Genomic DNA, 115,343 nt, shown 5'->3' on the forward strand with positions numbered 1-115,343 from the left:
GTCGCCGTCAGGGGGATCCCCCGCAGGTCGACACGCCCGCCCACGACGCCGAGACCGTCGGGCTGCGGTCCCTGACCCGTCAGCCAGGTCCGCACCGCGCGGACCGACCGCGCCGCCTCGGGGTCGTCCCAACGTCGCCTCAGCTCAGCCGCACTCGGCACGGGCGTGTCCTCCTGGTGGTCGCTAGTCGGTGAACACCCCGATACCGGGTCCCAGGTGCTCGTACTTGGTCTGGTGCATGTCCCATTGTCGTTGGGTGGTGATGTCCCACCAGCGACCGGTCTGGAAGTCCATCACGTCGGGCCCGTAGTGGCCGGCCGGCGTCGTGTAGAGGTGCTGCAGGTCGGGGTCCGCGTCGATGTACCCCTTGGCCTGGCGGTCGATCATCGTCCCCCGGGTCGCGGAGGCCACCCGCGGGTTGTTCAGGTTGGCCAGCTCCCTGCGCGACGCCGCGATCGCCTGGTTGTCGAAGTCGGCCTTGGCCGCCGCCACGTGGTCGGCGATCCGCGCCGTGTCGTGGTCGACCGGGCTCGGTCGCGCCGGCACCGCGGGCACGTCGTCGAGGGTGCGGACGGCGGTCGACCCCGCTCCCTGCGTGGCGGCGCTCGAGCCGGCGCCGGAGGCCGTCGCGCGGGCGCCCGAGCTCGCGAGCGTGCTGATGCCGTGGGCGGCTGCCCCGCCGGCGCCGCCCGTGACCCCGCCGACGACGGTCCCCGCGGCGGTGCTCTGCACGAAGCCGGTGACCGAGTGCGGGCCCGGCCCGACGAGGTAGCTGCCGCCGCCGTTCACCGCGCCCTCGGCGGCGCCCCCCGCGGCACCGGCCGCCATCATCCCGCGCAGGCCCGTGCCCGCTGTCCGGGCGACCGCACCGCCGACCCCGAAACCGACCGCACCGGCCGCGCCGGAGATCGCGACCTGGCCCCAGTTGACCTCGCCGGTCGTCGCCTTCTGGATGATCGTGTCGGCGCCGGCCGAGATCAGCATGACGCCGACCGGACCACCGACGCCGGTCGCGACGAGGACGCCGCCGGCGACGACCATCGCGCCGCCGGCGACGTACTCCCAGTTGTCCTTCAGCCATCCGCCGACCGCGCTGGTCGCCGCCCTGAACGTGCCCCCGATGCCGTTGTCGTCGCGGTACTGCTGCAGCTCCGCGTCGGTCACCGGTCGCAGGCCCGCCGGGTCGAGGGCGTGCACGGGGTCGTTCCCGGCGTAGGCGTACGGGTTGCCCGACCAGCCCGCACCCGTCACCGGGTCGAGCGGGTCGACGGACAGGAAGCCGTGGGTGGCCGGGTCGAAGACCCGGGCACCCATCCACTCCAGCCCGTCCACGCTGACCTCGCCCGAGGCCCCGACGGACGTCGCCCCGAGGTCGGCCACGGTCGCGGCCGGCGCGACGGCGCTCCACGGGTCGGCGGTCGTGGCCCGGCCGGTGCGCCAGCCGGGTGCGGTCCAGGAGGACCCGTCGGGTCCGCCCACGCCGGTCACCGCACCGGTCCCGAGCACGGAGGTCTCGCCCACCAGGACCGGAGCGCCGACGAAGGCGGCCGTGTCCCAGAACAGCTCGGTGCCGTCCACCGAGGCCAGCTCCCCGAGCGCGTCGGTGTGCACCCGCGTCCGCCGGACCCCGTCACCGGAGCGCCGGACGATGCCGGTCAGGTAGCCGCTGGGGTTCCAGACGAGCTCGGTGGCCGTCCCGCGGTCGTCCCGGGTGGACGTGCGACGCCCTGAGGCGTCGTAGGTGTGGGTCGTCCGCCTCCCGGCGGCGTCCGCCGTCGCCAGCAGCTGGCCCGCCGCGTCGTGCACGTGCTCGAGCACCGAGGCCGCGTCACCGACGACGCGCGACTCGCGGGCGAGGCGGCCGGCGGCGTCGTACTCCCAGCGCTGCACGGAGGTGGTCGCGTCGGAGGTCGAGCGCACCTCGACGAGCTGGCTCGCACCGTCGTAGGTGTAGCGGGCGGTGCTGCTGCCCGCGGCGTCGGCCCGGCGGACGGCGCGCACCCGGCCGTCGTCGTCACGCTCGACCTCGGTCCGGGCCACCCCGGCTTCGTCGGTGACGCTGTGGGCGACCACGAACCCGTCGCGGTGCTCCCACGCCTGGATGAGCCCACCGGCCACCGCGGAGACGAGCCGGCCGGCCGCGTCCCGGTCGAAGGCGGCGCGCCCGAGCACCGAGTGGTCCACCGCGACGAGGCGTCCCGCGGCGTCGTAGCCGTACGAGGCCGACGCGCCGTCCGGGGTCGTCATCGACGTGCGGCGACCGTCCGCGTCGTAGGTCCAGCGGAGGGTCCGGCCGTCCCGGCTGCGGCGGACGAGGTGGCCCCGGCCGTCCCACTCGAGCTCGTGCTCGACCCGCCGCTCGCCGGTGTCGTCGCTGACCCGGACCGTGCGCCGGCGCAGGTCGCGCGTCAGGGCGGTGACGGTGCGACCGTCGACGGCCATCGAGGCCGGTCGTCCCGCGCCGTCGTAGGTCCAGGTCGTCCGGCGCCCGTCCGGGCTCTCCTGCCAGACGAGCCGGCCGGCGGCGTCGTAGCCGGCGCGCGTCGTGCGCCCGACGGGGTCGGTCTCGGCGACGCAGCGGTTCATCGCGTCGAACACGCGCCGCGTCACGCCGCCCAGCGGGTCGGTGATCGTCGTCGCGCGGCCGTTGGCGTCGTACTCGTAGGTGGTCGTGCCGCCGTTGCCGTCGACCACGGCGACGAGCTGGCCGGCGTCGTCGTAGCGGAAGGTGCGCCGGCCGAGGCGCGGCTCCTCGGTCGCGACGACGCGGCCGGCCAGGTCGTGCTCCCAGCGCAGCGTGCCCGCGCCGGGCGCGCGGTGGAGGACGACGCGCCCGCAGACGTCGTAGGTCGTCCGCGCCACCTCACCGGTCGGCAGGGTCTGGGTCACCGGGCGGCTGTCGAGGTCGTAGCCGATGGTCGTGACGGCGCCCAGGGGGTCGGTGATGCGCGCAAGCCGGCCGCACGCGTCGTACGCCCGGCGGGTCACGGCACCCGTGGGACTGGTCACGGCCAGGACCCGGCCGGCGGCGTCGCGCTCGACCAGGGTCAGGCCGCCGTCCGCGTCGAGGGCCTCGACGGGTCGCCCGCAGCGGTCGTAGGTGTAGACGGCGGCCGTCCCGTCCGGCTGCCCGACGCTGGTCGCCCGACCGAGCGGGTCGACCACGAGCACGGCGGAGCCGCCCTCGTCACCGACCTCGGCGCGGCCCGCGGCGACGTCGACGTCGACCCCGGTGCGGACGCCGGTGGGGTCGATGCTCGCGAGGGCGTGGCCGGCCGCGTCGCGCTCCTCGCGCCAGACGCCCCCGGTGGGGTCGGTCGTCGCGACCAGGCGCGAGAGCGCGTCGTGGGCGAACTCCCACCGCGACCCGTCGGGGAGCGTCACCGTCGCCAGGTTGCCGAGGTCGTCGAGCTGGCGGTCGAGGCGCCGGCCGAGCGGGTCGACGGTCGCCGTCTCCTCGCCGTGCGTGCCGCGCTCGAGCGTGGTGCGCGCGCCGAGCGGGTCGACGGTCGCGACCCGGCGGCCGGCCGCCGTGTGCTCGTGGCGCCAGGTGCCGCCGTCGGGGTCGGTGCGCTCGGCGAGCAGGCCCGTCGCCTCGTCGTAGGCGTACGTCGTGCGGTGCCCCGACGGCGTGATCGCGGCGGTCACCCGGCCGAGCGCGTCCCGCTCGAGGCGCGCGGTGGCGCCGTCGGCGTTGGTCGTGCCGACCAGGTCGCCGCGCTCGTCGTAGGTGAGGCGGACCACGACGCCGGTCGGGTCGACGACCTCGGTGAGCAGGCCGTCCGTCCAGGTCAGGCGGGTGAGGCCGCCCTCGGGGTCGGTCACCGTCGACGGGTTCCGGAACCTGCCCTCGTACGCGTACCCGGTGACCGCACCCTGCTCGGCCACCACGGTGGTGACGCGGTCGAGCTCGTCGTAGCCGTAGGTGAGGTCGGCGCCCGAGGGCGTGACCGTGCGGACCCGGCGGCCGCGCTCGTCGTAGGCGTGGACCGTCGTGGCCCCGTCGCGCTCGGTGAGCAGCACCGGGTTGCCCCAGCGGTCGTACGAGGTGGACTGGCGCCGCTCCTCGGCGTCGACGACACCGACCAGGCGGCCGCGCTCGTCGTGGATCCAGGTGTTGGAGCGCGAGCCGTCCTCGTCGGAGACGACGGTGACGCGGCCGGGGAGGTAGACGAAGCGCGTCGTGCGGCCGAAGGGCGAGCGCTGGCGGGTGACCCGGCCCTGCGCGTCGTAGACGTTCTCCGCCTCCACCACGCCGTCGGCGTCGACCACGGCGGCCACCAGGCCGTCGTCGCCCCAGCGGTAGGTCCGCGTCCCGCCGGCGCCGGTCGCCGCGACCAGGCGGGCCTCGGCGTCGTAGGCGTACGCCACGCTGCGGCCGTCGGCGGTGCGGGCACCGACCACGCGGTCCGCGGCGCCTGCCTCGCCGCCCAGGCCCCAGACGAGCTCGACCCACTGACCCCTGGCGTGCGTCAGCCGGAGGACCCGGCCGGCCTCGTCGCGGGTGACCTCGACGTACGCCCGGGCCGCGCGCGGGCCGGTCCCGTACGCCCGCAGGTCGCCGCCGTCGCCGAGGCGCCACCACGAGCCCTCGTTGCCGGTGACGACCAGCTCGCCGGTGGCCTCCTCGCGCCCCAGCCACAGGCTCTCGCCGACCGCGCGGTCCCAGCCGGTGCCGAGGCGCGGGAAGAAGATCTGGCGGCCGTCGGGCAGCACCAGGCGGGCGCGCTCGTCGTCGAGCCGCAGCCCGGCCTCGACGACCGAGGACCAGCCCGGGCCGAAGGCTCCCGCACCCGGGGCCTCGGGCGTCTGCGTGGCCTCGGTGCGGAACGAGTTGTACGTGCGCGACAGCACCAGCGTCGACGCGGCGCCCGGGAACACGACGTCGGTCTCGGTCTCGACGAAGTTGCCGGTCGCGGTGTTGACGGGGTCGTCGGCGTAGCCGGACGTCGGCGGGTGGCCCTGCGCCTGGACGGCGTCGATGACGAGGTCCTGGCGGGTGACGGTGACGTTCGCGGCCTGCAGCGCGGCCTGGACGGCGCTGTTCGACAGGGTCGAGACCTCCCCCTCGCCGCCGGCGGCCTTGAAGGCGTCGGCGACCGTGGTCGCCCAGGTCACGTCGATGTCGTTGGCGCTCAGCCAGGCGTCGAAGCCGGTGAAGACGCCCGACGCGCTCAGCGTCCCCCAGCGGCAGCGGGCCTGGAAGTTCTGGTACGCGGTCCGCAGCGCGGCGGGCCGCGGGCGCAGCGTGTCGTTCGCGCCCTTCGACCCGGTGGCGAAGGTGCGCAGGTTCGACGGGCGGGCCGAGGAGGTCCCGCCGCCGCCGGAGGAGCCGCCGCCGGGCGCCGGGGTCTCGCGCGACCGGTTGACCGCGGGCGACACCGCGACCGAGATCGGGTCCGCGGGCGGGCCCACGGGCGGGTCGTCGCCGCCGGTCGCCCAGTCCCAGCCCTGCTCGAGCAGGTTGCGGTTGTCGTGCTCCTTCTTCCACTCCCGCGCCTTCTGGCGGCGCTCCTGCTCCTTGTGCGCCTCCTCCTTGAGCCGCTCGGCCGCGGTGGCGACCTCGCGCAGGCGGTTGGCGAGCTCGGTCGCGTCGCCCGCCGCGGTCTGGGCGTTCGCCTTGAAGAGCTCGGAGAAGTGCCCCTTGAAGTCGGTCATCGCCGTCGTCACCCACGACGAGCGCTGCCCGGCCTGGGCGTCGACCGCCGAGGCCGCCGAGCGGCAGGCGGTGATGAGCGCGGTGGCCGTCCCCTCGTCGAAGGGGACGTCCTCCTCGATGGCACCCAGGTCAGGCATGCGGATCCTCCGAGCGGTTCGGGCGCGCAGCACCACGGGGCCGCGCGGCGGCCGGGCTGCGTCGGTGACGCGATGGCGGGTGGAGCAGAGATGGTGGAGCGAGGAGCACGGGCGGCGCGCAGAGAGGCGCTGCCTCGATGGCCGGGACCGGGGCCGGGTCGCAGGTGCTGCGACCCGGCCGGGGTCCGGTGGCCGGGGGACGCCGCGTACGGGCGTCCCGGGCGGACTAGCTGCCGCCGCCGGCGGTCATGATGTTGCTGGAGATCTGCTGGAGCTGGCCGCGGAGCTCCTCGAGCTCGGTCTTGGCCTTGTCGAGCGCCGACTTGGTCTCCGGCCAGGTGGAGCTGCGGAACCGCTCGGCGAGGGGACCGTCCCAGTTGTTGGGGTCGGACAGGGCCTGGCCCTGGGTGTTGAGGTTGTTGATCTCGTTGGTGAGGCCGCCGTTGATGATCGACTGCATCTGCGTGATGGCCGACTTGGCCTGCTCGCTGGAGAGAACGCGTCCGGACATGTGAACCCACTTCCCGGCCGGCCCGTGCCGACCACCCTCGATGGACTAGTAGCCAGGCTCAGGACCCGACTTCGCCTGATCCTGGCAGAACCAGGGGTCACCCCCCGCGCCCTCAGCAGAAGCACGGGAACTCTTCATCGAGCCGCCGTACGCCCGTCATCGAGGGACCTCCGGGTCAGAAGCGCCGGAGCCCGTCGACGACCAGGACGAGGCCGACGAGCACGAGCACGACGGCGGTGATGGTCCGGCCGTGGGTGTCGAGCCAGTCCTGCGCCGCCTCCAGCCAGCGGCGGGTGCGTGACGGCGCCGCGTACGTCGCGAGCACCGGGAGCAGGACCGAGGACGACGCGATCGCGAGGTAGACGAGCAGCACGATCACGGCCTCGGGGATGGGCATCGACCCCGCCCGCACGACCACGCCCGACGAGAGGCCGAGCACGAGGCCCTTGGGCTGCAGGTCGACGATCACGCTGGTCAGGAAGACCGCCGGCAGCGACGCCTCCCCCAGCCGGCGCTGCCAGGCCGGCTCCTCCTTCGTGCGCGCGACCTCCCGCCGGACCCAGGTCACCGCGCCCACGACGACGAGCGCGACGCCGGCGAACACCTCCGCCCCGGCCACGACGGGCCCCTCGAGCGTCGGCGCCGATCTGGGCGTTGGCAGCGCCCGTGCGCCAGCGACGAAGGCCACGGTGATCAGCGCGAGCCCGAAGACCCGGCCCACCACGAAGGCCCACACGCGGGCCATGCCGGAACCCGCCAGCAGCAGCACGACGACCCCGGTCACCGGCAGCCAGCTGAAGGCCCCCGCCAGGCCGAGCGGGATGAGCGCCCCCAGGGTGTCCCAGAAGCCTGGCTGGTCGGTCATGCTCGGTCCCCGTCGTGGGTCTTGGCTGCCGGAGCGGTCGCGGACCACGGCGCCGGACAACCATCCGCCCGGGCGCGTGATTCACGCCGTACCTCGTACGCGGTCGCGCCCGGGCTCCCGCCAGACCCATCCACGTCCGGCGCCGTGGCCCGCAACCCCTCCTTCGGGGTCACCGTCCGCTCGTTGCTGAGTCGGGCCTCGGCTCCGGCTCCTGGTCGCCGCGCTCGTCGCGCTCGGCTCCGTGGCGGGGGCGGTGGCTGTCGTAGAGGTGTGACTCGGGGAAAGTCCGCGCAGCCAACGCCCTGCCGACCATGATCACGGCGGCCTGGCGGAGGTTAGCGGCCTCGACCTGGGCACCGATGTCGGCGAGCGTGCCCTGGAGGACGGTCTCGGTCGGCTGGGAGGCGTTGCCGACGACGACGACCGGGCAGTCGGCGCCGTACGCGTCCACCAGGCTCTCGGCGAGCTCGCGGGTGCGGCGGACGGCGAGGTGGAGGACGAGGGTGGCGCGGGTCGCGGCGAAGGCGCTGAGGGCCTCGGTGTCGGGCATCGCGGTGGAGGCGGCCTGGGCGCGGGTGAGGACGACGGACTGCGCGACCTCGGGGACGGTCAGCTCGCGGCCGACGATCGCGGCCGCGGCGGCGTACGCGGGGACGCCCGGGGTGACGTCCCAGGGGACGCCGGCGGCGTCGAGACGCCGGGTCTGCTCAGCGAGGGCGGAGTAGAGCGAGGGGTCGCCGGAGCAGAGGCGGGCGACGTCGTGGCCGGCCTCGTGCGCGGCGACGAGGTGCGCGGTGATCTGGTCGAGGTCGAGGTGCTGGCTGTCGACGAGGGTGGCCCCGGGCGGGCAGTGGGAGAGGACGGCCTCGTCGAGGTAGGTGCCGGCGTAGACGCAGACGGGCGAGGTCTCGAGGAGGCGGACGGCGCGCAGGGTGAGGAGGTCGGCCGCCCCTGGGCCGGCTCCGATGAAGTGGACCGTCACCGGGCCGGGTCCTCCTGGCGCGTGCCGTCGGCGGAGGGGGTGACGAGGCTCCACTGGACGACCGGGCGGGCCGGGACCCAGCCGCGGAACCGTCCCAGCGGGCCGAGCGACTCGACCGAGAGGCGGGCGAGCTCGCCGCCGAGGCTCGCGTGCAGGTCAAGCAGCAGGGTCTCGGTCTCCACGGTGACGGCGTGCACGACGAGCCGGCCGCCGGGCTTGATCATGCTCAGCACCGTGTGGAGGAGGTTGGTGTCCGCGCCGCCGCCGACGAAGACGGCGTCGGGGGCGGGTAGCCAGGTGAGGGCGTCGGCGTTCACGCCGCTGATGACCTGCAGGCCGGGGACGCCGAGGTGGCGGGCGTTGCGGGTGATCCGGGCGGCGCGCTCGCCGTCGCGCTCGACGGCGATGGCCCGGGAGCCGCGGACGGCACGGCACCACTCGATGGCGACGGAACCCGCACCGGCCCCGAGGTCCCAGAGCAGCTCGTCACCGCTGGGGCGGAGGTGGGCGAGGGCGGCGGCGCGCACCACGCGCTTGGAGAGCTGGCCGTCGTTCTCGTACGCGTCGTCGGGCAGCCCGGGCACGGGCGAGCCGTCGGCCTCGGGCTGGTCGGTGGCGCAGGCGACGCAGACGACGTTCAGCGCGGGGACCTCGCCGTCGACGCCGGTCGCGGCGAGCGACTCGCGCCGCGTCTCCGCTGGCGTCCCGAGGTCGCCGAGCACGGTGACGACGCTCAGGCCGAATCCGGCCTCGCCGAGCACGCCGGCGATGGCGGCCGGGGTCCCGGCGTCACGGGACAGTGCGACGAGCCGGCGGCCGGGCGCGAGGAGCGGTCGCACCTCTTGGGCACCCTCGGAGGCGATACGGACGACGTCGAAGGTGGCGGCGTCCCAGCCCATCCGCGCCCCGGCGAGGGCGACGGAGGAGACGGCCGGGTGGACGCGGACGGCGTCGGTGCCGAGCAGGTCGACCAGCGTCGACCCGATCCCGGCGACGAGCGGGTCACCGCTGGCCAGGGCGACCACGCGACGATCGGAATAAGCGTCGAGGAAGCCGGGCAGCTGCGGGCGCAGCGGGCTCGGCCAGGCGTGCCGCTCCTGCCCCTCGACCTCGGGGACGAGACCCAGGTGGCGCGGTGCTCCGAGGAGCACCTCGGCCGAGGTGACGAGGTCGCGCTCGGCCTCCCCGAGTCCCGACCACCCCACGGCGGGCAGCCCCACCACGTCCACGACCACCCCGTCAGGGTAAGGATCCGCGCGCAACCCGCCGTCGACCTCGGAAGGCGTGGACGCGCCCGGGCTGGTCCGAGTGCCAGGTCATCGCCGCGCCGGCGCGGGCGGCCGACCTGGACCCGGCCGCCGGAGGGTCAGGCGAGCCGCGCCCTCAGCCGTCCCTCCATCACCTCCTGGATGAGGTCGACGGTCGCCGGGTGGAGGTCGACGCCGAGCATCCGCGCCTGCTGAGCGAGCTGGAGGGAAAGCCGCTCGGTTTCCGCGGCGTTGCCCGCGAGGTGCTCCGTACGGATCCGCCCCGTGAGGAGCAGCTCGTCGCCGGGTGCGGCCAGCAAGGCACGGGCTGCCGCCCAGCGGGCCAGGTCGAGGTCCCGCTCCTCCAGCGCGCGCCGCGTGAGCTCGACCCCCAGGTCTCGGACGCACGAGATCATGTCGGTGCGTAGCGACTCGGCCCAGTGCCACTGGACCGGCGCGGCGTCGGCGAGCGGCGCTCCGCGCACGAGGCGCAGACCGAGCTCGAGCACCGAGGTCGGTGCCTGGTCGACGCCGTCGGTGAGCAGGAGCCGGAGCTGGTGCCAGTCGGAGCTGACGACGGGGTCGAGGAAGATCCGGCCGCTGTAGGCGTCGGGCAGGTACGGCTCGCCGTCGGGCCCGTTGCCGAGCCAGGTACGCAGGCGGCTCATGTTGGAGCGACGGGTGCCCTCGGCGACGAGCAACCCCGAAGCCATGGACTGCGCGGTGGTCCCGGGGTGCTCGAGCAGCCAGGCGCAGTACTCCAGGCACTGGCGTGCGGCGCGGGTCGGCGGGGTGCCGGCCGCACCCAGCAGCTCGACGGGGCCGAGGAGCTGCAGCAGCGGGTCATGCAGCGTGCCGTCGACCGCCTCGGTCATCCGTGCCTGCACCGCTGCCCTCCTCTCCTGCTCGTCCCCGTCGTCGGTCCTGCGTCGCCTGCCCAGGTAGGTCACGTTGTCGGGCGGCGCCTCCAGCGGCTCGTCGGGCGGCTCGTCCGACGACCACCACGGCGCCGGGTCGGTGTCCTCACGTCCTGTGACGCCGACCAGCGCGACGACGGGCCCGAGGCCCTCGCTCCCGAGGGCCTGCGGAACCAGCCGCACCGCGTCGGGCAGCAGGGTGGCGCGGCCGTCCTCGCCCAGCGCGAGCGTCGCCCCGGCGCCCTCCGCCTCGCCCCTGAGCACCACGGTCAGGCCGGAGCCGGGCCGGGCGGTCGCGACCCGGACGAGGCGCTCGACCTGCTCGGCCGCGACGTCGACGTCGACCACGACGACCTCGGGGGTCCAGGCCTCGGCCCGGTCACGGTCCAGGCGCAGGTCGCGAGCCGCTCGACCGTCGGCATGCCGTGCACGCGACGCGGCGGTGCGCTCGAGCCGCTCCAGGACCGCGTCGAGCTCGGGCTCGGCCCGCACGTTGTGCTGGGCCAGGGCGGGAGCGAGCGTGCTGTCCCCGACCAGGGTGAGCTGCAGCTCGTCGGTCCACGGCGAGCAGGCCAGCTCGAGGGCGGCCGCGGCCAGCACGGCGGTCGCCCTGGCGCGGTCCCCGGTGACGGCCAGGAGCCCCAGCGACTCGAGGTCGACGAGTCGCTCGGCCCCCTCGTCGTCGGTGCCGAGGGTCACGAGCAGCGGCCACGGCCGGGGGACGTCGCCGAGACCGCGGACGGCCCGAAGACCATCGACGGCGTCGGCCGCGAGGCACCAGGTCCCGCCGGTGTCGACGAAGCAGCGCGGCGCGGGCGGCGTCCGCCCGGACAGCTCGAGGACGAGCCACTCGGGTGAGAGCGTGGCCGACCGCAGCGCGGGGACCTCGACGCCGGCCTCCACGGCGGCAGCGGCGACCGCCCGGCTCGCCCGGTCCAGCGTGCGCAGGCCGATCGGACGGGCCCGCCGCGCCAGGGCGACCTCGACCGGCCTCGTCTCCGGCGGAGGCTGCGCCACCCGCCGTCCGACGGGCCGCTGCTGCAGCTGCCAACGCCGCCGTGCGGCGAGCCCGCCGACCAGGGACGCGGCCAGCAGCCCACCGACGGTCGCCAGCCCGGGGAGCAGGACACCGTCCTCGTCGTCGTCGGGGTCGTCGGCGCCCGTCCGGTCTCCCGGGGTGGCCTGGGACTCGGACTCGGACCCCTGCGCAGCGGTCGGAGCGGGTGCGGCGCCGGTCGGGCCAGCGGCGGGTGCCGTCGGCGCCGCCCGTCCCGCTGTCTCGGCGGGCGGTGCGGGTGCTGGTACGGCGCGCAGCTCGTCCTCGGCCGGCTCCTCGTCGACCGGCTCGTCCTGGGACCGCGTGTCCTCAGCCTGCGCGTCCTCGGCCGGTACGTCCTCGCCGGCGGCGGCCTGGACCTCGTCGTCCGACGCCCGCGCTCCCTCCGCGTCCCCCGGGACGCGCAGGACCACACCGACGGGGAGCTCGTCCGGGTCGCCCAGCTGGTCGCGGTTGGCCCGGTAGAGCTCCTGCCACCGCCCGGGGTCGCCGAGGACGCGGCCGGCGATGGAGCTGAGCGTGTCCCCGACCCGGACGCGCACCCCGGCTGCGGCGGTCGAGCCGCCGCCCTCGCCCGTCTGAGCGACCTCGGGGACCACGAGACGCCAGCCCACCGTGAGGCGGTCCGGGCCGCCGGTGAGGAGCCCGGGGTTGGCCGTGGCGATGCGGCGCCACTCCTGCCCGCGGCCGTAGTAGCGCTCGGCCAAGGACCAGAGGTCGTCGCCGGCCTCGACCACGTGCACCCGCTCCCGCCGCCCCGAGGGCGCCGCCAGCGGTACCGGCGCAGCTGACGACGTCGCGGCGGCGTCCACCGCAGGCGTCGGGGCGGCCTCGGGCCCCGAGGGCGAGGAGGTGGCGGCCGGCGTCCGCCCGGGCTCCGGCGCAGCCCGTGCGACGGTGGCCTCCGACGCCGCCGGGCCGGACGACAGCTGCGCGGCTCCGCCGATCGCCACCACCGCCAGCATCAGCCCGGCCGCCCACTGCTGGACCCCGCCCAGCCCGGGCAGGACGACGTCGTGGCGACGGTGGCGGACGAGGTTGACGAGCTCGACGACCAGGCTCAGCGTGAAGACCGCCCAGGCGAGCCAGCCGACCAGGGCCAGGAGGCGCACGAGCACGGTGCCGTCGTCGGGCTGCAGGAGCAGGTCCCAGAGCACGCGTGCGTCGACCGACCGCGGCAGCGGGTCGCCGCCCAGCCCGACCAGGGCGGCGGGCACCCCGACGACTAGGCCCGCCAGGAGGGCGAGCGACGCCAGGCCCCGGCACCGGCGCACCAAGCGCTCGCTCACGTCCCTCCCCTTCCGCCGCTGCTGGTCTGGCGTCCACCCTGGCCGAACAGGCGTCTCCGTGGGGCCGGAAAGTGTTGTCCGTCCGGCACGGGTGTTGTCGGGCATCGCCGGTCCCCGGTGGGACCGCTCATCCGAGGACGATCTGCAGCAGCGCGGCGGTGAGGAGGATGAGGCCGAAGGCCATCGCGGGCAGGGTCATGTAGATGGTCATGCCCTCGGCGTCGGCGCTCGCCCGGATCTGCTCCGCCGTCAGGTGCGCGTCCCTGAGCTCGCGGACCCGTGCCCGCAGCGTCCCCGACAGCGCCGCCCCGGTCTCGTCGAGCTGCATCACGTCGGCGATGTCGGCGAGCTCGGGCAGGTCGAGGGTCTCGGCCAGCCGGCGGAGCTCGGCGTACGGGCTCTGCTGCTCGAGGGTGGCCCGCTCGAGGGCCGTACGGATCTGCACGAAGAGGGGCACCTGGCTCAGCCCGGCCGCCCGTACGAGCGCCTGGGGAGCCGACGCGTTGGCGAGGCGCTCGAGCGTGACGAGGTCGACGTAGACGAGGAGGGCCTCGAGCGCCGACGTGCGGGTCCCGGTGGCGGAACGGAGCAGGAGCAGGTCGGGGACGAAGAAGCCGAGCACCCCGCCCAGCACCGCCGCCAGCGCGGGCACCGCCGACACGTGCCCGAGCAGCGCCCAGCTGAGGCCCGATCCGAGCAGGGCCGGCAGCACCGCACCGATCACCGCCATCACGAGCTTGTCGGCGTAGAACTCGGCGACCGACTTGTCCTGCAGGCGCAGCGCCCGCCGCTGGCGTCCGGTCAGCCCGACCGGCGTGTGGCGCTGCAGCAGCGCGCCCCAGCGCTCCGAACGGCTTCCCGGCGGCGCCGCCTCCCCGTCCACCTCGACGACGCCATCGGCGCCGTCCACGCGTTCGAGCGCGGCCCTCAGCCCGGGTGTCGAGCGTCGGACACCCGCCACCACCGCGACGAGCCCGGCCGCGACCAGCACCCCGGCTAAGAGCGCCCACCCCGGTGTCACGAGCCGCTCCCGACGAGGATCCGCGGCCGGTCGGGCTGGCGGGCCTTGCGACGCATCAGCAGCAGCGAGCCGAGGTAGACGGTGACGAGGACTGCGAGCACCACCTGGCCGACCGGCGTGCGGTAGCCGGCGAAGAACTCGGGCCGCAGCAGGAACAGCCCGCCCAGCGTCACCAGGGTGATGACGGTGACCTGGCGCACCACGACGTACGGCTTGGAGCGCTCGACCTCGATCACCCGTCGCGCCCGCAGCTGCGCCTGGATGGACTCGGCGAGCGCGTGCAGCGTGGTCGACGCGCCGGCGGCTCCGCGTCCGGCCGCCAGCATCAGCGCCGCCACCACTGCGTCGGTGTCCGGGGAGTCGAGCGCGTCGGCGAACCGCTGGAGCGCGCGACGGGTCTCCCAGCGGCTGTTGAGCCGGAGCACGAGGACCTCGACCTCCTCGGCGATCGCCGCCGGAGCCGTCCGCCGGGAGACGCGGATGGCGTCGGTGACCGAGCGGCCCGTCGCGAGGGTCGAGGCCAGCGTCCGCACCCAGCGGTCCATCGCCTCGAGCAGGGCGACGTCACGGGGCCGCGGTGCCCGGAGCAGGTAGGGCAGCCCGAGCACCAGCCCCGGCACGACGATCACCGCCGCGACCCACCCGCTCAACGCCGCGAGGGCGAAGCCGCCCAGCACGCTCCCCAGCACGAGGAGGTCGCGCCGCCGTCCGGCCGGTCCGGGCGGTCGGCGCGTCACGCGCGCCCACCGTGCCGCCAGCGAGGAGGGCCGCCGCACGGCCTCGACGACCGGCCGGCGCCGCAGGCCGGCGACGAGCGCCACCACACCGGCCGAGCCGAGCAGCCCGGCGAGCACCGCCACGAGCGCGGTCACCGAACCCTCACCCTGCGCGTCCGGCGGCCGGGTCCCGGTGCGACCGGAGCTCGCGACGGAACGGCGCCAGCTCCTCGGCGAAGCCGGCGTCGGGGAAGAAGCCGGGCGCCTGCCCCGGCGTGCCCTCGGCGCTGTAGGTGAGGTGGGTGACGGGGCGGTCGTTCTCGATCGAGCCCACGACCTGGCGGATCTCGGACACGAAGCGCCGCCGCCGGCCGCCGCGCCAGGTGTCGTCGACGAGCCGCACGTGCACGAACAGGTGGATGTTGTGGGCGATCTGGCGGTACGCCTCCTCGACGCTCAGCACGCCGCCCTGCGCCACGCGGGACGCGAGCCGGTCGACCGTCGACGCGGCCGAGTGCGAGTGCGTCGTCGAGAGGGTGCCCGTCCCCGTCTGGGCAACTTGCTATACCCATAGTAAGAGTCCTACAGGGGCTCCTTCACCGAGAGGTCAACATGACCGCAGCAGACCCGTTCTCGATGCCGACCACAACCCCGTGTCCGCCGTGGTGCACCCGCACGCCATTCCACGCTTATGACTGTGAGTGCCTAGACGACCGCTGGGAACGAGAGCACGTGGCGTTCGAGTGGTCGATGAGACTGGTGTGCATCAACGAGCACGGCAACCACGAGCATCTCGAGGTCTCTGTCGTCGCCGAGGAGATGGTCGTCGGAGAGGACGTAACCCACCCGCTGCTCCGCAAGCCGACCATGTTCGTCTTCGCTGGTGATGGCAACCTGAAGCTGACGCCCGCTGAGGCTCGCCAGTGGTCTGCCGCTATGGCCGATGCGGCTGGGCACCTTGAGACCGCGCTTCTTCACTGGGATGCCGCCCGTTCCGCGTGAAGGTGTTAAAGAAAGCGCCCTCCCGGCGGAAGAGCGGAGCGGGTCAGCACCGGAGGTCAAGGTGCTAGTTGCACACCGAACCGGCGGTCAAAATCATCTCGGTCGCTCACTGCGAGCGCCTGTGCGTGACGGCTCATCGTGACCGTGAACGTTCTCATGAAAGCCACTTGACCTAGAAGCACGGGCCAAGTTGGTCTCCAGCTCCGAAGAAACCCAACCTCGTCATGCCACTCGAAGAAATCGGTCTCATCGCCGCCGGGTGCTAGCAGACGAACTCGCACATCCAGGAACCGAACGAGAACGTTTTCTCCTCCTAGACCCAGAACGATCTGCCTGTCCGAGTCGTCGGGATCTACTCCGATCTCGTCTGCCAACCAAGGCGCCGCAAGCGTGTGGCCGCAACCCGAATCGACAAGCGCGTAGACAGGCGCTCCTGCGCCGGCGTCGCCGACGAGAGCAACGCTGACTACTGGTCGGAGCACCGCTACACCGAGGCGCGCGCTGTCTTCCTCATAGGGGTACACCCACGGGAAGGGCGTTACCACGGGTGCTGCGAGCCCTACCCGAGACCAACGAGCTCCGGCTCCGAGGGGTCAGGGGCCCGCACAACTGCGACACCGGTGATCCGGTTGGCCTTCAGCGTCGCCGACAGCTCGTAGGGCGTGCTCGCGGCCGCCATCGGCTCGTTGCTTCGGCGGTCAACTGCCACCCAAAGCCCCGGCAGCTGAGCGAGCACCTCTGACAGCGGCCGCTTGGCGGCGACCTCTGAGTGCTTCTTTGCTGCCATAGCACGACGATAGCCGACCCTGCGTCCGACACGCCGTAGCATCGACCTCACGAGAGCGTTCTCCCTTGTGCGTAGTGCAGTTGGCATAACGCACGGTAACGGACAGACAGGAGCCGGTGTGAGCGAACCGCCGGCACGCGGCCGCGGAGCCTCTTCTGCTCTCTTCAACAACGACAAGCTGTTCGAGGTTGTCCTGGAACTTGACCGATGGCGCGGGAGCGGTGTCACCACTCGTCAGGTGTCGCGTTCCGTCGGCATCAGCGACGACCTAGTCAAGAAGGTTCTAGTGCGGCTTGAAGCGGTGGGGTTGCTGAAGCAGATGCCTCGAATCGGCGGAAGCCGAGGAGCGCTGCCCTATGAGGTCCAAGAGGGCTCTTCGTGGTCGGCCCTCGTGGCGCTTGTCGAGTCCCTCCGCTAGTTGACTTCAGCGAAGCCAGCTCTTGCGACTATGGCTTCGTGTCCACACTCGGCAAGCGCTGGTCCACTCTCGACCTCGAGGAGGCCCGCCGGCTCTACGAAGCCGGCATGAGTTTCCGCGAGGTTGGGGAGCGACTGGGCTTCGCCCCGAGCTACATCGCCGCGCGCTTTCGACGGGACGGCGTACCCTGCCGCGCTCCTGGTCGGCCGCTCCCGACGCCAGCGCCTGAGGTCGATCCGGCTGAGATCGTCCGGCGCAAGCAGGGTGGCGAGTCCTTCATCGCGATCGCTGCCGATCTGGGTATCAGCCGCGATATGGCACGCGACCGGTACCTGCTCGCAAGCGGGCTGCCTAGGAGAGCCCCTAAGTCCCACGTATCACGACCGAAGCAGGGAGACTGAGGGGTATGGCCACAGTCTTCATTCACACACCACGCGCCGTGCTCGAACTGACAGTCACCGGCAGGGCGCTTGGCAAGATCATGAACCAGGTCTCGCTTCTCCAGCGACCTGACTTCCGAGGCGTGTGGGTGACGCCTGAGATAACCGAGCTGGACGACAGGACTAGTTACTGGGTACCGGCCGGGACGGTTTTGGAAGTCATCGACGACACCGACGAGCAGGCGGCGGCCGAGCTGAGAGCTGAGCAAGAGGAGATCTTCAAGTCCTAGGCAAGATGGTCACTGAGCCATAAGGCGAAGACTTCGCGTGGGATCCGGTGCGCTTCAAGATCACGGACGCGCCGATCAACTTCGGCGGCAGGGATGTCAACGAGTCGCTGACCGTTGAGGTCCAGAAAGACGGTGCAGAGGTCCCACGCGAGCCGCTTGTTGCCGTCGGTGAAGGCGTGCGCAGTCACGACTGCCTCGAGTAGCTTGGCGGCCTTCCCCGTGAGCGATGGGAACGCTTCTACGCCAGCGAAGGTGGCGAAGGGTGCCAGTAGGGCGCCCTCGAGCTTGCCGCGGTCGATGAGCAGGCCTGCGCCTTCTGCCTCGTGCATCAGGATCGCCTGACGCAGAGTGATGATCCGAAGAGTCACTCAGCAAGGAGTGCGCGAGCGTCGGCCCATCGCAGTCGATTGCGTCGAGCCAGGGCAAGGACGGTGTCGTCAGGTGCCTCGGCTACGGGAGTGTCGGGCTTCGCGGGACCTTCGCCGCGCAGGCTCATAGCGGTGTAGAACGTGCGGATCACGGTACGAGGGATGATCCGGCGCGACGACTCACCTGGCTGAAGATCGCCACGAGTCATAACCCAGGGCACCTCTTGGTGAGTCTGCTCGGACAGGGTCCATCCGTAATGCACGCCGTAGTAGCTGACGACAGCGGAGATGGCTTTTCTGGATTCGTCGTCGAGGCGGTAGTCGCCCGGCGCGACATCAAGCACCTTGCGGAGAGATGGGACGACGGGTCCGCCCTTCCACGCCTCGATCTCTTCGAGGAAGAGGGGGGCTCCGTTCCAGACCATGTTCCAGGCCTGGGAGTAGTAAACGAGCTTCTGGAGCTGCACCTCACCGCTCGGCGTCATCCGCGTGCGGATGAAGTCAGCAACCTCAAGAGCAGTACTCATGAAGGGCCTCCTTCCCGTGATGCGGCCGCTTATACACCTTCTCGCCGACAACACTAACCGCTCAGGAGCGCTCAGCCCGGCTGAAGTGGCGCGAACGGACGCGCTTGGCCCCGCACGGTCCACCCCCCCACGTGCGGGTCAAGCTCGACAACACCCCCCACGCTGCGCCCATGCAGCGATACGTGCTCGAGTGACGGCGACACAGCTACCGCTGGTGCGCGAGCGCCGTGTCAGTCCGTGTCGACGAAGCCGGGAGGCCACGGGCAGGAGTTCGATGGGTCGAAGTCGAGAGACTGACACCGGTACGCAGCGACGCAGATGACAGTGGCAGCATGCGCCGGCTGTCCTAACTGAGTTATGTGATCTGTGTCACACAAGACCTTCTCAAGTCGCGCTCGTCGGTGTAAACGCTATAGCGTTGTCCCCATCAACACCGGCCCCTCTCTCGGCTACCGACCTCTGGTCACCAGTCGTGCATGGGCCGGTTTTCGTTTGTCCGGAGAGAAGTGCCGACGGCGATGCGCTACGACAAGCCTCATCTGACGTACCCCGAGCAGATCCGACTCCTACTTAGCCGCGGCCTCGACGTAGGCGATCCGGCCGAGGCGACTCGCACCTTGCAGAGGATCGGCTACTACCGCCTGTCCGCCTACACATACGTCCTGCGGCAACCCGGCTCCGGCGACGCGTCAGACGGACGAGTGCCAAGATCAGACCAGTTCGTCGAGGGCGCAGCCCTAGCCGACGCTACTAAATTGCATGACTTCGACCAGCGTCTCCGCCGCACGATTCTGGACGGTCTGCAAAGGGTCGAGATCGGATTACGATCGTCCGTTGCCTATCAACTAGGCAAGGCAGACCCATTCGGGCACCTCGATCCTATTTTCCTTGACGCAGAAGCTTGTTCGAAGCCACCCGAGGCCGGCGCCGGAGGGTCGGCGAATGCTTACGACGACTGGCGCCAGAAGTACGACGAGCTTCAGCATCGCAGTCGTGGCGAAGACTACGTCAAGCACTTCCTGACTGCATACGAAGGTGAGATACCTGTCTGGACCGCAACCGAGTTCATGACGATGGGCTGCCTTGTCTACCTAGTGAAACTGCTGAGCGCCACCGATGCGAGACGAGTAAGCGAGAAGTTCCGCGTCAAGAATCGCGAGGTATTGCACGGTTGGCTGAAGGCCCTTAACGTGCTGCGGAACGACTGCGCTCACAACTGTCGCATCTGGAACCGAAGTACGATCTATCCACCGAAAAGGGTTAACGCGCGCATGGTGGAAGACGATATTCATCACCTCTCGCAGGTCGATACCGACAAGCTGTATGTCTTAGTGGCTCTACTCGCCTACCTGCTGAAAGCTGTGGAACCGAAGAGCACGTGGATCTCGGACTTTACGACGACGATGAACAAGTTCCCTGCCAGCCATGGAATGACACCCGAGAACATGATGGGGTTTCCAACTGACTGGCGGAGATTATCAATCTGGCAGGTCGCGAAGTAACGATCGAGTAGTCCAGTCTCATCGCGTCGGTAGGGAAAACGCGCGTCCGCTCGAAAATTAGTGGTGCGGTCACTCATCACCAGGTGGGATGTAGCGCCTGCTGCTTGGAGTAGAGGTCTTAGAACTCGCGCGCTACGTCCTTCGCGTCGAGCCGGTGCGGTTCAATGAGGACTGCGGGGCTGGCGCGATCCGCTGAGGTAGACACCGGCAGCTCCCGCGACTGATCCGAAGGCCCATAAGAAGATCGCTATCAAGGGCCAGTCGCTGGTGCCGAACCAAGTAGCAGCGAAGAGGGCGAAGACTGCGAGGACGACCTCGAATCCGACTGCTTTCGCAACCCCGGAAGTGGTGACTGCCACGAGCGTGGCGTCTCGCGCGACATTCGGTCTGACGTGGAGATCATTGCTTTGCGATGGTGTGTCCAAGTCACGGGTCAGTAGCGCGAGGTCGACGTCGGTCACGGCCGACAGGGATCTGTCGAGCCGGCCCTCGAACTCGTCGTGGGTCAGGCGCCCTGCCATGAATGCTTCGGCGAGCTGGTCAGCGCACGTCTGGCGTTCGGTGTCGCCGATCCGGTGGCCGAGGCGGGGACGAGCTGGCGACGTATCGGTCATGGGCTCATGGTGCACCCCGACATCGCGTGAGAACGTCACGACTCTCACGCACCCCCAGGCACTCTGCCAACCATCGTGCGGCCGTCGAGAGCGCCGGTCCCGTCTGCACCAGTGACCGCTACGGCCGACGACCACGTCCGTGTCACCCTTACGGGGGACGGATTAGTTCGCACGCCGTCCGGGATGCTTCTCGAACCCGACCACCGGGCAGGCGCTCTGACGGGGCGCCGAATACTCGAGGAGGCACAATGAAGTCGATCCGAAGGACCGTCACGGGAGTCGCAGCGGGCGCTCTGCTCGCCGGGGGCATGGTCGCGTTCACCGCTCCCTCCGCCAGCGCGAACATCGAGCAGTGCACGAGCGGGCACGCCTGTGCCTGGGGTGAGAACACCTACACCGGCTGCTTCACAGACTTCACGGTGTCGAACTCGGTGATGGGCGACTGGGAGGCGTGCTCTCGCAGTGGCATCACCGCCAACAACGGCGCGAACTCGGTGAAGAACTACATCAGCGGACGCAACGTCACTTGGTACGAGGAGACCAACTACAACGGCGTCGGGATCCGCTTCCAGTCTCAGCAGTCGGGGGCCAACTACCAGGACCCGAAGCTGAGCAACGGCGGCGGCACGGGCGTCGGTGGCAACGTCGCCGGCCAGAACTGGCAGGACCGAATCAGCAGCGTTCGCGTCAGCTGAGTGGGTAGAAGCGCTTCTCTGGTCAGGGCGGCCGCCGTTGCGGCTGCCCTGATCGGCCTTTGCGGGTGCTCCGGCGACCCGAGCAGGATCGAGCCAACGCCGGCGCCTACAACCATCGAGCCGCTCATCGACCCCCAGAGAGGCCAGATCCTGCTGCCTCTCGACCAGTTCATCACCGACGAGCAGCAGGACAAGACCCTCAATCTCGCCCAACAACTTGTCGTTCGTGACTGTCTCGACGCGGCCGGGACAGTCGTGCCGGTAGTCGATGTGCGCAACACCGCGGTGTTCCAGTCCCGTCGCTACGGGCTGTGGACTTCCGAGCAAGCTGAACTCGGCTACGGGCTACCAGCTCCTACAAGGGCAGACCGCGACTACGACGCGTACCTTAAGGACATCGAGAAGATCAACAAGACCGACACCTACAAGCAGTGCGTCGCCGCACCGGACTACACCAAGTTCACCCTGCAGTTCACTGAAAGCCAGGTCGTGGCGGCCGACACCTACCACACCTTCATGGACAGTAGCCAGGCACGGCAGGTGATCAGCGAGTGGGAAGCCTGCCTGCGCGCGGGCGGCGTGGACCCCAATCCCGACCAGAACAACCTGTGGAGCCCGGTCGGGTCCACTGGTGGCCCCTTAGCCACTCGCAAGCGTGTCGCCGAGACCGATGTCGCTTGTAAAGGCAGAACCAACCTTGTCTCACGAATGAGCGCCCTCGAGGCAACCGCAGAACAGCCGACTGTGGCGAGATACTGGGTCAACCTGCAGCAACAGCGAGAACGTATCGACAGCACGATGGCCGACGCCGGAGCACTCATCGCTCAACACGGCTACTGAGCCCGACGATCTAGGGAGTCAAGTGAGCGCCGTCTACGTGTCGACAAGGTACGAGGAGTGACTCTGCATCACTCCGAGACTGCTTCGTGGCTCTCGAAAGCGGTCCGGAATCGACGGGCTTGGAGCGGCTTTTTTGCTCTCGTGATCTTCGCAGCGATGATCCCGCTCGCGGTCCGGTTTCACAACCAAGCCAACGTGGCGCTGCACGACGAAACCGTGGCTATAGGCCCAGGCGGGCAGACCATATTTGTCACCGACGCCAGCCGGCTAGTCCCCGGATACCGCGTCACCGTAGACAACGAGGACGCTGCTGCAGCAGTCCGCGAGCAGCAGGCCTGGCTCGACCGGGGCACCATACCTTCCGCCGCTAGCGTGCCCAGCCCAGACTTGGCACGGCTCGCGCTGCTTGACCTGCATGTGCTTAGCCGCGACCACAACGTGGCCGTCGCCGGCTGGAGCCCAAAGTGGCGTTACGTCTGGCCTCGCGACCTCGCCTTCGTTGCTAGCGCCTTCTCCAGGACCGGTCACTACGACGACGCCGTGAGCGGGCTGGCCTTCCTGCAGCGGGTGCAGCCCAACGACGGCGTGTTCATGGCTCGGTACCTCCCCGACGGTAGCGGCGTTCCTGACGCCCGTGGGCCGCAGCTAGACGGGTCTGGTTGGTCGCTCTGGGCGATCGGTCAGGTCCTGCAGGAGGCCCCATCTGCGGAAGTCCGTCGCGCTACTGCCGCGCAGTTCCGTCCAATGCTCGACCGTTCGACACAAGCCACGCTTGCGGCGGTACGCACCTCTAATGGGCTACCGCCTAGTACGTCGGACTACTGGGAGGTCAAGCCGGCCGGGACCACCCTGGCCACCTCTGCGGTGCTGCTCGCTGGCTTGCGCAACAGCGCCTATGCCTACAGCGTCCTCGCGGACCCCGACAGGAGTCAAGAGGCTGCTGATGCGGCGAACAAGCTACAGGCGGCGATCGCCGAAGGCTTTGGTCCGGACGGATATCCGCGCTACCTCGGAGGGTCACACACCTCGGTCGACCTCGGAGTTTCGTTCCTGCTGCCGCCTTTCGGCAACGACACCGATCCGGAAGCGCTAACTAGCTGGCGCCGGGCCCCTAGATACATGCACAGGCCCGCAGGCGGACTCGCTCCTGGCGGGTCGTGGCGGAGGGATGGCATCAGCTGGACTCCGACCGTTGGGACCGTGGCCGTTACCGCCGCATGCGTCGATCCGCCAACGGCTGCGACGTGGCTAACCTGGATCGCGAGCCACCGCACCTCAGCAGGATCCATCCCGGAGAAGGTCCTTGACGACGGGCAGCCGGCGTCCGTAACTCCGCTCGGATGGAGCGCGGCGTCTGTGGTTATTGCCCTCGACGAGCTGAGTCACGGCTGCAACTCAATCAAGTCAGACTAAGGCGCCCTGTCGCTAGCTCACTGAGCGCGCAGATGCACCCGACCCGTGCGTGCCTAGGGTTGCGACCGCCCTCAAAGAGTGGCTGCCACTGGCGGCGCTTCATGCATCCTCCTTAGTCCTAATCTGGCAATCTGCCGTTCACCTTGTGTGCGTTCAACTGAATCTCAGATTTTCCTAGGCTGACGACATGGCCTCCACCCTTAAGCGCCTCGCGCGTCTGTCCCTCCGTCTCGCTACCTGCACTGTTGTGGCTAGTGCTGCGGCGACAGGCGTCGTTCACTCTGCCGAGGCCGCGACCAAGCTGTCCCCAATCAACGTCTACAGCACCGACCTTGGCGCCCGCGGCACCTTCACGATCACCTGGTACGGCGCCAATCACGCCTACGTCGACTGGACGAACACCGACCGCAAAGCCGACGGTCGTGGCGCTTACCTCGAGATCGAGTCCACGGCCGCCGGTACCGGCAGCGACTACACCAAGGGATGGGCGACCGACCACCTCACCGCCGGCAACGGCTCCACGACCTACTTCCACACCGACATCGTCGACAGCGGCGGCATCAAGAATCTGATCCTTACCGAGTGCAACGGCATGACTGGCCCCTTCAACTCCCCTGATCGCTGCGATCACGTCACCAGCAAGAACCCCTACGCCTGAGCGATCTCAAACTCGCCCGGCCGGCTGCCCTAAAGCAGCCGGCCAGGCTTTCGGTCGTCGCCCTACTTCATCAGTAGCGTTTGAAATTGCCCGTGCTTACATTGGTATCGGGGTGCCAAACTCCCACCTAGAAGAGACTTGGCACGAGGAGTTCTAGCGATGGTGTGGTCGAAGAATCGTCAGCGCCCGTACGAGCAGCGCAAAGGTCGAGCGGACGTATTGAGTCGAGCAGCTGGCCAGTGCCAGATCAAGGGCCCCGGCTGCACGCGCCTAGCCACGATCGATGACCATGTCGTGCCCTTGAGCCTCGGCGGATCGCTAGGACTCCACAACCGGCAAGCTGCGTGCAAGACCTGCCACGACCTCAAGACTGCACGCGACGCCCGTTCCGCAAAGACAGCCATACAGGCGAAGGCCAAGCCGCCAGCGCGAAAGCATCCAGGACTGAAGTGACGTCGACCCCCAGGCCTGGGACCCCCCTCCCCGGTGGTCGAGCATCACCGGAACGTACTGCTTCTGCCAATCTGCGCGACTCTGGGACTTTTGGTCAGGAGCTTTCTGAGGGTCTGCCGTGCCCCAGTTGCGGTGCCCTGGTCGACCGCTCAGCCTCCCGTGGGACCCCTCGCGTCTACTGCTCGACGGCCTGCCGACGTCAAGCAGAGCAGCCCCGCCGTCAGCTGCAACGCGAGATCGTGAGAGCCCGCGAGCATGTGGCCGAGACTGAGCAGTGGATACGGAATTGGGATACGCCTTACGCCCGCAGAGAAGCCGCTGAGGCCCGCGAGCACCTGGAGCAGCTGGAGGCTCAGGCGGCAGCCTGAGACGCACGAGAGCCCGGCACGCCACCCCCGTGGACGTGCCGGGCTCTACTTGTGTGTGGCGCAGGTCAGGTCACTGTGGGGGAAAGGAGCGCGTGACCCCACTCGCCGACCTTGGCTCGACAACGCCTGCGCCCTACGAACATGGCGTGTCGTGACTTTGACGCCACAGGAACTCAGGCCGCCGCTGCGCGGGCCTCGGCCACCTGGTCCAAGTGCAGGTCTCGACGGTGGTTTACAGCATCACGAACCATGGCGCTGGCCCTGCTATACCGCTCGTCGTCCCGAAGGTCAGGCACCTCACGCGCCAGGATCGCGGACAAGGCGTCAGCTGCGTTAGCCGGAATCTGCGTAAGGGGCCGAGACAGGTTCGCCAGGTTCGCCTCAGCCTCCCGCTTGGCGTGGTAGGTCTCGACCGGTCCCAGGACCGCACGAATGAGGCGGTGGTCACTGGTACCCATGGCAGCCTGCGAGGCCATGCCCTTGAGCGCCTGCACGTCCTCCGGGCTGATCTTGGCCGGGTCGGCAGGAAGCCGCTGGATCCAGGCCAGGTCTGCGGCGTCCAGCGGCCTCGCCTTGCCCGGTCGGATGCTCACCCGCCGAACGGGGTTGTCGTAGTTCGTCACCTGTGCGGTGGTGGCGGTGGTGTCCCACATGCTCTCCCAGAACTGCTTCTCTGCCACCGTGGTCGCCGAGGCCCGCAGCTGACGGAACCGGCCCCGATCGGTGCCCTTGTTCGTCGTGCCCTTCGTGAGCACGTCAACGAACTCTCGTGAAGTCATGGCCATGTCAGCGGATTCCCTTCGGCTTGCGAACGGTGGTCTGCGCCTTGCGGACCTGCTGCCCGGTCAGCCCGGGGCCGGTAAGCAGGTTGGACAGTTCTGCGACCTTCGGTGCGGTGCTCGGGTTCTGCCGGACGTACTCCTCGACGATGCCGGCCCAAACCGGTGACGTGAGCCGGCTGTCCTCGCGGCTCTTCTCCCACGCTCGGGCGAAGCCGGCTCGCAGCAGCGTGCGGTCGCCCAGGGCTTCGGCCTCGTCCATCAGATCGCACAGGGCCTGCGGGTCTGCCTTAGCCACTCGAGCCCGAGCATCTCGGAAGCTCGTCTCGTCCATGCTCGACGTGATGCCGAAAAGGCTGCGGGTCAGTTCGTTGGTGCGGCTTGAAACGATCTCGTCGGAGGCCGCACGCATCGCGCCGACCTTGGCCTGCGCTTCCTCGTAGATCCTGGCCTTGAGTTCGAGCTTGCCCTCGTCGGACAGGCCTCGGTCCTCCTCGACCTCGCGGATTCGCTGGTTATAGCGACTGACGTAGTCGCCTATCTCGTCGGCGTGCTCATCGGTTGCATTGCGCTCAGGCTCAGGAAGCGGGTTCCAGGCCGGGTGGCTTGCGCGCTCGAGGCGGTAGGCCTCCAGCTGCTCGCGATGCCCTGCGAGTTCGATTCCATTCAGACTCACTGGTTTGCCTTTCTGTTGGTTTGGATCATGTTTGCGACTCGTTGGGGTCTGGCTCTCCCGGATGTTGCGTCCTCGACTGGAGGCGCCCTGCGCCGGGTGCCACTCGAACTCAAACGCGGCCCGAGTCGATCCGGACACACGCGGGGTTCTTCTAAAGAACCCCCCGCGCGTGAAGGGTCCTGCCGCGTGATGCCCGTGAAGGGGTCCGTGAAGGGGTTTAAGAGCGCGAGACGTGTAGGTCGTGGAGGGGTCGTGAAGGGTCGGCGTCGAAAGGCACCCGTGAAGGGGTCCGTGAAGGGTCTGGTGGGGTTCACGCGGCCTCCCAACGGGCGGCCTTGCTCGACGTTTTATCGCCGTGATCGAGCACCATCAGAGACCCAGCGGAGACGAGCCGCTCGAGCCGCCGACGCGCCTTCTCCCGCTCGGCTGGTGACGGCTTGTCGGTATCGAAAAGGGCGCTGGCAGCGTCTTGCGCCGTGATACCTCCGGGCTGCTTGGCAAGCACCACCAGATCCGCGGCATGCCAGACCTGCGAGCGACCGGCGCCGTGATCGTGAACGATCTGCAAAGGGCCAACCTCAGAGGCAGGCTGCTTAAGGTGCCGAACACCGACTACTGGGTCGCCGGGGTTGCCGGTCAGGAGCAGGACAGACCCAGCACCTGAGGGCAGCCACGTCGAGCCGTACAGGTCGTCGATTCCGGTCGTCTCGCCACCCTTACCGCTGACTGACTTGCGCTGGTGGTGCAGCTCGATGACCTCGACTCCGCTGGCGATGGCGGTCTGGCGGGCGCGGTTGTAGCCGGCGCCCACCTCGTCATCGGTCAGGCCTATCGCTGCATCCTTGAGGCTGTCGACAACGACGGTGTCGGCCCCGGCCTGCTCGCACAGTCGAAGCAGGATCGCCGGGTGGCGAGCCATGTCGTACGGCGGCGGGCCGGGCCAGACCGCAAGGCGTGCATCCAGCTCTGACCGCCACGCCTCACCCACCATGCGTCGGAACGACCGCGCGGCCTGCTGCGGCCGGTCCATCGCCAGGTACAGGGTGCGGCGCTTGCCAGGAGCAACGGGGAAGCCGAGGAGTTCGGCGTACTCCGGGAAGCCGCAGCGACCTAGTGCGAGTTGCTGAGCGAGGGTCGTCTTACCGGTGCCCTGCCCTCCAGCGATGATCAACGCCTCGCCTGAAGAAAGCAGTACCTGGTCGTCGATGCCCCAGAGCGGTCGCGGGTTGGGGTCGGCGTCGAGGATGAACGACCCGCCTGAAGTGAACTGGTACGCAGCCGCACCCGCTGCGAGCACTTGTTCGAGCTCATCGTCGATACGGCTACTCATGCGGCCTCCAGCAGGACGCCAATGACCTGAGGAGAAGGGCTTGTGGGCTCTGCCTCATGTAGCAGCCGAGCGTGACGGCGACAGGACTCAGCCATGTCTCGGCAGCGCTCATCGCGATCGCGCAGTTCGACGCTCGACGCGCGACCGTTGAAGTCGCTCTGACGAGGACGCGCAGCCTCCCAGGCTTGCGCCCGTCGCTCCCAGACGCTGGGCAACGCCGACGAAAGGCACTCCTGGAGCATCCGCGCCCGGAAGCCGAACTCGAACGCTTGCGTGACCCTCACTCGGCCACCTCCAGCCCCTTGAGTAGCCACAGAGGCTTCAGCTCGGCTAGGTAGACGCTGGGGTTGTGACCGGCAGCGAGAGCGCGAGCAGCGGCCTTCTCCGCGGCCGCCGCTGTGAGGAAGCATTGCCTCCGTAAACGACCGTTCTGTAGCTCGACGACGATCACGAAAGTGCCAGCCACAACCGAAGCGAGTTCGTCAAGTGCGTCAAGCTCAGCGGGCGGTAGCATTGGTTCTGCGAGCAATGCAGAGGCGGTTTCCTGGCCGGGGCCGCCTCTTCGCATGTCAGGACTCATTCGGCACCGCCGTCCGAACGCAGCAGCGATGCGATACGCGCGCGCTGCTCAGTTGTCAGCGGCGGCGCCGATTCGACGACGCTACGGATGTGATCTGCAAGCCGACTGGCCTTGAGAGATTGCCTTGCGGCAATCAAATCAGGATCGTTAGCCGGTCGCGATCGGGTAAGCGATGCAACACGTGCTCTGTCTTGGGTCCAAGACACAAGAACCTCCGGGCAGGGTCAAGCACCCTCTGCTCGGAGGTTGAACCACGAAGCAACTAACGCCGCGTGCTGCTTTCGACAATAGCACGACGGACCATCGGTAATGGAACCTCAGGACCGACTAGACGCAGAAACTGAAGAACCCGCTGGGCTGACTCTTGTCGCAACTCGACGCTATCGCCGCAAAGATGGCACTTGAGCTTGTACCGGAGCCGTAGATCGGGGTCGAAGATATTCGCGCTCCGCTCGTCGATCTGACGAGGTTCGTCGCCCCCAGCAATCGACTGGAGGCTTCCGCGGCCCTTCCGCTCAGCTACGCGAAATCCTTTCTCTACGTACCACGGCGACTCAGTCCAACGCTCCATCAGGACGAACGTGGCGATTGACCACGGCGTCGACTCGTGGCTCCGAGCTTGGCAGCCGATGGAGACGTAAGGTCGATCTTCGCGCCGCGGCCGTGGAACTCTCCGGAAGCTCATCAGACCCTCCACGCGATTTGGACCGTCTCGGGATTTACGATCCGCGCTTCAACGTCCAGATAAGCACGCTCTTTCGTCCCGACGGGTACGAGCCGAACAACCATCAGGACGTCGATCACCTGACGACGCACGTCGATATCCAACGACCCCCAGACCTCTCGCGGATCTCGGGCAGTCGCCAAGTGAGCCAGGGCCGGCAGTCCGGGAGTTGGAACCTTCGCCTCCAGCTCTTGCATCCGCGCTGACAGCCTCGCGTTGGCCGCCTTGAATTGCGACAGGGAGACGCTCCCATCAGCAAAACCCTCAGCGATCGCGTCACGTCGCACGTTGAGCGCTCTGATATCGCGCTGCACCTCAGACACATCGTTGGCATCAGCGGAGGAGATCAACTCGATCGCGTCGGGTCTGTTTAGCCTGGCGATAACAACCTCACCGACATAGTTGTCGACTGGTTCTGCCTCCCGGTACGCGTGCCCGCCCTTCTGCGAGCAGCGGTAACGACGGCGACCGTTGCGCGCACCGCCCGAGTGAATGGGTGCGTCGCAGGCGCCACACCGCGCAACGCCGGAGAGCAACTGGCGCGAGGCGCCCGGCCAGCTGGGCGCCCGTGCGGACAGGACTGCCTGCACCGAGCGCCAGGTCTCAAGGTCAACAAGTGCAGGCCACGCGGCCTCTACCGGCTCCCCGCTGGAGTCACGCACAACTTCGCCTCGATAGGTCTTGATCCCTGCAAGGCGCTCGGTGCTCAGCGTTCGGCGAAGCACCGTCGAGGTCCAGGGGTTGCCAGCCTGGGGCGTCACTAACCCCCTCGAGTTCCAGCCACGGGCGATGCTCGCCAAAGACTTGCCAGCAAGAACGTCGGCACAGCCAGAGCGGATCGCCTCGACCTCGTCCGGCCGAGGGGTGACGCCATCAAGCTCGAAGCCGAACGGACGACGCGTGCCGAAGTGACGACCCGCCTCGGCTCTCTGCTGGTTCGCGCGGCGCTGGCGCTCCGCTTTCTGCTCGCTTTCGTACTGCGAAACGCTGCCCAGCGTGCGCGCCACCATGCGACCCGACGGCGTAGCGAGGTCGAGAGGACCCGACTGCACGGTGTACGTCGGCACGTTGCGCGGCTGGCAGATCGCAATGAACTCCTCTAGCTCGGTCGTGCGTCGGTACAGGCGATCGACGTGCCACACGAGGACGGCTTCGATTGCGCCGGCCTCGATGTCAGCGAGCATCCGCCGATATCCGGGTCGCGGGGTGCCCGAGTAGGCAGAGGTGTCGTTGTCGCTGTACACGCGCCCGACCGTCCAGCCGTTGGCGTCGGCCTTGGCTCGGCAGTCCTGCTCCTGGCGCGCGACACCCGCGCCTTGGCCCGTGGAGTCTTTCGAGATCCGGGTGTACAAGCCGACTCGCATGGGTATATCTTCTCATGCAGGTGCCGGCCTGCATGGCCTCGAACATCGAGGCCGCCTCCACCCCGCGGACCTCGCCGACGACGAGGCGCGAGAGGTTCTGGCGCAGTGCCTCGGGCATGAGGTCGGCGATGGTGAACTCGCCGACCGCGCGGCCGCCGGTCGACTCCCCGTGCCCCACGCGGGCCTGGAGGGCGAGGATGTTCTGCCGCCCGGGCTGGAGGTGGGTCATCAGCTCGTAGTCGGTCTCGAGGGTGCCGAACCGCTCGTCGGCGGGGATCGCGTCGATCAGCGCCCGCAGCAGCGTCGTCTTGCCCGCGCCCTGGTCACCGGAGATGACGATCGAGCGGCGCGCGAGGACGGCCGCGTCGAGGAACGCCGCCACCTCGGGCGGCATCAGGCCGCCGTCGGCCAGGTCGGCGAGCGACACCGAGGTCATGGTGTGCTGCCGGATCACCACGCTCGGCCGGTAGGACAGGCCGAAGCCGATCGCGTGCAGCCGGAACCGCTCGCCCAGGGCCAGCGTCATCGTCGGGTGCAGGTCGTCGAACGGGCGGGCGGGCTCGGCGTTCTGGCCGAGGAAGCGGATCGCCTCGACCAGCTCGGCGTCGTCGTCGGCGACCGGGGCCATGACCTCGCGCCGGCCGTCGCCGTGCTGCACGACGACCGAGTCCCAGCCGTGGATCTCGATGTTCTCGACGTCGGGCAGGGCGAGCAGCGGCTGCAGCCGGCCGTAGCCGAAGACCGCGTCCTCGACCGCCTCCACGTACGCCTGCTCCTGCGAGGGCGACCAGAGCGCGGCGCCCTCGCGGTGCAGCGTCCGGACGTGCTCGGCCACGACCCGGCGGATGACCGAGCGACCGAGCAGCAGCCGGTCGTCACCGACGATCGGCGTGCCCGTGGTGCGGAGCTGGTGCTCGCTCTCCCCCGCGATCTCCTCCGACGCCCGCCGCCGGAGCTGGACGACCGTGGGCCAGTCGAGCTCCGCCGTGGGCAGGGGCAGGGTCGCGGCCCGCAGCTCCTCGCGCCGGAAGGCGCCGTACGACTGGAGCGCGCGCCGGGTGACCGGGCTCGAGGCCTCGCCGACCTCCTCCACGGTGTCGACGAACAGCGGCACCTCCTGCAGCGACGGCGCCTCGGCCTGGGGCCGCAGCTCCGCGGTCTCCTCGACGCTCACCGGCCGACCGTCTCTGTCGTGCGGGCCATGCGTCCGGCGAGCACGCCGGCGGCCGCGCGCAGGCTCCGCACCAGGGGCGACGCCTCGAACCGGCGCGGGCGGACCGCGCCGTCGGACAGGTGCGCGGCCGCCTGCGGGTCGTCGGCGACGACCGCGTGCACGCCGACGCCGAGCGCCTTGGCCACCTCCCGACGGCCGTAGGGCTCGCCCTCGCCGACGAGCACGAGCCCGGTGCGTCCCGCGGTGCTCAGCCGCTCGTGCTCGGTCAGCGACGGCAGGTGGACCCGGGCCGCCATTACCGCCCGCAGGCTCGTCCGGAGCACCAGGCCGGTCACCGCGCTGCGCTCGACCAGCGGGCCGGGCAGCCCGTGGGGGCCGAGGCGTCCGGCGTCGACGATGACGTCGTAGCCGACCTCGCCGAGGCGGTCGAACGCGTCGGCCAGGTCGTCCCAGACGCCGCCGAACAGCCCGGCGCTGGCGGCGCGGCTGAAGCCCGGCAGGAAGAGGTGCCGCTCGCCGTCCTCGCCGGACACCGGCAGCGTCTGGTCGAGGACCGCCTCGCGGAGCGGGCGGCGGTCGCGGTGGGCCTCCGCGACGCGCAGCAGGCCCTTGCCGCCGGCGCTCTGCCCGGCGAGGAAGCCGGCGAGGACGGCCTGGTGCGCGCCGGGGTCGCAGTCGGCGAGCAGCACGGGCCGGGGCCAGGACAGCGTCAGCCCGACCGCGAGCGTCGTCACCCCGGGCGCCCCGGCGGCAGAGGTGAGCAGCAGGATCGCCACGGCTCAGCTCCCGGCGTCGCGCACCAGCGCGATGCGGTCCTGCGCGGCGAGCGAGGCGATCGTCGGCGCCTGACCGGCGTCGACCTCGAGGTCGACCACGGTCGAGGTCCCGTCCGCGCCCGGGGTCGAGCCCACGACCCGACCGGCGTACGTCTTCCCGACGAGGGAGTCGCGGGCGCCGGAACCGTTGGCGGGTGCCGGCAGCGCCACGACCCGCACCGGCGACGAGGGGTCCAGCAGGGTGGCGGGCGCGCGGCCCGTGGCGAGCCGGAGGCCGACCACCGAGCGCCCGTCGCCGGGCAGGGCGGTGTCGGTGACCGAACCGGGGGCGACCAGCGAGCCGGCGGGCAGGTCGAACGCGGCGCGCTTGCCGACCACCCCGGCCTGGTCGGCGACGCTCACCGTCGGGCCCGGCGGCTGCCCGTGCAGCACGACGCTCGTGAGGTCGCCGGCCTCGACCACCTCGCCGCGGTAGAGGGTGGAGGCGAGCGCCAGGACGCGCGTCTCGGTGCTGATCCGGGCGTAGACGGCGTACGACAGCAGACCGCCGAGGCAGATGGCGACGACCCCGAGCGCGATCCAGCGCGGGTTGCGCCTCCCGGGGAGGCGGGGCGGCACCGGGGTGCTCGGTGCGGCGTCCGGAGACGGACGTGACGGTCGCCGGCGGGACGGCCCGCTGCCGTTCCGTGTCGCTTCGACGTCGAGGCTCATGCGCTCAGCGCTCCTGCCCGGTGGGGACGACGGAGGCCGTCGCCGTGCCTGTGCCCGTCACCGCGTCGATCCCGATCGCGGTGAGGAAGAGGGTGGGGGCGTCCGCGGACGTGTCGACCGTGACCACGCCGCCCACCAGCCGTACGGAGCCGGTCACGCCCGGCTGTCCCGCCAGGTACGCCTTCGCCGCCAGCACCGCCGTCCCCGCCCCGTCACGTCCGGCCAGCCGCTGCGTGGCCGCGGCGTTGCCGGCTGCCCGCGCGGCCCCGTCCGCGGCCGCCTCGGCCTGGCTCGCAGCCGTCACCTTCTGCCCGCCGTCGATGACCAGCCCCGCCGTGGCGACGAGGGCGGCGAGGATCACGAGCACGAAGACGCTGACCGTGAGCCCGCGCTCGTCGCGCCCGACCCCGGTCCGGGCCGTTCCGCTGCTGCTCATCGCGCGCGGTAGGTGTCGAGGGCCGCGCTGCCGCGGCCGGTGAGGTGGAGGGAGCCCGGCATGCCGGGGAGGAGGACGTCGCCGAACGGGACGTCGCAGGTGATGTCGGAGGTGAGCGTCGCCGGCGTGCCGACCGGGACCGCGAACGCCGCCGTCGACACCTGCACCGAGCTCGTCGCGCAACGGAGGCCGGCCGTGATCATCGACTGGCGACCCGCATCGGTGCCGACCGCCGCCGCTTCGCCGGCACCCCGGGCGAGCGAGGCGGCTCGCGCGGAGGCCTGCGCCGCCTCCACGACCGTCGTCCGGGCGAACCACAGCCGCCCGCCGGCCACGAGGAGCCCGAGCACCAGCACCAGGGCGGGTGCGAGCAGGGCGATCTCGACGGCCACCGAGCCGGCCTCCCCACGCCGTCTCGCGCCCGGGCGGGTGCTCCTCACGGCGTGCTCACCCGCTCCCGCGGGCCGGACGCGGTCTCCTCGATGGTCCCGAGGCCCAGGTCGAGCACGAGCGTCGCGTGCGCCGAGACGCGTGCCGTCACCTGCTGCGGACCGCGGTCCACCCGCACGACCACCTCGCTCAGGCCCGCGGCCGCCGCCAGGTCCCGCGCTCGCGCCTCGCCCTCGCCGGCGGTGCCGTAGCTGCCCCGGGCGACGTCGACCGCCGCCGTCGCCGCGCGCTGGGCGACGTTGCGGGCGTGGAGCCACAGACCCGCCTCGACGATGCCGAGGGTGAGCAGCATGAGCAGGGGGAAGACGACGGCCAGCTGGGTGGAGGAGCTCAGCCCACGCTGGTCCGACCGGCCGGGCAGACCCCGGCCGGACCCGCTGGACCGACGACCGTGCACGGCTACTTGGGCAGCTTGGACTTGACGAAGGCGGTGATCACCGTGACGACGATCCCGGCCACGACGACCGCGCCGGCCAGCAGGATCGCGGTCTCGGCCGACTGGCTCAGCCCGCGCTCGTCGTGGGCGCGGCGCGTACGGGTCGACGCCGGGGCGCGCAGGCCGACCTGCAGCACGACGAGCACGCCGACGACGAGCGCCGCCACGTTCTTGATCTTCATCACGGTCCTTCCGGGCAGGGGAAGGTGTGCCGGGCCGGCGCCGCGTCGCGCCCTACCATCCGCACTCCCCCGAGGCTGACATCGACACGCTATAGGTGACGGCGGGCGCGAGCAGGGTGTTTGTCGATCTTGGGGACGTTCACAGGATCAGTCTGGTCAACGGGTGTTGTCCGAGGTGTTGTCCGAGCCAGCCCAGGTGTCGTCCGTCGCGGGGCGGCCGGACCGTACCGCTGGTCAAGAGCGACCAGTGGTCAGCAGTGGGCGGTCAGCAGCCCGAACACCGACCACAGGTGACCAGTGGTCGGTCGAGCGGAACCGGGCGCCGGCGAGGGAGCTGCGCTCTGCCCTTCGACAAGCTCAGGGCGCGTGGGCGCTCAGCGCGGGGAGGCGCTCGAGTCGAGGGGCTGGGCGTGCTGGAGGTCCAGCGAACCCTCGTGGGCCGGGAACGTCACCGAACCCTCACGCCCCTCGTCGTAGACCAGCCCGTACGCGTCGACGTACTGGCGGTAGATCTGCACCGAGGTCGACGTGGCCAGGGCGGTCTCGAGGCGGCCCTGGTCGCCGATCGCGCTGATGACGTACGGCGGGGCGTACGGGACGCCGTGCAGGACGACGGTGTTGCCCACGCACTTGATGCCCGTGGTGGAGATGACGCGCTGGCCCTGGATGGTCATCGCCTCCGCACCGCCGGACCACAGGGCGTTGACGACGGACTGGATGTCCTGCTGGTGCACGACGAGCAGGTCGGCGTCGACGCCGTTGGCGGCCACCGAGGACGGGGCGTCGTTGAGGGTGACCGACACGGCCGGGCCGATGACCGGGGTCAGCCCGGCCTCCTGCTCCTGGCGCTCGAGCTCGGTCGAGAGCCCGGAGCCGTTCGCCTCGTTCTCGGCGGCGGCGAGCGCGTCGACCTGGGTGCGCAGGTCGGTGACCTGCCGGGTGAGGTCGGTGTTGCGGCGCGACTGGTCGGCCACCAGGCTCGTCAGGTCGGTGTTGCGCCCGGGGCGCAGGTCGCTGCCGCGGGCGTTGACCGTGCTGAGCACGATGAGGAAGGCCGCGACCGCGCAGACCGCCGCCGTGAGCACCCGGGCGGCGGGCCTACGACCGGCCCGGCGACGCCGGGACGCCTCGCGACCACGCAGCAGCGCGGCGACGACGCGGTCGCCCCACGTGTGCTGGTCCTCGCGCAACTCCGGTGCTCCTCCGCCTCGCCTGGTCGCCGACGGGGGACCAGCAACTACGCTAACGGCTCGTAGTCCAGGCGCGGCCCAGTCACGGGTCCGCCCGTCGGGCGGCATCTCCCAGGCCTCCCCCGAGCCCGAGGAAGTTGGTCGTGCCCGAGTCCCGCACGCGGAAGTCCGCCGACGAGAAGAAGGTCCGCAAGCAGCGGGCCGACGCCGAGACCAAGAAGAAGGTCAAGGCGCCGACCAGCCGTCGCTGGGTGCCGCCGACCTTCATCACCGTCGGCCTGCTCGGGGTCGCCTGGCTGATCGTCTACTACGTCGCCGGCCAGGACGTGCCGCTGATGAGCGACCTCGGCAACTGGAACATCCTCATCGGCATGGGCGGCATGGCCGCCGCGTTCGGCCTCGCGACCCTCTGGCGCTAGGCCCGAACCGGCTCGTCCGACCCGGAGAGCTCGCCGACTTACACCGGTGTAGTTCTCCACACTGGGGACAACTCCTGTGGACAACTCCGCTCCGGCGGCACCGTCGGGTGCGCGGGCGCTCGACCGGCGCATCCTGGCGCTGGCCCTGCCCACCTTCGCGACCCTGGTCTCGGAGCCGCTGCTGCTGCTCGCCGACTCCGCCGTCGTCGGCCACCTGGGCACCGAGCCGCTCGCCGCGCTCGGCCTCTGCTCCAACGTGCTCAACGTCCTCGTCGGGCTGTCGATCTTCCTGGCGTACGGGACGACGGGCACGGTCGCGCGCCGGCTCGGGGCCGGTGACCGTCTCGCCGCGCTGAGCGGCGGGATCGACGGGCTCGTCCTCGCCGTGCTCGTCGGGGTGGTCCTCGCCGTCGCGCTCGAGCTGGCGCTGCCCTTCGTGGTCGGGCTCTACGGCGTGGACCCGGCCATCGAGACGCTGGCTCTCCGCTACCTCCGCGTCGCCGCGCTCGGCCTGCCGTCGGTGCTCGTCCTGCTCGCGGGGACGGGCGTGCTCCGCGGGCTGCAGGACGCGCGGACGCCGCTGGTGGTCGTCGTCGCCACCAACCTCGTCAACATCGCCCTCAACGTCACGCTCGTCTACGGCGCCGGGCTCGGCATCGCCGGCTCCGCGCTCGGCACGCTGATCGCCCAGACCGGCGCCGCCGTCGCGGTGGTCGTCGTCGTGGTGCGGCGTACGCGGGCCGCGGGTGCCACCGTCGCGTTCCGGCCGCGGGGCGTCGCCGCGGTCGCCCGCTCGGGCGGTTGGCTCGTCGTGCGCACGGCGCTGCTGCAGGCCGCCGTCACCACCAACACCGTGGTCGCGGCCGCGCTCGGGGCCACGGCGCTCGCCGCGCACCAGGTCATCGGCGGGCTGTGGGTGCTGCTCGCCTTCGCCCTCGACGCCGTGGCCATCGCCGGGCAGGCGCTGATCGGCTCCGCCCTCGGCGCCGGCGACGTCGCCCTCGGCCGGGCCCTGACCCGGCGGATGCTCGGCTGGGGCGTGGTGTCCGGGCTCGTCTTCGGCCTCGCGCTGGTCGTGGCGCGGCCGGCGTACGTCGGGCTCTTCACCCCCGACCCCGCCGTGCAGGAGCTCGTCGGCAGGGTCGTGCTCGTGGTCGCCGCCCAGGCCGCGCTGGCCGGCGTCGTCTACGTCCTCGACGGCGTCCTCATCGGCGCCGGCGACGCCCGCTACCTCGCGCTGGCCGGGCTCGTCTCCCTCGCCCTCTACCTCCCCGTCGCCCTGCTCGTGCGCCACCTCGGCGTCGGGTTGGCGTGGGTCTGGGCCTCGTACGCGGTGTTCATGGCCGCGCGGGCGCTCACCCTGGGGTTCCGGGCGCGGGGGATCGCTGGGTTCGAGTGGGGGCCTGAGGGTTCCGGTCCCGGGGTCGTGAGAGACGCCGACCCGTTCCGGGCCCTTCGACAGGCTCAGGGAGCGTCTCGGGCGCAGGCCCTCCAACAAGCTCAGGGAGCGTCTCGGCGCAAGCCCTTCGGCGGGCTCGGAAATCGCGAGCCGTCCGGATGCAGCCTGTTCGGCTTGTCACACCTGGTTGCCGAGCAAGGCGAGCCTGCCTTAACTTAGGCGAGGCTCACCTACGAGCCGCGTCGACGACCAGCACGGGCCGCCGAGCACCACGGCAACGAGGAGCGCCTGCAGCATGGTCGCCAACTTCCTCATCGGCCTGCGCGAGGGCCTCGAGGCCGCGCTCGTCGTCAGCATCCTCATCGCCTACCTCGTCAAGACCGGCCGCCAGCACCTGCTGCCCCGCGTCTGGCTCGGCGTCGGGATCGCCGTCGTCGTGTCCCTCGGCTTCGGTGCCGCGCTGACCTTCGGCCCCCGCGGGCTCACCTTCACCGCGCAGGAGGCGATCGGCGGCTCGCTGTCCATCGTCGCCGTCGCGCTGGTGACCTGGATGATCTTCTGGATGGCCCGCACCGCCCGCTCGATGTCGACCGGGCTGCGCTCGGCCGTCGACCGGGCGGCGGACGGCAGCGCCTGGTCGCTCGCCGTCGTCGCCATGCTGGCCGTCGGGCGCGAGGGCCTGGAGACCGCGATCTTCCTCTGGGCCGCCACCTCGGCCGCGACCGGGACGACCGGCAGCACGGTCGAGCCGCTCCTCGGCGCCGTCCTCGGGCTCGCCGTCGCCGTCGCGCTCGGCTACCTCATCTACCGCGGCGCCATCAAGATCAACCTGAGTCGGTTCTTCTTCTGGACCGGCGTCTTCCTGATCTTCGTCGCCGCGGGCGTCCTCTCCTACGGGGTCCACGACCTCCAGGAGGCGGGCATCCTGCCGGGCCTCAACACCCTGGCCTTCGACGTCTCCACGGTCGTGCCGCCGACCTCCTGGTACGGCACCGTCCTCAAGGGCGTCTTCAACTTCTCCCCCGCCACCACGGTGCTCGAGGCGGTCGCGTGGACCTGCTACCTCGTGCCCGTGCTGGCCGTCTTCATCACCAAGGCCCGGCACCGCGCCGCGCCCCCTCGTCCCGTCGCCGCTGCGCCCGCGCAGCCGGTGGCCTCCGGAAGGAACTGACCGTGCTCGTCCCGACCCGCCGTCCTGCGGCGCGCCGCCTCGTGCCCCTCGCCGCGGCGGGCGCGCTCCTCGCCCTGCCCGTGCTGAGCGGCTGCACCGACAACACGACGACGTCCTCCACGGAGGGCTCGGCCGACCCGCGCGCCCTGACGGTCGCCGCGAGCGACACCGCGTGCGCAGTTTCGGGCACCGAGGCCCCCTCGGGCAAGCTGACCTTCAGCGTCACCAACAGCGGCTCCAAGATCAACGAGTTCTACCTGCTCGCCGGCGACGGCCTGCGGATCCTCGGCGAGGTCGAGAACATCGGCCCCGGCATCACCCGCGACCTCGTCCTCACCGCCCCCGCCGGCAGCTACTTCACCGCCTGCAAGCCGGGCATGGTCGGCGACGGCATCCGGGCGCCCTTCACCGTGGCCGAGTCGAGCGACGGCGCGGCCGCCAGCACCGACGACGGCGAGCTCGTCGCCGCGGCCAACGCCAACTACGCCTCCTACGTGCGCGACCAGACCGACCAGCTGCTCAGCAAGACCGAGGAGTTCGCGGCGGCGTACGAGGCCGGGGACGACGCGAAGGCCCGCGCCCTCTACCCCGTCGCCCGGACCCACTGGGAGCGCATCGAGACGGTGGCGGAGTCGTTCGGCGACCTCGACCCCAAGATGGACCTGCGCGAGGCCGACCTCGAGCAGGGCCAGAAGTGGACCGGCTGGCACCGCATCGAGAAGGACCTGTGGCCGGCCCGCGCCAAGGGCTACACCGCACTCTCGACCGCGCAGCGCACGACCTACGCCGACGACCTCGTGAAGAACACCAAGACGCTGCACGAGCGCACCCGCGACATGACCTTCACCGTCGACCAGATCGCCAACGGCTCGCGCGGCCTGCTCGACGAGGTCGCCACGGGCAAGGTCACCGGCGAGGAGGAGTACTGGTCGCGCACCGACCTCTACGACTTCCAGGCCAACGTCGACGGCGCGCGCATCGGCTTCGAGGGGCTGCGCCCGATCCTGGCGACCAAGGACAAGGCGCTCGACAGCCAGCTCGAGACGCGCTTCACCGCGCTGCAGACGCTGCTCGACCAGCAGAAGTCGGGCGACGGCTTCAAGAACTACGACGACGTGAGCAAGAGCGACATCAAGGCCCTCTCCGACGCGGTGAACGCGCTCGCCGAGCCGCTGTCCAAGCTCACCGCCGCCGTCTCCTGAGCCCCGAGACCCACCGAGAGAGCTCCCTGACCGTGACCGACGCCCCGTCCCCCTCCGACCCCCAGGCCCCCGGCACCGCGCCGGCGGCCGGGACGGGCGCGCCCCGGCGCGGGCTGTTCTCCCGGCGCCGTGCACTCGGGGTTGCCGGGGCGGGCGTCGCGGGGACCGCGGTCGGGCTGGCCGGAGGCATCGGCGTCGCGCGCGCCTCGACGGTGGAGACGCCCGCGCCGAGCGGGCCGAAGGTCTACGACTTCTACGGCGAGCACCAGGCGGGGATCACGACGCCGGCGCAGGACCGGCTGCACTTCGCCGCGTTCGACGTCACCACGACGGACCGCGCCGAGCTCGTCTCGCTGCTCCAGGACTGGACCGAGGCCGCGGCGCGGATGACCGCGGGCCAGGGCGCCGGCGAGTACGGACCGACGTCGGGCCCGTATGACGCGCCGCCGGACGACACCGGCGAGGCCATCGGGCTGCCGGCGTCGGGTCTCACGCTGACCTTCGGCTTCGGCCCGTCGCTGTTCCGCGAGTCGGGGCGCGACCGCTTCGGCCTCGCCGCGCGCCAGCCCGCCGCGCTCAAGCGGCTGCCGCTCTTCCCCGGCGACAACCTCGACGAAGCCCGTTCGGACGGCGACCTCTGCGTGCAGGCCTGCGCCGACGACCCGCAGGTCGCCGTGCACGCCATCCGCAACCTCTCCCGGATCGCCTTCGGCCGCGCCGCCCTGCGCTGGTCGCAGCTCGGTTTCGGGCGCACGTCGTCCACCTCGACGAGCCAGGCCACAGCCCGGAACCTCTTCGGGTTCAAGGACGGCACCATGAACCTCAAGGCGGAGGACCCCGCCGGCGTCGGCGCCCACGTGTGGGTGCCCGGCGGCGCCGACCCGCGCGCGGGCTGGCTGACCGGCGGCTCCTACCTCGTCACCCGCCGCATCAGCATGACCATCGAGACCTGGGACCGCCAGCCGCTGAGCGAGCAGGAGCGGGTCGTCGGTCGGACCAAGGCCGAGGGCGCCCCGCTGTCCGGCGGCGGCGAGTTCAGCCAGCCGGACTTCACCATGGCCGGTCGCGGCGACCAGCCGATGATCGCCACCGACGCGCACGTGCGGCTCGCCCACCCCGACAACAACAAGGGCGTGCAGCTGCTGCGCCGGGGCTACAACTTCGTCGACGGCTCGACCGGGCTCGGCCGGCTCGACGCGGGGCTGTTCTTCATGGCGTACGTGACCGACCCCCGCACGCACTACATCCCGATGCAGACCAAGCTCAGCAAGTCGGACGGCCTGCAGGAGTACCTCCAGCACACCGGCTCGGCGCTGTTCGCGGTGCCGCCGGGGGCCAAGCCGGGCGAGCACATCGGCCAGGCGCTCTTCGCCTAGGACGCCCCGGTGCGTCCGTCAGGACCGTCGATGGTCGTCACCAGCCGCGTCAGCGACGGGCGGCGCAGCGTGGAGGAGAAGCCGAAGGTGACGGGCGGGTCCACGTCGGCCAGCCCGCCCAGGTCCTGACCCTGCCAGCGACCCGAGGCCGAGGTGACGGCGAACGCGTCGTACGCGCCGTAGGACTCCGTGCGCCCGCCGCCGGCCGAGCCGTGCGTCGTCACGCCGCGCAGCCGCGCCACGGGGGCCAGCAGCGCCAGCCAGCGCGGGTCGGTCGCCAGGCGCCGCGGGACCAGGCGCAGCAGCCCGCCGAGCAGCGTCCGGGCGCCGATCCCGACGTGCAGCTCGAGCCCGGGCGCGCTCACGACCCGGCTCGTCGGGCTCGTGGTCATGCGCACGGGACCGATGACGGTCTCGTCGAAGGAGTAGACCTCGCCGACCAGCGCGGCGTGCGCGTCGCCGGGCGCGAGCAGCACCCGGTGCCCGTCGGGCTCCTGGACCATCACGTCGGTGAAGCGGCCGAGCGGGCTGTCGTACCAGTCGCCGACGACGAACCGCGTGCCCGCAGTGGTGCCGACGCCGGTGATCTCGCCCGTGAAGCGCTGCCTCACCGGTCGCTCTCGGCGAGCCTCGTGCCGGCGCCCTCGGTCCGTACCGAGGAGCGCGGGACCACCGTCGGCTCGGGCCGCTTGGCCGTAACGCCGAGCCCGTGCGGCACGTGGCGGACCGCCTTGCCCAGCCACGGGGAGAAGTGGTGCACGACCCAGTCGAGGTCGCCGGCGAGCGTGTCGCGCGCCGAGCGGGTCGGGGGGTCCTCCTCGAGCGGGTCGGACCAGCTCGCGTCGGAGCCCGGCAGCCCGAGGCCCCAGGCCAGGGCGGCGGCGATCCGGGCGTGGCCGAGCGCGCTGTTGTGCAGCCGGTCGGGGCACCACAGCCGGGGGTCCACCGCGACCGGGTAGGCCTCGAAGTCGACGAGCACCGCCCCGTGACGCAGCGCGGCCGAGCGCAGCAGCCGGTTGAGGCGGAAGACGCGGCCGCGGACGTGGCGCACGAGCGGGTTCACCGCGCCGGGGTCGACCATCGTGAAGGTCGCCAGCGTCGCCCCGCTCGTCGCCGCCCCCGCGAACAGGGCCTCCAGCTCGGCCTCGAGCGCCGCGAAGTCGCAGCGCACCGAGATGACGTCGTTGACGCCGGCGAAGACGGTCAGCAGGTCGGGCTGCAGCTCCAGCGCCCGCGGCAGCTGGGTCTCGCGGATCTCGCCGGCGTGCAGGCCGCGCACCGCGAGGTTGGCGTACTCCACCGGCTCGTCCTGGCTGTCGGCCACGTGCTGCGCCAGCCGGTCGGCCCACCCGCGGTAGCCGCCCGCGTCGTCGAGGTCCATCAGCCCCTCGGTCGAGGAGTCGCCGATCGCCACGTAACGCCGGAAGCCCGTCACGCCCCGATTCTGCGACGCCCGAGCACGCTGCCTCGAGCCGGGGCATCGGCCGGGGCCGACGGCTCCGAATAGGCTCCGACGAGGGGGTGGCGCCGAGGCCATGACCAGCCTGACGCGGGACCGCGACTACGCGACGTTCGTCGAGGACGAGCGGGCGCTGCTGCAGCGCTGCGCCTACCTGCTCGTGGGGCGCCGCGACGCGGCCGACGAGCTCGTCCAGGCCACCCTCGCCGACCTGTACGCCCGCTGGCGCCAGGTGCGGAACCCACGGCTGGTCGCGCTGCGGCTGCTCTACACGACCGACCTCGGCGCGCTGCCCGCGTGGTCGCTGCGCGCCCGCTTCGAGCTGGTCGACTCCCGGCCGGCCCACGAGCCGGTCGACCCGGTCGTGGGCATGCTCGGCCACCTGTCCGCCCGCCAGCGGATGGTCGTCGTGCTCGAGTGGGTGGCCCGCGTGCCCCGCGTCGAGATGGCCGCGGTGCTCGACTCCTCGGCCGCGACCGTCGCCGACGTGGCGCGCGACGCCCGCGCGGCCCTGGTCCGGCAGGCCCCCGAGCTCGCCGACGACGCCGTCCTGGTCGCCCGCCTCGACGCCGCGGTCCCCGCCGAGATGCGCGCGGTCCGCCGCTACGACGACCTGACCCACGGCCAGGAGCTCGTCCGGCGCCGCCGGCTCCGGCGCTCGGGGGTCGCCGCCGCGGCCCTCGTGCTGCTCGTGCTCGTCGTCACCCAGCTGCGGCCCGCGGCGCCGACCCCGGCGAGCGGTCCCGCCCCGAGCGTGCCGGTCGTGACCCCAACGGTGACCGTCACCCCGAGCCCGACGACGCCCTGCGACCGCACGCTGCGCACCTGCCAGGCGTCGCTGACCCGGGCCTGGCGGGCGACGGTCTTCGAGGTGGTCGCGACCTACCTCGACCCCGAGGGCACCTACTTCAACGCCTCCAGCTACTACGCCCGCGACGAGACCGACGACCTGTGGACCACCAAGCAGGGCGCGCTGGCGATGGAGGTCTTCAAGGTCGGCGACGGCGGCGGCTCGACCGAGGTCTACGTCCAGATCGCGACGAGCCGCGCGTACGCCCCCCGCTGCGGCGAGGCGACCGGCAACGCCTGCGCCTCGATCCGCTTCCTCGACGGCAACCGCTTCGTCCTCAGCGACGGGCTCGACACCAACGACGGGCTCGAGGGGCAGTACCGGCCCGAGGGAACGCAGGTCATCACCGTCGTCGCCCGCAACACCGCGTCCGGCCGCCCGCTCGACATCAGCCGCGCGGACGTCGTCCGGATGCTGCAGGACGACCGCCTGCGCCTGCCCACTCTCTAGGGGCGCTCGGGCGCCGGTCTCCCGTCAGTCGCCCGCCTCGCCCCGTCGTCAGTGGGCGCCCTGCTCCAGGTCCATGACGTGGGGGACGACGGCGACGAGGGCCACGACGACGACCCCGATCAGCGTCACGAGGGCCGTGGCCAGCTGCGTGATCTCCATGTCCTCCAGGCTGCGTCGGCGCGGTGTGCCTCACATCAGCCCGCGGTGTGCGTCTGCTGTGCGCCGGCGGAGCGCGGGTCTGGACCCCGGTCAGACCGCGGTCGGAGCCGGGTGCCGTCCGATCGCCGCCGCGACCGCGCCGATCTCCTCCGGGCCCACCCGGCAGCAGCCGCCGACCAGCCGTGCGCCGGCCTCGACCCAGCTCGGCACGAGCCCGGCGACGGCGGTCCGGTCGCCCGTCCAGCGCCGCGCCGCGGCGTCCCAGCGCTCGCCGGCGTTGGGGTAGACGACGACGGGCTTGCCGCTCGTGCTCGCCGCGAGCGCGACCAGCTCCGGGGTGTCGGCGGGGTCGAGGCAGTTCACGCCGACGGCGATGACCTCGTCGACCTCGGCCGCCATCGCGAAGGCCTCGGCGACCGGCTCGCCGGCCCGGGTGCGGTCGCCGTCGCAGGTCATCGAGAGCCAGGCCGGCTTGGGCAGTCCGCGCACCTCGGCGAGCAGCGCCTCGGCCTCGGCGAGGCAGGGAACCGTCTCCAGGGCGAGGACGTCGGGGCCCACGTCGGCCAGCACCTGGATCCCGAACTTGTGCCAGCGTCGCAGCTGCGCGACGGTCAGCCCGTAGTCGCCGCGGTACTCCGACCCGTCGCCGAGCGCCGCGCCGTACGGGCCGACGCTCGCCGCCACCCACGCGTCGCCGTCGACCTCGTCGGCGGCCTGCCGGGCGATCCGCACGCTGCGGCGCAGCAGCCGGCTGATGTGGAGGCTGTCCTGGCCCACGCTGGCGAAGCCGCGCGAGGACACCTGGTACGACGCGGTGGTCGCGACCTGCGCACCCGCGGCGAAGAAGGCTCGGTGCGCGGCGAGGACCGCGTCGGGGTCGTCGGCGAGGACCTGCGCGGACCAGACCGAGGAGGAGAGGTCGCGGCCCTGGGCCTCGAGCTGCGTCGCGAGGCCGCCGTCGAGGACGACCGGGCCGTCGGCCATCGCCTCGGTGATCGTCCGTGCCACGCAGCCAGGGTAGGGCGGGCCCGCCCGCGGGTCGGCAGCGCACGACCCGCGGGGGCACCGCATACCGTTGACGACCCGACGCACCTGGAGGCCCGCCCATGAGCCCGTACGCCCGTCCCGTCAGCCGCCGCACCGTCCTCGGCGCCACCGGTCTCGCCGCCGCTGCCCTCGGTGGGCTCGCCGCCTGCGGCGGGGGTCCGGACGCGTCGGGTGCAGGTTCCGCGGCGCCGGTCACCGCCAAGACCAGCGACATCGAGGTCGGCGGCGGCAAGGTCTTCGCCGACGCCCAGGCCGTCGTGACCCAGCCGACGGCGGGCCAGTTCAAGGCCTTCTCCTCGATCTGCACGCACGCCGGCTGCCCCGTCGCCGACGTGACGGACACGATCAACTGCAACTGCCACGGCAGCAAGTTCTCCATCACCGACGGCTCGGTGGTCAACGGCCCGGCGACCCAGCCCCTCGCGGCCCGCACCGCCACCGTCTCGGGCGACTCCGTCTCGGTCGCCTAGCCCGGAGCCTGCCCGTCGGACGGGTCCAGCCGCCGCAGCCGCTCTCCCGTGGTCGGGCCGTCTTCGCCGACGGCCGGGTCACGCCAGGGCGCGCCCGCGGTGAGCCACGCCTCCCCGGAACCGGGCTACCCCGGAAGGCGAGGAGTCCTGGTAGGCCCGCTCCACGCCGCAGCACGGGCAACGCGAACGTCGGGGTGCGCCGTCCGGGTCCCAGGGCGGTTCGGCATCCCGCAAGCACGAGCCCCCGGCCGGCCGAGCTGCTGCGAAGGCCTCCACGCGAGGGCACGAGGTACGAGGAGACCGCTCGTCGCCATCGTTCTTGGGCATATGGACCACCGGGTGGCACGAGAGGCACCCGGAGGAGGGTTCAGGCAGACCGCCGCCGCAGCCCTCGCCTACCGGTCCGGCGCAGGAGCGAGCCACGCCTGGGCGACGCGTCTTCCTGCCTGCTCGAGCAGCGAGGCAGCCATGGCCATGCTGCGTGCCGGGTCAGGCTCGACCTCCGACAAGGCGTAGACCTCGGCGAACCCGGTGTCGCCGGCCTGCGCGGGCGTCAGGTGGCTCCTGCCGGCGACCACGACGACCGGCGCGCCGTGCCGCCCGGCGGCTCGGGCCACGCCCACAGGTGCCTTTCCGCTGAGCGACTGCCCGTCCAGAGAGCCCTCCCCGGTGATCACGAGCTGCGCGTCGAGGAGGGCCTCGTGGAAGCCGACCAGGTCGAGGACCAGGTCGATCCCCGGGCGGACCTCGGCCCCGAGCAGGGCCAGTGCAGCGAACCCCGTGCCGCCGGCCGCACCGGCTCCGGGCTCGTCCGCCCACGGCACCCCGGTCGACCTGGTGACGTGGGTGGCCCAGACCCCGAGCGCCCGGTCGAGCGCCCGCACCTGCGCGGCGTCGGCACCCTTCTGCGGACCGAAGACGGCTGCCGCTCCCCGCTCGCCCAGCAGGGGGTGGTCGACGTCGCTCGCGACGACGACCTCGACGTGATCGGTCCGGACGAACTCCCTGAGGTCGAGCTCCGCGAGTCTCGCGAGCTCGCCGCCCCCGCGTCCGAGCTCGCAGCCGTGCTCGTCGAGCAGACGTGCGCCGAGCGCCTGGACCATGCCCGCGCCGCCGTCGGTCGAGGCGCTTCCACCCAGCCCCAGCACGACCCGTTCGACGCCTGCCTCGAGCGCGTGCCGCAGGAGCTGTCCGACCCCGAACGTCGATGCCCTCGTCGGCGCGCGCAGGCCGTCGGGCAGACGATCCAGCCCGCCGGCCTTCGCCAGCTCGACGACCGCATCCCGGCCCCGACGGGCGTACGGAGCGAGCAGAGGTCCGCCGGTGGGTCCTTCCACCTCCACCTCGACCCTCGAGAACCCGGCGGCGAGTGCGGCCTCGACGGTGCCCTCCCCGCCGTCGGCGACCGGCATCTGCACCAGCGGCAGATCTGGTCGAACCTGCTCGATGCCCCGCGCGAGGGCCCGTGCGACGTCGGCCGCGGCCAGCGAGCCCTTGAACTTGTCGGGGGCGATGAGAACCGCGAGCCTGGTCCCCGACGGCGCGGTGAGCCGCGGCGACCTTCCGGGGGTCGTCACGCGCCGAGGTCGGCCGAAGGCTGGTCGACGTGCATGAGGATGGCCTTGCGCCCCGACTGGGTGACGGTCCCGTGCTGGTTCAGCACCCGCGCGGCGAAGGTGACGATCCCCTGGCTCGGGTCCTTGCGCCGCAGCCGTAGCTCGGCGACCTCGAACTCGACGTGGATGGTGTCGCCGAGCATGATCGGCGCGGAGAAGCTCCACTCCGAGAGGCCGAGGAACGCGATGGCGTTGCTGCCCAGGAGCCGGCCGCCGAGCATGAGCCCGTGGGCGAGCCCCAGCCCGAGGAGCCCGTGCGCGATCCTCCCCCCGAACTGCGACGCCCGGGCGAACTCGTCGTCGACGTGCATCGGGGAGAAGTCAGCGGTGAGGCCCGCGAAGGAGAGCACGTCGCTCTCGGTCACCGTCCGCCCGGGCGAGACGAAGCCCTGCCCGACCCGCAGGTCGCTCCAGGTGAGGTCGCTGGGCACTCGTTCTCCCTTCGTCGAGGCGCCGTCGTGGCGCCTCCGGGTGGTACCGATAGTCTAGAGGTAATCGCTTACCTGCACAGGAGCCGGCATGCCTCTCACCCTTCCCGACCTCGACGGGGCCCCACGAGCCCTCGAGTGGCGACGTCCGGCAGAGCTGACGCCCGCGTCGGCGCCGCCCACCTCGCGCCGCGTCTTCGCGGCCGCGCACGTCGTGCCCGACCCCTGGCGGTCCTCGCGTGCGGGGACGTACGGCGGAGAGGCGGCGATCGACCTCGACACCACGCTCGCCCTGCGGCACCGGTTGTGGTCCTACGGCCTGGGGGTCGCGGAGGCCATGGACACCGCGCAGCGGGGGATGGGGCTCCCGGCCGCGGCGGCGATGGAGCTCGCGCGCCGGACCATGGCCGACGACCCCCGGGGCGGCGCCGGGGTCGCGGTGGGCGTCACGACCGACGCGCTGACCAGCACCGCGCCCACGCTGCAGGAGGTGGCCGACGCCTACCGTCGCCAGGTCGCCGTGGTCGCCTCCGGCGGCGGCACGCCGGTCGTCATGGCCAGCCGCCACCTGGCCCGGGTCGCGCAGACCCCGGCGGACTACCGCCTCGTCTACGACCAGGTCATCAGCGAGGCGCCGGGACCCGTGTTCCTGCACTGGCTGGGTCCCGCCTTCGACGACACGCTCGCCGGCTACTGGGGGACCACGGACACCGGGCAGGCCCTGGACACGGTCGTCGACCTCCTCCACGCCTGGCCCGGGCGCGTGCAGGGGATCAAGGTCTCCCTGCTCGACCCGGTCCTGGAGGTCAGGCTCCGGCAGCGCGCTCCCGAGGGGGTCGACGTCTTCACCGGCGACGACTTCCACTACACCGACATGATCGCCGGGGACGGCCGTACGCACTCGCACGCCCTGCTCGGGGCGTTCGCGGCGCTGGCGCCCTGGGCCTCGACGGCGTTCCGCCACCTCGACGCCGGCGACGAAGCCGCCTTCCGGGCGGTGCTCGAGCCCACCCAGGCCGTGAGCCGGGTGGTGTTCGAGGCGCCGACGCAGTTCTACAAGACCGGCATCGCCTGGCTGTCCTACCTCGACGGGCTCCAGCCGCACTTCCGCATGCTCGACGGTCTCGAGTCCGGCCGTTCGCTGCTCCACCTCGTCGAGGTGGTGCGCCGGGCCAACACGATCGGGTACTTCACCGACCCGGACCGGACCGAGGAGCGGCTCAGGTCGTTCCTGCGCGCCCAGGGCGTCGACTGACGTGGAGCGTGGACGTGCAGGGCTGAGCTCGGTGACCGTCCCGTCGATGGCGTTGCCCGAGCTCGTCGACCGGAGCAGCGCGGCGGGCCTGGGCGGGATCGGGCTGTGGTCCTCCTCCTGGGAGACCCTCGGCGTGGACGAGGCCGCCCGGCTGGTCCGGACGGCAGGGCTGCGGGTCAGCTCGGTGTGCCGGGCCGGGATGTTCCCCGCCCGCGACGACGCGGCGAGGGAGGCGGGCCGGAGCGACAACCACCTCCTCGTGGAGGCAGCCCGGGTCCTCGACGCCGAGGCGCTGGTCGTCGTGTGCGGCGCCGCGGTCGGCACGGACCTGACCCGCGCGCGTCGCGAGGTCGCCGAGGGGCTGGCCGGGCTCGCCGACCACGCACGCGCCCACGGCGTGCGGCTGGCCGTGGAACCGATGCACCCGATGATGATCGCGGACCGGTCCGTGGTGACGAGCCTGCGCGAGGCCGTGGACCTGGTCGAGACGCTGGACCACCCCGCCGTCGGTCTGGCGCTCGACGCCTACCACGTGTGGTGGGACGCCTACTGGCGCGAGGAGCTCGCCCGGGCGCCGCACCGGCTCCTCGCCGTCCAGGTCTCCGACTGGGTCACGCCCGTCGTGCACCAGCTCCGCAGCCGCGGCATGCCCGGCGAGGGGGTGGTCGACCTCGACGGCTTCCTCCAGACCGTGACGGGCAGCGGCTTCGACGGCGTCGTCGAGGTCGAGGTGCTCAGCGACGCCTGGGACGCGCGGCCCGCGGACGTCGCCTTCGCGGCTGCCCTCGCCGGGGTCGACGCGCTCGGCGCCCTGGCGGGGGCGCGCGCCGAGGACGGCTGACGACCTCGGCTCAGGAAGCGCGGTGGGCGGCCGGGTGCGGGGCCGGTCCCGTCGAGTCGCGGAAGATCGCCGACGTGTCGAACGTGACGTGCGTGACGTCGTCGGGGTCCTCCAGCAGCCGCACCAGCGCCTCCCAGGCTGCCGCCCCGAGCCGGCCCTCGTGCATCCGGGCCGTGGTGAGCCTCGGGGTCAGCCAGTGCGCGAGCCGCGTGTCGTCGAAGCCGGTCACCGAGACGTCGTCCGGGACCTTGACCGACAGGTCACGCAGCACGGCCACGACCTCTGCGGCGGTCAGGTCGTTGGCCGCCAGGACCGCGGTGCAGCCCCGGCCGAGGAGGGTGACGAGGGCCTCCGCGAGACCTGACGCCGCGTCGTCGAGGGGGAGCTCCCAGACCTCGCCGCCGTGAGAGCGGACCAGCTGCTCGATCAGGGTCCAGCGGTGCCGGTTCTGCTCCGACGCCAGGCGGGCCCCGAGGAAGGCGAAGCGCTGGTGGCCACTCGCCAGCAGCGCCTCGACGTGCTCCCGCGTCGCGCCGAGGACGTCGGTCTCCACGCTCGCCACGGCAGGGAGGTCGACGAAGCGGCGGTTGACCGTGACCAACGGCTTGCGCGCGCCGAGCAGCCGGCCCAGGTCGGGCGGGCCGCAGCGCGGGCTGCACATGATCAGCCCGTCGGCGCGCTGGAGGAGGGCGGCGGCCAGGCCGAGCTCCTCCTCGACCCGGTCGGAGGAGTCGCCGATCAAGGTGTGGAAGCCGGCCGCACCCGCGTCGCGCACCACGGCGTGGACCATCGCCGTGAAGTGCTGGTTGCCGAGGTCGGGCACCAGCACCGCGATGTTGCCGGCCCGGCCGGTGACCAGCGCCTGGGCGGCGACGTTGGTGGAGTAGCCGAGGTGCGCGGCCGCGTCCAGGACCCGCGTGCGCGTCTCGTCCGAGACGAACTTGGGCGAGCCGCTGAGGACCCGCGAGACGCTCGCGACCGAGACCCCTGCCGTCGCGGCGACCTCCTTCACGGTCGGCCGGTGGCGGTCGGGCGGCGGGCTCACCGCCGACACACTAAACCGCTCAGAACATGACCCCGCCCCCGTTGAGGTGCAGCGTCTGCCCGTGCAGGAGGGAGGCCGCGGGGGACGCGAGGAACACCACCGCCGGGGCGATCTGGTCCGGCTCGTGGAGGGTCCCGGTGACCGAGCCCCCCGTCCGGTCGCGGACCCAGGCCTCGTCGTCGACCAGGTCGGCGATGAGCGGGGTGACCACAGGACCCGGGGCCACCGCGTTGACGCGGATGCGCGGACCGATCTCCCGGGCCAGCGAGCGGGTGAGACCGACGAGCCCCGCCTTCGCCGCGACGTACGCCGAGAAGCCACGCGCACCCTTGAAGGCGAGCTGGGAGGCGACGTTGACGACCGAGCCGACCTCGAGGTCCTGCGCCGCGAACCGCTGGGTCATCGTCATCGGGCTCGTGAGGTCGCTGGCGAGGGTGGCCTCCCACTGCGCGCGCGTCATGTCCGCGAGGTCGGCCTGCACCATCATCCCGGCGTTGTTGACCAGGCACGTGCAGCGGCCGAAGCGCCGAGCCACCGCCTCGAACACCGCGTCGACCTCGGCGTCGAGCGTCAGGTCGCCCTCGACGACGAGCGCCGAGCACCCGAGGCCCTCGACCCCGGCCCGCACCTCCTCGGCGACGGCGGGCTGGTCGAGGTGGTGCACGACCACGTCCGCCCCGGCCCGGGCGGCCGCGATCGCGATGGGACGACCGAGGCCGCCCGTCGCGCCGCTGACCAGGACCGTCTCCCCGCGCAGGCTGAAGTCCGGGTTGACGGCGCCCACGCGGTCCACGGGACTCACCGGGCCGCTCCACGAGCAGCCGGCTGCGTGACGACCATGTCGCCGACGCGGGCCCGGGCGACCAGCAGGCAGACGACCGAGACGGCGCAGACCACCGCGAGGAACGCGGCCACGAGCCACGGCTGGCCGCCGCTCGCCGCGACCAGGGCGGCCGCGATCAGCGGGGCCGGCCCACCGACGATGGTGCCGGCGAGCTCGCGCGAGATCGCGACCCCCGAGTAGCGCACCTCCGGGGGGAAGAGGTTGACCAGGAAGGCGCCCTGGGCCCCGCCCATCGCCCCGAAGGAGATCGAGTACGTCACCACCAGCCCGAGCACGATCAGCAGCGGCGCGCGGGTGTCGATGAGGAGGAAGAACGGGAAGGCCATCATCAGGCACCAGGCAGCACCGGCCAGGAAAACCCGGGGCGCGCCGATCCTGTCCGCGAGGTGGCCGAAGCCCGCCGCGAGCACGGCGCCGACGAGCGAGGCCGTCAGCGAGGCGGCGAGCGTCACCGACCGCCCGACGTCCAGGGTGCCGGTCAGGTAGCTGATGGCGAACGTGGTGGTGATGTACGACATCGCCTGGTGGCCGGACATGGCCCCGAAGCCGAGGAGGACCTCGCGCCAGTGGGTCCGGAGCAGCCCGAAGAGCGGCACCCGGACGGTGGTGGCCACCCGCTCGGTGCGCTCCTGGGCCGCGAGGAACTCGGGCGTCTCCTCGATGCGGCGCCGGATGAAGACGGCGACGACGAAGATCACCGCGCTGAACCAGAAGGGGACGCGCCAGCCCCAGCTCAGGAACTGCTCATCGGGCAGCTGCGAGACCACGAGGAAGGTGACGACCCCGAGCGCCGAGCCGACCGCGGTCGCGCCGTTGGGCACGGCGGTCCCGAAGGCGCGGCGCGAGGGCCGGACCGTCTCGGCGATGATCGTCATGACCCCGGCGAGCTCGGCCCCGGCCCCGGCCCCCTGGCACAGCCGCAGCAGCACGAGCAGGACGGGCGCCCAGAGGCCGATCGAGGCGTAGGTCGGCAGGCAGCCCATGAGGAAGGTCGAGCCGCCCATCAGGAACAGGGTGAAGACCAGGGCGGGCTTGCGCCCCAGCCGGTCGCCGAAGTTCGCGATGAGCAGCCCGCCGACCGGTCGGGCGAAGAAGCCGATGGCGAAGGTGGCGAAGGAGGCCAGCGTCGCCGCCGCCGGCGAGAGGTCGCTGGAGAAGAAGAGCGGCCCGATGACCAGCGCGGACGCCGCCCCGAAGAGGCCGAAGTCGTACCACTCGACGACCGAGCCGACGACGCCGGCCCAGAGGACGCGGCGCTCCTGCGTCGGGTCGACGTCGCGCTCGGGGTCGAGCGTGCTCGGACTGCTCATGGAGGACTCCTTCGTCACAGGCGGGTGGTGGGTGCGGCAGCCGTGGTTGCAGCGGGTCTCAGGCGGGGTAGGACCGGTCGAACAGGGACCGGTCCATGACGCGGAGGGTCGGTGCTCGGCGGAGGTCGAAGCCGACGTGCGCGGCGACGTCACGCTCGACGTCGATCCCGGGGGCGACCTCGACGAGCACCAGGCGGCCCTCGTCGTCGACCTCGAACACGGCGCGCTCGGTGACGAAGACGACCCTCTGGCCACGGGCGTGGGCGAGGACGCCGTTGAAGCAGACCTGCTCGACGGTGTCCACGAACCGTTGCGAACGACCCTCGCGGACGATGCGCAGCGCGCCGGCCTCGTGGTCCCAACCGGTCTCCAGCCCGCCCGCGGTGAGGGTGCCGCTGAACACGACGGCGTGCGCGCCCTGGCTGATGTTCACGAACCCGCCGACGCCGACGATGCGACCGCCGAAGCGGCTGATGTTGACGTCGCCGCGGCCGGACACCTCGGCGAAGGACAGGAAGGCGAGGTCGAGCCCGCCGCCGTCGTAGAGGTCGAACTGGTACGGCTGGTCGACCATCGCGTCGAAGTTCACGGCCGCGCCGGCGTCGAGCCCGCTCATCGGCAGCCCGCCGACGAGGCCCTGCTCGTTCGTCAGCACGACCTGGTCGAGCATCCCGTCCTCCGCCGCGGCCAGGGCGACGCCGGTGGAGATCCCCGAGCCGAGGTTGCACACGGCGCCGGCGCGCAGCTCCTGCGCGGCGCGCCGGGCGATGAGGGCCCGCGGACCGGCGACGAGCGGCGGCAGCGAGGTGACCTCCACGCGGGCCTGCCCGGCGTACGCGGGGCTGTCCGCGGTGAGGTAGGTCGTGGGCTGGTCGGGGACGAGGACCACGAGGTCGACCAGGAAGTGCGGGATCTTGACCTGCTTCGGAGGCAGCTCCCCCGCCCCGGCCTGCCGGGCGACCTGCACGACCACGGTCCCGCCGCGGTTGTGCACCAGCTGGGCCATCGAGAGCATCTCGCCGAAGTAGGCCTCGCCCTCCATGGAGACGTTGCCGGCGGCGTCCACCGTGGTGCCCCGCAGCAGGGCGACCTGGGCGTGGACCGCCGGGTAGAAGACGTAGGGCCGTCCCTCCAGCTCGACGGCGCGCGACGGCGGGTCGTCGCTCGGCCGCCCCTGGCTGCCGCCGCCCTCGCGCGGGTCGACGTAGGTGCCGAGGCCGACCTCGGTGAGCAGACCGGGACGGCCTCCGGCCGACTCGCGCATGAGCTGCGACAACGAGCCCTGGGGGACGCAGAAGAGCTCGATCTCCTCCTCCGCCGCCGCCTGGGCGATGCCGGGTGCGTCCACGACGGTCCCGCACACGACCCGGCGCAGGAGACCGCGGTGCCTCAGCCGGTGCGCACCCAGGGTCGCCTTGTCGCCGAGACCCACGGGGTGGACCGCGGTCAGCGCCGTGGGCGACGCCGTGGCGAGGAAGCGTGCCTCGAGGGCGGCGATCAGGGCCTCGGGCACGGCGTGGCCGCCCCCGCTGCCGCCGATGACGACGGTGTCGCCGTCGGCGACGTGGCGCGCGGCCTCCTCGGCGGTCACGATCTGCATGCTTGGCTCCTTGGCGTCGGTCCGTGGTGGGCAGGGCAGGGCGAGGACCGCCCGTCGCGCCTCAGTCGTGGGTGAAGACCGCGGGCCGCTTGCCGAGGAAGGCGGCGACCCCCTCGCGCACGTCCCGGGTCGGGTAGAGCGCCGCGATGCGGGTCGCCTCCTCGGCGTGGCCCGCGGCGGCCCCGTGCAGCAGTCCGGTGCGCAGGCAGTGCTTGGTCGCCTGGACGCCACCCCGGGGCAGCACCGCGAGTCGGCGCGCGAGCGCCATCGCCACGGCCTCGCCCTCGCCGGTCGCGGCCGGCTCGGTCGCCAGCCCCCAGTCGAGGGCGGTGGCGGCGTCGATGCTCTCGCCGAGCAGCAGGAGGCGTGCCGCGCGTCCGGCTCCCACCAGGGCAGGCAGGCGCTGCGTGCCGCCGCCCGAGGCGAACACCCCGACGGCGACCTCGGGGAAGCCGAGGACGGCGTCCTGCTCGACCACGCGGACGTCCGCGGTGAGGGAGAGCTCGAGGCCACCGCCCAGCGTGTGGCCCCGGAGGACCGCGACGACCGGCTGCGGGAGCTCCGCCCAGGCCGCGTACGCCTCGTGCTCGACCTGGGAGACCCGCAGTCCCGCCTCGGTGTCGGTGGGGAAGCCGTTCAGGTCCGAACCCACCGACAGCGACGCCGCCGACGCGGACGACAGGACCACGGCGCGGACGTCGGGGTCGTCGCCGAGCTCGTCAGCGACCTCGCGGAGCCGGGCCCGCATGGCGTCCGTGATCGGGCTGAGGCGCCCGTTCTCCAGCCGGACCACCGCGACCGCGCGATCAGGGCCTCGGCCGCGGCTGAGGCTCACAGAACCGGGAGCCGACACTGGCCCTCCTTCAGGTAAGCGATTACCTGACCATAGGGGGCCGGTCGGACGTACGCAAGCTCGCCCGGCTCGTGGCGGCTTCGCCAGGCTGCAGGAGGTTCTCGGACGTCCGCCCCGGCACCCGTGGGACACCACTCCGCATGGGGCTGGGCGTTCGACGTCCCGCGCCGGTCGGGCCCGAGCACGACGCCGTTCGGCCGAGCCGTGGAGCAATAGGGCGAAAGCCCCACGCGGAACCTGAAGGACGCCTAAGGTCAGCGCACCCCCGAACTCAGAAAGGGCCCTCATGCGCCCCGCTCTGCCCGTCCTGGCCGCCGGCACCCTCGCCGCTGCCGCGCTCCTCGTCCCCACCGCGGCCTCGGCCGACACGCAGTCGCCGTGGCTCCGGCAGCACCACCAGACGCAGTCCCAGAAGCGGGTCAACGACCCGAACTTCGCCCTGCGGTGGCACGTCGTGAACCACAAGGTCACCGTGCTGGCGCGCGACCGTGTCGCCGTGCCGTTCGTCTACAGCTGCGGCGACGCGCAGAACCCCACGACCATCGCGGTGAGTCCCGGTGTCTTCCAGGACACGTACAGCGAGGACGACAAGGCCAGTGCCTACTTCGAGAGCTCCGACGACGACACGGTGCCCTTCCCCGTCTTCACCTGCGACAGCAAGGAGCACACCCTGAAGACCGTTCTGACGGCCGACCCCGAGGACAGCGCGAAGGGCTTCGAGAACGGCACCGTCGAGGTCGGGATCCTCGTGCTCGGCCCGTTCAACCCCATCCCTCCCGTCCCTCCCGTCCAGGGCGCGAGGACCAGCCCCAGCGGGGACGAGACGATCGTGCCGGTCGAGGACGGGATCCCCGACGAGTTCGGTCCGAGGTTCGAGCACGCCGTCGTCGGCACCAACAAGGTGCGCGACGCGCGGGCGAAGGTGGCGGTCACCGTCAACGCCACGCCCGAGACGACGCCGCCCGGGTCGAAGATCACCGTCAAGGGCACCGTCAAGCGCAACGGCACGGCGTACCAGGGCAAGGCGGCGAGCCTCTACTTCCAGAGCAACGACCGCACCCCGGCCGTCCAGGTCGGCAGCGCCACGGCGAGCAGCAGGGGCACCCTGACGACCAAGGTCACCGTCACCGGCCCGGGGACCTACTTCTGGACGACCACGTCGACCAGCAAGACGCAGAAGGGGTCGTCGACCGGCGACTACGCGGCGTCCGCCCGCGTCTGACGCACCGCCGCTGCGCCCGGCCGTCCTCCGACGGCCGGGCGTACGCGTGCCTGCATGATCTGGACCGACTCGCCCCGAGACGCAGAGAGGACCGGCCCCGAAGGACCGGTCCTCGTGATCGTCAGCGGTTCACGATTCCTAGTCAGCGCGAGGTTGCGGTGTACGCGTCCCGGACATACCAGGTGGGAAGTCCCGAGCATTAAGAGCGAGGGCGCCTCCACCCTGAGATGGCCCTGTGCGGCCGTGACGGGCAGCTGAAGCGTCTCGGGTGCGCGCTCGGCCTGGAACCCGGGGTCACGCGGTGGGGAGGCCTGAGTCGGGGTCAGCGATCGAGGTCGCTGAGGGCCGAAAAAGTCCAGGGCATTACTCGTGTGGAGACGCGAAAGGGGCCGAACCACCTAGGTGGTTCGGCCCCTCGACTATCAGTTCGTGTGTCTACGTTCTCGGCGGGATCATCGTCGGCGGTCGGCCGAGTCGGCGTGCCAGCTTCGCGAGGTTCTCGAGGTACGAGCCGATGGTCAGCTCTTCGGGCTCCTCCGGCTTGGCGAGTTCGGTGAGCTCCTCGCCCTCTTCGGACGGTTCGATGACTCCCCACTGCCTCTTGTAGTTGGTGATGGCGACCATGAGCGCGATGCTCAGCATGATGATGGGCTCTCGGCGTGCGCCCCAGTTCATCTTCTGCACGTTCGACTCGTGAGGGGACTTGACGATGCCGAACGCGCGCTCGTTGAGCGCGCGGACGGCTTCGTAGAAGTAGGTGTGTTCCCAGGAGCCGGGGACGTACGCCGGCTGGTACTGCTTGAACTGCTGCGGGTTCAGGGCGACGGTGACGTGTCCCTGGGAGCAGCATTTCTTGCTCTCGGCAGCCCAGGTGGGCTGGATGGTGCGGACCTGATCGGACGGCGCGATCATCGACTCCGGCTTGAGGGGGCAGCGGACGCGTCCCTGGACGGCCGGGCAGATCAGGTCGACCTTCGGCACCTCGACGCGGGGAGCCGTCTTCGAGGGCCTGCCCGGGTTGAGCGCGGCCATCCGCAGGCGGCTGTTGGTGCCCATGAGCAGCGGCAGTCGTGCGGCGAGCGCCCTGTCGCGCTCTTCCCCGCCGTCCTTCAGCAGATCCGCCGACCGCCGGACCCAACCCTTGTCATCTCCAATCAGACCGGCAGCGAAGGGGCAATAGATGGCGCCTGAAGCCATAATCGGTCCCGGGGCGACCTGGTCGGGGTCCCGGTCCCCCGCGAGCGGGAGCAGCTCTGAGACCGTGTGCCACGGTGCCGGGTAGCGGCCGACCGGGCTGTACCCGTAGCGGTAGAGCATCTCGGCCCACCCGTTCTTCACGTTGTAGCCCATGTCAGTCGTGCAGGTCGGCTGCCGCCGGTTCTTGCCGTCGGTGGGCTTACGCGGGTCCAGTCCGTTCGCCAGGTGGTGCTTCAGGGCCATCTCTGTGGCCTGTACCGACCCGGAGGTGGTTCGCCCGAAGCTGATGGCGGTGATGAGTGGGGTGACGTTGCGGATGTTCTTCACGGCTCCGTGCCTGACGATGGCCGTGACGCCGATGCCCTCCGCCATCTTCTCGGTGGTGCCGCTGAAGCCGTCCGCTCCGTCTTGCACCGTGCCCTTGCCGCGTCGGTAGAGGGCTGCCATCGCAACGGGCGATCTGTAGGCGTGGGGTTTGGTGCCGTCACCTCTCCGCACGGCGCTGACGTCGTACGTGGTTTCGTCAACGACGATGTCACCCTCGTACCCCGCGGGTGCCTTATCGGCGACGGAGCCGGCAACGATGAGGTTGACCACGGTGTGCGCCGACAGCCATGCCTGCAAGGAGCGAGCCGAAGTTTCCTTGTTGCGCTTTGACAGCCGCAGCTTGGCGTCGGCGTTGGTCAGCCTCCGGGCTGGGATGTCTGCGTGGGAGTCGAGGCAGGTCAGCAGCCGGGTGAGCCACTGCTGGAAGCGGGTGTACTCGCGCCGCTGAGCCAGTTCGTCCCGACACAGCCGTCGTCGGTCCTCCTCGCTGAGGATCACCCCGAGAGACGCTCGCTGCTCGTCGGTGAACACCCAGATCATCACGCGGAACACCTCGGCCATCGACGGCAGGATGCCGACATAGGTGAGGAAGGCCATCGCCACGAGAACGGCGCGGAAGGTGTACTTGATCTCCGCGGAGGGCCGGCCCCCAGGCCCTTTCGGGCCGCCGTTCAAGCCCTCTACGTACGCCTCAGCACCCGACGCCTCGACCAGCAGGCGCATCTGAGTGAAGAGGGTGTTCTTGATCGTGTAGGTGCCTTCGCCTCGCCGGGTGGTCACTTGGTCGCCGCCTTCAGGATCTCCAGCGCGGTTGCCGGCTGGTAGGTGTTCATGTAGCGCCGAAGGGTGGCGATCGTGTGGCTGTCGTTGAGGTCGGCGAGCTGATAGACCATCGCGGCCGGCACGTTCTTGTTGGACAGGTCGACGATCCACCAGTGACGCAGCCGTACAGCGGAGAACGACAGAGCTGGGCTTCGTTTGCGCAACTCGGTCTGCACGCTGTGGACGCCGCCCCTCTCGCCCATCGGCACCAGCGGCGCCCAAGGGTCGGTAGCAGACGCCGCGAGGGCGAGGAGCCGAGCCGACTTGTCGACATCCATGACGGGCACCTCCCGCATGGCCTTCGAGGTGTCGCTCTTCAACGTCACGACGGCGATCACTGGGTCCTGCTCGGCCCGCGCGATGTCGCAGGCTCTGAGAGCGCGGATCTCGGAAGCCCTGGCGCCGGCACCGGTCGCCAGGTCAAGAACGAAGAACATCTTTCGCCGAAGTGCGGGGCTCGCCGTCCGCGCTTTCGCGTAGAGACGCCTGATGTTCTCGGAAGTGTCAGGCGCCAGTGCTTCCTTCGGACGCGGGAGCGTCAACCGCGGCTCAGGGAACGCGAGCGGATCGAGCAGGCGTCCGACCCGGTAGAGCCGCAGCCGGAGCGTGTTCAACCCACCGGCCGTGCGCCCTGCGCGTACCTGGCCGAGGTAGTGGTCGATGACTGACGGCCTGAGCGCTCGCTTCACGTCGAGGTGGCCGCCATGGTTGTCGGTGTCGAACTTCAACAGCCGGCACAACTCGCCCATCAGCGACCGGTCCTCCGTCGTGCTGATCATTGGGGTTTGCATGATCAACTCGGCAGCGGCTTCGATGACTGCCTTGCTGATCTTCATTCGCGGCCGGTAGTTGAGCAGAGAAGCAAGACGCGCAGACGGCTCGTGCCGTGCAGCGGAGTCAGCTTCCAGCTTGGGCCGGGGTGCGCGTCTGGTCGAGACGGTTGCCGTCACCGCGAGTGGCAACAGCGTCGTGGCACGGACGGCAGTAATCGGTCCAGCGTCGAGGGCCGGCTTCATGCTCTTGTGGCGGCCCATCAGAAAGCCACCTCGCCGGACTGGTCGGCGGGTCGACTTCCGGGCATGCCGGAGCAGGGGTAGTGTCGCAACTGTCGTTCTCCTTGGAGGCGACGCCGGTCGGCTAAACCGGCGAGCTAAAAGTGATGGATTGCTTGGCTGGGGACGCCTGTGGAGGGCGTCCCTCGCCGTTTCTGGAACCAGCAGATGTAACCTATAGGTGACATTTCCGCTTGGCTAGAGCTGTCAACGAGGGCCTCAGCGCGGAGCCAGCGACGAAGTAGCGCGGCTTCGACCTTCGTCCAAGTGGAGTCGGCGGACCGCGGGGCACCCTAGAGCCACACCACTGATCCTGGCTAGCCAGGAGCTCGCCCTTGCTTAAGCTCAGCGAAGCGTCGAACCCCACGTTGATCGCAGGCCGGTACTCGCCACTGCTTACGCGAGGCGAGGGCACGCTCTCAACGCCTGCTTCAGCACGGCTGCGCGCGCCCGCAAGAGCAGTAGACACCAAACCAACCACGACCTCTGCGCCTCCAACGCGGTACGACCTCATCGATCTAGACGTGACTCGGAGTTGTGCGCTTCCGCCCTTCCTGATCTAGATCTGACTTCTCACCTACAGCTGGGTCTTGGTCGGCAAACGCAGAGTATTGCGCTTGCGGCGGAAGTCGACGACGACACGCGCAGCGCTAAGGTTGCGCAAACGGTGTACAACCTGTTACGTCACACCCGACAAAGACAAATCGGAACCTGCCTGACCGTGTTGCACGCCAAGCCAAGAGCGCAGAAAGGGCCTTTCAGAACTGCCTATTCGATACGTGCAAACGCAACGTGCGACGGTGCTACACAAGAGGCAACGCTGTTGCGTGCAGGGCTCGCCTGTGGCTACCACAAGTAAGCGCAACGTCCCTCGGCGCAGAGGGTTCCAGGAGCGGCATGGGACTGCTGCAGGTTCGGTTGACATCTGACTTGTGGCGGCTGAGGGCCGCTGCGGAAGGATGTCGATCATGCCCGCACCCCATCCCAAGGAGTTCCGTGACGACGTGGTCGCGGTCGCCCGGCGCGGCGAGGCGCCGTTGTCGCAGGTTGCGAAGGACTTCGGGATCAGCGAGTCGTGCCTGCGTAACTGGCTCAAGTCCGCTGACGTCGAAGAGGGCGCCCGGCCCGGCACGACGCGGCAGGAGTCGGACGAGCTGCGCGAGCTGAAGCGCCGCAACCGGCTCCTCGAGCAGGAGAACGAGGTCCTGCGCCGAGCCGCGGCGTATCTGTCGCAGGCGAACCTGAAACTTGGCCAGTCCCCAAACTGACCTACCCGCTGGTCCTCGACCTGGCCGCGACCGGAGTTCGCGTCGCGGTGACCTGCCGGGTGCTCGGCTTCTCGCGTCAGGCCTTCTACGCCTGGCAGCACCAACCGGTCAGCGACCGCGACCTCGACGACGCCTACCTCACCGACGCCGCCTTGGCCGTGCACGGCGACGACCCGGAATTCGGCTACCGCTTCGTCGCCGACGAGCTGAGAGCTGCCGGCCATCAGGCGAGTGAGCGGCGGGTGTGGCGGCTGTGCTCGCAGGCGCAGATCTTCTCCGCCCACAGCCGCAAGCGCAGCAAAAACGGCAAGAGCGGCCGTCCAGGTCCGCCGGTCCATGACGATCGGGTGGAGCGCGTCTTCACCGCCGACGCGCCGAACGTGTTGTGGCTGACCGACATCACCGAGCACTGGACGGCCGAGGGCAAGCTCTACCTCTGCGCGATCAAGGACGTCTGCTCGAACCGGATCGTCGGCTACTCCATCAGCGACCGCATGAAGGCTGCGCTCGCCGTCGACGCCCTCAACAGCGCCGCCGCGCGACGCGGCCACGACGTGGTGGCGGGCTGCGTGGTCCATAGCGATCGAGGTAGCCAGTTCCGATCGAGGAAGTTCGTCGCCGCGCTGCACGCGCATGGTCTGCGCGGCTCGATGGGTCGAGTCGCCTCAGCCGGTGACAACGCCGCGATGGAGAGCTTCTTCGCGCTGCTGCAGAAGAACGTCCTCAACACCCGCCGCTGGGCCAGCCGACAGCAGCTCCGGCTTGCGATCGTGACTTGGATCGAGCGGACCTACCACCGCCGACGTCGGCAACGCCGCCTCGGCCGGCTCACCCCGATCGAGTTTGAGACCATCTACCTGGCCGCTAACGCGGCCTGAACTAACTCACCCCGAGTGTCAACCAGACCTGCAGCAGTCCCCACTCACCACCCCAACGACTCGGTCGAGGCAGGATCACCGAGACGTAGGCAGTCCGGCTCAGCCCGCCTAGACCCGAACCAAATCGTCCTCAAACGCTGGCCTACCCGTACTCACGTACCGTGGAGCGATACCCGCACCTGGGGCCTGACCTAGCAAACCTGCTAGCCCAGGGGCGGGCTCCACGCCTTGCCGAACTGACCCTTTCGCTCCCAGGCTCAAGCGCGCGGCCCCGCGCACCAACAGGACGTAGCCCGAGCGCGGTCCGCAAATTCGCTCCGGACCCGGGACATGAAGTACGCCTTGCACGGCGTGGCACCTCCGTTCGGTCGAGGGGCCGACGTCCTACGGATGCAGCCGGAGGCCGCGCATCACGTAGGGTCAGGAAAGCATCGCTGACCAAAACCTTCCTGTCGACGAGCCGCCGGTACCGCCGCGTGCGCCAGGTACGCCGGATGCCTCTCTCCCCTCGAACACGAAGAGTGCTTTGGATCCGGAGGTTCGGCTTCAGTCCGAGGTGACCGAGAGCGCTCCTAGTGTTGGCAACCAGAGTGAGAAAGGCCCGCACCAGTGGTGCGGGCCTTCGGATGTCTGAGGGAGGAGGCAACGCCCGCGAGGCCCTCAGCGCTTACGTCAGATCGTACCCCGGGCACCTGTACGCGCGAGGAAGAGCCAGCGCCCCTGGCCGACCTGAGCAAGCGAAGCGCAGATACGGCGCTGGCGCGGTTCCCAGGAATTTTCGTTTGACGCCCGCCAGGGTCTATCGATCGACGCAACACCTTCAGTGGAGGTGGTGGGTCATGCATCTGCGTCGAAGTTCTGCGCTGGGTCGGAGGTTCCTGGATTCGGTCAGGGAGGGCCACGGTCTCAAACCGTCCGCCCGCGCCGCGGGTATCGGGAAGGAGACCGCCTACCGGTGGCTGCGCGAATCCTTCGTCGAGCTCCGCCAAGCAGGGGTCGGTGTGGTCGAGGCGCAGCAGCAGCTGGGCTACTCCTCACGGCTTGTGCTCGAGTGGGAACAGCTGCGCCTCGCTGCCGGGCCGGACCCGCGGCATCACCTGGCGCATGACGTGGCTGTCGAGGAGACGTTCTGGGCTGCGTTCAACGCCGGCGCGAGCGCGGTCGAAGCAGCCCGTGCAGCGTCGGTGAGCTTGGCCACCGGTTACCGCTGGTGGCGCCGATGCTTTGAGCAGGCTCGCGAGCGGGGCTTGACCGTCCGGGCCGCGGCGGCGCGGCTTCGGATCCCGCCGCGGCGCGCTGAGCGGTGGGAAGCGGATCGGCGTGCGCGAGTAGCAGAGCAGCAGCGCGCCGTCGTCGCTGCCGACGCTCGGGCGATCTGGTCGGCAACGCGTCAGGCAGCACTGCTCACGGCACCTGCCCCCACGCGCGACGAACTACGCGAGGCTCGCTACTGGGAGCTCATGAGGTCAGGGCTGACGAACACCGCGGCTTGCAAGATCCTCGGTGTGAGCCGTCGAGCGGGGTCGCGGATCCGCCATCGCAGCCGCTACCAGACCGTCGCCCAGACTCCGGCCAGATGGTGGAGCGGGCGCTACTTGTCACTGCCGGAGCGGTTGAAGATCGCCGACCTGCTCGGCTTCGGCTGGTCGCTGCGCAAGATCGCCGCCGAGCTCGGCCGGAGCCCTTCCACGATCAAACGCGAGCTCGACCGGCACCGCGACGACCAGGGCCGCTACCTGCCCCACTCGGCTGACCACAGCGCCCAAGTGCAGCGCCGTCGCCCTCGAGCTCACAAGCTCGCCGCTAACGCGCGGCTGCGACGGCTGGTGCAGCGCAAGCTGAACCGCTACTGGTCACCCGACGAGATCTCGGGCTGGCTGCGCCGCACCTACCCCGACGACACCCGCATGCGCGTGTCGCCCGAGACGATCTACCGCGCCCTGCTCGTGCCCGGCGGGGCGACCTTGCACGAGCGCTACTGCCAACGCCTGCGCACCGGTCGACGCCTCCGCAAGTCGAGGTGGCTCAGCACCACCGGCGGCGGCGCGCCCGTGCAGAACATGACCATGATCAACCAGCGCCCAGCGGCGGTCGATCGGCGTGAATGCGTCGGCGACTGGGAAGGCGACCTCATCATCGGCGTCGGCTCGGCGTCCGCGATGGTCACCCTGCGTGAACGCGTCACCCAGTTCGGCCTCATCGTGAACCTGCCCAGCGACCACACCGCCGCCAGCGTCAACCAGGCCGTCGCAGAAGCCTTCTCGGGCCTGCCGCCCCAGGTGAAGCACACCCTGACCTGGGACCAGGGCGTCGAGATGGCCCGCCACCAAGACCTCGCCAAGATGATTGGGATGCCGATCTACTTCGCCCAGCGCAGCAGCCCCTGGCAGCGCGGCGCGAACGAGAATTACAACCGTCTCGTGCGCCAGTACTTCCCGAAGGGCACCGACCTATCAGTCCACCCTGCCGCAGCCGTGAAGGCCGTTGAGGACGACCTCAACCACCGCCCCCGCAAGAACCTCGGCTACCGCACTCCTGCCAGCGTGCTGCGGGCCGCCGCGCGGTCCACTTCTATCGCTGCGCAGCGAGCTAGCGAGGTATAGCGTCGCGAGGGTGGAGTCAGAGGACGAAAGCGATGCCTCCTCAGCGAAGCGTGCTGCCCTCGGCAACAACTGGCCCGGGAACGGCTGGCTCGGCACCCCGTTGATGATCGCCACCGTCTCTGTAGTTCTCGCGGTGATCAACGCAATCGGTCATCGATGGACTTTCATGACCGGCAACCTGCTGGTCGTAGCAGGGATGATCTTGACTTTCCTGGCCTTCCAGAGGGCTCGCAGACGAGCCGAGCAGTAAGCTCGAAACTCTCGAATCAGACCGAGTGTTGCGTCGACGACTTGGACCTGCCGCCCGCTCACCGGGCTTTTTCTCGGGCGGGTCATACGAGAATCGGGCCGAGCTAGGACTAGGACCGGCGCCGTACGCCTTGCATGGCACCGCGAAACGGACGTCATCCGGGATCGTTCTCTGCCACTGACGTGTGTACTGAGGTCGTGCTTCCGCACCCTGCGTTTCGCGCCCACTTCACCGACGCGATCTACGACTCCGACCTCGCTGCGAACGACGACACGCTGCCCTTCGGCACAGATGAAGGCTCCGACACCCTCAGCGAGTGGTCGGACGGAGCCGCTGTGCTCCAAGCAGACCCACGCCTCGATGTCGTCCTCGGCTTCAAAGCCACCGCTCTAGCCCGCGAGGCGGCCGACGACGACGACTCGGCCGACCAGCTCATCGTGGCCGGGTTCGTCCTGCTCCGCGCTGCCGGAACCATCACGTCCGCCGATCAACGCCTCCTCCTCAAGGTTCTCCGTCGTCAGGCCGAACAGAGCAGCGACGAGGGCTACCAGACCATGCTCGACGACCTGTCGACCTTCCCACCTCAGGGAGCCTCAACACCACCACGGCAAGCCCCGAGCAAGCCGCGTCCATGGATAGTCATCGCCGGCGGCTGGAACGACCCCCCGCACGCTCGCTGGCTCCGCCGGATCGCGCGATCGGTCCTTCAGGACCATGACTGGACGACCTGGTGGACCGCCGCACCGATCGAGCGGCTCGTCCTCATGCCGAGACCCGTGGGTCATCCCGGCAGACCGTTCCACTTCGAGAGGCGCGGTCGCACTCTCGAGGTGATCGGCAGCTCGGCCGAGCTCACTGCACTGTTCAACCGGCTCGAAGAGGCAGAACGGAGAGGAGAGCAATTGGACCCTTCCCTCAGCACCCACCAGCTCCACCCAGACGCCCCACGCTGGTTCCGCGAACTCATCCTCTCCCTGTCCAGCGCGGCCGCCGAGTACCTCGATATGCCACCGCCACCGCCCACGCTTCCAGGCACCCGAGGCTGAAGCCGCGGGTGAAGGCTCCACCTCTCGAGTCGCGACCGCACCAGGGCAAATGCATGGCCCTCGTGCGTGGTCCGCAGGGGGTCGGCCTTCGAGGTCGGCTGCGGCCTGGCTCTACCAGCTTTCGCGGTAAAGCACCTCGCCACCGGGGATGACGATTGGGAGGCTCTCGTCCTCGTCCTCGTCCTCGTCGTCGGTCGTCTCGAGCTGCTCGTCACGCGCTACGTAGACGCGATGCGCACCCGCCAGTTCCAGGCCCGGAATCTCGAACCACGGCTCTCCGAAGTCGTGCACTAGCGCGTACAGGGCCTGCCCAACGCCCCTGTCTCCGATTCTGGCGCGCGCGTCTTGGTCGGACTCGTCGGGGTTGTTCCGACGATGCGCCTCCCGACCGGCAGCAACGACGTCCTCAACGCTGGTGACCTCGAGGTCCCAGCGCGACACGACGCTGACTGAGACCTCGGACGACAGGTCCTCCTCCTCGTCGTCGTCGAGTACGTCATCCTCGTCGTCCTCGTCGAGATCGACGGCGAGCGGAAAAGTCCCAGTGTGGTCAAAGACGGCGTCGTCCCAGGAAGCCGCGGCTCGTCGGACGGTGGCGTTCAACCCGAAGACTTCGTGGACTTGGGTGGAGCCTCCGCTGAGCTCGAGCAGGCGCGCAGTGTGCTGCTCGATTGCCGTGGCGAACGCGTCCGCAGCTGCCTTGAGCCGGCTCCGGGTCTCATCGGAGTACTGGTCGAGCTCGGCCTCATCAATCGCCACCACTCGAGCCTAAAGACCTCGCCTCCTTCCTGGAGGCAGGTAAGGCTCTACACCGACCGATTTCGTATGACGGTCGCCTTCTGATAATCGCTCAGGTCGCAGGTGAAACGGTGAACGCTCGGTCGTAGCGCTCACCACGGGGATCAGATCGCTGTGCGCACAACACGAGTAGCCAGACCCACCCGACGACGGGCACTAGGACGATCAGCTGCCACCCACCACTGCGGTTCGTGTCGTGCAGCCGTCGAGCGTTCAGCGCTAGGGAGGGGACGAAGGTCGCAAGGGCCCAGAGGGTGCCCGGCAGGCTAGTTGGGCTGAAATAACTCGGTGAGGAGTAGTCGGCCCACCACAAGGCGATGCTTCCTCCAACCGCTACGAAGCGGACGACCTCAAGCACCACGGCAACCAGGGCGGCGAGGATCATCCACCACCAGAACTCGCTTCGGCTCGCTCGGCCGCTGAAAGTGACGTACCGCGTCCAGAAGAGCTCTGCCGCCTGCCATGAGGAGGCCCCGTAGACGGGTTGATCGCGGGCTCCGCGGCCGTCGATGGTTCCGGTCTGTCCGAGCTTGAGGAGTCTGTCCTCCCAGCTCGGCCCGCGCCCTGAGAACTCCACGTCTTCCTTCCGCTACTGCCGGCGCGCCGCGCTCGATCGCACGTCAGCCTCCCACGGGATCGGCTATCGCGCTTCGACTCCGGCGGCTTCTGCAAGCCCGCGATGACGCCCGCAGTCGGGGAGGCGCGGCCGTTGCGCCTGCTTCGTACGGCGGTCGGGATTGGCTTGCGAGCTCCGCAAGACGGTCGGCTTGTGAAGACGGTCGGCGCTGGTCGGACGGACAGCTTGCAGGAACTGCCGGCGTGGGTCGTGCCCGTGGCCCACGCTAGTGCTCGTGACCACCTGGTTCGCCCGACTGAACTTCAGCGGTGCCTCCGAGGCCCAGCAGCGCGTCGTGCAGGGTGTTGTCGCCTTGCTGGACGAACTCCAGCCAGCTCGGCTTGATACGTCGCGGTCTGTGGTGGAACGCGAGCGTGGTGAGACCTGGGTGAGGCTGCGCCATGAAGCGGAGCCGTGGCTGGAGATCGACTTCGTCGTCACCGACGGCTGGGTGAACTTTTACGGCGTTATGGGCCATGACGAGGCTTACTCGCCGCGACCCGAACCGCGTGACGGTTGGGAAGCAGAGACCATCGACATCCTCTCCGACCTCCTGCAATCGACCTTCACTCGCGAAATCCAGACTCGTCGGGGCAAGCCCTGGCGCGAGAAGCTCATCATCAGCGAGCCCTACGACCGGACGTCAACTGAGCTCAAGTCACTTGCCGCCCTACTGCCGCTCGGCGGTCGGGCACAGCACCCTGACATCCAGTCCGCGAGCTTTAAGTGCCGCGGATCGCGCCCCTCGACGAGGTAAGATGGTCGGTCCACAGGTGCGAGGAGAGCTCCCGGCAAGAAGAGCCACGCGAGTCGTTCCGCAGGACGGTCGCCTTGCGTGCTCCGCACGACGGTCGGCTTTGAGACAGGGTTCTGCTCGAGGCGGGTGTCAGTCTTCGAGGGGTACGGCGGCGAGCATGACGGCGTAGGTGTGGCGCGGCCTGGTGTTGAGGGGCGGAGTGTCGCTGAGCTGCTGAAGGGTGGCGTCGAGCTGGGCGCAGAGCCAGTCGGCTTGCTCGGCGGTGAGCTCGAGGGCGCGGTCCTTGAACAGCAGCGGGTGGCCTCGTCGAGTCCGCTCGGGTGGTTCGTCGGTGCTGGTGATCCTGCCGTCCGCGGTGCGGCTGATGAGCCGGGCGGCCGTGCCGCTGTGCAGGAGGGCGTGGCTGTAGGCGTCGGTGATGCGTCGGTAGATGGGGGCACCGATGCGTCGGGCTTGGTCTTGATGATCGGTGTAGCCGGTGGCGGCGAGCGGCACCCGGTAGGCGTCATGGCTTGACTGGTAGTAGGTGATGGGCCGCCCAGGACGGGCCTCGACGCGGGTGAGCTCGAGCAGGCCGGCGGCGTGCAGGACGCCGACGCGGTAGGCCATCGTCGTGAGGGAGCAGCCTGCCCATGCCGCCGCTCCCGTCGTGGATCGTTCCTCGCCGAGGAAGGGGTAGATGAAGCCCGCGCTACGAGGGTCGGTGAGGAGCCGGGCCTGACGCCGGTCGGTGACCACAGCAACTCGACTACTACGAATCGACTCTGTCATTCGTAGCAGGCTAGTTCCTACCGTGCCCGTCGTGGACGAGACGAAGCCGGTCGCCTCGAGGTCGGTGCTTCTTGAGCGTGACGTCGCGCTATTGACGTCCAGCAGTGTGGTCTCAGCGACCGGCACGGGGGCGATGTTCGTGGCGTTGCCGTTCTACGCCTACGCCACAACCGGCTCCGTGGTGCTGACAGCACTGGTCACGCTCGCGGAGTACGCACCCGCGGTCGGAGTCGCACAGCTGGCCGGGGTCCTGGTCGACCGCTCCGACGCACGACGGGTGCTGGTCGCGGCGAACGCGGCGCTGGGCCTGTGCACGCTGGCCTACCTGCTGCACGACAACTGGTGGTGGCTGACGGTCGTGGCTTTCGTCCGCTCGAGCATCGCCCAGCTCGTGGCGCCGGCCACTCACACGCTGCTCCCAGCGGTAGCTCCGCCAGGCCGACTTACTGAGGTCAATGGAGTGTTGGCGGTCGGCGGCAACGCTGCCCGACTGGCTGGACCTGCGCTGGGCGGTGTCCTCGTTGGAGTCGGCGGACTGGCGTTGGTCGCTGTCGTCGATGCCGCCAGCTTCGTCCTCGCTGCTGGGCTTGTCGTCGTCGTCCGACGAGCGATGAGCACCACTCGGCCGAGGACCGCGGAGGGGGTGGTGCGCCAGTGGGTGCGAGGCTGGGCCGCTGTGCGCGAGCACCCCGTCTTGCGGCCCTTGGTCGTGGTGATGGCGATCATCGGGTTTGGGGAGGGCTTCGTGTCCGCTCTCCTCGCACCGTGGATGTCGCAGGTCGCGGACGGGGGCAGCGCAGCGCTGGGTCTCATGCTCTCGCTGCAGGCCCTCGGCGGGATCCTCGGCGGGCTGTTCGTCGTGCGCTTCGCCGGCCGTTGGCCGGCTCTTCTTCTCATCGGTGCCGGCGCGCTGGGCAGCGGCGTCCTCTTGGTGGTGATGCTGAACTATCCGCTCGTCGCGCCAGCCGGCCCGTGGCCGGCGATCGTGCTCAATGCGATCGCCGGGTTCCCGTTCGCCGTCTACGCCACAGCGCAGGCCGTCGCGGTCCAGACCCACTCCGTCGATGGGCAGCGTGGCCGCATCGTCAGCGCGACCTACGGCATCCAAGGCATCGCCCAGCTCGCCGGGATCAGCCTCGCTGGACCAGCCGCCGCGCTGCTCGGCCCGTTGATCATCAACGTCGATACCGGCGCCTACCTCCTCGCCGGTGCACTCGCCCTACAAACGCTTCGCAGCCTTCACCGAAGCCCTACCGGGAGACCGGCGGGCGTCGCACAGGAAGGGGGTTGAGCGCAGCGTGTGCGACATCGACCGCTCGTGCCCGTTAGCCGGTCGGCCCACGGCGCTCGGTTTCGCTGACGTGGCGTGCGACTTTTCCATGTGACCCCTTCCCCTGCGACTAGCGACGAAGCTGACGAGCCCCTGTGGGTTGGGCGGGTTGACCGATCGTGGGAGCACGGGACCTCGGAGACCGTCGCTTGGATTCAGCGAGGGTTTCGCAAGCGGTTTGGTACTGACCTGATACCCCGTCCTTGTTGCCGACCAGAGCTATAGCCCCTAGCGTCGAACCCTCGTGATCGGCACCAAGGGAGGCAGGTCGGCGATGTGGTCTAAGTGGACGCCGCCCGTCGCCGCCGTGCTGGGCGGTGCTGCTCTCGCTGCGACGCTCGGCGTCGGTGCAGCGGGTACGCCTGAACCGGCACCTGCTGCCGCCCCGGCCACCGCTCCATCTCCCGCTCCCGCTCCTCGTGGGTCTGGCGTGAACTCTCACGGCCTGTCCTACGGCTCCAGCGCCGACGGCGATCCCGACCTCGTCCGAGTGCTCGGCCCGACCGGGATCACCGGGTTCGTCTACAAGACCGACCTGAACGGCCCCGAGGCGACAACGCGTGAGGAAGCCGCCGCTCAAGAGCAAGCTCAGCATGCTGGGCGGACCATCCCCGTCTACGACGTCGAAGGCACCACTCTGATCGACACCTTCTTCGTTGGGGGCATCGACAGCACCAGCTAGAGGTGTTGCCGGTAACCGGTCGGCCCGCGGCGAGGGGCGGCGCCCGCAGGACGGACGTCGTGCGGTGACGCGCTGCCGCACGAGGGGTCGTCGCTCTACCCGCACGGCGACGTGCCTGGAAGAATTGCTTCGGCGCAACCCTCGACCTGCCCAGCCAGAGCGTGCGCCGTATCGGTGCTCTGGAGTGCACTCGCTCGGCGAGCTCGAGGCGCGTGCAGCCGAGCATTCGTTGAAGACCGCGGAAGGGTTGGCGATTTTCGTTGGGAACGACCTGGGGTTTCGGGCCGGGGCCTTCATTGGAGCGTGCGCCTCGGTCCTGGTCGCATTTGCGTTCACTGCGACACAATCCGCCGGGGCGTGCCGTGAATGGGATGCGGAAGGCCGACTTCAACGCAGCCCTCGAACAGGGCCAGCAGCTGGCAGCGGCCGCCGCGTCGGTAGGACCGGAAACTAGTCCGCTCCTAGCGTTCTACGCACTTGTACAGATCGGCAGGGCCGTCGCCGCCGCTTCTGTCCGGCTCACCAACAGTGAGTGGCAGGGTTCCGGCCACGGCCTTGCCTGTCCGGATCTGGACGGGGTTGCAGACCGGGGGATCGCAACGCTCACTCTGCAGGGATCGACTGGGTCTAACAGCCACTACATCGCAGCTCGCGCGCTCGACGGACCTCCGCTCCTTAGCCCGACCACATTCGGCGTGCTCTGGTCGTTGCTGCAGCTCGACGAAGTCGTTCTGCCCGGTAGCGGACCGTCAGCGGACGTACTGCAGGTGCGGGCGGTGGGCGGATGGACCGGCAACAGCGACCCCGACGCGAGGATCTACCCGATCCTCGAGGGAGCCCCTCGCCGACCTGGTGCACGGTCCGCTCGACGAGCTGCCGAGCGCCTTCCCTGGACGCCTGAGTTGGAACGTACATACCCGAGGATCGCCTCGTTACGGGTTGAGGACGACAGGCCGTACGTCCAGTACAGCCTGAGAGGCGAGCTGCTGAGGCAGGACGCAGTCCTGCAGGTAGCCCTGCGCGAAGACATCAGCAGCACCGAGGCTTTCAGAAGAGTCACGTCGACCTATCGCGGCTACAGCTACGTACTTCCGGCCATAGATGAGTCCGGCACCCAAGCACACCCCTTCCTCGTCTGGTGGGAGGTTCTATACGCCCTCTCCCGCCTGGCTCGCTACAAGCCACGCGAGTGGCTACGACTCATCGATGTCAGCCGGCACCCCGACGCCGCCGCCATCGAGCTCGGACTACTCACCGTCATCACCTCTATGCCCGAGATAGCCTTCGACGCGTTGAGCCGAGCGGCTGACGAGGACATCACTCGTCCTGCTAGCGGCTAGTAAGTCGCCCAGAGCTGCTGCGCTCGTCGCAGCGTCTCCTAGGACAAACTCCTCGTGACGTCACGACTTGTGAGTGGTGAAGCGCGACGAGTGACAGAACGGCCGGTGACGAGAGTGCCCGCTCGACGGTCGGTCTACGTGCTCGTCACATGAAACCGTCAGCGCTACCCGGAGACTGTGAGCGGTGAGACACTTCGCCGCATGAGCCGCAGGCCGGGCCAACCGATACGTACAGCAGCCACGCTTGATCGCATCGCGATCTGGGTCGGCGGAGGCTGTGCAGCCGCAGGAGCTGCGGGCGGCTTCTTCGTGGGCTTCACATACACCCTTGATCAGAGCGATCCCGCTCTCGCTCCGTTTTCCGGAGCGCTTGGTCTGCTCGTTGGGGCCTTGCTTGGACTGCTCAATGCGATCGTGCCCGTGGTCGTGCTGGCGGTCGTGCAGGCACGGCCTTGGGCCGCAGCGACGGCAGTGCGAGCGACGCTCGCTGGTGTTTCGGCAGCGGTGCCAGTAGGCGCATTGACCCTTGGATCGGGCGGGAGTCTTCCCTGGCTGATCTTGTGTGTCGTAGTGCTAGCTGCGCCGGCCTTTGTCGCCACGCTTTGCCTCGATTGGCGTACAACGGTGATTTCCCGAGCCAAGTCCGCACGAGCAGCTGCGTAGCGGAACGACGGAGAACGGTCGGCTCGCGAGCTCCGCTCGACGGTCTTCCAGCGGCGACCGTCAGCTTTTCCTCAACGAGGATGGGTGCGGATGCTCTTAGACCCACCGGTGCGGCTCGACGTCGGCTGTCCCGCAGGACGATGGTCCTGCGGTCGCGAACTTCGAGCACCACGGTGAATCAGCCTCGGTGGTCTACTGCATCGGTGACGGAAACGATCGCGATCGTGGCGCTGATCGAAGACGGACGCCTGATGCTCGGTCACCGCCGTCCCGCGAGACGTTGGTACCCCGACTGCTGGGACCTCTTCGGCGGACACGTCGAACCCGGTGAGTCACCCGAACAGGCGGCACGGCGAGAGTGCCGTGAGGAGATCGGCGTCGAGGTGCTCGACCTGCACCCCATCGAGGCCACTCTTGACGACCCCGCGATCGTCGCTCACGCTTTCCTGGCCAGACGCTGGGTTGGAGAGCCGGTGAACGCGGAACCGGACGAGCACGATGCTGTGAGCTGGTTCACCGCCGCCGAGCTGCCGCGGCTGCGCCTCGCTCAGCCCTCTTACCTCCAGTGGCTCGCCGGCTTACTCGAAAGAGAGTCACCGCCCAAGGGGACCTGGGCGGAGCAGTAGCTCCCTCGCGTACGAGACGTAGCCTCACGGCCTTCTTCTCACTGGACGGTCCGCTTGCGGGCAACCCCGTACGAAGACGAGGCTGCTCGCGCCACGCTTTGCTGGCCGGCGATCGTCTCTCAGGAAGAGTGGCGCCTGCCTCAAGGAACTAGTGGAGTGTCAGGCGCGCCCTCTGCTTCGATCCTCACCTCGTCGCCGCGTCGTCTCAGCGTCGGCGCGGGACCGGACCTAAGCCGCTTCACCCAGGTGGCGCGGTAGCGGAAGCTGTCTTGCCGGGCGGCCTCGAACTCGAACTCAACCACGTCACGGCTGCGAGCTCGCGGTAGCCCGTTACCTCGATCGCTGAGTAATGGACCCAAGCATCAGCTCCGTAGGGCAGGGCTTCGGAGGCGATTGCGCCCCAGCCCTTCTCCACCTTGTAGAACTTCACGATCCCAATGACCACGAACTGACCCAACCACCTCGGGGACTGGCAACGTCGTCAGGCTGCCGGACGGCTCGCAACCGGCCCACGGCCTGCCCGCTCGGCGGACAGTCCCGCGGACATGGGAACGTCTCGCGGGACGGTCGGCTTGCGGACAGTCCAGATGCTGCCTCTTCTTGGTCCGTCGACCCCCCACACTTGGCGGTATGGCGCAGGCACGAGGGGTAGGGCAACGGCGGAGTCTGGCTGCTGCCTCCGTCGCCGTCCTTCCGTTCGGCCTTGCCGTCCTTTGCATGTCCATTGCCGCTCTGGAGTCGGACGCGGTCTTCGTAGCTCTGCTCGGTCTTGGAGCGGTCGGCTCGGGGATCTTGGACCGCATCGGCAATGACGTGACTGAGGGCTGGGAGAAGGCGTACCCGCCACGTCGGGACCTCGGGCTGTTGTTGTGGTTGTTCGATGAGTGGGGTCACCGACCGATCAGGTTCGCGGCTCGGCGGCTGGGTATGCCCGCTCGTCCCTGGGTGGCCGCTCATTACGCCTCGGTAGGGGTCCTGGTGGCCGGGCTCGTCGTCCTGTTGATCCGCATCGTCGTGCAGCGGTAGCCGTAGGACGGTCGGCTTCCGGGCACGACCATGCTTCGCAGGACGGACGGGTTGCGGGCACCGCAGAAGTTGAAGCGCAACGGCTACGTCGAGGAGGACGCCGTCGAGATCGCCATCACCGCGCGTGGCCTCGACCGGGTCGCCGCGGTGCCTGCGACCCCAGTGAGCATCGGAAAGTCTGCCAGAGATGTGGCGCTCGTTGCTGAGATCGGTGCCTGGCAATGCTCGACGAGCTGGTCGCCGTTCATCCCGCGGTCATGTCGAAGGATGAGCGCGCCGCGGCCGTGAGCATGACGCAACCGGTGGCACTTTCCAGGCCGCATATCAGCATCCTGAGGCGCAACGCCCTGGGGTGGTCGACCGCTCGAGGTGTCTGCGTCGCCCACCTTTTCCTCGGGATTGCCACGCGCTGACTCGGAGGCCGAGCGAAGAGATCGGTCAGACACACCTTGGGCTAGAGACCAAAGAGGCCGAGAGCGTAAAGCCCTCGGCCTGATGGTGGCACTAGCCGCTACCACACGGCTGGCGCCGAAGTCCCCTCCAGCACCGCAAACCCTCGGACCGGCTTGACGCCGTAGATACGTCCTTGGGAACGCCACTGAAACGGGCACCCGGTAAGCAATGCCATCCAACGGAGAGTCCGATGGCACATCGACCAACCTACGGCGGTACGCCGAGGCGGTCAATGACCCAAATCTAGCCCGTCTCGCCAGAACTCGCGGTTGATTGACACGAGCCGGAAGGGACGGGACTATCTGCTCAGAGGCCGGAGCGACTTGCCGAGGTCTCAGCCCCAGGAAGCCTCCGAGCCGTCTACCACCGGCACTGACGAGGACCTTCCGAAGGCGCCCGGTAGGGGATTGTCCAGGTCCGCGATGCGGCCTGGACGTCTCCCTTGTGCAAGGAGAGTCCGTTGTTCCACACCCGAAACCACGGTCGCCTGACCGTTCTCGCACGCTCGCTCGGGGTCGGCCTGGTCGCCTGCCTCAGCCTCCTGGCCGTCGCTCGGCCGGCGTCGGCCGACACGACCGTCACGGTCGACTGGACGAAGATCGGGATCTACCCGCGCGCCTCCGCCTCTATGGACTCCGCCCACGTGGGCGACGCGCTGTCCGACGGCGCGTCGGTGGACGTGGTCTGCGAGGACAAGGGCCAGTCCGTCAGCAACGGGGCCCAGGAGATCGACATCTGGGACAAGCTCTCGGACGGGACCTGGCTGCCCAACGCCTTCCTGAAGACCGGAAGCACGTCTTGGACCCCTGGCATCCCCCGCTGCGACGGCGGCGACGAAGTCGACGGCGCGGGGTCCAGTACGGCCGACGGTGCGAACCTGCAGTACAACCGCTCCGCGGCGGCGAGCTGGGCGCTGGCGCACGCCAAAGATGCACCGGGCCTGCTGGACGCGTCCGGGTGCACCTGGTTCGTCAGCAAGGCGCTTTGGCGCGGCGGCTTCCCGACGGACCAGACCTGGACGCCTGAGGGGTCGCACAGAAGCACGGTCCGGACCACTCCCGGTTCGCTCGCAGCCTGGGCGGCTCCCGAGTTCCTGGTCTACATCCAGTCGCACTACGACGTGGTCGCCACACCGCTCGACTTCGGGACGAACAGCGTCCCCGAGGCTGAGGTCGGCGACTTCATCGCCTACGACTGGGAGGGCGACGGCCAGGTTGACCACCTCTCGTTCATCACGAACATCGCTTCGGACCAATACCCCGAGGTTTCGGAGTGGGGCACCGGCTACACCATCAACAGGAACATCCCGGGACCGGCCAGCTACACCAAGCGCGGCTGGACGTACTCCGAGAACGACCACGGCTGGTTCCAGGCCGTCGGCCACGAGAACATCAAGGCGACCCTCTACCACTTCCAAGGCGGCTACTTCAGCCCGGAGTTCTAGTCGGCAAACCTGCTCGACTACGAGGCCCGGTCGTCCCCGGCAGGGGATGACCGGGCCCTACGCACTGCTTCGACTAATCGGCAAAGGACCTGGTCGCTGGCCCGTGGAGCGGCTCGCCGGGGGCGAGCGGCATCGCTGACAGGGCCGCCGGCGTACGCTCGGTGGCGCGCACCGCCCCTCGTCGGGTCCGCCGTGACGGGCAGCCGACACGCGGAAGTGAGCGAAGCGCGTGCAGATGTAAAGCCGCCGCGTATAGTCCTCGCTATCGATGAAAGGACCGTAATGGCGACAACCGCAGCACCCCCTGAGCCCGAGGGCCCGCGCAACGAGCACGACCTCGGGCAGCAGATCGTCCAGGTGATGCTGGAGATCCACGAGGACTACGCCGACGCCCAGAGCCGCTCTGGCAGCAAGCACCAGCGCGTCTACGGCCAGATCTTCGCCGACCTGCCCGACCGCCTCCGTGCCGGACTCCTGGCCCGTCGCGACGACGTCGACCTCCGCAAGGTCGGGCACGCCGGCTACCAGGTCCCGGTCATCGACGGTGCGCTCTACTTCCCGTGGCGGCCGCCGGGCGGCGCGAAGCCGGAGGACGTCCAGTTCGGCGGGTCGACCACCCGCGAAGGCCTGTGGCGCGTGCGCCGTGAGTCCGACGTGCTGCCCCTCTTCGACGACCGGGACGACGACCTCGTCCTCGACCGGCCCGCCGACGCCGACGACACCGAGCGGCTCGCGGCCCTGCTGGCCGCGGCGGGTGAGCACCTGCGTGTCGTCATCGTCGCCATGACATCCAGCTCGCACCAGGTCGACCGCATCGAGTGGGGCTCCGCGACGCTCAACCCCGACGGGATGCTCGTGTGGGAGCCCGAGCTGCTGTGGGACGGCAGCACGCGTCCGACACCGGCCAGCACCGACGCCCCGTCCTTCGCCTCTGGCGAGGCACCGCGGCCCGCTGTCAGCCCGAAGATCCGCCCCGAGGAGGAGGGCGGCACAGCAGCAGGACCCGCCTCCGATGCGTGACCGGGAACGCCGCACGGGAGGTGAGCGCGAGGGTACCAAGCGGCCACAGCTGAGCCTGTTCGTCGACGAGTCCGGGTCGACCGGGCTCGACCTCGGCGACATCGCGTCCCTCTTCCTGCCTGCCCGGCTCACTCAGGCGCGTGTGCTCGCTGGGCTGACGAAGCGCGAGGTCGCAGACCGGGTCGGCGTCAGCGCGCAGGCCGTCGGCCAGTGGGAGGCCGGTCTGAGCACCCCGCGGCCGGAGAACCTCGCCGACCTCGCCAGGTCCCTCCGCGTCGACGCACCCTTCTTCGCCTCCGGCCGTCCGCACAAGCGGCTCGATACGGCGGACGCGCACTTCCGCTCCCTGCGGTCCATGCGCGCGTCCGACCGAGCGCGTGCGCTGGCGACCGTCGAGCAGGTGTGGGAGCTGACCTGCGCCATGGAGAACTACGTCCAGCTGCCCCAGCCCAACCTTCCTGAGGTGGCTCCGGGCAGCTCGCCGGCCGACGCAGCCAGACTTGTGCGTTCTCACTGGGACCAGCAGCGAGGCCCGTTCCGGCACTTCATCGCGACCGCCGAGTCGAACGGCGTGGTCGTCGTGCACGCCGACCTCGACTACATCGAGCGGGTCGACGCCTTTTCCGCCGTCGTCGCCGGACGCCCCATCATCGTCACCACGCAGCGGCGCTCGCGGAACGTGTTCGACCACCGGTTCTCCTCTGCCCACGAGCTCGGGCACCTGCTGCTTCACTCCGACGAAGATCCAGACGAAGCCGCGCTCACCGCTCTCGTGCACACCCGCGAGCAGGAGGCTGACGCGTTCGCCGCCGAGCTGCTCACCCCCGCGGCGGAGCTCCGCTCGCTCCTACCGGAGCGGATGGACCTCGCAGCGCTCGACCGGCTCTCGCGGGAGTGGGGTGTGGAGGTCAAGTCGCTGGTACGGCGCATGTCGGAGCTGCGGGTCGTCTCAGACGCGACCGTTCGACGCGCGTACGTGAAGCTGGCCAGCACGAAGGACCTGCGACCAACCGAGGCGGTGCATGCGTACGCCGGGGAGCGGCCCCAGATGCTGACAGAGGCGGTCCGGGTTGCGGAGTCGGTGGGACACGGCCGGGTCGCGCTGGCACACCAGCTGCGCTGGCCTGCCCGGCGCATCGACGACCTCCTCGGCGAGGGTGACCCCCGGCCGGCGCTGAGCCTCGCCCCGGAGCCCGACACGACCCGATCGTCCAGCACCGGGCCTTAACTTAGGACTTGGCCGGCGAGGCCCCTGAATCTATTGCTGCCGGCTCCCGAGAACAGCCAGGGGTTGAACTCGACGACGCTGAGGACGTTGGGGTCGTCTCGCAGCCGAGCCGCCGTGAGGTTCATCAGAGATGTCTTGCCGCTGCCCCACGGGCCGGTGATGGCGACCACGGCACCTTGTCGGGCGTCGAGTGCAGCGACTTCGGCTGCGAGGACCTCGGCAAGCGTTTCGCGGCCAAGAAGGTCGTCTTCGGTCTGGGCGATCGGATCGTCACCGAACGGCAGTCTCACTGGCGGTTCCTCTCGCCTTCTGCGTGCTCGTCGGTGTCGAGCGCCGACTCCTTGATGCGGAAGATCGGTGATGCTTCGACGCCAGCGCGGATGATCGGGTTGTCGTCGGTCTGCTGTTTCGACAAGGCCCAGCCAAGGTTCGCGTCCGCTGTACCCATGGTGATGTTGGCGGCCAGGAACGTGGCTGTCTCCTTGCCGAGACGGACGATCGTCTCGAGCTCCTCAACCGAGACCGCACGAGTCGGGAGACGCTTGGACTTCGTGTACCAAGGCTGGTGCAGCGGCGAGCCGGCGAGGTAGAAGTCCTCGAGGGTGACCACGATGCCGACGATCGGCCGGTCGGCGGGGATGTGCTGGAACTCGGGCCGCCGGGACATGATGAGGTCGTAGGTGCGGTCGAGCTGCTTGTGCGCCTTGTCGAACGCCTTCTGCATGGCGGCTGCTGCGCCTGCCGCGCCGGACCGGAACGGCTGGGTGGGTCGGGCGAGCTTGGCCTCGACCAGGAGCACGAGGTCGGGGAAGACGAGGACCCAGTCGATCGACTTGTCGTTGCCGGGTCCGTACTGGATTTCCGGGTGCAGGGTTGCGCCGGGCACGAGCGCGAGGTGGCGACCGACGTAGGCCTCGAACAGCGTGCCGAGGTCGCGCGTGAAGGCCTCCCCCCAGCGGCGAAGCCCGGTGAAGTAGAGCCCGCCCGGCGTCGACTTCCCGAGCACGAAGTCGGGCACCGGCATCAGCAAGTCCGGCCCGAGGCCTGCAACGACCGGGAACTCGACCAACGGGTTGAACGTGAACCGCCGGTCGACGCCCGGCCGTTCGCGGTCGCGCTGCCGGTAGCTGGAGGCGGGCGCCGACAAGAACTCGGTGAGCATGCGTCGGGTGATGGCGGGGTCGAAGACGTCGCGCACCAGCTGCGGGAACTCGGGGTTTTCGACCCAGATGGGGTTGAACCTGCCGCTGTTGGGCTTCGCGGCCGCAGCCAGCAGCTGGGTGACGCCGATGTAGTCCGCGAGGTTGCATCCCAGCAACTCCTGCTGCCAGCCGCTGCGCATGACCTCTGCGGGACGTTGGTCGGGGAAGGGCGTCTGCTCGAACAGCGCGAGGCTGCGTCCGATGAAGGCGCCGGGTGGACGCTGGTGCGGGAACTGATAGAACGCCAGCTGCAGCATCGTGTTGGCGGCAGCGTCAGGATCGGGGTCCTTTTCGGTGAGCCCTCGGTGGCCCAGCCCGTTGTGCATGATCAGGCAGCGGAGCAGGTCGTCGCGAGAGGGCACCGCCGATCGGTGCTCGTTGCCGAAGGCCAGGCTGACTCGGGCGATGTCGGCCAGACCCCAGGGGGTGACGAGGCTGTTCTTGGCGTAGTCCTGCTGGTTGAAGGCGCACTCGGGTGCGACGGTCGCGACCAGGTCGACCAGCTTCGAGGGCGGGAAGCGCCGCACGAAGCTCACGTAGTCGTCGTCGGTGAATTCCTTCTCAGCCGCACGGGGGTCAAGCTGCGCCCGCGCGACTGTGGACCAGCGGACGTTCATAGTTCGGCCGGGCGAGCCGCGGAAAATCGCAGGTCCAGCAGGACCGGTTCGTCGCGCTGCTGACCAGGCTCGGTCCGATTGGGCGAGCTGACGTACTGCCTGATGCGGCACACGTCGGACACGCGCATTAAGGCATGTCCATCGAAACCGGGGTCGCACTTAATCGCCAGGAGCAGCCACTTCGAGCCGCGCGCCACGATCGAGCCATTCAACCGTTCCCAGCCTCTGCGTCGCGTCTCCATGACGAGCCGTCCGTCGGCGACGGGCTGGTCGATCCGCTCACCGATGCGGGCAGCTGACACACCGGCGACTCTACGGTCCCCTGGCGGACCGCGAAGGCATCTGCGTCCTCCGCGCGACAGCTGCTCTGAGTGCACCGCAGGAGGGTCGGCTTGCGTGCTCCGCTCGACGGTCCGCTTGCGTGCTCTCAGTAGTAGTACGGCTGAGGCTGCCCGGGGTCAGCATCAACAAGGTCGAGGGTCGGATCGACGAGCAGTTGACTATGGCCGGGGGCGCTGGCGTCAAGTCCGGTCCAGTGCGGATCGACATCGTTGAGGGAAGCACCAGCTGTGGCTCGCCGGCCAGGCGATGGCCAGGGGGCTCGAAGGCCGCCCTGGCCCAGGCCCATCTCTCATGTGCAGAGAGCGTCGAGTAGCCCTTCCATGAATGTGTAACTGCGGTCAGAAGCTTGAGGATCTTGCATTGCCTGGCAGACCGATCGGTGACAGTCCCGAGCGTCCGAACGTCGGTGAGCCTTGTGGCGATCAACGGTCGCACGTCCTGTCCTGTCGGTCGGGACTGCTGCAGGTCTGGTTGACACTCGGGTTGTGGTGGTTCAGCCCGCGTTAGCGGCCTGGTAGATGGTCTCAAACTCGATCGGGGTGAGTCGGCCGAGGCGTCGCTGGCGGCGTCGTCGGTGGTAGGTCCGTTCGATCCAGGTCACGATCGCGAGGCGTAGTTGCTGGCGGGTGGCCCAGCGGCGGGTGTTGAGGACGTTCTTCTGCAGCAGCGCGAAGAAGCTTTCCATCGCCGCGTTGTCGCCGGCGGCGCCGACCCGGCCCATCGAGCCCTCGAGGCCGAGCGCGTTGAGGGCGGCGACGAACTTCCGCGACCGGAACTGGCTGCCTCTGATGCTCTCCTAAGAGTCAAGCGGCTGCGGGACGACGTCTGGTGTGCGGTTTGGCGGGGGCGGGCTGGCCGGGGTTGAGCAGGAAGTAGACCTCGCGGGCGAGGTAGCGCTTCAGGCAGCGCAGGATCTCCATCTTGGAGTGGCCCTGGGCAGTCTTCTTGGCCACGTAGGCCTTGGTTCTGGGGTCGAGCCGGAGGCGGCTGATGGCGGCGAGGTGCAGGGCCCGGTTGGCTTGGCGGTCGCCGCCGCGGTTGAGCCGGTGTCGCTGGGTCATGCCGGAGGAGGCGGGCAGCGGTGCCACGCCGCAGAGCATCGCGAACGCGGCCTCGGATGTCATCCGGTCGGGGTTGTCGCCGGCGGTGACCAGCAGCTGGCCGGCGACCTCGATGCCGATCCCGGTTCGGGCGAGGAGCTGCGGGGCGAGGGCTTCGACGATCGGGTTGATCAGCTCGTCGAGGTCGGCGATCTCGTCACTGAGCTCGAGGTAGCGCCGGGCCAACGACTTCAACGACACGCGGTATGCCGTCGGCGGGTCGGCCGCGTTCGACACGTCGGGCCGCCACGCGGCCACGGTCCGGATGAGTTGCATCCGGGTCAGGTGGCGGACCTGCTCGCGTAGCTCGTCGGGGGCGCTGACGATGCTCATCCGTAGCAGCTGCAACGCGGCCCGGCGTTCGCGGACAGCGTTCGCCCTGGTCACGCGCAGGATTCGGAGTGCTTCGACCGCTCCGTCGCGGGACTTCGGCACCGTGGTGCGGCGCTGGTGCAACGCCGCGCGGGCGGCGCTGATCGCATCCAGATCGTCGTCCTTGCCCTTACGCCGCCGGTCGGAGCGGTCGGGCCGGTCGACCTCGAGGATTGTGATGTCGGCCTTGGCCAGGTGCCGGGTCAGGCCCGCACCGTAGGAGCCGGTGCCCTCGACCCCGACCCGGACCAGGTCGCCGTGGCTGCGGACCCAGGCCAGCAGCTGGTTGTAGCCCTGCCGGGTGGTGGGGAAGCTGCGGGTGCCCAGGACGGTCTCGGTCGCATCGATCACGGCGGCGACGTGAAGCTCTTTGTGCGTGTCGACCCCGGCGAACACCGGGGTCGAGGTGGTGCTGTGCTGGCGCCGCGGTTCGCGTCGGGGTTGGCGTGGGCGGGGTGGACTGGTCATGCTGGTCATGTCGCGGTTCCGTTCCGGTCGCAGGGGTGGACGGCGGCACCGCGCTTCGACCGAACCGGCGGACAAGACAGTGATGAGCACCTGTTGGCGCAGGCTCTCCTTAGGTCACCCCGACGGTGAGGCGTGGCGCCTCACCGGGCGCTCCCAGGGCACCGACAGATCCGAGGAAAGACAACACTTCGTCGATCGGAGTGAGGGTCAGGAAATCCTGGGAGCCCCCGGTACCGACATCTTGGCGTGTCCATCGCTGTGCGGGTCAGGAACGCTGGGAGCGCCGGCTCCAGCAGTCTCACTGTCGCTGTGGACGACGCAGCCGCTGACGGCGGTCAGGCCGCGGCGGGCGACGGCGTTGCTGAGGGCGTCGACGGCGAGTGAGGCCTTCATGCGGTCGCTGATCGAGTAGCCGACGATCCGGTTCGAGCTGACGTCTTTGATCGCGCAGAGGTAGAGCTTGCCCTCCCCGGTCCAGTGCTCGGTGATGTCGGTCAGCCACAGCCGGTTGGGCGCCTCAGCGGCGAAGTTGCGCTCGACCCGGTCGTCGTGGACCGGTGGGCCCGGGCGCTTGCCGGACCCGTGCCTGCCGCTGTGGGTGGAGAAGATCCGCGCCTGGGAGCACAGCCGCCACACCCGCCGCTCACCGGCCGAGTGCCCGGCCGCCTCGAGCTCGTCGGCGACGAAGCGGTAGCCGAACTCCGGGTCGTCGCCGTGCACGGCGAGGGCGGCATCGGTGAGGTAGGCGTCGTCGAGGTCGCGATCGCTGACCGGCTGGTGCTGCCAGGCGTAGAAGGCCTGGCGCGAGAAGCCGAGTACCCGGCAGGTCACCGCGACGGGCACCCCGTCGGCGGCCAGGTCGAGGACCAGCGGGTAGCTCATTTTGGGGATTGGCCGAGCTTCAGGTTCGCCTGCGACAGGTAGGCCGCGGCTCGGCGCAGGACCTCGTTCTCCTGCTCGAGGAGTCGGTTGCGGCGCTTCAGCTCGCGCAGCTCGTCGGACTCTTGCCGGGTGACGCCTGGCCGGTTGCCGTCCTCGACGTCAGCAGCGCGTAGCCAGTTGCGCAGGCACGACTCGCTGATCCCGAAGTCCTTCGCGACCTGCGACAGCGGAGCCTCTCCGCGACGAGCGACCGCGACCACGTCGTCGCGGAACTCCTTGGGATGGGGTGCGGGCATGATCGACATCCTTCCAGCGGCGGTCACAGCCGCCACACGTCAGATGTCAACCGAACCTGCAGCAGTCCCGTCATCAGTCGGACCGTGCTGATAACTTCCACAGACATGAGCTCCGATCCCGGAGACACGTCCTCGCAGAGCGCTGTAGAAGCGGCTACTCAGCCCGAGGCGGTCGATGACGCCACCAGCGAGGGTGAGGCAGCAGCAGGCGAGGTAACCATCCCTGACGCCTTCGCCTTCTTCACCCTTGAGGGCGACCAGTTCGAGGGGAGGGGCTGCCGGTCGGCAGCGCTCGCGAGGTCGGCTTTTTCCGCGACGTCGTCCTTGAGCTTGCTCGGGCTGCGTGGCTCGACTCGAACCCCGATCGAACCTACGTCCCCCGCGGCTTTGAGCGCGGCTTCGACCTACGACTAGTCAGCATCCTTTCGGGAAGCGCCCGGATCGGAATGCGGCTGCCGCGAGCTGCCGACCGCGAGGAGAGCGAGTGGGCGGACTGGCAGAACGCCTACGACACCGGGCTCAACACTCTCACTGATGCCGTGACTGCCGTCGCCGATACGGGTGGCTTGCCCCCCCGTTTCCCCGTGCGCGCCGTTGCACCGTTCAAGCGCTTGGGCTCCACACTCGACGAAGACGGCCGGCTCTTGTTCGGCTCGCCGACCAACGCCGCGCGCCGAGCTCAGATTGACCGGTCGGTGCGAACCCTGCTCCAGGAGATCGACGAGCTCGCTCCGCCCGAGCAGCCCATCGAGGTGACGCTGACCGGCGTGATCACTGAGTTCGACGGTCACGCGCAGAGCTTCCAGATACGCACCGACGGTGGCTTGCACAACTGCTCGATCGAGCACAACAACGTTCGCATCGCGCAGGAGATTTACCGCCACGTCGCACGCGACGGAGTCACGGCTCCTGACGTGACCGTGACGGGCGATACCTTGCAGCCCGACGCTTCCCGAGTTCAGCTCTTCAACGTGCGAGGCGTACAGGTCTTCCGCTCCTTGGCCGAGAAAACGGTGGTTGCACGCGTGCGGCTGATTGCCGCCCTTGAGCCGGGGTGGAACGGACCGGGCAGCATTGTCCCAGATGAGGACGTGCTGTCGCGCGTCGAACACTTGGCGCCGACCGTAGCGACACTCGGCATCCCCGTAAAGATCGTCCCGAACGACGACGGTGCGATCGTCCTCGAGTGGCGTCGCGGGGCGGTCGAATGCACCGCAGCAGTTGAGGCGAGTGGCCAGATGTATCTACTTGCCGACGACACGGGCACGGACGATCAGACCGAGTACGAGGGTGCCTACGAGGAGCCGCGCCTCGTCGGATTCCTGACGACGGGGAGCATGGGTTGAGCACAGTGCTAACAGTCAGTGGCGAGGAGCTACTGCGGCAGGTGCACCCGATCATGTGCCCTGAGGGCGAGCCGGCGCGCACAGCGTTCACGCCCACCAAGAAGGACGACGGCAAGCTCTCAACCCTGCGCGAGCGAGTTAGCGCGGACGAGGCGTACCGACGTCACGTCGAGGAGCTGCAGCTGCAGAGCGCCGGTACGTGGGCGGTGACCGTCGGCGAAGCGACCGACGCGGGGTGCGTCGCCCTCGACGACGGCGACGATCTTGGGGTACCCGACCATGCCTCGGTCGACTTCTCCGAGGCTGGCAGTCGTAAGAACATCGAACGTGCAGCACGCAAACTGCGCGACGCTGCAGTTGACCGCGGCTGTCGTTTCACGCCACCACTCGCCTGACACCGGCAAAAAGTAGTTCTTGGTAGCGACGCGCGTTGGTGTGCCGGAACCTGATCTTCTCCCGACACGCGATGCTCCCGGCACCCTCCGCAGCGACGCCACCAGCGGTTCTCGTACGACGGTCGGCTTACGGGCTGCGCCGATAGTCGGTCTGCAGCTTCCTCGAGCAGGGCGGTGGGCAAGCACGTGACGAACGAAAACCTCGTCCCTTGCCGCTGGGGCTAGTTCCTGTGATCAGATACGGCCGTGGGCGACGAAGGGGGTCAGCGGCCTCGACAGGCTTGGCCCCGGCGAGTCGGTCAATGGCTCGCAAGTCCCACCGTCGATTCGACGCTACCGCCCTCGCCGCACGAGGTCCGGCGCTCCGCCTGGGCGCTGACCGCGTCGGCGGTCATCTTTCTAGTCCTGTCGGCGATCGACCTACCGCCAAGCGGTTGGACAAGTTACGTGCGGTACGTGGCCGCGCTAGTAGTGACGATGGCCGCGGTGCGGTCCTGGCGCTCGTACCGCAAGCTGCGCACTCGATTGGCGAGCGAGCCGCCGGCGGATCAGTCGTAGCAACTGTCGCCACAGCAGCGGGGCGTCCTCGCTCAATGGTCGGCTTCTGGCACTCGCGCCAGCGCCTGTCGAATCAGGGGGTAACGCCGTCACCCAGGCCGATGAGGTCGAGGGCGTCTCGTCGAGCTGGTCCCTCGAGCCAGCGAACTTCGTACGTCGCGTCCCGATCGTGATCGTAGAAGGAGCCGCTTTCCAGTTCCGGGCGAATCGCCCAGGGCGGGTAGTCCTCCTCCCACAGGTGACTCCGCTCGGCGTTGCCGTCCGGGTCGTCGAGGTAGTGGAAGTACAGCCACAGGCACTCCTGCAAGCCGGTGGGACGGCCCAGCCCCCAGAAGGTCGAGACCCGGCTTGCGATGTAGCCGACCACTTCCCCGTCCAGGCTGAGCGTGCCGATGGCGTCGCGGAACACTTCGAGTCCCGGATCGGGCGGCGGCGCCACTCTCCGGACCAGCCACTCTCGCACCCCGTCCGCGTTCACCTTGCCTGCCATCAGCGCGAAGTATTCGAGACGCGCCAAGCCAAGTCTGTCGCCACGCAGCTCACCGCACTTGTCCGTTTCTCGTAAGACCCCGGTTGAGCAGAGCTCGTGAGAACGGAGCCCTCGGCCCTGGGTGACCGCAAGCCGGTCGCCGACCGGGCGGCGCGGGGAGTTACCCGCCGCGCCGCACTGCTGGTGATCGGGATAAGGGCTCGGTTCTCAGGTCGTCGGCGGGGTGACCTCGGCAAACGGACGGTACGGGTCCAAAGGTGGTGGTGGGTCACGGTGGATCGTGCGATACACCGTGGCCCGGCTGACGCTGAACATCTCGGCCAGCTCCGCGGTGCTGTAGGTGCCTCCTGCGTAGAGCTCGAGTAGGTGGCCGGACTGGATCTTGGTCAACTTCGGCTGCTTCCCGCGCAGCCGGCCCTTGGCCTTGGCTACCTTCAGTCCCTCGCGGGTGCGGATGCTGGTCAGGTCTGCCTCGAACTCCGCCACCATTGCTAGGACGTTGAACAGCAGCCGGCCGATCGGGTCGGTCGGGTCGTGGATCGACCCGCCGAGGCTGAGTCGCACGTTGGCCTTCGTGAGCTCGTCGAGGATGTCGCGGGCATCCGGCAGCGAGCGCGCGAGCCGGTCGAGCTTGGTGACGACCAGGGTGTCGCCGTCGTGGCAGGCGGCGAGGGCGAGTCGTAGACCGGGCCGGTCACGGTTGGTGCCGGTCAGGCCGTGGTCGACGTAGATCCGGTCGTCGCCGACGCCGAGGGCGGCGAGCTGCTCGCGCTGCGCGGTCAGATCCTGCTGTTCTGTGGACACCCGCGCGTAGCCCACCAGGAGTTGGTTCATCACCCCCGGTCTGACAGCGCGATGGGTCGCGGGTCAACACCGACGTCGAGGTACTGCTCTCCTGCTTCGCAAGACGGACCGCTTCTGAGCGGATGCCGCCGGGTGTGGCGCAGCGGTCGACGCCCGTGCTCGGCCGTCTAGCTGCCTCGCGCTGTGCTCGGTGCCGCAGCGTGCGGACCTGCAAGCGGTGGCTTGACCCCGACGCGACGTCACAGTTTCTCCTGGTGGGGAACATCTTCCTCCGCTTAGAGAGACAGCCTCATGGAACCTCAGCCCCGATCCGCTCGATCGCCGTTCTCCGGCTACGTCCAGAGCCTTCGGCACCGCCCGCAGCCGTGGCGAACCGTTGTGGCTGCCGCTGGCGGGATCATCTTCATGTTTCTGCTGGTCGCTGCCGCGGTCCCGGTCGGGAGAACGCAGGACACACTGATCGGGGTCGCGCCCTTCGACGCCGCCCGACCCTCGTTCACCATCGGATTGTGGGTCGGGGGGAACCTGCTGCTTGGCCTCCTCATTCCCGTGAGCTTGGTGCTGACCAAGCTGGCCTACGGGGCGGCTCCAGGATCACTCTTCTCCGTGGCAGGGCGATTCCGGTGGGCTGTGTTCGCGCGAGCCGCGGTCGTGGTCGTCCCGTTGTGGATCGTGTACGCGCTGGTCCTGCAGCCCTTCCTCGGCACGGGTGCACCAAGGTGGACGGCGCTCCACCTCGCTCTCTGCGTGGTCGCGGTCGTCACTGTCCCCTTGCAGTCGGCAGGGGAGGAGTTCCTCTTCCGTGGACTGGTCTTCCGTGCCGTCGGGGCACGCTTCGCCCGCCCCTTGGTGGCTTTCGTCGTCGCCGCGACGATCACTGCCGTCGAGTTCGGACTCATCCACGGCGCGTCCGACGGGTGGGGGACGGCGTACTACGTCGCGATGGGAGTCTGTTTTGCCGTGCTTGCCGAGCGCACCGGCGGCCTCGAGATCCCAGTGCTGCTGCATGCGACGAACAACATGGTGCTCCTCGTGCCGGTCCTGCTGGCTGGGCAGCTGTCGAGCGTCTCCACACCCTCCGGGCCGATCCTGCTCGTGCCGATCCTGCTCGTGGTTATCGTGACCACCCTGATGTGGAGGACGACACCGCGGCTGACCAAACTCTCGGCCGACGAGGTAGCGGCGGCGGCATGAGGAGCAGTGAACTCGCGCGGCTCGCAGGGGTGTCAATCCGCACTCTTCGCCACTACCACCAGATCGGCCTGCTTCCCGAGCCCCGGCGGTCCGCAAACGGCTACCGCGACTACACCGCCTCTGACCTGGTGAGGGTCCTCCGGACGAGGCGACTCGTTGGTCTAGGAGTGTCGCTGTCCCACATCGACCCGGCTCTCGATGCGGGGCGCGAACTTGAGCTCCTCGAACTGCGCTACACCAGCGAGATCGAGGAACTCACCACACGACTTGAGGCGATCCGTGCGCTGCGCCACCGAGGAGCCCGACCTGACACTCCCACCTTCGCGCATGGCTACCTCGAGGCGTTGAGCGCGAGGAAGGATGTGCCACCTCGATCAGTCGGCGTCGAACGCGACGCCGCACTCGTGCTCGAGTTGTTGCTCGACGAGGACGCCCGAGTCGAGCTCGAACGCCTCAATCCATCCGATCTGGCAGAACTCGTCGACGTCAGTGCCGCCCTCCTTGGTATCGCCGCCAACGCTGGCGACGACCAGATCGACGCGCTCGCGCGCGCCCTAGCGGCAGCTGTCGGCCGTCTATGTCCCCGTCTCGTGAAGCACGAGCTGACTCTCAAAACCGCGGATGCGCTCGAACATCACGTGAGTGCCCAGCTCACCGAGGCCCAGCTCGACGTGGTCCGACGAGCCCTACGGCTCCTCCCGTAACCAGGCCCGCAAGCGTTCTCGCAGCACGGACGGCTTACGGACTAACAAGCGACCACGCGCGGGCTGCGCCAGTGGGTGGTCTGGACCTATCGTTCCCCGCGTGACCAGGGAGGAACACGACCGTCGTGGCTGACCGGAGAAGGGCACAGCCATGGTGGTTCTGGCTGTTCGCCGCCGCTGCCGGCGGTGTGGGATCAGCAGTCGGGGCGGCTGCTGATCATTGGTGGCTACCCGCTATGGCTGGCTGGTGCCTCGGCGTCATGGCCGTGCTACTTGGTCCTGACGCCGGTACCGGACAAGGCGTTGCCAGTCTTCCGGCGACCAGCTGGGTTGTTCGCGCCCTCGTCTGCTTGGGGGCTGCCGTTACCGCTGCCGCTGCCGCCTTGACGGCGCGCAGCACGTTCGAGGTGGTCATGGCTGTGGTGCTGCCGTTACTCACGGTGTTGGCGGTCGTGCTCTGGCGACGACGGTTCGGCGTCTTCGAGTTCATCAATTGAGCGTGGCCAGTCCTGCTGCGCAGGACGGTCGATTTGCAAGTACGTCAGGGTGGCGTCGCAAGTTCGCTAAGTCCTCCTGTCTCGAACGCGGGGGCGTCGTACGGTGTGGGCGTGACCTTGCCAGCGAGGGCGAGCGGCGCAGTCAGCGGCGCTGACGTGGTCACCTTCCCGCCGAGGATCGGATCACGGGTCAGATCAGCGCTCGTGTCGACGGTGCTGATTCTCGCGGTCGCTGTCCTGGCAGCTGTTGAGCCGCGCGACTTCGTGCCATGGTTGCTTCTGGTGAGCCAGCTGCCGACGGCGGTGATCCGCTGGCTTGCCGTCAGAGAGGCGCGGCGTCAGCCGTGGGCGCTCCGGGCAGACGATGCGGGGGTCTGGTGGAGCCCGCAGGGGCCGCCGATGCCCTGGGCGTCGATCGCGTCGATCGAGGTCCAGGGGGCGCGTGGCCTCCACCGACTGCTCCCGCACTGGAACCGGGTCCTACTCGTTAGCCACGCAGGCGCCGACTTCGCCCGCCGCGCGAAAACGCGCCCGGTCGGCCGTAGCGTCCTGCTCGACCACGTTCGCGCGACCCCGCAAGAGGTGGTTGCTGCGTTTCGGCCCTTCACCGATGCCCCAGCTGGGCTTCGCTTGCGCTGATCGACAGGGCTCCGTCTCGCACCATGGTCGGTCAGCATGCCGGCGACCGGCGCCTCCGTACGACGGTCCCTCAGCGGCGACCGTCAGCTGGCCGACACAATCCGCTCGAGTGCGAGCGCCAAGTCGGCTGCCTCCTGCCACTTCGACGCGTAGGAGTGGCGCGCGCTGGCGACATTGAAGGAGATCCTGCCCGTCCGCCCGGCGCGGCTGCTGGTCCAACGCGGTTCGCTGATGTCGCTGAGCAGGTACTTGTCGATGACGCGATCGGGGAGCAGAGCCCAGCCCTGCTGGACGCGATAGACCGCCTCGTTCGTGAGCACCAGGGCCTGAATGCCGTTGAACCCATACCAAGGACCGTTACTCACATGAGCCGCCAAGCGCGCGGGCCGTTGCCCGACGATGTCCCCGAGCCGAGACAGCTCTGATGCCGTGTACTCGCGTCGGCGCACGCTGAACATGGTGCCCTGTTGGTGCGGATCCTGCTGCGGTTCGCGCCGTCGCGTTAGACGCGAGTTGAGCGCGACTTGTGAGAACGCGTCCGCGGGCTGCCACCCGCCGGCAAGCCGGTCCCCTTCCGGTGCGCGTCTACGGTGACTGGACCGTCACCTCCGTTTCGCGCGAGGGGCCTGCGCGCGGTACCTGCAGCCCCTATAGTCCTGCCGGCGACCCAGGCTCGGTCCGGCGGAGGCCGCGGCAAGTTCGTCGTGATGCTCGTGCTCGGGCTGGTCATGATCGCGCTGGCTGGCGTTGCCATCGCTGCACACAGCGGGCGAGCCGGCTTTGGTGCGGCGCTGATCTTGGTAGCTCTGATCTTGGGCGCAAGGTCTAAGCCGACGCGGCTGGCGTTTCCGGTCGGCTCTGCCGAGACGCACGAGGTCGTCTTCAGCTTCGACAAGTTCTGGGGGAACCTCAGTGTCACGGTCGACGGCGTTCCCGCCGTCCGTGACTTGCGGACGGTCTCGGTGAGTCTCACCAAGACCTACTGCTTCTCCGTCGGCGTCCACGAGCGTCACGAAGTGCGGATCGAGAAGGATCGAGCCCTGCTTCTGGCGGGGGCACGGCGTCAGCCGGTAAGGGCCTACGTCGACGGCGTTCTAGCCGCTGAGACTGTCGCGTAGGCACTAGCCGGACGTGACCGCAGGACGGTCGGCTTGCGGACAGTTCAGATCCTGCCTCTTCCTGGTCCGTCGACCCCACACTCGCCGGCACCTTCACCGCCTGACTGGAGCTGATGGAGCACTACGGCCATCACAAGATGGTGGTGTGGTTGGGGAAGTTCCAGGGGTGCTGGACGCGCTCGCCATTGTTCCGCGGACTCTGAGCGCGTCATGTCACGGCTCAAGTCGTGCCTCTAATAATGCGATCTTGCCGAGCGAGATTGATGCGTGATGAACCTCGGGCTCGACCGGGTTCGAGCCTGAGTGGCTACTCACTCTGCGTGGCTACTCACTCTGCGACGAGACGTGGATGAGCTGAACCGATCTGTTACTGCCCGAGACGCGCCGCGAGCGCACAGCTATGTAGAAGGCGCGGAGCATGCTGGCGTCAATTGTTACCGGCAGGTGGGATGCTATTAAGTGTGCCGACCTCGTTGACCGGACTCCTGGTGGCGCTGGTGGCGCTGCTGCCTGGCGGCGTGCACACTTGGATGTACGAGCGGGTGACTGGCAAGTCCCTGAGCCAGACCGGCGATCGGTTGTCTCGGCTGCTGGCTGCGTCCTGCGTGTACTTGGTGTTGTCGGCTTTCGCATACCCAGTGTTCGCTTCGGTTGCGAAAGCGGCGGCGTCTGGCGATACGACAACAGGGTGGCGCTATGCAGCAGTGATCGGACTGGTGGTCGTTCTGCCCGCGGTCGTTGGCGGTGGTGCTGGAGCTTTCACAAACCGTCGGCATCGGCGAGATTGGCAGGGTCGGCTCGGCCGACTGCTGGCCGGAGCCGGACATGCCAGCCGCGCGTGGGACCACTTGTTCGGCGTGCAGGATCTACGCGGCGTCGTCCGTGTGGTGCTCAACGACGGCAGTCACATCACCGGTTACTGGGGCGAACGAGACGATGGAGGATCGGCTGGTTCGCCACCGTCCCGCAGTTACGCCAGCGGCTATCCCGACCAGCAGCGAGACCTGTATATCAGTCAACTCATCCGCTTGGATCAGGCAGACGGTTCTTCTGAGGACGTTTCTAGTGCCGCCTGGATACCTGCAGACTCCATCCGGTACTTAGAGTTCCATTCAACGACAGGAAAGTTCCCCGATGCCTAAGAAGCGCGATCAACCGCAGCACGAGGCGCCAAAGCCAACCAACGTCCACGAACGCGGCTACCCCTCGGGTACGGTCCCCACCAGCCAGATCCAGGTACCCAAGGATGCGCTACGCCCACACCCCCAATCGCCAGGACCTGCGGATCAGGGTCCGAGCGGGCAGACGCAAGAGCCCACTAAGGACTAGCCACGCCGCGAGCAGCGCCGGGCAAACTTGCCCACCACTTAGCCGCGATACGGCCGAAGTGCTATCAGCTACGCGTCAAGACGTCCGCGCAGATTGGCCTGCTGAGGGCGACGGAGATCCACCGTTCCGACATCGCCCAGAAGACGGGTCGATAGCGCGCCGCTTCCTCTTGGCGCGTTGCATCATCGGCCGCGAATGGGGTCGCGGGTCAGACGCTCCCGAACCTGGGTGGGCAGGACCCGGTGCTGCCAAAGAACCTCCGAGACCGCTTGGCGCCAGTCCTCCCCTGTAGCGCCGGGGGCTATCCCTCGGAGTTCCTTCCAGGCGCGATCGGCATCGTGGGCGATGTCAAGAACGAGCTTAGGCGAGCCGAGGTGGACGTGTGATGCGGCGATTGGCACGGCATCGGGGTCGACGATGCTACGAGGGGTGACGATCACGCTGACGCTGCCCTCGGGGGGAGCGTCCATCCCCGTGTCAGCGGCCAGTGAGGCGAGCTGGGTGTTGGTCTGGCGGACGTATCCCATGCTGAGCAGGCCTTCCTCGTCCTGCTCGCTCTTCGCCTCGACGCTGATCCAGAGCGGCTCCCAGAGCCAGGCCGCGTCGGCCCTGCCCTGACCCGCCGGCTTGAACGAGTTCGCCCCCAGCAATTTGCCGAGCGTGACAAGGGCGGCCTCGTACGGGGTGGCGTTGTTCTGCGCCAGCCCGGCAAGCATCGCCGCGGCGTCACGGCTGAACTTGGCGGCACTGCGTAGTGGACCGGCGAGCAGGGCGACAACTCGGTCGACGGCCTCCTCGTCGGCCGGTTCGACGTCGATGCGGGCCGCGGGCAACGGCTGGACCTCCTTGAGCCATGTCGTGCCCGTTGACGCTTTGTGCGCTGTGCGAAGTAGCTCGGTAGAGCGCTGGACCTTCACCGAGTCGCCGTCGGCCGCGGCTAGCGCCGACCACGCGCTTCCCAGGTAAGCCCACAGCGCTCGGTAGGATCGAAGTGTTGACCCGGTTAGGTTCTCCATGACTTCGACGGCCGCCCGCGCCGCGGCCTCCCAGTCCTGCTGCCACGCCAAAGCCCAGGCCCGGATCTCGCGTGGAGCGCTGTCGGCCAGCTCGCCGACGTGGGCCGAGGGGGACCGGACTGCGTCGCGGCGGCGTGCGGCGAGCTCGGGCTCTGCGTCTTCTTGCCAAACGTTGTCTTGGGTCAAGGCGCTCTCGCCGAGCAACACGAGGTTCTCACCGGCGGTTTGGCTGACCTCGAGCCCGAAAGACACCTCGGCCTGCAGCTCGACAGGCAGCGCCGACCTAACTTCCCCGCGGGACAGAAACCGCAGCAGGTCTTCTCCGACTACGACCACTACCGCCCAGTCCTTGGGCCCTCGGGTGCACCTTCCGGCGCCCTGGATCACGCGGGTCCGGATGCGTTCATGGAGCACTTCGCCAGCCCGGAGCTTCGTCTCGAGGAACCGGTCCTGCAGATGAGACGCCGTCGGCAGCCCCGCCATGAGCATCATTCGGCAACTTTCGTCGGCTAAGTCCATGCCGTCGTAGCGGTTCGCGGCCAGGAGCGTTCCGGTCGGCGCCGTCAGGAACGGCTGCAGCCCGCGCTCATCCTTCGCTGTGTAGCGCTGCTCTGCCGGTACATCAAGGTCGTCGGCGAAAGCCGAGGCACTCCGGTCGTCCGGTGTGAGGATCAGCCGGCGCTGGGCGAGGTCGAGCAGCTGCCGCAACGTCGTCTGGTGCACCGTCACGTCGTCGGTCTCGCCGCCGCCCGCCCCGACGGGGATGACAGCGGGTGTGGCGAGTTCGGGGAATGCGAAGAAGCGGCGACCGCTGCCGGTGCGGTCCCATGCGGGAGGCACGGGCACCCGGCTGATCGGGCTGCGGCCGAAAGACCGCTCTAGCTCTCCGGCCTCACCGAGCGTCGCCGACAGGTAGATCCGTTGCTCCGGGTTGGTGTAGGGCTCGTGCTGGAACGTCGGCGGGATCATGGGCCGGATATAGAAGCCGGAGCGGGCGACGTAGAAAAGACATGAGGCGAGGTTGGCGCGGAGCACCCGAAAACGCCACGCCTCGTTTCCCTGAAGCGTGGCGAGAACCGCGTCCACCTCGCCGACGCGCCGGGCCACGGCCGCGACGGGCAGCAGCCGTACCTCGCTGCTGTCGGCGGCGACATTGTCGGGCGCGACCATGCGGGTGATGAACTGCGGGTCGACGTCGTCACCGAGCGCGTCGAACAGCTGGGTGTAGACGTCTCGGCCCCGCTCTACTGACAGCGCCCAGGCTTCCGCGACATAACCCTCAGCCGCGTGGGCGTCGTCGAACAACAACGTCTGTGCATCGCCGAGATGAGAGTTGAAGTTGAAGATCGAGCTGTAGGTCGTGACGGCCACGGCCTCCCCGCGGGTGTACCGAGCGAGATCGGCTCGGTCCCACTCGTGGTGACTGCCGACGAGCAGGACCACGGAGATCCCTTGCTGGTGGGCCTTGTTGAGAACCTGCCGTGCGAGCTGCTTGGTCGGGCACGCGTACACCACGCGGTGCGACAACGCTCGTCTGCGCCACTCCGCGAGTAGGAGCCCGACCAGCGTCTTTCCCGACCCGGTCGGTAGCTCCAGAGCGACGTCCAGGTCATCCCGATGCTTCTCGCTGTACGTGCGGAGCTGGTCAGCCTGATGCGACCAAAGTGCCCCAACGCCTTGAGGAGTGCGCGGCAACTCTCCGAACAGGCTCTCCGGGTCGGCCGCCGTTACCACCGGCTCCTGTCGGGTGCGGAACCGCGGACGCGGCCGCTGACTGGGCTGAGGGTCGGACGTCACGGCGGCTCCTATCGACGATGACAACAGTGTTCGAGGTCGCTCGTGGCCTCAGGACGGGCTGAGGGAGCTGTGAAGATGTGCGCTGGTGCGACAGTGCGGCGCGACTTCTGCAGAGGGGATCGGCTAGTCGACGAGCTGCCCGACGCTGACGTTGAGGGCTGCGGCGAGGCGGCGGAGTTTGAGCACGCCGACCTCCTTGACACCGAGCTCGATGTTGGAAAGCGCCACTCGGCTGAGGCCAGTCCGATCGCTCAACTCAGCCTGCGTCATGGAGCTGGCATAGCGAGCACGGCGCACCCGGTTGCCCAGCTCTACAAGTTCAGGGCGCAGTACACGCTTCACCTGAGGGTCGGTCACCGGCAGTACCTCCCGGGAAGACATTGAGTATGCGAACGCTTCTGCCCGCAATCCTCATGCTCGCTAAACCCACTGACAGAACCGTCTATCTGGCCTAGTCAGAACCCACTTCGAGTTTGTGAACCGTGAGGCCCTCAAACCGTGAACCACTCATCGTGCGCGAGGGGGGACTTGAACCCCCACACCCTTTCGGGCACTGGCACCTGAAGCCAGCGCGTCTGCCATTCCGCCACTCGCGCTCGGTCAGCCCGGTGTCGCCACCTGCCTGACCAGCCGGAGAAGATTAGCACGGCGGGAGCGGCCGACCACGCGCGAAAGCGTCACGCGGACGCTCCCCGCGGAGCCGGGATGCGGGGTCCGGCCCGAGCCGCACCGTAGGGTGGTCGCCGATGGAGAGGAGGGACATGGGGATCTTCCAGCGCTTCGAGAAGAGCGTCGAGGGTGCCGTGAACGGTGTGTTCGCGCGCGCGTTCAAGGGCGACGTGCAGCCCGTCGAGATCGCCGCGCGCCTCCAGCGCGAGCTCGACGCCGAGGCCAAGCTCATGTCCCGCGACAAGCGGCTCGTGCCCAACGACTTCACCGTCGAGCTCTCCCCCCACGACCACGACAAGCTCGCGCCGTACGCCTCGACGCTCACCCGCGAGCTCGCCGACGAGCTGCGCTCCCACGCGGGCGACCGCGGCTACGTCTTCAGCGGCCCGATCCGCATCGACCTGGCGCTCGACGAGCGGCTGCCCACCGGGCGGTTCACGGTGTCCTCCGAGGCCGTCGCCGGCGTCGAGGTGCCCGAGGCCCCGGCCCGTACGCCGCAGCCCGAGCCGCGCCCCTCGGTGAGCGCGGACGACCGCGAGGACCGCGACGACCGGCGTGGCCGCACGGTGCCGCCCGCCGGCCGGACCGGACGGGGCACGACGACCCTCGTGCTCGAGGTGAACGGCATGCGGCACCCGCTGCAGGCCCCGGGCCTGGTCATCGGGCGCGGCACCGACGCCGACCTGCGGATCAACGACCCGGGCATCTCGCGGCGCCACGCCGAGATCCGGGTCGACGCCGAGGGCCCCGGCAGCCTCGACATCGTCGACCTCGGCTCGACCAACGGCATCACCGTCGACGGGCACAAGGTCCGTCACGCGACGCTCCGCGAGGGCTCCCGGATCGAGATCGGCACCACGCGGATGCTCGTCCACGACCCCTCCGCCCGCTGAGGCGAGACCCGTGTCGGAGATCGCCGTCACCGTCGTCAAGGTGCTGTTCCTGGCCCTGCTCTGGCTCTTCATCCTCTCCGCCGTCTCGGTCGTGCGCAGCGACCTCTTCGGGCGGACCGTGGCGAGCGACGACGGGCCGCAGGCCCTCGAGGTGCCCCGTCCCCCCGCTCGCAAGGTGCGCCGGCAGCGCGGCGCTCCCCGGGCGCTGACCATCACGCAGGGTCCCCAGACCGGTGACTCCGGCGTCTTCGTCGACCACGTGATCCTCGTCGGACGCGGGGCGGACTGCCAGCTGGTGCTCGACGACGACTACGTCTCCACCCGCCACGCCCGCGTGGTCGACGGCCCCGACGGGCTCTACGTCGAGGACCTCGGCTCCACCAACGGGACCTACGTCAACAACCAGCGCATCACCAGCCCCACGACGATCGGCTTCGCCGACGTCGTCCGCATCGGTCGAACGATCCTGCGGCTGGAGCCCTGATGTCCCTCGTCCTGCGGGTGGTGAGCCACTCCGAGATCGGCCTGGTGCGCAAGAACAACCAGGACTCGGGGTACGCCAGCCCCCACCTGCTCGTCGTCGCCGACGGGATGGGCGGCGCGGCCGCCGGTGACCTCGCCTCGGCGGTGGCCGTCGACACCCTGATGCGGGTCGACGAGTCCGCGCAGGGCCCGGCGATGCTCGAGGTGATGTCCAGTGCGGTCGAGGACGCCAACGACCGGATCGCCGACCTCATCGCCGACGACGTCGCCCTCGACGGCATGGGGACCACGGTCACCGCGGCGATGTTCGACGGGGCCGGGCTGGGCCTGGTCCACATCGGCGACAGCCGGGCGTACCTGCTGCGTGACGGCACGCTCCGCCGCCTGACCCACGACCACAGCTGGGTGCAGTCCCTGGTCGACGAGGGGCGGATCAGCGAGGCCGAGGCCTCCGTCCACCCGCACCGTTCGCTGCTGCTGCGCGTCCTCAACGGCCAGCCCGGCGCCGACGCCGAGCTCGCGCTGCTCGACGTGGCCGCCGGCGACCGGTTGATGTTCTGCAGCGACGGGCTCTGCGGCCTGGTCGACGACCCGGAGATCGCCGAGCTCCTCGGGCTGCCCGACCGCGACGAGGCGCTGGCGGCGCTCGTCGCCGCCGCGCGGGCCGAGGGCGGCGTCGACAACATCACCGTCCTCGTCGCCGACGTCGTCGAGACCGCGACCGGACTGGTCGGCGAGCCCGCTGACGCGGCCGAGACCCCCGCGAACACCACCTCCTCGACCGTGCTCGGCGCCGCCGCCGAACGGTCGGTCCCGCCGGCCCGCGGGACGCAGCAGCACGAGGACATCGCGATCACCCGGACGGGCGCACCGGGCGCCCCGGCCCCCGAGGCGGAGTCGACGGACACAGAGGACGAGGAGGACGGGGAGGACGAGTCGGCCGGGGCCGTGCCGCCCGCCGGGCCCGGTCCGCGCGCCGACGAGTCCCGCTACGACCCCGTGCCGCCGACGCGCCGACGCTGGGCGCGCCCGGTCGTGACGGCGGTGCTCGTGCTGGTCGTCGTGGCCGCCGGGCTCGGGGCGGCGTACGCGTGGACGCGCAGCCAGTACTACGTGGGCACCGCGGGCACGCAGGTCGCCATCTTCCGCGGGGTGTCCGACGGGCTTCCCGGCCTGCCGCTGTCCGAGCTCTACGAGGTCCAGGACCTCGACGTCTCGACGCTGCCCGCCTACTACCAGGAGCGGGTCCGCAGCTCCATCGACGTGCCGAGCCTCGCCGCCGCGCGGGAGACGGTGACCGAGCTGCGCGACGCGGCCACGCGCTGCAGCACGAGCACGCCGCCGGCGTCCGCCAGCCCCTCGCCGAGCGCGAGCGTCGTGCCGAGCCCGAGCGGCAGCGCCGTCTCCGCCGCCCCGAGCGCCTCCGCCGGCACGGGACCGACCTGCTGATGCCGGCCACCACGACCGGTCCCGAGCGACCGCTGACCGTCGTGCCCCGCCGCCGGCGGGGCATCGAGCTCGTGCTGCTCGCCTTCGCGCTGGCGCTGGGCCTCGGCGCGTACGCGCAGGTCGACCTGAACGTCATGGGCGCGCTCGGGCCGGGTTTCGGGACGGTGGCGCTCGGCTGCACGGTCGCCGTGCTGCTCGTGCACCTCGCGGTCCGGTGGCGCCTGCCCTACGCCGACCCGCTGCTGCTGCCCTGCGTGGTGGTGCTGAACGGGCTCGGGCTGGCGATGATCCACCGGATCGACCTCATCAACGACCCCGTCGCGCACGGCGCCCGCCAGCAGCTGATCTGGACCGGGCTCGGGGTCGCGATCTTCATCGGGGTCGCGGTACTCCTGCGCGACCACCGCCGGCTGCAGCGCTACCCGTACACGATCGGCCTGGTCGGCGTCGCGCTCCTGCTGCTCCCGCTCGTGCCGGGCATCGGCACGGCGAAGTTCGGGGCGCAGATCTGGATCCAGGTCGGGCCCTACAGCTTCCAGCCGGCCGAGGCCGCCAAGGTGCTGCTCGCGATCGCCTTCGCGTCGTACCTGGTCGAGAAGCGCGACGTCCTCGCGCTTGCCGGCTACCGCGTCCTCGGGCTCGACCTGCCGCGCGCCCGCGACCTCGGGCCGATCCTCTCGGTCTGGCTGCTCAGCCTGGCCATCCTGGTCCTGCAGCGCGACCTCGGAACCTCTCTGCTCTTCTTCGGGTTGTTCGTGATGATGCTCTACGTCGCGACCGAGCGCGCCGGCTGGCCGGTGCTGGGGGTGCTCCTCTTCGCGGCCGGCGCGTGGTTCGGCTACCTGAACTTCGGCCACGTCCGCGTCCGGGTCGGCGCGTGGCTGCACCCGTTCACCGACTTCGACGCCTACTACCAGGTGATCAGCGCGCAGTTCGGGCTCGCGTACGGCGGCCTGCTCGGCACCGGCCTCGGGCTCGGGCGGCCGGGTCTGACCCCGCTGGCCAGGAGCGACTTCATCGCCGCGGCGATCGGCGAAGAGCTGGGCATGGCGGGCCTGATGGCGCTGATCATGGTCTACGGGCTGTTCGTCGCCCGCGGCCTGCGGACCGCGCTGCAGTGCCGCGAACCCTTCGGCAAGCTGCTCGCGGCCGGCCTGGCCTTCGCCTTCGCGCTGCAGGTCTTCGCCATCATCGGTGGGGTCACGCGGCTGCTGCCGCTGACCGGTCTGACCACGCCCTTCATGTCCCAGGGCGGCTCGTCGATGATCTGCAACTGGATCATCGTCGGCCTGCTGATGGTCATCTCCCACCAGGTGCGGCGCCCGGTCGCGACCGCGGCGAGCCGGCCCGACCTCGAGACGACCCAGGTGGTGCGGGTCGCGTGAGGGTTCCGTCATGAATGGACCGATCAGGCGCGTGGCGGTCGTGGCGATGCTGATGTTCGCCCTGCTGCTGGCCAACGGGACCTACATCGTGCTGTTCCGTCAGGGGCCGCTCGACGCCATGCCCCAGAACCGCCGGGTCCGCGACGCCGAGTTCGCGCAGAACCGCGGCTCGATCCTCGCCGCCGGCAAGCTGGAGATCGCCGCGACGGTGCCGTCGAAGGACCGCTTCGACTACCAGCGCAGCTATCCCGCGGGCAGCCTGTACGCGCCCGTCACCGGCTACTTCTCCTACGACCACGGCAGCACGGGCCTGGAGAACACCTACAACACCCAGCTCGCGGGGACCGCGGACTCGCTGTTCGTGCGCCGGATGATCGACCTGGCGACGAACCGGACCCCGCAGGGCGCGAGCGTGCAGACGACGATCGTTCCCAAGGTCCAGGAGGCCGCAGCCACCGCGCTCGGAGGCCAGAAGGGCGCGGTCGTGGCCCTGAACCCCAAGACCGGAGCCGTGCTCGCCCTCGTGACGAGCCCGGGCTTCGACCCCAACTCCCTCGCCAGCCACGACGTCGACAAGGCCGACCGCGCGTACGACGAGCTGGCGGGCGAGAGCACGCAGCCGCTCAGCAACCGGGCGGCCCGCGAGATCTACCCGCCCGGCTCGACCTTCAAGCTCGTCACCGCGGCGGCCGCGCTGGCCGACGGCAAGTCGCCCGACTCCAAGGTCAAGGCGCCGAACCGGCTCCGGCTGCCCGGCACCAGCACCTACCTGCCCAACTCCACCAACTGCGGCGGCACGACGGTGACGATCGAGCAGGCGCTGAAGGTGTCGTGCAACACCGCGTTCGCCAACCTCGGCCTCGAGGTCGGCGAGGACAAGCTGCGCGAGCAGGCGCAGCTCTTCGGCTTCGACGCCCGCCACCTCACCGACCTCGGCGGCGTGGCCAGCCAGTTCCCCGACAGCCTCGACGACGCCCAGCTCGCGCTGAGCTCGATCGGCCAGTACGACGTGGCCGCGAGCCCGCTGCAGATGGCCATGGTCTCCTCGGCCATCGCCAACGACGGCGTGCTCATGGACCCCTACGTCGTCAGCTCGGTCCAGGCCCCCGACCTCACCCCGATCGAGACGCGCAAGCCGCGGGTTCTCTCGACGGCGATGACGCCCGGCAACGCCGAGGCGCTGCAGCAGATGATGGGCGTCGTCGTCAGCCAGGGCACCGGCTCCAACGCGAAGATCTCCGGCGTCGAGGTCGGCGGCAAGACCGGCACCGCGCAGTCCGACCCGAAGCGCAAGCCCTTCGCCTGGTTCACCTCGTTCGCCCCGCTCGACGACCCGCAGATCGCGGTCGCGGTGGTCGTCGAGGACGCGGACATCCCGCGCAACGACATCGCGGGCGGCCGCCTGGCCGCCCCCATCGCCCGGGCCGTGATGCAGGCGGGCCTGTCACGATGAGGGTCCGGGGGGCGCGAGGGGTCCTGGCGCCACCGCGTCCGGACCGGTGGCAGGGCACGGGAGAGACAGCGAGGTCCGGGACCGGGCCGCAGGAGGGGACGAGGCGATGACGGAGACCGTCGGAGGCCGCTACGAGCTGGGCGACCCGCTCGGGCGCGGCGGCATGGCGGAGGTCCGCCGCGCCGTCGACCTGCGCCTCGGCCGCTCGGTCGCGGTGAAGCAGCTGCGGCCGGACCTCGCGACCGACCCCACCTTCCAGGCCCGGTTCCGCCGCGAGGCGCAGAGCGCCGCCGGGCTCAACCACCCGACGATCGTCGCGGTCTACGACACCGGCGAGGAGCCGGACCCGCGCACCGGCGTCTCCATCCCGTACATCGTCATGGAGCTGGTGGAGGGGCCGACGCTGCGTGACGTCCTCCGCGACGGCCGCAAGATCCTCCCCGAGCGGGCCCTCGAGCTGACGGCGGGCGTCCTCGACGCCCTCGGCTACAGCCACCGCGCCGGGATCATCCACCGCGACATCAAGCCGGCCAACGTCATGCTGACGACCAACGGCACGGTCAAGGTGATGGACTTCGGCATCGCCCGTGCGATCGCCGACACCAGCGCGACGATGACCCAAACCGCGGCCGTGATCGGCACCGCTCAGTACCTCTCCCCCGAGCAGGCCCGCGGCGAGACCGTCGACGCCCGCAGCGACCTCTACTCCACCGGCTGCCTGCTCTACGAGCTGCTGACCGGCCGGCCGCCCTTCATCGGCGACTCCCCGGTGAGCGTGGCCTACCAGCACGTGCGCGAGGCACCCGTGCCCCCGAGCCAGATCGACCCCGAGATCAGCCCCGAGATCGACGCCGTCGTGCTCAAGTCGCTGGCCAAGGACGCCGGCGACCGCTACCAGTCGGCCCGGGAGATGAAGGCCGACATCAACCGGGTCCTCGCGGGACAGCAGACGACCGCCGTGGTCCCCCGGGTCGCCCCGGTCCCCGTGGCCGCCGACACCCCGACCCGCGTCGTCCCCCCGGCGCCCGCCGCCGTGGCGGTGACGACGGTCGAGGATGACGAGCCGGAGGAGGAGCCCAAGAGGCGGACCGGAATGGTCGTGCTGCTGAGCCTGCTCGCCCTCGCGCTCGTGGCCGGCGGGATCTTCGCGGTCTACCGCCTCACGAACCCGACCGTGCAGGACGTCGCCGTGCCCGACGTGCGGACCTTCACCGAGTCGCAGGCCAGGGACCTGGTCCAGGGGGCAGGGCTGCGGCTCAGCGTCGAGCACACGAACGGCGACGCCGACACCCAGGGGACGGTCGTCGCCCAGGACCCCGCGGGCAAGACGCAGGCGCCCTCGGGCAGCACGGTCACCGTGACGATCAACGACGGCCCGGAGTCCGCCGAGATCCCGTCGGGCCTGGTCGGCGAGGACGTCGACGACGTCAAGGAGAAGCTCGACGACGCAGGCTTCACCAACGTCGACACCACGGCCGCCTCGAGCGAGGACACGAGCGCCAAGGAGGGCGAGGTGCTCAGCGTCTCGCCCGAGCAGGGCACCAGCATCCCGCTCGGCCAGCAGGTCACCGTGACGTACGCGACCGGCAAGTCGACCGTGCCCAACGTCATCGGCTCGTCGCGCTCCGGGGCCGAGACGCAGCTGCGCGAGGCCGGCTTCACCAAGTTCAGCGTCTCGAGCCAGGTGAGCAGCCAGCCCGAGGGCACGGTCATCTCCCAGAGCCCCGACGGCGGCAGCGTGAGCTCCCGCGGCACGACCATCAAGCTCGTGCTCGCGGCCCCCGCTCCCTCCAGCCCGCCGCCGACCACCTCCTCGCCGACCGAGTCGCCCACGCCGTCCGCCACGCCCACCGACGACGGTGGTGGCGACGGCGGCGGCGATGACGGCGGCGGCGACGGGAACGGCGGCGGCGACGGTGGGGGCAACGGGAACGGCGGCGGGAACGGCAACGGCGGCGGGAACGGCAACGGCGGGGGTCAGGGCAACGGCGCGCCCGCCAACGCCGGTCCGGGCAACGGCGGACCCGCCGGTGGACCGCGCGGCCCCGCTGCCGACGAGGGCTAGCGGATCCGTACCCCGCCCCTGCTCGAATCGAACGGGTCGTCGAATCGGTGCTAGCCTCGGTGCATGTACGCGGAGGCCTCGCTCTTCGACGCCGGGCTCGACGAGCCCGGGGCTGGTGACGGCGCGCCCGGTGGGGTCGCGGTCGACCCCGCCATCGCCGGCCTGGTCCGTCACCGCCTCGCCCGTGGGGCGTGGCTCGACCTGCTGCCCGGCTGGGCGACGGGTGGCGACCTGCTCGAGCGGCTCCTGGAGGACGTGCCCTGGCGGGCCGAGCGGCGGCCCATGTACGACCGCGTCGTGGACGTGCCCCGCCTGCTGTGCCACTACGGCGAGGGCGAGCAGCTGCCGCACCCGGCGCTGGAGGCCGTCCGCGACGCGCTGAACGCCCGTTACGCGCCGGAGCTCGGCGAGCCGCTGGTGAGCGCGGGGCTCTGCCTCTACCGCGACGGCGCCGACTCGGTCGCGTGGCACGGCGACACCATCGGCCGGGGTCGCACCACGGACACGGCGGTCGCCATCGTGTCGCTCGGCTCGGCCCGGGAGTTCCTGCTCCGGCCGCGCGGCGGCGGTGCGGTGGCCCGCGCGATCGCCGGGGCGGACCTCGCCCAGGGCCGGCCCGGCACCCGACCCCGCGCCGACGACGCGGCGACCGGTGGCTCCCCCGCCCACCCCGGGGCCCAGCCGACGCGCGGCGTGACCGGCGCGGGCACGATCCGGCACACGCTCCACCACGGCGACCTCGTCGTCATGGGCGGCTCCTGCCAGCGGACCTGGGAGCACGCCGTCCCCAAGACCACCCGGCCGGTCGGTCCGCGCGTCAGCATCCAGTTCCGGACCCGCGGCGTCAGCTAGCCCCGCCGCTCGCGACCTCCCACCGCGACCTCCCACCGCACGGCCCGCTCAGCGCGCGTCGGCCAGCAGCGCGGGGTGGCGCGCCAGCACCCGCACCGCCCGCGAGCACCGGCTGCGGACCGCACCCGGTGAGAGCCCGTGGAGGCGGGCGGCCGCGGCGCCGCTGAGCCCCTCGGCGTACACGCTGTGCAGCAGCTCGCGCGTCCCCGGGTCGACCAGGTGGTGCTCGCGGGCGACCCGCAGCACGGCGTCGGCCGACGGACCACCCGGGCCCGGGGGCTCCGAGCCGACGAGGTGGCCCGGGCCCCGCTCGGCGGCGACGACCACGAGGTCGGGCGGCACGGCCACGTCGCATCCGGGCCGACGGTCGCGGTGCACGGCCTTGAGGGTGTCGAGCACGAGGTTGGCCGCCACCGAGGTGCGACGACGCCCCACCGGGTAGGCCACGACCTCGCACCACAAGGCCGTCACGTAGTCGTCCACCTCGGCGGCCCGGTCGAGCCCGGCCATCCGCACCAGCTTGGGCAGGAACGCCTGGAGCACCACCCGGGCGGCGAGCCCGTCGCCCGCCACCGCCTCCTCGAGCAGGGCGAGCAGCACCGCGTCGGGGTCCTCGGGGACGCGAGCGAGGACGTCGCCCGGCCGCGAGCACCCGGCCAACGCCTCGACCCGGGCGGACCAGCGACGGCAGGCCGACCTCGCCCCCTCGTCGTCCTCGAGCTCCCGCCACTCCCGGTCGAGCCGCTGCAGCACCGCCGACCGCGCCTCCGGCCCACCGTGTCCTCGACCCGCCCCGACCGCCACCGTCTGCTCCCCTGCTCGGACCACGCTCTCCCCGTCGAGCGCCACTCTGCTCCGAGGGTGTTGTCCGAGGTGTTGTCCGACCCGGGCACGTTGTCGTCCGTCTCGAAACGGGTCGGTCCTGCTTGGCTCGCGCACAGGTCCGCGCCGATATCGTCTCCTCGTGAGCCGGCAGCGCTTCCCCACCACGGTCGGTGTCCTGGCCGCGGTCTACCTGGTGGCGATGGCCGCCGTGTTCGGCCTGCTGTCGATGCAGAACGCGCAGTTCGTGCGCACCGCCGCCCGGACGGAGGGCACCGTGGTCGCGCTGGTGGCCCGGGCCCCGCTCGGCGGCACCCGCGACTCCCGCGCCGAGGCCCGCTCGCCCAGCCTCGCCCCCAAGGTGAGCTACGTCGTCGAGGGGCGCACGTACGACTACGTCGCGGCGCACGGGCGGGACCGTCAGCGGCTGCAGGTCGGTGACACGGTCACCGTGCTCTCCGCACCGGGCGACCCGTCCACGGCGCGGCTCGGCGGCGAGGGGCGGGACTCCGGGCCGCTGCTGAGCGTCGCGTTCGCGCTGGCCGCCGTCGTGCTCGTCGGCGTCCTCGTCCGGCTGCGCAGGCGTCGCACGCCCGTCCGCGGCGGCCCCGACGCGCCGCGCGAGAGGCGAGGAGTGGCCGCAGCCGTGGCAGACTGACCCTCGCCCTCGGGCGGTGCGGACGCACTCGTCCGCGGGCCCGTTGCGGGCGACACCGGAGCGGTCCCGCTGGACGGCGAGCACCCGAGGAGGCTGGCATGACGGCGCCCGTGCGCGAGAGCACCGACTTCGAGCCGGTCTACCACCACTACGGCCCCCACCGGGCCGGTCTGCCGCCGCTCGTGCCCTACTTCCGCGAGCTGTGGCACCGGCGCGGCTTCGCCTCGGAGATGAGCCGCGCCACCATGCGCGGGGAGAAGACGTCCACCTTCTTCGGGCAGGCGTGGCTGGTCATCAACCCGCTGCTGCTGGCCGGCGTCTACTACCTGCTCATCACGATCCTGCGCGGCGGCCACGACCCGAAGGCGTTCGTCCACCTCACGCTGGCGCTCTTCGCCTTCCAGCTGGTGTCGAGCTCGATCAACAGCGGCACCAAGTCGGTCGTCTCCTCGGGCAAGCTGCTGATCAACACGGCGTTCCCGCGCCTGCTCATCCCGCTCTCGGCCGTCCGGACCGCGTTCTTCCGCTTCCTGCCGACCGTGCCGGTCTACTTCGTCTTCCACCTCATCTTCCTGACCGACGTGTGGTCGCCGACGATGCTGCTGTCGCTCTACTTCCTCGGCACGATCGTGCTCTTCGGCGCCGGCCTGGCCGCCTTCTTCGCCACGGTGCAGGTCTACTTCCGCGACACCTCGAGCTTCCTGCCCTACTTCATCCGGATCTGGATGTACCTCTCGCCGGTGCTGTGGCTGCCGGAGAACGTGGCGCACTTCAACAAGACCCTGCTGACGATCATCCAGCTCAACCCGATGTACTCCATGGTCGGCGGCTACACCGAGGCCCTCCAGGAGCAGAAGGTGCCCGACCCCGCGCTCTTCCTGAGCTCGGGGATCTGGGCCCTGGTCGCCGCGGCCGTCGGGTTCCTCTTCTTCATCTCGCGGGAGCGTGATTTTGCTGTCCGTCTCACCTGAGGTCGTGGCCGAGAGCGACCGGTCCCCGTACGCCGTGCGGGTCGAGGACCTCTCGATCACCTACCGCACCACGTTCGAGAAGAAGCCCACGCTCAAGCAGGCGATCACCCGGCTCGGGCGCGGCCAGCGCGCCGTCAAGGAGATCCAGGCGCTGACCGACGTCTCCTTCGACGTCAAGGTCGGCACGGCGATGGGCATCATCGGCTCCAACGGCGCCGGCAAGTCCACCCTGATGCGGGCGATGGCGGGCATCCTGCCGCCGACCACCGGCAAGGTCGAGGTCTGGGGCAAGGCGAGCACGCTGCTCGCGCTCGGCGTCGGCTTCAACAAGTCGCTCTCCGGCCGGGAGAACATCATCCTCGGCGGGCTCGCCGCGGGGCTCTCCCGCAAGGAGGTCGAGGAGCGCGCCGACGAGGTCGCGGAGTGGACCGAGCTCGGGGACTTCATCGACATGCCGATGAACACCTACAGCTCCGGCATGGGCGCCCGCGTCGGCTTCTCCGTCGCCGTGCACATGAAGCCCGACATCCTCATGATCGACGAGGCCCTCTCGACCGGTGACGCCCACTTCCGCGAGAAGGCCAGCGTCAAGATGGCCGAGCTCCGGGAGAGCGCGCGGGCGATGTTCCTCATCAGCCACGGCCTCAGCAGCATCTCCGAGATGTGCAACGAGTGCATCTGGCTCGACAAGGGCCGCCTGATGATGCGCGGGGCCCCGGACGAGGTCATCGACGCCTACATGCGGCACGTGAAGGTCAAGAAGTCCGCGACCGCGCTCGAGGAGATGTAGGAAGAACCGAGCTCTGCCCTCTGTCCTCGCTCCGCTCGGACGCGCCTTGCGCTCCGGTCCTCCGCCTTCCTCCCTCCCGGCGACGCCGACGAAGAACGTGTCGACGTCGCCGTCCGGTCGTCCAGGCGGAGGCGCGCAAGGCGGCTGTGGCTCCGGAGGAGACCTGCCGGTCACGACTTCTGCGCGGCGTTGCCTCTCTCGAGGCGCCAGCGCAGGAAGTCGGCGAGGCCGCCGGTCTCGCCGTCCTTGCCGCCGCGGCCGACCTCGAGCGGCGGCGGGGTCGGGCGCAAGCGCACCCCGGTGAAGCGCTCGCGCAGGCCGCCCGGGACGGTCAGGACGTAGTACGCGCCGTCGTCGCCGACCGCGACGCTCTTGTTGAGCCGCAGGTACCAGCCGGTCTTGTCCGTCCTCACGCCGTGGCCGTCGTAGAGCGTGGCCCGCAGCGGCTCGGGGGCGATGCCCCGCTCGCGGGCCTGCACGAGGAAGTCGTCGATGAGCACCTGCGCCTCGCGCGACTCGGCCCGGTCCTTGGCCGCGGCGAGCTCGGCGCGGCGGGCGGCTTCCTCGGCGCGTGACACGCCCGCACCCTAGGCGTCCTCCGGGCGTGGAACCATCCGACCCCCCACCGGCGTTGGGCTCCTGGGCGCCGCGGAGCACGGCCGCACGCCCGTCCCCCGTAGACTCCCGTGCTCTCCCGACGCAAGGACGACGCAGTGAGCCAGACCGCCGACGGCACGACGCCGGCACCCGGAGGGCCGACCGGACCCGTGTCGCCCGCACCCCGGCGGCGGGTCCTGCGGCGCGTCGTCGTGGCGGTCGCCGCGGTGCTCGTGGTCGCCCTGGTGGGCGTGGGCGCGTACGCCTGGACGATCAACCGGCAGATCACCAGCAACATCCAGCGCGGCATCGAGCTCCCGCCGGCGACGCCGTCGGGCTCGGCGTCCAGCGCGCAGCCCCGCGAGACCGGCGAGCTCAACTACGTCCTGCTCGGCTCCGACAGCCGCGACGACGCCGACCCGGCCGACGGCCGCAGCGACTCGATCATGGTCGTGCACCTGAACAAGGCGCGCGACCAGGCGTACATCACCTCGTTCCCCCGTGACATGTACGTCGACGTCCCCGGCTACGGCAAGAACAAGATCAACGCCGCCTTCGAGCTGGGCGGGCCGACGCTGACGGTCAAGACGCTCGAGGAGCTGACCGGCGCGACGATGGACCACGTCGTGCTGGTGAACTTCGACGGCTTCATCGACCTGACGACCGACCTCGGCGGCGTCACCGTGGAGAACAAGACGGCCTTCAGCTCCCACGGCTACGACTACCCCAAGGGCAAGATCACGATCGAGGGCAAGCGCGCGCTGTGGTTCGTCCGCGAGCGCCACTCGCTCCCGGGCGGCGACCTGGACCGGGCGGCCAACCAGCGTGACGTCATCAAGGCGATCGTCGCCAAGGGCCTCAGCGCCGGCGTGGTCTCGGACCCGGTCAAGTTCAGCGCCTTCGTCGGCAACCTGTCCAAGCACCTGACCGTGGACAACAGCCTGAGCGACGCCGACATCCGCTCGACCGCGCTGTCGCTGCGGCTGAGCGCCAAGGACATCGACCTGCTCCAGGCCCCGATCTCGGGCTTCCAGATGATCGGCGGGCAGGACGTCGACGTGGTCGACCAGGTCAAGATGGCCCAGCTGGGCAAGGCCTTGCGCAACGACACGATGGCGGCCTACCTCGCCAAGAACCCGCAGACGTGAGCCGCCGTCCGGTCGTGCGCCGGTGAGCTTCGTCGCCGGCCTGCGCCGCCTGGGGCGCCACCGGCTGTTCCGTCAGCTGCTCGTCGTCCGCGTCGCGATCCAGGGCGCCGACGGCCTCCTGCAGGTCGCGCTCGCCTCGTTCGTCCTGTTCTCCCCCGAGCGCCAGCCCGACGCGGCGTCGATCGCGGCCGTCCTCGCGGTCACCCTGCTGCCCTTCTCCGTGCTCGGGCCCTTCGTCAGCGTGACGATCGACCGCTTCTCGCGGCGCCAGATCCTGCTGGTCGGCGCCGTCGGCGAGGCCGTCCTCGCGCTCGCGCTGGCGGGCGTCGTCGGCAGCGGCTCCCGCTCGGGCGCCTCCGAGGTCGCGGTCTACGGCATCGTCCTGCTCAGCATCAGCCTCACCCGCTACCTGCTCGCCGCGCTCTCGGCGTCGCTGCCGCACACCATCGACCCGGACGAGTACCTCGTCGCCAACGCCGTCGTGCCCACGGTGGGGCCGGCGGGGGTCCTGGTCGGCGCCGGCGTCGGCACCGCCCTGCGCCTCGTGCTCGGTCGGCTGGTGCCGGACTACCTGGCCAACGCGGTGCTGTTCGTCGTCGTCGCCGTGGCCTTCGTCGTCGCCGGCCTGCTCGCGCTGCGGATCCCACGCCGGGCGCTGGGCCCGGACCAGACGACCACCGCGGCGCGTGCGGGCGACGTCCTGCACGGGCTGGTCGAGGCGGTGCGGCACCTGCGGGCCCGCCCCGAGGCCGGCCTGGGCCTGCTGACGATCGGTGCGCACCGCATCGTCTACGGCGTCGTCACCGTCGCCACGATCCTCGTGTACCGCAACTACTTCCACGCCGTCACCGACGTCGAGCCGGCCATCGCCGACCTCGGCGTCCTCGTGGTGGCCACGGCCGTCGGGTTCGTCGCCGCCGCCGCCCTGGCCCCGCCGCTGTCCGCGCGCTTCGGCATCCGCGCCGTCGTCGTCGGCTGCCTGCTCGGCTCGGCCGTCGTCCAGCTGCTGCCGGGCGCGATCTACAGCCGGGTGCCGCTGCTGGTCGCCGCCTTCCTGCTCGGCCTCGGCGCGCAGGTCATCAAGATCTGCGTCGACACCCTCGTCCAGGCCCACGTCGACGACGACGTCAAGGGCCGCACGTTCGTCCTCTACGACATGGTCTTCAACGTCGCGCTGGTGCTCGCCGCGGCGGTCGGCGCGCTGGTCCTGCCCACCGACGGGCGCTCGATCCCGGTCCTCGCGGTGCTCGCGGCCTGCTACCTGGCGACCGGCGTCGCCTTCGCGGTCGTCAGCCGCCGGCTGCACCTCGACCGGGGCACCGAGTCCCTGCGGACCGGCACCCGGGCAGCCGAGGCCTGAGCCCGGTCAGCGGGGCTGCCGCTCCCACCAGGCGAGCAGCTCCTCGCGGGCCCGCTCCGGCCCGAGCGGACCGTCGTCGATGCGGCGCTCGAGCAGGTGGGCGTACGCCTGGCCGACGACCCGGCCCGGGCCGACGCCGAGGATCTCCATGATTGCGTTGCCGTCGAGGTCGGGGCGGAGCGCGCCGAGCTCCTCCTCCTCGGCGAGCACGGCGATGCGCTCCTCGAGGTCGTCGTACGCCGCCGACAGCCGCGCCGCCCGCGCCCGGTTGCGGGTGGTGCAGTCGGCCCGCGTGAGGATGTGCAGCCGCTCGAGCTCGTCCCCGGCGTCGCGGACGTAGCGGCGCACGGCCGAGTCGGTCCAGCCGCCGCCCTCGGCGACCCCGGCGCCGTAGCCGTGGAAGCGCAGGTGCAGGGCGATGAGCTCCGAGACCGCCTTGACCACGTCGCCGGGGTAGCGCAGCGCGGTCAGCCGCTTGCGGGCCATCTTGGCGCCGACCACGTCGTGGTGGTGGAAGGAGACCTTGCCGCCCGCCTCGAACTGCCGGGTGCGCGGCTTGCCGATGTCGTGCAGCAGCGCGGCGAGGCGGTTGACCAGGTCCGGGCGGGCGGGCAGGCGCGGCTCGAGCTCGATGGCCTGGTCGAGCACGGTGAGGCTGTGCTCGTAGACGTCCTTGTGCCGGTGGTGCTCGTCGACCTCGAGCTGCAGGGCCGGCAGCTCCGGCAGCACGTGGGCGGCCAGCCCGGTGCCGACGAGCAGGTCGAGCCCGGGACGCGGGTGGTCGGCCAGCAGCAGCTTGCTCAGCTCGTCGCGCACCCGCTCGGCCGAGACGATGGCGATCCGGTCCGACATCGCCTCCATGGCCATCACGACGTCGGGCGCGGGGACCATCCCCAGCTGGGCGGCGAACCGCGCGGCACGCATCATCCGCAGCGGGTCGTCGCTGAAGGACTCCTCCGGCTCGGCCGGGGTCATGAGGATCTTGCGGGCCAGGTGGCGCAGGCCGCCGTACGGGTCGACGAAGCGTCGCGAGGGCAGCTCGAGGGCCATCGCGTTGACCGTGAAGTCGCGGCGCAGCAGGTCGCCCTCGACCGTGTCGCCGAAGGCGACGGCGGGCTTGCGGCTGTCGGCGTCGTACGCGTCGGAGCGGAAGGTCGTGACCTCCACCACCCACGTCGTGCCGGTGGCCTCGTCGAGCACCTGGCAGCCGACGGTGCCGAACTCCTTGCCGATCGTCCACACCGCGGGGGAGAAGCGGCGCAGCAGCGCCTCGATGTCGTCTGGGCGGGCCGAGGTCGTGAAGTCGAGGTCGGTGACGCCGCCGGCACCGAGCCGGCCGAGCAGGGCGTCGCGCACGCTGCCGCCGACCAGGAAGAGCGTGTGGCCCGCGTCGACGAAGAGCCCGGCGAGGCGGTCGGCGACCGGCGTCAGCCGCAGCAGCGCGGCCAGCGACTCCTGCTGGACCTCGTCGAGGCCGCCCGGGGGGACCGTCGCGTCGCCGGAGGAGGGCTGGGCGGACGCCGGGAGGGGACTGGGCACGGCGTTCCACTCTACCGGCGGCGACCGGTGGGGACCGGCCGTCGTCGGGGGCCGGTGGACACCGACGGCCCGCCGGACGCCCCGCCGGAGACGGGGGACCCCTGCCCGCCGCCCGTAGGATGAGGCGATGAGCAGGCGGGGCACGCGGGTCCGCGTGCACCCCGCGGGTGCACGCCCCGGCGACGACCCCGCAGCCGTTCCTCCCGCCGTCCGCCCTCGGCCCGGCCGACCCGCCGCTGCCCCGCTCCGCGTCGGCGTGTGCGCCCTCGCCCTCGGCCTCGCCGCGGGGGTCGCCGGGGTGCTCGGCCTGGCCGGGCCGACCACGTCGGCCGCGGCCGCCGAGCCCGAGGCGCTGGCCTCGATCACCCTCACCTCGATCTCGCCGTCGCTGCCCGAGCGTGACGGGACGATCACCCTCAAGGGCCGCGTCACCAACACGAGCAAGGACCCGATCGTCCGCCCGCAGGCGTGCTTCTGGCGCGACCAGTCCCCGATCACGGCGGCCGACGGGCTCGAGTCCGCGCTCGACTCGGACTCCAACCAGCCCCTCGGCAGCCGGCTCTGCACCGCGCTCGGCACGTACGACGACCTCTACGAGCCCGACCGGCCCGACCTCGCCCCCGGGGCGTCCGCGGCCTTCACCGTGAGCGCCAGCGTCGCCGACCTCGCGCTGGCGCCGACCGACGGCGTCTACCTCGTGGGCGTGCACGTCCTGCAGAACGGCGTGCCGATCGCCGTCGGGCGCACCCGCGTCTTCGTCCCCGTGCTGTCCGCGGAGCCGGCGCGCACCACGCGCACGGCCACGCTGGTCGTCCTGGACTCCCGGCCCTCCTGGCTCGGCCCCGGGCTGCTCTCCGACGACCACCTCGCCCGGGAGGTCGCCCCGGGCGGGCGGCTCCGGGCGCTGCTCGACGCGGCCGGGCGCGAGGACGCGAGCTACGCCGTCGACCCGGCGCTGGTCGACGAGCTGGAGACGGTGCGGGACGGCTACCAGGTGCGGACCGCCGACGGCGGCACGGCGCCGGGACCGGGCCAGGCCGACGCCGCGCGCTGGCTGTCCGAGCTCTCCGACCTGCGGGCCGAGCACGACGGCTACCGGCTGCTGTTCGGCTCCCCCGACGTCGCCGCGCTCGCCCACAACCGCCAGACGAGCGTCCTCGACGCCGCCGCAGCGGCGGGCCGGCGGGTGGCGGCCACGGCCGACCTGCCGCTGCTCGTGCTGCCGCCCGGCGGCGCCGCCGACACCACGACCCTCCGGGCGGCGGCCGCCCTGTCGCCCCGGGCCGTGCTCATCTCCGACTTCGCGACCCGTGGCGCCGGCCCGCTGCTGGAGACGAGCAGCGGCACCCGGGTGCTGGCCTACACCGCCGGCTCGCTCGGCGGCGGGCCGGGTCCCGACCCCCGCGACGACGCCGTGCACATCCAGCAGCGCTCCCTGGCGGCCTCCTGGGTCGAGACGCAGACCGCGCCGGACGGTTCCGGGACCGCCGGGGCGAGCTCCGGGGACGGCTCCGGGGGGTCCGGTGCAGAGGACGGCGTCGCCCACCTGCGCCTCGTCCGGACCAAGGCCCAGGCGACCTCCACCGGCCGCAGCGACCCGCCCTGGACCGAGGCGACCCCGCTGAGCGACCTGCTCGAGCGGACCCCGCAGCCCTGGGGCGGCACGCTGCGCTACGCCTCGTCCTCCTCCGACGACGAGCTCGGCGCCGGACAGCTCGCGGCCGTGGACCGGCTGGAGCAGGCCGAGCGGACCTGGACCGACCTGCTCGTCCACCCCGACGAGGCCGCCGAGGCCGCCGACGCCGCCGTGGCGCGGGCCGCGAGCGGCAGCTGGCGCGGCGAGCAGAGCGCGAGCAGCGCGTACGTGGCGCCCCAGCTGGCCAGCCTCGACACCCGGCTGACCGAGCAGGTGCGCATCAGCAGCAGCCGCAAGGTCTCGACCGTCGCCCAGCAGGGCGTCGAGTTCCCGATCACCATCCGCAACGACCTCGCGCCCGAGGCCGGCGGCGGCACCGACGACCCCGCCGCGATCCGGGTGCGGCTCGACTTCGTCTCCGACAACGCCCAGCGCCTCACCATCAAGCCGCTGACCTCGCAGACCGTCGGGGTCCTCGCGCCCGACTCCGGTTTCACGGGGAACGCCGAGGTCACCGCCCGGGCCAACGGCACCGTCCCGGTCCTGGCCCAGCTCTACACCGAGTCGGGGCGCAAGGTCGGGCGTCCGGTGCCGATCGAGGTGCGCGTGACGCAGAACGGCACGACCGGCTGGGCGATCGCGGTCGTCGCCGGCATCGTGCTCATCGGCT

Annotated in this window: 106 protein-coding genes, 1 tRNA gene and 4 pseudogenes (2 of these 111 cut by a window edge); 53 read left to right on the top strand and 58 right to left on the bottom strand. The window is 70.4% G+C overall.

What is annotated here, in order from left to right; translation table 11 throughout:
• The 10 genes and pseudogenes from BLU42_RS16325 to BLU42_RS16370 form a co-directional block, all read right to left on the bottom strand.
• On the bottom strand, positions 1–95 hold the 5' portion of the coding sequence (locus tag BLU42_RS16325; RefSeq protein ID WP_091076700.1) for a pentapeptide repeat-containing protein. Its footprint begins 775 nt before the window's first position; 95 of the gene's 870 nt are visible here — the first part of the coding sequence; the start codon lies at positions 93–95; the stop codon falls past the left edge of the window.
• 88 nt (positions 96–183) lie between these two features.
• Positions 184–5,796: a DUF6531 domain-containing protein gene (locus BLU42_RS16330; protein ID WP_091076704.1), complete on the bottom strand. Its 5,613-nt coding sequence runs from the start codon at positions 5,794–5,796 to the stop codon at positions 184–186.
• Between the two features lie 226 nt (positions 5,797–6,022).
• On the bottom strand, positions 6,023–6,307 hold the full coding sequence (locus tag BLU42_RS16335) for a pyrophosphorylase (protein ID WP_091072812.1): 285 nt from the start codon (positions 6,305–6,307) through the stop codon (positions 6,023–6,025).
• A 175-nt stretch (positions 6,308–6,482) separates the two neighbouring features.
• Positions 6,483–7,172, bottom strand: a complete 690-nt coding sequence (locus BLU42_RS16340; RefSeq protein ID WP_091076707.1) for a GAP family protein — start codon at positions 7,170–7,172, stop codon at positions 6,483–6,485.
• A 169-nt stretch (positions 7,173–7,341) separates the two neighbouring features.
• Entirely contained in the window at positions 7,342–8,154 is an 813-nt protein-coding gene (gene cobM, locus BLU42_RS16345; protein ID WP_091076711.1) for a precorrin-4 C(11)-methyltransferase, read from the bottom strand.
• Entirely contained in the window at positions 8,151–9,389 is a 1,239-nt protein-coding gene (gene cbiE, locus BLU42_RS16350; RefSeq protein ID WP_197680485.1) for a precorrin-6y C5,15-methyltransferase (decarboxylating) subunit CbiE, read from the bottom strand. The genes cobM and cbiE overlap by 4 nt, the downstream gene beginning before the upstream one ends.
• A gap of 131 nt (positions 9,390–9,520) precedes the next feature.
• Positions 9,521–12,664 carry a LysM peptidoglycan-binding domain-containing protein gene (locus tag BLU42_RS16355; protein WP_091076719.1) on the bottom strand — a complete coding sequence of 1,048 codons (3,144 nt, stop codon included), beginning with the start codon at positions 12,662–12,664 and terminating at the stop codon, positions 9,521–9,523.
• 127 nt (positions 12,665–12,791) lie between these two features.
• A complete protein-coding gene (locus BLU42_RS16360) occupies positions 12,792–13,574 on the bottom strand; it encodes a hypothetical protein (protein WP_157720026.1) in 783 nt (260 codons plus the stop codon).
• A 107-nt stretch (positions 13,575–13,681) separates the two neighbouring features.
• The gene (locus BLU42_RS16365; protein WP_091076726.1) at positions 13,682–14,557 is read right to left on the bottom strand and encodes a type II secretion system F family protein; all 876 of its coding nucleotides are present in this window, start codon (positions 14,555–14,557) and stop codon (positions 13,682–13,684) included.
• A 7-nt stretch (positions 14,558–14,564) separates the two neighbouring features.
• Positions 14,565–14,954, bottom strand: a pseudogene (locus BLU42_RS16370) (secretion protein); the annotation flags it as partial.
• A gap of 83 nt (positions 14,955–15,037) precedes the next feature.
• Between BLU42_RS16370 and BLU42_RS16375 the strand changes: the two are divergent.
• Positions 15,038–15,403, top strand: a complete 366-nt coding sequence (locus tag BLU42_RS16375; protein ID WP_407940273.1) for a DUF6907 domain-containing protein — start codon at positions 15,038–15,040, stop codon at positions 15,401–15,403.
• A gap of 56 nt (positions 15,404–15,459) precedes the next feature.
• Here BLU42_RS16375 and BLU42_RS21735 read toward each other — a convergent pair whose 3' ends face one another.
• Both BLU42_RS21735 and BLU42_RS20685 read right to left on the bottom strand, forming a co-directional pair.
• On the bottom strand, positions 15,460–15,948 hold the full coding sequence (locus tag BLU42_RS21735) for an aspartyl protease family protein (protein ID WP_091076733.1): 489 nt from the start codon (positions 15,946–15,948) through the stop codon (positions 15,460–15,462).
• A gap of 14 nt (positions 15,949–15,962) precedes the next feature.
• On the bottom strand, positions 15,963–16,190 hold the full coding sequence (locus BLU42_RS20685; RefSeq protein WP_157720028.1) for a hypothetical protein: 228 nt from the start codon (positions 16,188–16,190) through the stop codon (positions 15,963–15,965).
• A 456-nt stretch (positions 16,191–16,646) separates the two neighbouring features.
• Here BLU42_RS20685 and BLU42_RS20690 point away from each other — a divergent pair, with 456 nt between their 5' ends.
• The gene (locus BLU42_RS20690) at positions 16,647–17,009 is read left to right on the top strand and encodes a helix-turn-helix domain-containing protein (RefSeq protein WP_157720029.1); all 363 of its coding nucleotides are present in this window, start codon (positions 16,647–16,649) and stop codon (positions 17,007–17,009) included.
• 5 nt (positions 17,010–17,014) lie between these two features.
• Positions 17,015–17,278 carry a hypothetical protein gene (locus BLU42_RS16385; protein WP_091076736.1) on the top strand — a complete coding sequence of 88 codons (264 nt, stop codon included), beginning with the start codon at positions 17,015–17,017 and terminating at the stop codon, positions 17,276–17,278.
• Here the strand turns inward: BLU42_RS16385 and BLU42_RS16390 are convergent.
• Together BLU42_RS16390 and BLU42_RS16395 are read right to left on the bottom strand one after the other, a co-directional pair.
• Positions 17,275–17,646, bottom strand: coding sequence for a type II toxin-antitoxin system death-on-curing family toxin (locus BLU42_RS16390; RefSeq protein ID WP_091076741.1), 372 nt, complete (start codon positions 17,644–17,646; stop codon positions 17,275–17,277). The two genes, BLU42_RS16385 and BLU42_RS16390, sit on opposite strands and share 4 nt — an antisense overlap.
• Positions 17,643–18,173 carry a Panacea domain-containing protein gene (locus BLU42_RS16395; RefSeq protein ID WP_091076745.1) on the bottom strand — a complete coding sequence of 177 codons (531 nt, stop codon included), beginning with the start codon at positions 18,171–18,173 and terminating at the stop codon, positions 17,643–17,645. Before BLU42_RS16395 ends, BLU42_RS16390 begins: the two co-directional genes overlap by 4 nt.
• Positions 18,174–18,691: 518 nt before the next feature.
• Between BLU42_RS16395 and BLU42_RS16400 the strand changes: the two genes are divergently transcribed.
• The gene (locus tag BLU42_RS16400; RefSeq protein WP_157720030.1) at positions 18,692–19,675 is read left to right on the top strand and encodes an Abi family protein; all 984 of its coding nucleotides are present in this window, start codon (positions 18,692–18,694) and stop codon (positions 19,673–19,675) included.
• Positions 19,676–19,836: 161 nt separating this feature from the next.
• Here the strand turns inward: BLU42_RS16400 and BLU42_RS16405 are convergent, their stop codons facing one another.
• On the bottom strand, positions 19,837–20,289 hold the full coding sequence (locus BLU42_RS16405) for a DUF1707 SHOCT-like domain-containing protein (RefSeq protein WP_157720031.1): 453 nt from the start codon (positions 20,287–20,289) through the stop codon (positions 19,837–19,839).
• 248 nt (positions 20,290–20,537) lie between these two features.
• On the opposite strand from BLU42_RS16405, the gene BLU42_RS20695 reads away from it, so the two are divergent.
• From BLU42_RS20695 to BLU42_RS21740, 5 genes are all read left to right on the top strand, one after another.
• Positions 20,538–20,984: a peptidase inhibitor family I36 protein gene (locus BLU42_RS20695; RefSeq protein WP_157720032.1), complete on the top strand. Its 447-nt coding sequence runs from the start codon at positions 20,538–20,540 to the stop codon at positions 20,982–20,984.
• A complete protein-coding gene (locus BLU42_RS16415) occupies positions 20,985–21,824 on the top strand; it encodes a hypothetical protein (protein ID WP_091076753.1) in 840 nt (279 codons plus the stop codon).
• A gap of 141 nt (positions 21,825–21,965) precedes the next feature.
• Positions 21,966–23,237 carry a glycoside hydrolase family 15 protein gene (locus tag BLU42_RS16420; protein WP_091076757.1) on the top strand — a complete coding sequence of 424 codons (1,272 nt, stop codon included), beginning with the start codon at positions 21,966–21,968 and terminating at the stop codon, positions 23,235–23,237.
• 187 nt (positions 23,238–23,424) lie between these two features.
• Positions 23,425–23,895, top strand: a complete 471-nt coding sequence (locus BLU42_RS16425) for a hypothetical protein (protein WP_091076764.1) — start codon at positions 23,425–23,427, stop codon at positions 23,893–23,895.
• Positions 23,896–24,054: 159 nt separating this feature from the next.
• Positions 24,055–24,348 carry an HNH endonuclease gene (locus BLU42_RS21740; protein WP_091076767.1) on the top strand — a complete coding sequence of 98 codons (294 nt, stop codon included), beginning with the start codon at positions 24,055–24,057 and terminating at the stop codon, positions 24,346–24,348.
• Between the two features lie 541 nt (positions 24,349–24,889).
• Here the strand turns inward: BLU42_RS21740 and BLU42_RS16435 are convergent.
• From BLU42_RS16435 to BLU42_RS16500, 13 genes and pseudogenes are all read right to left on the bottom strand, one after another.
• Positions 24,890–25,471 carry a hypothetical protein gene (locus BLU42_RS16435; RefSeq protein ID WP_157720033.1) on the bottom strand — a complete coding sequence of 194 codons (582 nt, stop codon included), beginning with the start codon at positions 25,469–25,471 and terminating at the stop codon, positions 24,890–24,892.
• A gap of 31 nt (positions 25,472–25,502) precedes the next feature.
• Complete coding sequence (locus tag BLU42_RS16440) at positions 25,503–26,171, bottom strand: hypothetical protein (RefSeq protein ID WP_091076773.1); 669 nt, start codon at positions 26,169–26,171, stop codon at positions 25,503–25,505.
• A 310-nt stretch (positions 26,172–26,481) separates the two neighbouring features.
• Positions 26,482–27,501 carry an AAA family ATPase gene (locus BLU42_RS16445; protein WP_091076776.1) on the bottom strand — a complete coding sequence of 340 codons (1,020 nt, stop codon included), beginning with the start codon at positions 27,499–27,501 and terminating at the stop codon, positions 26,482–26,484.
• Between the two features lie 1,264 nt (positions 27,502–28,765).
• Entirely contained in the window at positions 28,766–29,395 is a 630-nt protein-coding gene (locus BLU42_RS21495; protein ID WP_231918612.1) for a zinc ribbon domain-containing protein, read from the bottom strand.
• Positions 29,384–30,097: pseudogene (locus BLU42_RS21500) on the bottom strand (recombinase family protein); the annotation flags it as partial. The pseudogene BLU42_RS21500 and the gene BLU42_RS21495, both read right to left, overlap by 12 nt.
• A complete protein-coding gene (locus BLU42_RS16465; protein WP_231918210.1) occupies positions 29,979–31,343 on the bottom strand; it encodes a CpaF family protein in 1,365 nt (454 codons plus the stop codon). The pseudogene BLU42_RS21500 and the gene BLU42_RS16465, both read right to left, overlap by 119 nt.
• Positions 31,340–32,119 (bottom strand): hypothetical protein, encoded by a 780-nt coding sequence (locus BLU42_RS16470; RefSeq protein WP_091076788.1) that lies wholly within the window; start codon positions 32,117–32,119, stop codon positions 31,340–31,342. Before BLU42_RS16470 ends, BLU42_RS16465 begins: the two co-directional genes overlap by 4 nt.
• A 3-nt stretch (positions 32,120–32,122) precedes the next feature.
• On the bottom strand, positions 32,123–32,737 hold the full coding sequence (locus BLU42_RS16475; protein ID WP_091076792.1) for a hypothetical protein: 615 nt from the start codon (positions 32,735–32,737) through the stop codon (positions 32,123–32,125).
• A 97-nt stretch (positions 32,738–32,834) separates the two neighbouring features.
• Positions 32,835–33,266 (bottom strand): pilus assembly protein TadG-related protein, encoded by a 432-nt coding sequence (locus BLU42_RS16480; RefSeq protein ID WP_091076795.1) that lies wholly within the window; start codon positions 33,264–33,266, stop codon positions 32,835–32,837.
• The gene (locus BLU42_RS16485) at positions 33,263–33,658 is read right to left on the bottom strand and encodes a TadE/TadG family type IV pilus assembly protein (protein ID WP_157720034.1); all 396 of its coding nucleotides are present in this window, start codon (positions 33,656–33,658) and stop codon (positions 33,263–33,265) included. The genes BLU42_RS16480 and BLU42_RS16485 overlap by 4 nt, the downstream gene beginning before the upstream one ends.
• A gap of 44 nt (positions 33,659–33,702) precedes the next feature.
• Positions 33,703–34,113 (bottom strand): TadE family protein, encoded by a 411-nt coding sequence (locus tag BLU42_RS16490; protein WP_091076801.1) that lies wholly within the window; start codon positions 34,111–34,113, stop codon positions 33,703–33,705.
• A 2-nt stretch (positions 34,114–34,115) separates the two neighbouring features.
• Positions 34,116–34,334 (bottom strand): hypothetical protein, encoded by a 219-nt coding sequence (locus tag BLU42_RS16495; protein ID WP_172825812.1) that lies wholly within the window; start codon positions 34,332–34,334, stop codon positions 34,116–34,118.
• A gap of 374 nt (positions 34,335–34,708) precedes the next feature.
• On the bottom strand, positions 34,709–35,524 hold the full coding sequence (locus BLU42_RS16500; protein WP_231918211.1) for a DUF881 domain-containing protein: 816 nt from the start codon (positions 35,522–35,524) through the stop codon (positions 34,709–34,711).
• A gap of 143 nt (positions 35,525–35,667) precedes the next feature.
• Here BLU42_RS16500 and BLU42_RS16505 point away from each other — a divergent pair, with 143 nt between their 5' ends.
• From BLU42_RS16505 to efeB, 5 genes are all read left to right on the top strand, one after another.
• Entirely contained in the window at positions 35,668–35,943 is a 276-nt protein-coding gene (locus tag BLU42_RS16505; RefSeq protein ID WP_091076808.1) for a cell division protein CrgA, read from the top strand.
• A gap of 76 nt (positions 35,944–36,019) precedes the next feature.
• On the top strand, positions 36,020–37,561 hold the full coding sequence (locus BLU42_RS16510; RefSeq protein WP_091076811.1) for an MATE family efflux transporter: 1,542 nt from the start codon (positions 36,020–36,022) through the stop codon (positions 37,559–37,561).
• 76 nt (positions 37,562–37,637) lie between these two features.
• Positions 37,638–38,513: an iron uptake transporter permease EfeU gene (efeU, locus tag BLU42_RS16515; RefSeq protein ID WP_091076815.1), complete on the top strand. Its 876-nt coding sequence runs from the start codon at positions 37,638–37,640 to the stop codon at positions 38,511–38,513.
• A 2-nt stretch (positions 38,514–38,515) separates the two neighbouring features.
• Positions 38,516–39,715, top strand: a complete 1,200-nt coding sequence (efeO, locus tag BLU42_RS16520; RefSeq protein ID WP_231918212.1) for an iron uptake system protein EfeO — start codon at positions 38,516–38,518, stop codon at positions 39,713–39,715.
• Between the two features lie 32 nt (positions 39,716–39,747).
• Positions 39,748–41,091 carry an iron uptake transporter deferrochelatase/peroxidase subunit gene (gene efeB / locus BLU42_RS16525; RefSeq protein WP_091076819.1) on the top strand — a complete coding sequence of 448 codons (1,344 nt, stop codon included), beginning with the start codon at positions 39,748–39,750 and terminating at the stop codon, positions 41,089–41,091.
• On the opposite strand, the gene BLU42_RS16530 is transcribed toward efeB, so the two are convergent.
• Together BLU42_RS16530 and BLU42_RS16535 are read right to left on the bottom strand one after the other, a co-directional pair.
• A complete protein-coding gene (locus BLU42_RS16530; RefSeq protein ID WP_091076822.1) occupies positions 41,088–41,702 on the bottom strand; it encodes a hypothetical protein in 615 nt (204 codons plus the stop codon). The genes efeB and BLU42_RS16530 overlap by 4 nt on opposite strands.
• Entirely contained in the window at positions 41,699–42,526 is an 828-nt protein-coding gene (locus BLU42_RS16535) for an SGNH/GDSL hydrolase family protein (protein ID WP_197680486.1), read from the bottom strand. Before BLU42_RS16535 ends, BLU42_RS16530 begins: the two co-directional genes overlap by 4 nt.
• A gap of 100 nt (positions 42,527–42,626) precedes the next feature.
• On the opposite strand from BLU42_RS16535, the gene BLU42_RS16540 reads away from it, so the two are divergent.
• Entirely contained in the window at positions 42,627–43,850 is a 1,224-nt protein-coding gene (locus BLU42_RS16540) for a SigE family RNA polymerase sigma factor (protein ID WP_091076828.1), read from the top strand.
• A 249-nt stretch (positions 43,851–44,099) separates the two neighbouring features.
• Here the strand turns inward: BLU42_RS16540 and mmuM are convergent, their stop codons facing one another.
• Entirely contained in the window at positions 44,100–45,017 is a 918-nt protein-coding gene (gene mmuM, locus BLU42_RS16545) for a homocysteine S-methyltransferase (RefSeq protein WP_231918219.1), read from the bottom strand.
• 98 nt (positions 45,018–45,115) lie between these two features.
• On the opposite strand from mmuM, the gene BLU42_RS16550 reads away from it, so the two are divergent.
• A complete protein-coding gene (locus BLU42_RS16550; protein ID WP_091076835.1) occupies positions 45,116–45,526 on the top strand; it encodes a Rieske (2Fe-2S) protein in 411 nt (136 codons plus the stop codon).
• Positions 45,527–45,921: 395 nt separating this feature from the next.
• On the opposite strand, the gene BLU42_RS16555 is transcribed toward BLU42_RS16550, so the two are convergent.
• Both BLU42_RS16555 and BLU42_RS16560 read right to left on the bottom strand, forming a co-directional pair.
• Positions 45,922–47,103 carry a glycerate kinase gene (locus BLU42_RS16555; protein ID WP_091076839.1) on the bottom strand — a complete coding sequence of 394 codons (1,182 nt, stop codon included), beginning with the start codon at positions 47,101–47,103 and terminating at the stop codon, positions 45,922–45,924.
• Positions 47,100–47,573, bottom strand: a complete 474-nt coding sequence (locus tag BLU42_RS16560; RefSeq protein ID WP_091076842.1) for a MaoC/PaaZ C-terminal domain-containing protein — start codon at positions 47,571–47,573, stop codon at positions 47,100–47,102. Before BLU42_RS16560 ends, BLU42_RS16555 begins: the two co-directional genes overlap by 4 nt.
• An 88-nt stretch (positions 47,574–47,661) precedes the next feature.
• On the opposite strand from BLU42_RS16560, the gene BLU42_RS16565 reads away from it, so the two are divergent.
• Together BLU42_RS16565 and BLU42_RS16570 are read left to right on the top strand one after the other, a co-directional pair.
• On the top strand, positions 47,662–48,825 hold the full coding sequence (locus tag BLU42_RS16565; protein WP_091076845.1) for a DUF993 family protein: 1,164 nt from the start codon (positions 47,662–47,664) through the stop codon (positions 48,823–48,825).
• 46 nt (positions 48,826–48,871) lie between these two features.
• Positions 48,872–49,666: a sugar phosphate isomerase/epimerase family protein gene (locus BLU42_RS16570; protein WP_157720035.1), complete on the top strand. Its 795-nt coding sequence runs from the start codon at positions 48,872–48,874 to the stop codon at positions 49,664–49,666.
• A gap of 10 nt (positions 49,667–49,676) precedes the next feature.
• On the opposite strand, the gene BLU42_RS16575 is transcribed toward BLU42_RS16570, so the two are convergent.
• From BLU42_RS16575 to BLU42_RS16595, 5 genes are all read right to left on the bottom strand, one after another.
• A complete protein-coding gene (locus BLU42_RS16575) occupies positions 49,677–50,711 on the bottom strand; it encodes a LacI family DNA-binding transcriptional regulator (protein ID WP_172825813.1) in 1,035 nt (344 codons plus the stop codon).
• Positions 50,712–50,730: 19 nt separating this feature from the next.
• A complete protein-coding gene (locus tag BLU42_RS16580) occupies positions 50,731–51,513 on the bottom strand; it encodes an SDR family NAD(P)-dependent oxidoreductase (RefSeq protein WP_157720036.1) in 783 nt (260 codons plus the stop codon).
• The gene (locus BLU42_RS16585; RefSeq protein ID WP_091076859.1) at positions 51,510–52,865 is read right to left on the bottom strand and encodes an MFS transporter; all 1,356 of its coding nucleotides are present in this window, start codon (positions 52,863–52,865) and stop codon (positions 51,510–51,512) included. The genes BLU42_RS16580 and BLU42_RS16585 overlap by 4 nt, the downstream gene beginning before the upstream one ends.
• A 58-nt stretch (positions 52,866–52,923) precedes the next feature.
• A complete protein-coding gene (locus tag BLU42_RS16590; protein WP_091076862.1) occupies positions 52,924–54,465 on the bottom strand; it encodes a CoA-transferase in 1,542 nt (513 codons plus the stop codon).
• 61 nt (positions 54,466–54,526) lie between these two features.
• Positions 54,527–55,300, bottom strand: coding sequence for an enoyl-CoA hydratase/isomerase family protein (locus BLU42_RS16595; RefSeq protein WP_157720037.1), 774 nt, complete (start codon positions 55,298–55,300; stop codon positions 54,527–54,529).
• 304 nt (positions 55,301–55,604) lie between these two features.
• Here BLU42_RS16595 and BLU42_RS16600 point away from each other — a divergent pair, with 304 nt between their 5' ends.
• On the top strand, positions 55,605–56,540 hold the full coding sequence (locus BLU42_RS16600; RefSeq protein ID WP_091076867.1) for a hypothetical protein: 936 nt from the start codon (positions 55,605–55,607) through the stop codon (positions 56,538–56,540).
• Positions 56,541–56,975: 435 nt separating this feature from the next.
• On the opposite strand, the gene BLU42_RS16605 is transcribed toward BLU42_RS16600, so the two are convergent.
• Both BLU42_RS16605 and BLU42_RS16610 read right to left on the bottom strand, forming a co-directional pair.
• Positions 56,976–58,844, bottom strand: coding sequence for a hypothetical protein (locus BLU42_RS16605; protein WP_091076871.1), 1,869 nt, complete (start codon positions 58,842–58,844; stop codon positions 56,976–56,978).
• On the bottom strand, positions 58,841–59,722 hold the full coding sequence (locus tag BLU42_RS16610; RefSeq protein ID WP_091076874.1) for a site-specific integrase: 882 nt from the start codon (positions 59,720–59,722) through the stop codon (positions 58,841–58,843). The genes BLU42_RS16605 and BLU42_RS16610 overlap by 4 nt, the downstream gene beginning before the upstream one ends.
• Before the next feature lie 1,184 nt (positions 59,723–60,906).
• On the opposite strand from BLU42_RS16610, the gene BLU42_RS16615 reads away from it, so the two are divergent.
• From BLU42_RS16615 to BLU42_RS16630, 4 genes are all read left to right on the top strand, one after another.
• Positions 60,907–62,084 (top strand): IS3 family transposase gene (locus tag BLU42_RS16615; protein WP_407940214.1). Its coding sequence is split into 2 segments (ribosomal slippage): positions 60,907–61,167 and positions 61,170–62,084, totalling 1,176 coding nucleotides; the frame shifts between segments, so codons are not numbered across the junction.
• A gap of 839 nt (positions 62,085–62,923) precedes the next feature.
• Positions 62,924–64,687, top strand: coding sequence for an IS30 family transposase (locus tag BLU42_RS16620; protein ID WP_091076878.1), 1,764 nt, complete (start codon positions 62,924–62,926; stop codon positions 64,685–64,687).
• Between the two features lie 10 nt (positions 64,688–64,697).
• The gene (locus BLU42_RS16625; protein WP_091076881.1) at positions 64,698–64,937 is read left to right on the top strand and encodes a hypothetical protein; all 240 of its coding nucleotides are present in this window, start codon (positions 64,698–64,700) and stop codon (positions 64,935–64,937) included.
• Positions 64,938–65,134: 197 nt separating this feature from the next.
• Positions 65,135–65,983 (top strand): hypothetical protein, encoded by an 849-nt coding sequence (locus BLU42_RS16630; RefSeq protein WP_091076885.1) that lies wholly within the window; start codon positions 65,135–65,137, stop codon positions 65,981–65,983.
• A 111-nt stretch (positions 65,984–66,094) separates the two neighbouring features.
• Here BLU42_RS16630 and BLU42_RS16635 read toward each other — a convergent pair whose 3' ends face one another.
• Complete coding sequence (locus BLU42_RS16635; RefSeq protein WP_157720038.1) at positions 66,095–66,742, bottom strand: hypothetical protein; 648 nt, start codon at positions 66,740–66,742, stop codon at positions 66,095–66,097.
• A gap of 91 nt (positions 66,743–66,833) precedes the next feature.
• Positions 66,834–67,358 carry a DUF805 domain-containing protein gene (locus BLU42_RS16640; protein WP_091076892.1) on the bottom strand — a complete coding sequence of 175 codons (525 nt, stop codon included), beginning with the start codon at positions 67,356–67,358 and terminating at the stop codon, positions 66,834–66,836.
• A 274-nt stretch (positions 67,359–67,632) separates the two neighbouring features.
• On the opposite strand from BLU42_RS16640, the gene BLU42_RS16645 reads away from it, so the two are divergent.
• Entirely contained in the window at positions 67,633–68,154 is a 522-nt protein-coding gene (locus tag BLU42_RS16645; protein WP_157720039.1) for a hypothetical protein, read from the top strand.
• A 129-nt stretch (positions 68,155–68,283) separates the two neighbouring features.
• Here the strand turns inward: BLU42_RS16645 and BLU42_RS16650 are convergent, their stop codons facing one another.
• Positions 68,284–68,925, bottom strand: coding sequence for a hypothetical protein (locus BLU42_RS16650; RefSeq protein WP_157720040.1), 642 nt, complete (start codon positions 68,923–68,925; stop codon positions 68,284–68,286).
• A gap of 31 nt (positions 68,926–68,956) precedes the next feature.
• On the opposite strand from BLU42_RS16650, the gene BLU42_RS16655 reads away from it, so the two are divergent.
• The 9 genes from BLU42_RS16655 to BLU42_RS16700 all read left to right on the top strand — a co-directional run bounded on the left by BLU42_RS16655 (position 68,957) and on the right by BLU42_RS16700 (position 78,737).
• Positions 68,957–70,216: an MFS transporter gene (locus BLU42_RS16655; RefSeq protein WP_157720041.1), complete on the top strand. Its 1,260-nt coding sequence runs from the start codon at positions 68,957–68,959 to the stop codon at positions 70,214–70,216.
• Positions 70,217–70,685: 469 nt separating this feature from the next.
• On the top strand, positions 70,686–70,937 hold the full coding sequence (locus BLU42_RS16660) for a hypothetical protein (RefSeq protein ID WP_091076906.1): 252 nt from the start codon (positions 70,686–70,688) through the stop codon (positions 70,935–70,937).
• Between the two features lie 371 nt (positions 70,938–71,308).
• Positions 71,309–72,277: a YaaC family protein gene (locus BLU42_RS20700; RefSeq protein WP_157720042.1), complete on the top strand. Its 969-nt coding sequence runs from the start codon at positions 71,309–71,311 to the stop codon at positions 72,275–72,277.
• Positions 72,278–73,143: 866 nt separating this feature from the next.
• Positions 73,144–73,566, top strand: a complete 423-nt coding sequence (locus tag BLU42_RS16670; protein WP_231918221.1) for an NUDIX hydrolase — start codon at positions 73,144–73,146, stop codon at positions 73,564–73,566.
• Positions 73,567–74,283: 717 nt separating this feature from the next.
• On the top strand, positions 74,284–74,592 hold the full coding sequence (locus BLU42_RS16680; protein ID WP_157720043.1) for a hypothetical protein: 309 nt from the start codon (positions 74,284–74,286) through the stop codon (positions 74,590–74,592).
• A gap of 221 nt (positions 74,593–74,813) precedes the next feature.
• Positions 74,814–75,005 carry a hypothetical protein gene (locus tag BLU42_RS20910; protein ID WP_091076920.1) on the top strand — a complete coding sequence of 64 codons (192 nt, stop codon included), beginning with the start codon at positions 74,814–74,816 and terminating at the stop codon, positions 75,003–75,005.
• 500 nt (positions 75,006–75,505) lie between these two features.
• On the top strand, positions 75,506–76,489 hold the full coding sequence (locus BLU42_RS16690; RefSeq protein ID WP_091076923.1) for an amidase domain-containing protein: 984 nt from the start codon (positions 75,506–75,508) through the stop codon (positions 76,487–76,489).
• A 282-nt stretch (positions 76,490–76,771) separates the two neighbouring features.
• The gene (locus tag BLU42_RS16695) at positions 76,772–77,509 is read left to right on the top strand and encodes a hypothetical protein (protein ID WP_091076927.1); all 738 of its coding nucleotides are present in this window, start codon (positions 76,772–76,774) and stop codon (positions 77,507–77,509) included.
• Positions 77,502–78,737, top strand: a complete 1,236-nt coding sequence (locus BLU42_RS16700; RefSeq protein WP_091076930.1) for an XRE family transcriptional regulator — start codon at positions 77,502–77,504, stop codon at positions 78,735–78,737. The genes BLU42_RS16695 and BLU42_RS16700 overlap by 8 nt, the downstream gene beginning before the upstream one ends.
• Here BLU42_RS16700 and BLU42_RS16705 read toward each other — a convergent pair.
• The 6 genes and pseudogenes from BLU42_RS16705 to BLU42_RS21505 form a co-directional block, all read right to left on the bottom strand.
• Positions 78,734–79,027: a P-loop NTPase fold protein gene (locus tag BLU42_RS16705; protein WP_157720045.1), complete on the bottom strand. Its 294-nt coding sequence runs from the start codon at positions 79,025–79,027 to the stop codon at positions 78,734–78,736. The genes BLU42_RS16700 and BLU42_RS16705 overlap by 4 nt on opposite strands.
• Positions 79,024–80,556 (bottom strand): hypothetical protein, encoded by a 1,533-nt coding sequence (locus tag BLU42_RS20710; RefSeq protein WP_157720046.1) that lies wholly within the window; start codon positions 80,554–80,556, stop codon positions 79,024–79,026. Before BLU42_RS20710 ends, BLU42_RS16705 begins: the two co-directional genes overlap by 4 nt.
• On the bottom strand, positions 80,553–80,858 hold the full coding sequence (locus BLU42_RS16710; protein ID WP_091076938.1) for a hypothetical protein: 306 nt from the start codon (positions 80,856–80,858) through the stop codon (positions 80,553–80,555). Before BLU42_RS16710 ends, BLU42_RS20710 begins: the two co-directional genes overlap by 4 nt.
• Positions 80,859–81,391: 533 nt before the next feature.
• Positions 81,392–81,691 (bottom strand): annotated as a pseudogene (locus tag BLU42_RS16715) (integrase core domain-containing protein); the annotation flags it as partial.
• A 10-nt stretch (positions 81,692–81,701) separates the two neighbouring features.
• Positions 81,702–82,838, bottom strand: a complete 1,137-nt coding sequence (locus BLU42_RS16720) for an IS110 family RNA-guided transposase (protein WP_091076942.1) — start codon at positions 82,836–82,838, stop codon at positions 81,702–81,704.
• 303 nt (positions 82,839–83,141) lie between these two features.
• Positions 83,142–84,016, bottom strand: a pseudogene (locus BLU42_RS21505) (IS3 family transposase); the annotation flags it as partial.
• A gap of 446 nt (positions 84,017–84,462) precedes the next feature.
• Here BLU42_RS21505 and BLU42_RS16740 point away from each other — a divergent pair.
• Both BLU42_RS16740 and BLU42_RS20715 read left to right on the top strand, forming a co-directional pair.
• Entirely contained in the window at positions 84,463–85,362 is a 900-nt protein-coding gene (locus tag BLU42_RS16740; RefSeq protein WP_091076958.1) for a hypothetical protein, read from the top strand.
• Positions 85,363–85,403: 41 nt separating this feature from the next.
• Positions 85,404–85,757 carry a hypothetical protein gene (locus BLU42_RS20715; RefSeq protein WP_157720048.1) on the top strand — a complete coding sequence of 118 codons (354 nt, stop codon included), beginning with the start codon at positions 85,404–85,406 and terminating at the stop codon, positions 85,755–85,757.
• Between the two features lie 631 nt (positions 85,758–86,388).
• Here BLU42_RS20715 and BLU42_RS16745 read toward each other — a convergent pair.
• The gene (locus BLU42_RS16745) at positions 86,389–86,832 is read right to left on the bottom strand and encodes a hypothetical protein (RefSeq protein WP_157720049.1); all 444 of its coding nucleotides are present in this window, start codon (positions 86,830–86,832) and stop codon (positions 86,389–86,391) included.
• A gap of 180 nt (positions 86,833–87,012) precedes the next feature.
• The gene (locus BLU42_RS16750; protein ID WP_091080792.1) at positions 87,013–87,639 is read right to left on the bottom strand and encodes a recombinase family protein; all 627 of its coding nucleotides are present in this window, start codon (positions 87,637–87,639) and stop codon (positions 87,013–87,015) included.
• A gap of 375 nt (positions 87,640–88,014) precedes the next feature.
• On the opposite strand from BLU42_RS16750, the gene BLU42_RS16755 reads away from it, so the two are divergent.
• The 3 genes from BLU42_RS16755 to BLU42_RS16770 all read left to right on the top strand — a co-directional run bounded on the left by BLU42_RS16755 (position 88,015) and on the right by BLU42_RS16770 (position 90,643).
• Entirely contained in the window at positions 88,015–88,803 is a 789-nt protein-coding gene (locus BLU42_RS16755) for a CPBP family intramembrane glutamic endopeptidase (RefSeq protein ID WP_157720050.1), read from the top strand.
• On the top strand, positions 88,800–89,507 hold the full coding sequence (locus BLU42_RS16760; RefSeq protein WP_091076970.1) for a MerR family transcriptional regulator: 708 nt from the start codon (positions 88,800–88,802) through the stop codon (positions 89,505–89,507). The genes BLU42_RS16755 and BLU42_RS16760 overlap by 4 nt, the downstream gene beginning before the upstream one ends.
• A 608-nt stretch (positions 89,508–90,115) precedes the next feature.
• Complete coding sequence (locus BLU42_RS16770; RefSeq protein WP_157720051.1) at positions 90,116–90,643, top strand: hypothetical protein; 528 nt, start codon at positions 90,116–90,118, stop codon at positions 90,641–90,643.
• An 83-nt stretch (positions 90,644–90,726) separates the two neighbouring features.
• Here BLU42_RS16770 and BLU42_RS16775 read toward each other — a convergent pair whose 3' ends face one another.
• Positions 90,727–91,092 carry a hypothetical protein gene (locus BLU42_RS16775; RefSeq protein ID WP_157720052.1) on the bottom strand — a complete coding sequence of 122 codons (366 nt, stop codon included), beginning with the start codon at positions 91,090–91,092 and terminating at the stop codon, positions 90,727–90,729.
• Between the two features lie 255 nt (positions 91,093–91,347).
• On the opposite strand from BLU42_RS16775, the gene BLU42_RS16780 reads away from it, so the two are divergent.
• Both BLU42_RS16780 and BLU42_RS20720 read left to right on the top strand, forming a co-directional pair.
• Entirely contained in the window at positions 91,348–91,761 is a 414-nt protein-coding gene (locus BLU42_RS16780; protein ID WP_197680488.1) for a hypothetical protein, read from the top strand.
• A 461-nt stretch (positions 91,762–92,222) separates the two neighbouring features.
• A complete protein-coding gene (locus BLU42_RS20720) occupies positions 92,223–92,903 on the top strand; it encodes a DUF6338 family protein (protein ID WP_157720053.1) in 681 nt (226 codons plus the stop codon).
• 369 nt (positions 92,904–93,272) lie between these two features.
• Here BLU42_RS20720 and BLU42_RS16785 read toward each other — a convergent pair whose 3' ends face one another.
• The 3 genes from BLU42_RS16785 to BLU42_RS16795 all read right to left on the bottom strand — a co-directional run bounded on the left by BLU42_RS16785 (position 93,273) and on the right by BLU42_RS16795 (position 96,499).
• Positions 93,273–95,903, bottom strand: a complete 2,631-nt coding sequence (locus tag BLU42_RS16785) for a DEAD/DEAH box helicase (protein ID WP_157720054.1) — start codon at positions 95,901–95,903, stop codon at positions 93,273–93,275.
• Positions 95,904–96,026: 123 nt separating this feature from the next.
• A complete protein-coding gene (locus BLU42_RS16790) occupies positions 96,027–96,260 on the bottom strand; it encodes a helix-turn-helix domain-containing protein (RefSeq protein WP_157720055.1) in 234 nt (77 codons plus the stop codon).
• A 156-nt stretch (positions 96,261–96,416) separates the two neighbouring features.
• Positions 96,417–96,499, bottom strand: a tRNA-Leu gene (locus BLU42_RS16795).
• Between the two features lie 165 nt (positions 96,500–96,664).
• On the opposite strand from BLU42_RS16795, the gene BLU42_RS16800 reads away from it, so the two are divergent.
• The 7 genes from BLU42_RS16800 (at position 96,665) to BLU42_RS16830 (ending at position 105,152) form a co-directional block, all read left to right on the top strand.
• Positions 96,665–97,465, top strand: a complete 801-nt coding sequence (locus tag BLU42_RS16800; protein WP_091076990.1) for an FhaA domain-containing protein — start codon at positions 96,665–96,667, stop codon at positions 97,463–97,465.
• A 10-nt stretch (positions 97,466–97,475) separates the two neighbouring features.
• Positions 97,476–97,949: an FHA domain-containing protein FhaB/FipA gene (locus BLU42_RS16805; protein ID WP_091076993.1), complete on the top strand. Its 474-nt coding sequence runs from the start codon at positions 97,476–97,478 to the stop codon at positions 97,947–97,949.
• Positions 97,949–99,397 (top strand): PP2C family protein-serine/threonine phosphatase, encoded by a 1,449-nt coding sequence (locus BLU42_RS16810; protein ID WP_091076996.1) that lies wholly within the window; start codon positions 97,949–97,951, stop codon positions 99,395–99,397. The genes BLU42_RS16805 and BLU42_RS16810 overlap by 1 nt, the downstream gene beginning before the upstream one ends.
• Positions 99,397–100,782 carry an FtsW/RodA/SpoVE family cell cycle protein gene (locus BLU42_RS16815; protein ID WP_091077000.1) on the top strand — a complete coding sequence of 462 codons (1,386 nt, stop codon included), beginning with the start codon at positions 99,397–99,399 and terminating at the stop codon, positions 100,780–100,782. Before BLU42_RS16810 ends, BLU42_RS16815 begins: the two co-directional genes overlap by 1 nt.
• A gap of 10 nt (positions 100,783–100,792) precedes the next feature.
• Positions 100,793–102,235: a peptidoglycan D,D-transpeptidase FtsI family protein gene (locus tag BLU42_RS16820; protein ID WP_091077005.1), complete on the top strand. Its 1,443-nt coding sequence runs from the start codon at positions 100,793–100,795 to the stop codon at positions 102,233–102,235.
• Positions 102,236–102,341: 106 nt separating this feature from the next.
• Positions 102,342–104,300 carry a Stk1 family PASTA domain-containing Ser/Thr kinase gene (gene pknB, locus BLU42_RS16825; protein ID WP_091077009.1) on the top strand — a complete coding sequence of 653 codons (1,959 nt, stop codon included), beginning with the start codon at positions 102,342–102,344 and terminating at the stop codon, positions 104,298–104,300.
• A 63-nt stretch (positions 104,301–104,363) separates the two neighbouring features.
• Entirely contained in the window at positions 104,364–105,152 is a 789-nt protein-coding gene (locus BLU42_RS16830) for an alpha-ketoglutarate-dependent dioxygenase AlkB (protein ID WP_197680489.1), read from the top strand.
• A 48-nt stretch (positions 105,153–105,200) separates the two neighbouring features.
• On the opposite strand, the gene BLU42_RS16835 is transcribed toward BLU42_RS16830, so the two are convergent.
• Positions 105,201–105,905 carry an RNA polymerase sigma factor gene (locus BLU42_RS16835; protein WP_091077012.1) on the bottom strand — a complete coding sequence of 235 codons (705 nt, stop codon included), beginning with the start codon at positions 105,903–105,905 and terminating at the stop codon, positions 105,201–105,203.
• A gap of 211 nt (positions 105,906–106,116) precedes the next feature.
• Here BLU42_RS16835 and BLU42_RS16840 point away from each other — a divergent pair, with 211 nt between their 5' ends.
• The 3 genes from BLU42_RS16840 (at position 106,117) to BLU42_RS16850 (ending at position 108,393) form a co-directional block, all read left to right on the top strand.
• Positions 106,117–106,632, top strand: a complete 516-nt coding sequence (locus tag BLU42_RS16840; RefSeq protein WP_091077015.1) for a DUF3592 domain-containing protein — start codon at positions 106,117–106,119, stop codon at positions 106,630–106,632.
• 98 nt (positions 106,633–106,730) lie between these two features.
• Entirely contained in the window at positions 106,731–107,603 is an 873-nt protein-coding gene (locus BLU42_RS16845; protein WP_091077019.1) for an ABC transporter permease, read from the top strand.
• Positions 107,604–107,607: 4 nt separating this feature from the next.
• Complete coding sequence (locus BLU42_RS16850) at positions 107,608–108,393, top strand: ABC transporter ATP-binding protein (protein WP_091077023.1); 786 nt, start codon at positions 107,608–107,610, stop codon at positions 108,391–108,393.
• 170 nt (positions 108,394–108,563) lie between these two features.
• Here BLU42_RS16850 and BLU42_RS16855 read toward each other — a convergent pair whose 3' ends face one another.
• Positions 108,564–108,971, bottom strand: coding sequence for a hypothetical protein (locus BLU42_RS16855; protein ID WP_091077026.1), 408 nt, complete (start codon positions 108,969–108,971; stop codon positions 108,564–108,566).
• Between the two features lie 135 nt (positions 108,972–109,106).
• On the opposite strand from BLU42_RS16855, the gene BLU42_RS16860 reads away from it, so the two are divergent.
• Positions 109,107–110,138 carry an LCP family protein gene (locus BLU42_RS16860; RefSeq protein ID WP_091077028.1) on the top strand — a complete coding sequence of 344 codons (1,032 nt, stop codon included), beginning with the start codon at positions 109,107–109,109 and terminating at the stop codon, positions 110,136–110,138.
• 22 nt (positions 110,139–110,160) lie between these two features.
• Positions 110,161–111,498 (top strand): MFS transporter, encoded by a 1,338-nt coding sequence (locus tag BLU42_RS16865; protein ID WP_091077031.1) that lies wholly within the window; start codon positions 110,161–110,163, stop codon positions 111,496–111,498.
• A 6-nt stretch (positions 111,499–111,504) separates the two neighbouring features.
• Here the strand turns inward: BLU42_RS16865 and BLU42_RS16870 are convergent, their stop codons facing one another.
• Positions 111,505–113,037 carry a CCA tRNA nucleotidyltransferase gene (locus tag BLU42_RS16870; protein WP_091077035.1) on the bottom strand — a complete coding sequence of 511 codons (1,533 nt, stop codon included), beginning with the start codon at positions 113,035–113,037 and terminating at the stop codon, positions 111,505–111,507.
• 127 nt (positions 113,038–113,164) lie between these two features.
• On the opposite strand from BLU42_RS16870, the gene BLU42_RS16875 reads away from it, so the two are divergent.
• Positions 113,165–115,343, top strand: the 5' portion of a protein-coding gene (locus BLU42_RS16875; protein ID WP_157720056.1) for a hypothetical protein. It continues 155 nt past the right edge of the window; the window shows 2,179 of its 2,334 coding nt (coding positions 1–2,179); the start codon lies at positions 113,165–113,167; its stop codon lies off the right edge, out of view.

The sequence above is a fragment of the Microlunatus sagamiharensis genome, assembly GCF_900105785.1.
GTDB classification, from domain to species: Bacteria; Actinomycetota; Actinomycetes; order Propionibacteriales; family Propionibacteriaceae; genus Microlunatus; species Microlunatus sagamiharensis.

Bases quoted from the DNA above. Each gene is read 5' to 3' on its own strand.
- BLU42_RS16330 (WP_091076704.1), bottom strand. From the start codon at position 5,796: ATGCCTGACCTGGGTGCCATCGAGGAGGACGTCCCCTTCGACGAGGGG.
- BLU42_RS16335 (WP_091072812.1), bottom strand. From the start codon at position 6,307: ATGTCCGGACGCGTTCTCTCCAGCGAGCAGGCCAAGTCGGCCATCACG.
- BLU42_RS16340 (WP_091076707.1), bottom strand. From the start codon at position 7,172: ATGACCGACCAGCCAGGCTTCTGGGACACCCTGGGGGCGCTCATCCCG.
- BLU42_RS16375 (WP_407940273.1), top strand. From the start codon at position 15,038: ATGCCGACCACAACCCCGTGTCCGCCGTGGTGCACCCGCACGCCATTC.
- BLU42_RS20685 (WP_157720028.1), bottom strand. From the start codon at position 16,190: ATGGCAGCAAAGAAGCACTCAGAGGTCGCCGCCAAGCGGCCGCTGTCA.
- BLU42_RS16385 (WP_091076736.1), top strand. From the start codon at position 17,015: ATGGCCACAGTCTTCATTCACACACCACGCGCCGTGCTCGAACTGACA.
- BLU42_RS16395 (WP_091076745.1), bottom strand. From the start codon at position 18,173: ATGAGTACTGCTCTTGAGGTTGCTGACTTCATCCGCACGCGGATGACG.
- BLU42_RS16400 (WP_157720030.1), top strand. From the start codon at position 18,692: ATGCGCTACGACAAGCCTCATCTGACGTACCCCGAGCAGATCCGACTC.
- BLU42_RS16405 (WP_157720031.1), bottom strand. From the start codon at position 20,289: ATGACCGATACGTCGCCAGCTCGTCCCCGCCTCGGCCACCGGATCGGC.
- BLU42_RS20695 (WP_157720032.1), top strand. From the start codon at position 20,538: ATGAAGTCGATCCGAAGGACCGTCACGGGAGTCGCAGCGGGCGCTCTG.
- BLU42_RS16425 (WP_091076764.1), top strand. From the start codon at position 23,425: ATGGCCTCCACCCTTAAGCGCCTCGCGCGTCTGTCCCTCCGTCTCGCT.
- BLU42_RS21740 (WP_091076767.1), top strand. From the start codon at position 24,055: ATGGTGTGGTCGAAGAATCGTCAGCGCCCGTACGAGCAGCGCAAAGGT.
- BLU42_RS16445 (WP_091076776.1), bottom strand. From the start codon at position 27,501: ATGAGTAGCCGTATCGACGATGAGCTCGAACAAGTGCTCGCAGCGGGT.
- BLU42_RS16480 (WP_091076795.1), bottom strand. From the start codon at position 33,266: ATGAGCAGCAGCGGAACGGCCCGGACCGGGGTCGGGCGCGACGAGCGC.
- BLU42_RS16495 (WP_172825812.1), bottom strand. From the start codon at position 34,334: ATGAAGATCAAGAACGTGGCGGCGCTCGTCGTCGGCGTGCTCGTCGTG.
- efeU (WP_091076815.1), top strand. From the start codon at position 37,638: ATGGTCGCCAACTTCCTCATCGGCCTGCGCGAGGGCCTCGAGGCCGCG.
- BLU42_RS16540 (WP_091076828.1), top strand. From the start codon at position 42,627: ATGACCAGCCTGACGCGGGACCGCGACTACGCGACGTTCGTCGAGGAC.
- BLU42_RS16550 (WP_091076835.1), top strand. From the start codon at position 45,116: ATGAGCCCGTACGCCCGTCCCGTCAGCCGCCGCACCGTCCTCGGCGCC.
- BLU42_RS16565 (WP_091076845.1), top strand. From the start codon at position 47,662: ATGCCTCTCACCCTTCCCGACCTCGACGGGGCCCCACGAGCCCTCGAG.
- BLU42_RS16570 (WP_157720035.1), top strand. From the start codon at position 48,872: ATGGCGTTGCCCGAGCTCGTCGACCGGAGCAGCGCGGCGGGCCTGGGC.
- BLU42_RS16585 (WP_091076859.1), bottom strand. From the start codon at position 52,865: ATGAGCAGTCCGAGCACGCTCGACCCCGAGCGCGACGTCGACCCGACG.
- BLU42_RS16590 (WP_091076862.1), bottom strand. From the start codon at position 54,465: ATGCAGATCGTGACCGCCGAGGAGGCCGCGCGCCACGTCGCCGACGGC.
- BLU42_RS16600 (WP_091076867.1), top strand. From the start codon at position 55,605: ATGCGCCCCGCTCTGCCCGTCCTGGCCGCCGGCACCCTCGCCGCTGCC.
- BLU42_RS16610 (WP_091076874.1), bottom strand. From the start codon at position 59,722: ATGAAGATCAGCAAGGCAGTCATCGAAGCCGCTGCCGAGTTGATCATG.
- BLU42_RS16620 (WP_091076878.1), top strand. From the start codon at position 62,924: ATGCATCTGCGTCGAAGTTCTGCGCTGGGTCGGAGGTTCCTGGATTCG.
- BLU42_RS16650 (WP_157720040.1), bottom strand. From the start codon at position 68,925: ATGACAGAGTCGATTCGTAGTAGTCGAGTTGCTGTGGTCACCGACCGG.
- BLU42_RS20700 (WP_157720042.1), top strand. From the start codon at position 71,309: ATGCGGAAGGCCGACTTCAACGCAGCCCTCGAACAGGGCCAGCAGCTG.
- BLU42_RS16680 (WP_157720043.1), top strand. From the start codon at position 74,284: ATGTCCATTGCCGCTCTGGAGTCGGACGCGGTCTTCGTAGCTCTGCTC.
- BLU42_RS20910 (WP_091076920.1), top strand. From the start codon at position 74,814: ATGCTCGACGAGCTGGTCGCCGTTCATCCCGCGGTCATGTCGAAGGAT.
- BLU42_RS16695 (WP_091076927.1), top strand. From the start codon at position 76,772: ATGGCGACAACCGCAGCACCCCCTGAGCCCGAGGGCCCGCGCAACGAG.
- BLU42_RS16700 (WP_091076930.1), top strand. From the start codon at position 77,502: ATGCGTGACCGGGAACGCCGCACGGGAGGTGAGCGCGAGGGTACCAAG.
- BLU42_RS20710 (WP_157720046.1), bottom strand. From the start codon at position 80,556: ATGAACGTCCGCTGGTCCACAGTCGCGCGGGCGCAGCTTGACCCCCGT.
- BLU42_RS16720 (WP_091076942.1), bottom strand. From the start codon at position 82,838: ATGACCAGTCCACCCCGCCCACGCCAACCCCGACGCGAACCGCGGCGC.
- BLU42_RS16740 (WP_091076958.1), top strand. From the start codon at position 84,463: ATGCGGCTGCCGCGAGCTGCCGACCGCGAGGAGAGCGAGTGGGCGGAC.
- BLU42_RS16750 (WP_091080792.1), bottom strand. From the start codon at position 87,639: ATGAACCAACTCCTGGTGGGCTACGCGCGGGTGTCCACAGAACAGCAG.
- BLU42_RS16755 (WP_157720050.1), top strand. From the start codon at position 88,015: ATGTTTCTGCTGGTCGCTGCCGCGGTCCCGGTCGGGAGAACGCAGGAC.
- BLU42_RS16760 (WP_091076970.1), top strand. From the start codon at position 88,800: ATGAGGAGCAGTGAACTCGCGCGGCTCGCAGGGGTGTCAATCCGCACT.
- BLU42_RS16800 (WP_091076990.1), top strand. From the start codon at position 96,665: ATGGGGATCTTCCAGCGCTTCGAGAAGAGCGTCGAGGGTGCCGTGAAC.
- BLU42_RS16810 (WP_091076996.1), top strand. From the start codon at position 97,949: ATGTCCCTCGTCCTGCGGGTGGTGAGCCACTCCGAGATCGGCCTGGTG.
- BLU42_RS16815 (WP_091077000.1), top strand. From the start codon at position 99,397: ATGCCGGCCACCACGACCGGTCCCGAGCGACCGCTGACCGTCGTGCCC.
- BLU42_RS16820 (WP_091077005.1), top strand. From the start codon at position 100,793: ATGAATGGACCGATCAGGCGCGTGGCGGTCGTGGCGATGCTGATGTTC.
- pknB (WP_091077009.1), top strand. From the start codon at position 102,342: ATGACGGAGACCGTCGGAGGCCGCTACGAGCTGGGCGACCCGCTCGGG.
- BLU42_RS16830 (WP_197680489.1), top strand. From the start codon at position 104,364: ATGTACGCGGAGGCCTCGCTCTTCGACGCCGGGCTCGACGAGCCCGGG.
- BLU42_RS16845 (WP_091077019.1), top strand. From the start codon at position 106,731: ATGACGGCGCCCGTGCGCGAGAGCACCGACTTCGAGCCGGTCTACCAC.